121 protein-coding genes (2 of these 121 only partly in view) are annotated in these 115343 nt (G+C 47.5%); 117 read left to right on the top strand and 4 right to left on the bottom strand.

The genetic code is table 11. The features are described 5' to 3' along the window. From ylqF to KNO87_RS04155, 75 genes are all read left to right on the top strand, one after another. A protein-coding gene (gene ylqF / locus KNO87_RS04525) for a ribosome biogenesis GTPase YlqF (protein WP_214788862.1) crosses the window boundary here: on the top strand, positions 1–79 show its final stretch. It extends 782 nt beyond the left edge of the window; only the last 79 of its 861 coding nucleotides appear in the window; its start codon lies beyond the left edge, outside the window; it ends in the stop codon at positions 77–79. Positions 80–120: 41 nt separating this feature from the next. Further along, a complete protein-coding gene (locus KNO87_RS04520; protein ID WP_214794113.1) occupies positions 121–873 on the top strand; it encodes a ribonuclease HII in 753 nt (250 codons plus the stop codon). Between the two features lie 14 nt (positions 874–887). Then, positions 888–1733, top strand: a complete 846-nt coding sequence (locus KNO87_RS04515; RefSeq protein ID WP_214788856.1) for a hypothetical protein — start codon at positions 888–890, stop codon at positions 1731–1733. After that, entirely contained in the window at positions 1730–1990 is a 261-nt protein-coding gene (locus tag KNO87_RS04510) for an EscU/YscU/HrcU family type III secretion system export apparatus switch protein (RefSeq protein WP_074034763.1), read from the top strand. Before KNO87_RS04515 ends, KNO87_RS04510 begins: the two co-directional genes overlap by 4 nt. A 121-nt stretch (positions 1991–2111) precedes the next feature. Further along, positions 2112–3272 carry an ADP-forming succinate--CoA ligase subunit beta gene (sucC, locus tag KNO87_RS04505; protein WP_214788853.1) on the top strand — a complete coding sequence of 387 codons (1161 nt, stop codon included), beginning with the start codon at positions 2112–2114 and terminating at the stop codon, positions 3270–3272. A 12-nt stretch (positions 3273–3284) separates the two neighbouring features. Next, entirely contained in the window at positions 3285–4202 is a 918-nt protein-coding gene (sucD, locus tag KNO87_RS04500) for a succinate--CoA ligase subunit alpha (protein WP_214788850.1), read from the top strand. A 50-nt stretch (positions 4203–4252) separates the two neighbouring features. Then, entirely contained in the window at positions 4253–5047 is a 795-nt protein-coding gene (gene dprA, locus KNO87_RS04495; RefSeq protein WP_214794110.1) for a DNA-processing protein DprA, read from the top strand. Between the two features lie 65 nt (positions 5048–5112). Beyond that, on the top strand, positions 5113–7209 hold the full coding sequence (gene topA, locus KNO87_RS04490; protein ID WP_214788844.1) for a type I DNA topoisomerase: 2097 nt from the start codon (positions 5113–5115) through the stop codon (positions 7207–7209). Further along, positions 7209–8519 (top strand): FADH(2)-oxidizing methylenetetrahydrofolate--tRNA-(uracil(54)-C(5))-methyltransferase TrmFO, encoded by a 1311-nt coding sequence (gene trmFO / locus KNO87_RS04485; protein WP_214794107.1) that lies wholly within the window; start codon positions 7209–7211, stop codon positions 8517–8519. The genes topA and trmFO overlap by 1 nt, the downstream gene beginning before the upstream one ends. 184 nt (positions 8520–8703) lie before the next feature. Continuing rightward, entirely contained in the window at positions 8704–9585 is an 882-nt protein-coding gene (locus KNO87_RS04480; protein ID WP_214794104.1) for a tyrosine-type recombinase/integrase, read from the top strand. A gap of 11 nt (positions 9586–9596) precedes the next feature. Continuing rightward, positions 9597–10145, top strand: a complete 549-nt coding sequence (gene hslV / locus KNO87_RS04475; RefSeq protein WP_214788835.1) for an ATP-dependent protease subunit HslV — start codon at positions 9597–9599, stop codon at positions 10143–10145. Further along, a complete protein-coding gene (gene hslU, locus KNO87_RS04470; RefSeq protein WP_214788832.1) occupies positions 10142–11512 on the top strand; it encodes an ATP-dependent protease ATPase subunit HslU in 1371 nt (456 codons plus the stop codon). The genes hslV and hslU overlap by 4 nt, the downstream gene beginning before the upstream one ends. A 36-nt stretch (positions 11513–11548) precedes the next feature. Then, on the top strand, positions 11549–12328 hold the full coding sequence (gene codY / locus KNO87_RS04465) for a GTP-sensing pleiotropic transcriptional regulator CodY (RefSeq protein WP_214691812.1): 780 nt from the start codon (positions 11549–11551) through the stop codon (positions 12326–12328). Between the two features lie 273 nt (positions 12329–12601). After that, positions 12602–12970 (top strand): flagellar basal body rod protein FlgB, encoded by a 369-nt coding sequence (gene flgB / locus KNO87_RS04460; protein ID WP_214794100.1) that lies wholly within the window; start codon positions 12602–12604, stop codon positions 12968–12970. Positions 12971–12973: 3 nt separating this feature from the next. Continuing rightward, positions 12974–13402: a flagellar basal body rod protein FlgC gene (gene flgC, locus KNO87_RS04455; protein WP_074034731.1), complete on the top strand. Its 429-nt coding sequence runs from the start codon at positions 12974–12976 to the stop codon at positions 13400–13402. Between the two features lie 13 nt (positions 13403–13415). Then, complete coding sequence (fliE, locus tag KNO87_RS04450) at positions 13416–13697, top strand: flagellar hook-basal body complex protein FliE (protein WP_214794097.1); 282 nt, start codon at positions 13416–13418, stop codon at positions 13695–13697. Positions 13698–13719: 22 nt separating this feature from the next. Continuing rightward, positions 13720–15291 (top strand): flagellar basal-body MS-ring/collar protein FliF, encoded by a 1572-nt coding sequence (gene fliF / locus KNO87_RS04445; RefSeq protein ID WP_214794094.1) that lies wholly within the window; start codon positions 13720–13722, stop codon positions 15289–15291. Between the two features lie 5 nt (positions 15292–15296). Continuing rightward, positions 15297–16304 (top strand): flagellar motor switch protein FliG, encoded by a 1008-nt coding sequence (gene fliG, locus KNO87_RS04440; protein ID WP_031421657.1) that lies wholly within the window; start codon positions 15297–15299, stop codon positions 16302–16304. Further along, entirely contained in the window at positions 16288–17013 is a 726-nt protein-coding gene (locus KNO87_RS04435) for a FliH/SctL family protein (RefSeq protein WP_214794091.1), read from the top strand. The genes fliG and KNO87_RS04435 overlap by 17 nt, the downstream gene beginning before the upstream one ends. Further along, entirely contained in the window at positions 17000–18319 is a 1320-nt protein-coding gene (gene fliI / locus KNO87_RS04430; RefSeq protein WP_214794088.1) for a flagellar protein export ATPase FliI, read from the top strand. The genes KNO87_RS04435 and fliI overlap by 14 nt, the downstream gene beginning before the upstream one ends. Further along, positions 18316–18750, top strand: coding sequence for a flagellar FliJ family protein (locus tag KNO87_RS04425; RefSeq protein ID WP_214788810.1), 435 nt, complete (start codon positions 18316–18318; stop codon positions 18748–18750). The genes fliI and KNO87_RS04425 overlap by 4 nt, the downstream gene beginning before the upstream one ends. Position 18751: 1 nt before the next feature. After that, positions 18752–19321, top strand: a complete 570-nt coding sequence (locus tag KNO87_RS04420; protein ID WP_214794085.1) for a MotE family protein — start codon at positions 18752–18754, stop codon at positions 19319–19321. Between the two features lie 22 nt (positions 19322–19343). Next, positions 19344–20408: a flagellar hook-length control protein FliK gene (locus KNO87_RS04415; RefSeq protein WP_214794082.1), complete on the top strand. Its 1065-nt coding sequence runs from the start codon at positions 19344–19346 to the stop codon at positions 20406–20408. Further along, on the top strand, positions 20380–20808 hold the full coding sequence (locus tag KNO87_RS04410; RefSeq protein WP_214691822.1) for a flagellar hook capping FlgD N-terminal domain-containing protein: 429 nt from the start codon (positions 20380–20382) through the stop codon (positions 20806–20808). Before KNO87_RS04415 ends, KNO87_RS04410 begins: the two co-directional genes overlap by 29 nt. Before the next feature lie 17 nt (positions 20809–20825). Then, complete coding sequence (gene flgG / locus KNO87_RS04405) at positions 20826–21695, top strand: flagellar basal body rod protein FlgG (protein ID WP_074034702.1); 870 nt, start codon at positions 20826–20828, stop codon at positions 21693–21695. Continuing rightward, positions 21695–21913 (top strand): flagellar FlbD family protein, encoded by a 219-nt coding sequence (locus tag KNO87_RS04400; RefSeq protein WP_031421671.1) that lies wholly within the window; start codon positions 21695–21697, stop codon positions 21911–21913. The genes flgG and KNO87_RS04400 overlap by 1 nt, the downstream gene beginning before the upstream one ends. After that, entirely contained in the window at positions 21906–22358 is a 453-nt protein-coding gene (locus tag KNO87_RS04395) for a flagellar basal body-associated FliL family protein (RefSeq protein WP_214788798.1), read from the top strand. The genes KNO87_RS04400 and KNO87_RS04395 overlap by 8 nt, the downstream gene beginning before the upstream one ends. Before the next feature lie 9 nt (positions 22359–22367). Next, positions 22368–23357, top strand: coding sequence for a flagellar motor switch protein FliM (gene fliM, locus KNO87_RS04390; RefSeq protein ID WP_214788795.1), 990 nt, complete (start codon positions 22368–22370; stop codon positions 23355–23357). Then, positions 23354–24472 carry a flagellar motor switch phosphatase FliY gene (gene fliY / locus KNO87_RS04385; RefSeq protein WP_214794079.1) on the top strand — a complete coding sequence of 373 codons (1119 nt, stop codon included), beginning with the start codon at positions 23354–23356 and terminating at the stop codon, positions 24470–24472. The genes fliM and fliY overlap by 4 nt, the downstream gene beginning before the upstream one ends. Before the next feature lie 13 nt (positions 24473–24485). Further along, entirely contained in the window at positions 24486–24851 is a 366-nt protein-coding gene (locus KNO87_RS04380) for a response regulator (RefSeq protein WP_074034690.1), read from the top strand. Continuing rightward, positions 24848–25342, top strand: coding sequence for a flagellar biosynthetic protein FliO (locus tag KNO87_RS04375; RefSeq protein ID WP_214794076.1), 495 nt, complete (start codon positions 24848–24850; stop codon positions 25340–25342). The genes KNO87_RS04380 and KNO87_RS04375 overlap by 4 nt, the downstream gene beginning before the upstream one ends. Further along, on the top strand, positions 25339–26004 hold the full coding sequence (gene fliP, locus KNO87_RS04370) for a flagellar type III secretion system pore protein FliP (protein ID WP_074034688.1): 666 nt from the start codon (positions 25339–25341) through the stop codon (positions 26002–26004). Before KNO87_RS04375 ends, fliP begins: the two co-directional genes overlap by 4 nt. A gap of 11 nt (positions 26005–26015) precedes the next feature. Beyond that, positions 26016–26288: a flagellar biosynthesis protein FliQ gene (fliQ, locus tag KNO87_RS04365; protein WP_015881403.1), complete on the top strand. Its 273-nt coding sequence runs from the start codon at positions 26016–26018 to the stop codon at positions 26286–26288. After that, on the top strand, positions 26285–27055 hold the full coding sequence (fliR, locus tag KNO87_RS04360) for a flagellar biosynthetic protein FliR (protein ID WP_214794074.1): 771 nt from the start codon (positions 26285–26287) through the stop codon (positions 27053–27055). Before fliQ ends, fliR begins: the two co-directional genes overlap by 4 nt. Beyond that, positions 27052–28146 (top strand): flagellar biosynthesis protein FlhB, encoded by a 1095-nt coding sequence (gene flhB / locus KNO87_RS04355; protein ID WP_214794072.1) that lies wholly within the window; start codon positions 27052–27054, stop codon positions 28144–28146. The genes fliR and flhB overlap by 4 nt, the downstream gene beginning before the upstream one ends. A 13-nt stretch (positions 28147–28159) precedes the next feature. Beyond that, positions 28160–30181 (top strand): flagellar biosynthesis protein FlhA, encoded by a 2022-nt coding sequence (flhA, locus tag KNO87_RS04350; RefSeq protein WP_285800642.1) that lies wholly within the window; start codon positions 28160–28162, stop codon positions 30179–30181. Next, positions 30182–31243, top strand: coding sequence for a flagellar biosynthesis protein FlhF (locus tag KNO87_RS04345; protein WP_214794066.1), 1062 nt, complete (start codon positions 30182–30184; stop codon positions 31241–31243). Continuing rightward, complete coding sequence (locus tag KNO87_RS04340; protein WP_214788773.1) at positions 31222–32061, top strand: MinD/ParA family protein; 840 nt, start codon at positions 31222–31224, stop codon at positions 32059–32061. The genes KNO87_RS04345 and KNO87_RS04340 overlap by 22 nt, the downstream gene beginning before the upstream one ends. A 19-nt stretch (positions 32062–32080) precedes the next feature. Continuing rightward, positions 32081–34078: a chemotaxis protein CheA gene (locus KNO87_RS04335; RefSeq protein WP_214794063.1), complete on the top strand. Its 1998-nt coding sequence runs from the start codon at positions 32081–32083 to the stop codon at positions 34076–34078. 12 nt (positions 34079–34090) lie between these two features. Next, positions 34091–34522, top strand: a complete 432-nt coding sequence (locus tag KNO87_RS04330; protein WP_074034681.1) for a chemotaxis protein CheW — start codon at positions 34091–34093, stop codon at positions 34520–34522. After that, entirely contained in the window at positions 34512–35111 is a 600-nt protein-coding gene (locus KNO87_RS04325; RefSeq protein WP_214788766.1) for a chemotaxis protein CheC, read from the top strand. Before KNO87_RS04330 ends, KNO87_RS04325 begins: the two co-directional genes overlap by 11 nt. Further along, a complete protein-coding gene (locus tag KNO87_RS04320; RefSeq protein WP_214794060.1) occupies positions 35104–35589 on the top strand; it encodes a chemotaxis protein CheD in 486 nt (161 codons plus the stop codon). Before KNO87_RS04325 ends, KNO87_RS04320 begins: the two co-directional genes overlap by 8 nt. 12 nt (positions 35590–35601) lie before the next feature. Then, positions 35602–36372, top strand: coding sequence for a FliA/WhiG family RNA polymerase sigma factor (locus KNO87_RS04315; RefSeq protein WP_214788760.1), 771 nt, complete (start codon positions 35602–35604; stop codon positions 36370–36372). Between the two features lie 12 nt (positions 36373–36384). Continuing rightward, complete coding sequence (locus KNO87_RS04310; protein WP_214794057.1) at positions 36385–36774, top strand: hypothetical protein; 390 nt, start codon at positions 36385–36387, stop codon at positions 36772–36774. A gap of 152 nt (positions 36775–36926) precedes the next feature. After that, entirely contained in the window at positions 36927–37667 is a 741-nt protein-coding gene (gene rpsB / locus KNO87_RS04305; protein ID WP_015881415.1) for a 30S ribosomal protein S2, read from the top strand. 117 nt (positions 37668–37784) lie between these two features. Then, entirely contained in the window at positions 37785–38666 is an 882-nt protein-coding gene (gene tsf, locus KNO87_RS04300) for a translation elongation factor Ts (protein WP_074034676.1), read from the top strand. A 110-nt stretch (positions 38667–38776) separates the two neighbouring features. Then, a complete protein-coding gene (gene pyrH, locus KNO87_RS04295) occupies positions 38777–39502 on the top strand; it encodes a UMP kinase (protein ID WP_214740153.1) in 726 nt (241 codons plus the stop codon). Beyond that, positions 39499–40059 carry a ribosome recycling factor gene (gene frr, locus KNO87_RS04290; protein WP_214788751.1) on the top strand — a complete coding sequence of 187 codons (561 nt, stop codon included), beginning with the start codon at positions 39499–39501 and terminating at the stop codon, positions 40057–40059. The genes pyrH and frr overlap by 4 nt, the downstream gene beginning before the upstream one ends. A gap of 84 nt (positions 40060–40143) precedes the next feature. Further along, complete coding sequence (locus KNO87_RS04285; protein WP_214788748.1) at positions 40144–40881, top strand: undecaprenyl pyrophosphate synthase; 738 nt, start codon at positions 40144–40146, stop codon at positions 40879–40881. A 1-nt stretch (position 40882) separates the two neighbouring features. Continuing rightward, positions 40883–41680 (top strand): phosphatidate cytidylyltransferase, encoded by a 798-nt coding sequence (locus tag KNO87_RS04280; RefSeq protein WP_214794054.1) that lies wholly within the window; start codon positions 40883–40885, stop codon positions 41678–41680. Between the two features lie 14 nt (positions 41681–41694). Next, positions 41695–42852, top strand: a complete 1158-nt coding sequence (gene dxr / locus KNO87_RS04275) for a 1-deoxy-D-xylulose-5-phosphate reductoisomerase (RefSeq protein WP_214794051.1) — start codon at positions 41695–41697, stop codon at positions 42850–42852. A gap of 3 nt (positions 42853–42855) precedes the next feature. Continuing rightward, positions 42856–44106, top strand: a complete 1251-nt coding sequence (gene rseP, locus KNO87_RS04270) for an RIP metalloprotease RseP (RefSeq protein ID WP_214788740.1) — start codon at positions 42856–42858, stop codon at positions 44104–44106. Between the two features lie 32 nt (positions 44107–44138). Next, the gene (locus tag KNO87_RS04265; protein ID WP_214794048.1) at positions 44139–45839 is read left to right on the top strand and encodes a proline--tRNA ligase; all 1701 of its coding nucleotides are present in this window, start codon (positions 44139–44141) and stop codon (positions 45837–45839) included. A gap of 70 nt (positions 45840–45909) precedes the next feature. Next, positions 45910–50202: a PolC-type DNA polymerase III gene (locus KNO87_RS04260; protein ID WP_214794045.1), complete on the top strand. Its 4293-nt coding sequence runs from the start codon at positions 45910–45912 to the stop codon at positions 50200–50202. Positions 50203–50321: 119 nt separating this feature from the next. Beyond that, complete coding sequence (gene rimP, locus KNO87_RS04255) at positions 50322–50792, top strand: ribosome maturation factor RimP (protein ID WP_260569808.1); 471 nt, start codon at positions 50322–50324, stop codon at positions 50790–50792. 14 nt (positions 50793–50806) lie between these two features. Then, positions 50807–51970 (top strand): transcription termination factor NusA, encoded by a 1164-nt coding sequence (nusA, locus tag KNO87_RS04250; RefSeq protein ID WP_214691843.1) that lies wholly within the window; start codon positions 50807–50809, stop codon positions 51968–51970. Then, complete coding sequence (gene rnpM, locus KNO87_RS04245; protein WP_214788727.1) at positions 51967–52242, top strand: RNase P modulator RnpM; 276 nt, start codon at positions 51967–51969, stop codon at positions 52240–52242. The genes nusA and rnpM overlap by 4 nt, the downstream gene beginning before the upstream one ends. After that, positions 52239–52535: a YlxQ family RNA-binding protein gene (locus tag KNO87_RS04240; protein WP_214788724.1), complete on the top strand. Its 297-nt coding sequence runs from the start codon at positions 52239–52241 to the stop codon at positions 52533–52535. Before rnpM ends, KNO87_RS04240 begins: the two co-directional genes overlap by 4 nt. A 21-nt stretch (positions 52536–52556) precedes the next feature. Then, positions 52557–54758: a translation initiation factor IF-2 gene (gene infB, locus KNO87_RS04235; RefSeq protein ID WP_214788721.1), complete on the top strand. Its 2202-nt coding sequence runs from the start codon at positions 52557–52559 to the stop codon at positions 54756–54758. 18 nt (positions 54759–54776) lie between these two features. Next, complete coding sequence (rbfA, locus tag KNO87_RS04230; RefSeq protein ID WP_015881430.1) at positions 54777–55124, top strand: 30S ribosome-binding factor RbfA; 348 nt, start codon at positions 54777–54779, stop codon at positions 55122–55124. A gap of 43 nt (positions 55125–55167) precedes the next feature. After that, positions 55168–56082 (top strand): tRNA pseudouridine(55) synthase TruB, encoded by a 915-nt coding sequence (gene truB / locus KNO87_RS04225; RefSeq protein WP_251126748.1) that lies wholly within the window; start codon positions 55168–55170, stop codon positions 56080–56082. Between the two features lie 16 nt (positions 56083–56098). Beyond that, positions 56099–57025, top strand: a complete 927-nt coding sequence (locus KNO87_RS04220; protein ID WP_214794039.1) for a bifunctional riboflavin kinase/FAD synthetase — start codon at positions 56099–56101, stop codon at positions 57023–57025. 124 nt (positions 57026–57149) lie between these two features. After that, positions 57150–57419, top strand: a complete 270-nt coding sequence (rpsO, locus tag KNO87_RS04215; protein WP_074034662.1) for a 30S ribosomal protein S15 — start codon at positions 57150–57152, stop codon at positions 57417–57419. Between the two features lie 128 nt (positions 57420–57547). Then, positions 57548–59764, top strand: coding sequence for a polyribonucleotide nucleotidyltransferase (gene pnp / locus KNO87_RS04210; protein WP_214794036.1), 2217 nt, complete (start codon positions 57548–57550; stop codon positions 59762–59764). 51 nt (positions 59765–59815) lie between these two features. Next, the gene (locus tag KNO87_RS04205) at positions 59816–61033 is read left to right on the top strand and encodes a M16 family metallopeptidase (protein ID WP_214788709.1); all 1218 of its coding nucleotides are present in this window, start codon (positions 59816–59818) and stop codon (positions 61031–61033) included. A gap of 84 nt (positions 61034–61117) precedes the next feature. Further along, positions 61118–62578 (top strand): UDP-N-acetylmuramoyl-L-alanyl-D-glutamate--2,6-diaminopimelate ligase, encoded by a 1461-nt coding sequence (locus KNO87_RS04200; protein ID WP_251126021.1) that lies wholly within the window; start codon positions 61118–61120, stop codon positions 62576–62578. Between the two features lie 3 nt (positions 62579–62581). Beyond that, positions 62582–63835, top strand: a complete 1254-nt coding sequence (locus KNO87_RS04195; protein ID WP_214788706.1) for a lipid II:glycine glycyltransferase FemX — start codon at positions 62582–62584, stop codon at positions 63833–63835. Then, a complete protein-coding gene (locus KNO87_RS04190; RefSeq protein ID WP_214788703.1) occupies positions 63832–64485 on the top strand; it encodes a M15 family metallopeptidase in 654 nt (217 codons plus the stop codon). The genes KNO87_RS04195 and KNO87_RS04190 overlap by 4 nt, the downstream gene beginning before the upstream one ends. Positions 64486–64579: 94 nt before the next feature. Continuing rightward, positions 64580–66247: a ribonuclease J gene (locus KNO87_RS04185; protein WP_074034657.1), complete on the top strand. Its 1668-nt coding sequence runs from the start codon at positions 64580–64582 to the stop codon at positions 66245–66247. Between the two features lie 61 nt (positions 66248–66308). Next, on the top strand, positions 66309–68513 hold the full coding sequence (locus KNO87_RS04180; protein ID WP_214794033.1) for an FtsK/SpoIIIE family DNA translocase: 2205 nt from the start codon (positions 66309–66311) through the stop codon (positions 68511–68513). A 401-nt stretch (positions 68514–68914) separates the two neighbouring features. After that, a complete protein-coding gene (locus KNO87_RS04175; RefSeq protein ID WP_074034655.1) occupies positions 68915–69634 on the top strand; it encodes a GntR family transcriptional regulator in 720 nt (239 codons plus the stop codon). Positions 69635–69764: 130 nt separating this feature from the next. Next, a complete protein-coding gene (locus tag KNO87_RS04170) occupies positions 69765–70853 on the top strand; it encodes a BMP family lipoprotein (RefSeq protein WP_214789852.1) in 1089 nt (362 codons plus the stop codon). A 63-nt stretch (positions 70854–70916) separates the two neighbouring features. After that, entirely contained in the window at positions 70917–72443 is a 1527-nt protein-coding gene (locus tag KNO87_RS04165) for an ABC transporter ATP-binding protein (protein ID WP_214794030.1), read from the top strand. After that, positions 72440–73504 (top strand): ABC transporter permease, encoded by a 1065-nt coding sequence (locus tag KNO87_RS04160; RefSeq protein ID WP_214788691.1) that lies wholly within the window; start codon positions 72440–72442, stop codon positions 73502–73504. Before KNO87_RS04165 ends, KNO87_RS04160 begins: the two co-directional genes overlap by 4 nt. Further along, complete coding sequence (locus KNO87_RS04155) at positions 73501–74460, top strand: ABC transporter permease (protein ID WP_214794027.1); 960 nt, start codon at positions 73501–73503, stop codon at positions 74458–74460. Before KNO87_RS04160 ends, KNO87_RS04155 begins: the two co-directional genes overlap by 4 nt. Before the next feature lie 162 nt (positions 74461–74622). Here KNO87_RS04155 and KNO87_RS04150 read toward each other — a convergent pair whose 3' ends face one another. Beyond that, entirely contained in the window at positions 74623–74871 is a 249-nt protein-coding gene (locus KNO87_RS04150; protein ID WP_214740203.1) for a ferredoxin, read from the bottom strand. 142 nt (positions 74872–75013) lie between these two features. Here KNO87_RS04150 and KNO87_RS04145 point away from each other — a divergent pair, with 142 nt between their 5' ends. The 7 genes from KNO87_RS04145 (at position 75014) to KNO87_RS04115 (ending at position 81760) form a co-directional block, all read left to right on the top strand. Continuing rightward, positions 75014–76036 carry a YpbB family protein gene (locus tag KNO87_RS04145; RefSeq protein WP_214794024.1) on the top strand — a complete coding sequence of 341 codons (1023 nt, stop codon included), beginning with the start codon at positions 75014–75016 and terminating at the stop codon, positions 76034–76036. Next, positions 76020–77447, top strand: coding sequence for a RecQ family ATP-dependent DNA helicase (locus KNO87_RS04140; RefSeq protein ID WP_353047451.1), 1428 nt, complete (start codon positions 76020–76022; stop codon positions 77445–77447). Before KNO87_RS04145 ends, KNO87_RS04140 begins: the two co-directional genes overlap by 17 nt. A 41-nt stretch (positions 77448–77488) precedes the next feature. Then, positions 77489–77689: a hypothetical protein gene (locus KNO87_RS04135; RefSeq protein WP_074034648.1), complete on the top strand. Its 201-nt coding sequence runs from the start codon at positions 77489–77491 to the stop codon at positions 77687–77689. 129 nt (positions 77690–77818) lie between these two features. Continuing rightward, positions 77819–78682 carry a MerR family transcriptional regulator gene (locus tag KNO87_RS04130; RefSeq protein WP_214794018.1) on the top strand — a complete coding sequence of 288 codons (864 nt, stop codon included), beginning with the start codon at positions 77819–77821 and terminating at the stop codon, positions 78680–78682. Between the two features lie 60 nt (positions 78683–78742). After that, positions 78743–79321 (top strand): adaptor protein MecA, encoded by a 579-nt coding sequence (locus tag KNO87_RS04125; protein ID WP_214788678.1) that lies wholly within the window; start codon positions 78743–78745, stop codon positions 79319–79321. 97 nt (positions 79322–79418) lie between these two features. Beyond that, positions 79419–80345 (top strand): D-alanine--D-alanine ligase, encoded by a 927-nt coding sequence (locus KNO87_RS04120; RefSeq protein ID WP_214788675.1) that lies wholly within the window; start codon positions 79419–79421, stop codon positions 80343–80345. Positions 80346–80491: 146 nt separating this feature from the next. Further along, positions 80492–81760 carry a Glu/Leu/Phe/Val family dehydrogenase gene (locus tag KNO87_RS04115; protein ID WP_015881453.1) on the top strand — a complete coding sequence of 423 codons (1269 nt, stop codon included), beginning with the start codon at positions 80492–80494 and terminating at the stop codon, positions 81758–81760. A gap of 41 nt (positions 81761–81801) precedes the next feature. Here the strand turns inward: KNO87_RS04115 and KNO87_RS04110 are convergent, their stop codons facing one another. Together KNO87_RS04110 and KNO87_RS04105 are read right to left on the bottom strand one after the other, a co-directional pair. Then, positions 81802–82782 (bottom strand): YpdA family putative bacillithiol disulfide reductase, encoded by a 981-nt coding sequence (locus KNO87_RS04110; RefSeq protein ID WP_214794015.1) that lies wholly within the window; start codon positions 82780–82782, stop codon positions 81802–81804. A gap of 51 nt (positions 82783–82833) precedes the next feature. Then, positions 82834–83805: an asparaginase gene (locus KNO87_RS04105; protein ID WP_214794012.1), complete on the bottom strand. Its 972-nt coding sequence runs from the start codon at positions 83803–83805 to the stop codon at positions 82834–82836. 107 nt (positions 83806–83912) lie between these two features. On the opposite strand from KNO87_RS04105, the gene prsW reads away from it, so the two are divergent. The 27 genes from prsW (at position 83913) to KNO87_RS03970 (ending at position 105590) form a co-directional block, all read left to right on the top strand. Next, entirely contained in the window at positions 83913–84569 is a 657-nt protein-coding gene (gene prsW / locus KNO87_RS04100) for a glutamic-type intramembrane protease PrsW (RefSeq protein ID WP_214794009.1), read from the top strand. A gap of 14 nt (positions 84570–84583) precedes the next feature. Beyond that, positions 84584–85249 carry a flagellar brake protein gene (locus KNO87_RS04095; RefSeq protein ID WP_214794006.1) on the top strand — a complete coding sequence of 222 codons (666 nt, stop codon included), beginning with the start codon at positions 84584–84586 and terminating at the stop codon, positions 85247–85249. A 74-nt stretch (positions 85250–85323) separates the two neighbouring features. Then, complete coding sequence (gene cmk, locus KNO87_RS04090; protein WP_214794003.1) at positions 85324–85998, top strand: (d)CMP kinase; 675 nt, start codon at positions 85324–85326, stop codon at positions 85996–85998. Next, positions 85995–86618: a lysophospholipid acyltransferase family protein gene (locus KNO87_RS04085; protein ID WP_214794000.1), complete on the top strand. Its 624-nt coding sequence runs from the start codon at positions 85995–85997 to the stop codon at positions 86616–86618. Before cmk ends, KNO87_RS04085 begins: the two co-directional genes overlap by 4 nt. Positions 86619–86773: 155 nt before the next feature. Continuing rightward, positions 86774–87922 carry a 30S ribosomal protein S1 gene (gene rpsA, locus KNO87_RS04080; RefSeq protein ID WP_214793997.1) on the top strand — a complete coding sequence of 383 codons (1149 nt, stop codon included), beginning with the start codon at positions 86774–86776 and terminating at the stop codon, positions 87920–87922. Positions 87923–88060: 138 nt separating this feature from the next. After that, entirely contained in the window at positions 88061–89371 is a 1311-nt protein-coding gene (gene der, locus KNO87_RS04075) for a ribosome biogenesis GTPase Der (RefSeq protein WP_214788650.1), read from the top strand. 17 nt (positions 89372–89388) lie between these two features. Further along, positions 89389–90414: an NAD(P)H-dependent glycerol-3-phosphate dehydrogenase gene (locus KNO87_RS04070; RefSeq protein ID WP_214793994.1), complete on the top strand. Its 1026-nt coding sequence runs from the start codon at positions 89389–89391 to the stop codon at positions 90412–90414. A 94-nt stretch (positions 90415–90508) separates the two neighbouring features. Beyond that, entirely contained in the window at positions 90509–90709 is a 201-nt protein-coding gene (locus KNO87_RS04065; protein WP_214788644.1) for a DUF2768 domain-containing protein, read from the top strand. A gap of 3 nt (positions 90710–90712) precedes the next feature. After that, complete coding sequence (locus KNO87_RS04060) at positions 90713–91423, top strand: hypothetical protein (RefSeq protein WP_214793991.1); 711 nt, start codon at positions 90713–90715, stop codon at positions 91421–91423. A 109-nt stretch (positions 91424–91532) separates the two neighbouring features. Further along, positions 91533–91805, top strand: a complete 273-nt coding sequence (locus KNO87_RS04055; protein ID WP_074034634.1) for an HU family DNA-binding protein — start codon at positions 91533–91535, stop codon at positions 91803–91805. A gap of 126 nt (positions 91806–91931) precedes the next feature. Beyond that, positions 91932–92504 carry a heptaprenyl diphosphate synthase component 1 gene (locus KNO87_RS04050; protein WP_214788638.1) on the top strand — a complete coding sequence of 191 codons (573 nt, stop codon included), beginning with the start codon at positions 91932–91934 and terminating at the stop codon, positions 92502–92504. A gap of 20 nt (positions 92505–92524) precedes the next feature. Next, positions 92525–93226, top strand: a complete 702-nt coding sequence (locus KNO87_RS04045) for a demethylmenaquinone methyltransferase (RefSeq protein ID WP_214793988.1) — start codon at positions 92525–92527, stop codon at positions 93224–93226. Between the two features lie 3 nt (positions 93227–93229). Further along, positions 93230–94192 (top strand): polyprenyl synthetase family protein, encoded by a 963-nt coding sequence (locus KNO87_RS04040; protein ID WP_214793985.1) that lies wholly within the window; start codon positions 93230–93232, stop codon positions 94190–94192. Positions 94193–94283: 91 nt separating this feature from the next. Next, complete coding sequence (gene ndk / locus KNO87_RS04035) at positions 94284–94703, top strand: nucleoside-diphosphate kinase (RefSeq protein WP_214691868.1); 420 nt, start codon at positions 94284–94286, stop codon at positions 94701–94703. Positions 94704–94803: 100 nt separating this feature from the next. Next, entirely contained in the window at positions 94804–95583 is a 780-nt protein-coding gene (locus KNO87_RS04030) for a CheR family methyltransferase (RefSeq protein ID WP_214794572.1), read from the top strand. 9 nt (positions 95584–95592) lie between these two features. After that, a complete protein-coding gene (gene aroC / locus KNO87_RS04025; protein ID WP_214793982.1) occupies positions 95593–96756 on the top strand; it encodes a chorismate synthase in 1164 nt (387 codons plus the stop codon). Then, a complete protein-coding gene (locus tag KNO87_RS04020) occupies positions 96750–97805 on the top strand; it encodes a 3-dehydroquinate synthase (RefSeq protein ID WP_214793979.1) in 1056 nt (351 codons plus the stop codon). Before aroC ends, KNO87_RS04020 begins: the two co-directional genes overlap by 7 nt. Next, the gene (gene aroA, locus KNO87_RS04015) at positions 97802–99052 is read left to right on the top strand and encodes a 3-phosphoshikimate 1-carboxyvinyltransferase (protein ID WP_214793976.1); all 1251 of its coding nucleotides are present in this window, start codon (positions 97802–97804) and stop codon (positions 99050–99052) included. Before KNO87_RS04020 ends, aroA begins: the two co-directional genes overlap by 4 nt. A gap of 29 nt (positions 99053–99081) precedes the next feature. Continuing rightward, positions 99082–100356 (top strand): tetratricopeptide repeat protein, encoded by a 1275-nt coding sequence (locus KNO87_RS04010; RefSeq protein WP_214793973.1) that lies wholly within the window; start codon positions 99082–99084, stop codon positions 100354–100356. A gap of 23 nt (positions 100357–100379) precedes the next feature. Further along, a complete protein-coding gene (locus KNO87_RS04005) occupies positions 100380–100913 on the top strand; it encodes a ReoY family proteolytic degradation factor (RefSeq protein ID WP_214793970.1) in 534 nt (177 codons plus the stop codon). A gap of 160 nt (positions 100914–101073) precedes the next feature. Further along, positions 101074–101514 carry a DUF2487 family protein gene (locus KNO87_RS04000; RefSeq protein ID WP_214788617.1) on the top strand — a complete coding sequence of 147 codons (441 nt, stop codon included), beginning with the start codon at positions 101074–101076 and terminating at the stop codon, positions 101512–101514. A 110-nt stretch (positions 101515–101624) separates the two neighbouring features. Next, complete coding sequence (locus tag KNO87_RS03995) at positions 101625–102125, top strand: QcrA and Rieske domain-containing protein (RefSeq protein ID WP_074034622.1); 501 nt, start codon at positions 101625–101627, stop codon at positions 102123–102125. Between the two features lie 19 nt (positions 102126–102144). Beyond that, the gene (qcrB, locus tag KNO87_RS03990) at positions 102145–102816 is read left to right on the top strand and encodes a menaquinol-cytochrome c reductase cytochrome b subunit (RefSeq protein WP_015881478.1); all 672 of its coding nucleotides are present in this window, start codon (positions 102145–102147) and stop codon (positions 102814–102816) included. A gap of 33 nt (positions 102817–102849) precedes the next feature. After that, positions 102850–103644 carry a menaquinol-cytochrome c reductase cytochrome b/c subunit gene (locus tag KNO87_RS03985; protein ID WP_214788615.1) on the top strand — a complete coding sequence of 265 codons (795 nt, stop codon included), beginning with the start codon at positions 102850–102852 and terminating at the stop codon, positions 103642–103644. Positions 103645–103732: 88 nt separating this feature from the next. After that, positions 103733–104350, top strand: a complete 618-nt coding sequence (locus KNO87_RS03980; RefSeq protein WP_214793967.1) for a DUF1405 domain-containing protein — start codon at positions 103733–103735, stop codon at positions 104348–104350. A 38-nt stretch (positions 104351–104388) separates the two neighbouring features. After that, positions 104389–105072: a zinc metallopeptidase gene (locus tag KNO87_RS03975; protein ID WP_214745364.1), complete on the top strand. Its 684-nt coding sequence runs from the start codon at positions 104389–104391 to the stop codon at positions 105070–105072. Between the two features lie 59 nt (positions 105073–105131). Continuing rightward, positions 105132–105590: a GreA/GreB family elongation factor gene (locus KNO87_RS03970; RefSeq protein WP_214793964.1), complete on the top strand. Its 459-nt coding sequence runs from the start codon at positions 105132–105134 to the stop codon at positions 105588–105590. A gap of 39 nt (positions 105591–105629) precedes the next feature. Here the strand turns inward: KNO87_RS03970 and KNO87_RS03965 are convergent, their stop codons facing one another. Next, entirely contained in the window at positions 105630–106505 is an 876-nt protein-coding gene (locus KNO87_RS03965; protein WP_214788607.1) for a YitT family protein, read from the bottom strand. Positions 106506–106617: 112 nt separating this feature from the next. Here KNO87_RS03965 and bshB1 point away from each other — a divergent pair, with 112 nt between their 5' ends. The 8 genes from bshB1 to dinG form a co-directional block, all read left to right on the top strand. Continuing rightward, positions 106618–107301, top strand: a complete 684-nt coding sequence (bshB1, locus tag KNO87_RS03960; protein ID WP_214793961.1) for a bacillithiol biosynthesis deacetylase BshB1 — start codon at positions 106618–106620, stop codon at positions 107299–107301. Then, the gene (gene bshA / locus KNO87_RS03955; RefSeq protein ID WP_214793958.1) at positions 107298–108419 is read left to right on the top strand and encodes an N-acetyl-alpha-D-glucosaminyl L-malate synthase BshA; all 1122 of its coding nucleotides are present in this window, start codon (positions 107298–107300) and stop codon (positions 108417–108419) included. Before bshB1 ends, bshA begins: the two co-directional genes overlap by 4 nt. Continuing rightward, the gene (locus KNO87_RS03950) at positions 108416–109555 is read left to right on the top strand and encodes a CCA tRNA nucleotidyltransferase (RefSeq protein WP_214793955.1); all 1140 of its coding nucleotides are present in this window, start codon (positions 108416–108418) and stop codon (positions 109553–109555) included. The genes bshA and KNO87_RS03950 overlap by 4 nt, the downstream gene beginning before the upstream one ends. Further along, a complete protein-coding gene (locus KNO87_RS03945) occupies positions 109528–110490 on the top strand; it encodes a biotin--[acetyl-CoA-carboxylase] ligase (protein WP_214793953.1) in 963 nt (320 codons plus the stop codon). Before KNO87_RS03950 ends, KNO87_RS03945 begins: the two co-directional genes overlap by 28 nt. 224 nt (positions 110491–110714) lie before the next feature. After that, positions 110715–111548: a 3-methyl-2-oxobutanoate hydroxymethyltransferase gene (panB, locus tag KNO87_RS03940; protein WP_214793951.1), complete on the top strand. Its 834-nt coding sequence runs from the start codon at positions 110715–110717 to the stop codon at positions 111546–111548. Beyond that, complete coding sequence (panC, locus tag KNO87_RS03935) at positions 111548–112378, top strand: pantoate--beta-alanine ligase (RefSeq protein WP_214793949.1); 831 nt, start codon at positions 111548–111550, stop codon at positions 112376–112378. Before panB ends, panC begins: the two co-directional genes overlap by 1 nt. 5 nt (positions 112379–112383) lie before the next feature. Further along, complete coding sequence (gene panD / locus KNO87_RS03930; RefSeq protein ID WP_015881490.1) at positions 112384–112767, top strand: aspartate 1-decarboxylase; 384 nt, start codon at positions 112384–112386, stop codon at positions 112765–112767. A 107-nt stretch (positions 112768–112874) separates the two neighbouring features. Continuing rightward, a protein-coding gene (gene dinG, locus KNO87_RS03925; protein WP_214793947.1) for an ATP-dependent DNA helicase DinG crosses the window boundary here: on the top strand, positions 112875–115343 show its 5' portion. The gene runs 342 nt beyond the window's last position; only the first 2469 of its 2811 coding nucleotides appear in the window; it begins with the start codon at positions 112875–112877; its stop codon lies beyond the right edge, outside the window.

The following is a 115343-nucleotide window of genomic DNA, read 5'->3' as shown; positions in this document are numbered from 1 at the left end:
ACTGCTTTTGAATGAACTACGACATGAGAAAATCGGACGGATCTCGCTCGAGACACCGGCTGACCATGAAATGGCGTAAAGCCCTGTGTAAACAGGGCTTTTTTGAATAGGAGGAAGACCGTGACGATTCAACAGATTAAACAACAACTAGAGGACATCCGATATGAAGAATGGGTACAACTCTTTCCCACCCTGTCACAAGACCCCCGAGCGGGCGTACAAACGTTGCTTAAGCAAAAACAGCGCCAATTCGAACGAGTTCAGGCGCAACGGGTCGATTTCGAACGTCGGATGGCGTATGAGCGTGAATGGAAGGCGGAAGGGTTCACTCGAATTGTCGGAGTGGATGAGGTCGGACGGGGCCCCCTCGCGGGACCCGTCGTGGCGGCCGCCGTTCTATTGCCGGAAGGGTTTTATATTGCAGGATTGGACGACTCGAAGAAAATGTCGAAAACGGCTAGAGACGCGGCGTATGATCTCATCATGGAAGTCGCGGAAGTCGGTGTCGGAATCGTCGAGCCTGCGGTAATCGATGACATCAATATCTATGAAGCGACGAAGCTTGCGATGATGGAGGCGATTCGTCAAGTCGGTGAGGTCGATGCCCTGTTGATCGACGCCATGAAACTCGATCTCGATCTTCCCCAACAGTCTCTAATCAAGGGGGACACGCTGAGCGTATCGATTGCAGCGGCGAGTGTCATCGCTAAAGTCGTCAGGGACCGGATGATGGAAGAATACGACCGTACGTATCCTGGCTACGGGTTTGCCAACAATGCTGGTTATGGGACGGAGGCACATTTAGAAGGCTTGAGACGTCACGGGGTGACGCCGATCCATCGTCGTACATTCGCCCCAATCAAGCACATGTGAAAGGAGTGGTAGCGTTGCGGATCGATCATCAAGGAGTCTTACCGTTCAAAGTGACCGAACAGACGTCGCGACCGCTTTTACTCGGGAATACAATTGTCGGGAAAGTGTTACAACTTCTGCCCGGAAATGAGGCGGTCATGCAGTTGCCGCAAGGAATCTTCCGGGTCGGCGTCAATGCGAACGTCAAAGAGAATGTGACGTATAAAATGGTCGTCACGGATGTCGAGCCGAAGCTTGTCTTGAAAGTCGTCCCACAAGCATCAGAATCACTTACAGCTGCCAAGTCGCCTCTCCAGGCGTTAGGCGAACAGCTCGCCCGTTTCATTCGGGAACCGATTCCGACACCAGAATCGGTCAAGACAGCCGGGAAAGCGATGCTAGAGAGCGGGGCGGGGTCTGATGTAAAGACGCTCGTCGGCGAACTGTTCAAAGCGAAAGGCGAGCCGAAATTCGAACAGTTTGTGCGAGCTCAGGAAGCGTTTAATGCGACCCAAAGTCCACCATTCGTCGCACAAGCATTTCACATACCGCAACTAGGTCCGTTCGAGCACGTTCAACTTCGTTTAGAAGCACCGAAGCGAGAGGCGATCGATTCCGACCATGCCCGCATCGTCTTGTTTCTCGAAACACCACGTTTTGGCGAAACAGGAATCGATGTATTGATCCAAAAACGGTACGTGTCCGTTCGGGTATTTAATGAGACTCACGATTTAAGTCCATACGTTCGTACATACGAACCGCTTCTAAAAGAAGGGTTGAAACGTGTCGATTTTGATTTGTCTTCATTTTCATACGAAGCAAAGCGTGAACGTGTACCCGAAACATTTGCGCCTCTTGGAAAGGTGGATCTCCAAATATGAACGATCCAAAGAAAGCAATCGCACTCTCTTATGAGCAATCGATGGATGCCCCGCACGTCGTGGCGAAAGGGACAGGCATCGTCGCTGAGCGGATGCTTGAGATTGCCCAGGCGAACGGAATCCCTGTTCATGAGGACCCGGCACTCCTTTCCTTACTCTCAGCCTTAAACATCGAAGAGCAGATTCCAGAGGACGTCTATCAGGTCATTGCCGAACTTTTTGTGTTTCTTTATCAGATGGAACAAGATAAAATTTGATTTGTCTAGGGTTATATGTGAAAAAAAGATGAAAACTTAAAGCAAGAACGATAGACAGCGCTTTCAGTTTTTCGTTACAATAGACGTGCCGATATTAAAGGGGACTAAGGGGGAAAAACATATGAATATCCATGAGTATCAGGCGAAAGAATTGTTAAGAGAGTTTGGGGTAGCCGTTCCGACGGGTTATCCAGCCTTTACTGTTGAAGAAGCTGTAGCAGCTGCTGCCAAGCTTGACGGTGATTTGAAAGTTGTGAAAGCACAAATCCACGCAGGTGGCCGCGGTAAAGCAGGTGGCGTCAAACTTGCGAAGACAGATGAAGAAGTGAAGCAATACGCTTCAGAGATTCTCGGGAAAACGCTCGTGACACACCAAACAGGTCCGGAAGGAAAAGTTGTCCAGCGTCTCTATATCGAAGAAGGTTCTGCGATTGACCAAGAATTTTACTTAGGACTCGTGCTTGACCGTTCGATCGGCCGAATTGTCATCATGGGTTCATCTGAAGGTGGTATGGACATCGAAGAAGTCGCTGAACATACACCTGAGAAGATTCATAAAGAGATTGTCGACCCGGTTGTGGGCTTGCGTCCATTCCAAGCACGTCGTCTCGCATTTAAAATGGAAGTCCCGACGAAACTTGTGAACAAGTTCAGTGACATGGTCATGAAGTTGTACAAAGTATACGTCGAGACAGATTGCACAATCGCAGAAATCAACCCACTCGTCACGACGAAAGACGGAAACGTCATCGCGCTTGATGCGAAGTTGAACTTCGATAGCAACGCACTCTATCGCCATTCAGACATCCTATCACTTCGCGATACGACGGAAGAAGATCCACGTGAAGTCGAGGCATCTAAACATGACCTCAGCTACATCGCGCTTGACGGAAACATCGGTTGTCTCGTCAACGGTGCTGGCCTTGCGATGGCGACGATGGATATCATCAAACATTACGGCGCTGAACCCGCTAACTTCCTCGATGTAGGCGGCGGTGCGACAAAAGAAAAAGTAACGGAAGCGTTCAAATTGATTTTGTCAGATGACCAAGTCAAAGGAATCTTCGTTAACATTTTCGGTGGAATCATGAAGTGTGACATCATCGCAGAGGGGATTGTCGCAGCGACGAAAGAAATCGGACTCGACTTACCACTCGTCGTTCGCTTAGAAGGAACGAACGTTGATGCCGGGAAGCGCATTCTCGATGAATCTGGACTTGCGATCACGACAGCTAGCTCGATGGCTGACGGTGCGGAAAAAATCGCAGCACTTGTTCGATAAGGGGGAAACGACATGAGTATTTGGGCGAATAAAGATACGAAAGTCATCATTCAAGGGATTACAGGGAAGCAAGGTTTGTTCCATGGTGAACAAATGCTTGCGTATAACACGAAATTAGTCGGTGGTGTCACACCAGGTAAGGGTGGCACGACGGTCCTCGACAACGTTCCAGTCTTCAACACGGTATCTGAGGCGGTCGAGGCGACGGGTGCGAACGCATCAATCATCTACGTACCACCAGCTTTCGCTGCCGACTCGATCATGGAAGCAGCGGACAGTGGCATCGAACTCATCATCTGTATTACAGAAGGCATTCCTGTAGTGGACATGATTCAAGTGAAACGCTATCTCGAAGACAAACCGGCTCGTTTGATCGGACCGAACTGTCCTGGAATCATCACGCCAGGAGAAGCAAAACTTGGAATCATGCCTGGCTATATTCATACGAAAGGGCATGTCGGAATCGTGTCACGTTCTGGAACGCTCACGTATGAAGCAGTTCATCAGTTGACGACGGCAGGAATCGGTCAATCGACAGCTGTCGGAATCGGTGGAGACCCAGTCAATGGAACAAACTTCATCGATACGCTTAAAGCGTTCAACGATGATGAGGACACGAAAGCTGTCATCATGATCGGGGAAATCGGTGGAACGGCTGAAGAAGAGGCGGCTGAATGGGTGAAAGCGAACATGACGAAACCGGTCATCGGCTTCATCGGCGGACAGACGGCTCCTGAAGGCAAACGTATGGGACACGCTGGCGCGATCATCTCAGGTGGTAAAGGGACAGCTGCTGAAAAAATCAAGACATTGAACGCGAATGGGATCGAAGTAGCTGAAACACCAGCTGTCATCGGTGAAACGTTGATTCGTGTCTTGAAAAAAGAAGGTCTATACGAAGCGTGTGTCACGGGTCAACCGACGACATAAGAATCATGAGGGATGCTTGCATCCCTCATTTTTTTAAAGGGGAGATTGTGATGAATCAAACAATAGCTCGGTTTGCTGCTGCGCGCATTCCTGTTGAATTCGTGCATCATTATTTGAACGGGACGTTAGACACACATCGCACTCAATTTTCTACACATGTTTGGAAGCGAGCCAGTTTGGCTCTTCGCTCAAGCGAATCGTATACTCATTTTGTCACATGGGAAGATGAGTCTTTCCCAAAGCGATTGCTCGAGATTCCAAACCCGCCATACTGTTTGTTTTACGATGGGGATTTAGAGGTACTACAAGAAAGAACGACCGCAATGGTCGGAAGTCGTGAGTTGAATCGGATCAGTCAATCGTTAGTGCGACACTATCACTCTTTAATAGAAGAAACTATTTCGGTTTCGGGCGGAGCGCTTGGCATTGATGGTCTCGTGCACGAGCATGCTTTAAATAAAAATTGTCCGACCGTGGCGGTGCTCGGAGCTGGACTGAACAACCTCTATCCAGCAGCGAATCGAAATATGCTCTTGCGAATTCCGAAGCAAGGAATTCTCTTGAGTGAATATGCCCCGAACACACCTGTTCAAAAATTTCAATTTTTGGAAAGAAATCGATTGGTGAGTGGTCTAGGTGATACACTCGTCGTCTTACAGGCGAGACGAAAGAGCGGGACGATGAACACGGTCGGACACGCGCTAGAGCAGGGAAAGACGGTCTTCGCGGTACCGGGTTCACCGCTTGATTCTCTAGCGGAAGGACCGAATCGATTGATTGAAGAAGGGGCGATTCCATTGACGAATTCCGATCAAATTATTCTAGATCTCAGGATTGTACGTTGACAAACCGGTGAGAACATGAATATTATGGTAGGGATTTAAATGACCTCTAAAAGGGGAGCAGATGTATGGCAAAATATTTGGTGATCGTTGAGTCACCTGCGAAAGCAAAAACAATTAAACGTTATTTAGGTCCGAATTATATGGTCAAAGCTTCGATGGGACACGTCATCGACTTACCGAAGAGTCAACTCGGTGTAGACGTCGAACATGACTTTGAACCGAAGTATATTACCATCCGTGGTAAAGGACCGGTATTAAAAGAATTGAAGACAGCGGCGAAAAAAGCCACAAAAATCTTTCTCGCGGCCGACCCCGACAGAGAAGGGGAAGCGATTGCCTGGCACTTGGCTCGCGCACTCGGCGTAGACGAAACGACGGAATGTCGCGTCGTCTTTAACGAGATTACAAAAGATGCGATTAAAGAATCATTCAAACATCCACGTAAAATCAATCATGACCTCGTCGACGCGCAACAAGCTCGACGTATTTTAGACCGCCTCGTCGGATACGGGATGAGTCCTCTATTATGGAAGAAAGTCAAAAAAGGATTGTCTGCCGGACGAGTACAATCAGTTGCCGTGAAGATGATTATTGACCGTGAACGTGAAATCAATGCGTTCGACCCAGAAGAGTATTGGACAATCAAGCTCGACTTGAATCACGATGGGGAAACGTTTGAGACTTCATTTTACGGAAAAGATGGGAAGAAAATGGAATTGAAGTCTGAAGAAGACGCTCAAGCCGTTCTTGACGCCATCAACGACGAATTTAAAGTCATCGACGTGACGAAGAAAGAACGAAAACGAAATGCTTCGTTGCCGTTCACGACAAGTTCGTTGCAACAGGATGCGGCACGTAAATTGAATTTCCGTGCGAAGAAGACGATGATGCTCGCCCAACAATTATATGAAGGGATTGACCTCGGTAAGAAAGAGGGGACGGTCGGTCTGATCACGTATATGCGTACAGACTCGACACGAATCTCGGACTTGGCGAAGGGAGAGGCGAAAGAGTACATCGAATCGACATTCGGTGAAGAATACGTCGCCTCACAGAAGCAAAAGGAAAAGAAAGCGGCAAACGCACAGGATGCGCACGAAGCGATTCGTCCGACTTCAGCACTCCGTGACCCTGCTTCTCTAAAACCTTATTTGTCTCGTGACCAGTTGCGCCTTTATAAATTGATTTGGGAGCGTTTGATCGCAAGTCAAATGGCGCCGGCAGTGCTCGACACTGTCAAAATCGACGTCGAATCGAACGGGATGATCTTCCGTGCGAATGGCTCGACCGTCAAATTCCCAGGTTTCATGAAAGTGTATATCGAATCGAAAGACGATGACATCGAAGATACGAATCAAGAGAAAGAGGGCTTGTTACCACCTCTTGAAGTCGAAGATACGGTCAGCTTCGAAGCGATTGAACCGAAACAACACTTCACGCAACCACCGCCACGTTATACAGAAGCACGACTCGTCCGAGCGATGGAAGAGCTCGGTATTGGTCGCCCGTCGACGTATGCGCCGACACTCGATACAATCCAACGCCGTGGTTATGTCGTCTTAGAAGAGAAGAAATTCCTTCCGACAGAGCTCGGTGAACTCGTGATTGAAATGATTGACGAATATTTCAATGACTTCATCACCGTTCAGTTCACGGCAGACATGGAGACGCTCCTTGACTCGATCGAGCATAAAGAAGTCGAGTGGACAGAAGTCGTGGCCCCGATTTATCGTTCATTCGAGAAGCGCTTAAAACGTGCAGAAGAAGAGATTGAGAAAATCGAAGTAAAAGATGAACCTGCAGGAATTGACTGTGAAGTATGTGGTTCGCCGATGGTCATCAAAATGGGACGATACGGTAAGTTCATGGCTTGCTCGAACTTCCCGAACTGTACGAACACGAAGCCAGTTCAAGTTGAGATTGGTGTACCTTGCCCAGACTGTAAGGACGGACAAATCGTGGAACGTCGAAGTAAAAAAGGTCGCCTCTTCTATGGATGCTCGAACTATCCAGAATGTGAGTTCGTCTCATGGGACAAACCAGTTGCGAAACCGTGCCCGGTGTGCGACAGTTTGATGGTTGAGAAGAAAATTAAAGACGGCGTGAAATATCAATGTACGAACTGTACCCATACCGAGGTACATCAGCAAGAGGAGGATTAATGTTGCAACAACGTGTAACTGTAATCGGGGCCGGATTGGCCGGCTCCGAAGCGGCTTGGCAACTCGCCAAGCGTGGCATTCAAGTAGATTTGTATGAAATGAGACCGGTACGTCAAACGCCGGCGCACCACACGGATCAATTCGCGGAGCTTGTTTGTTCGAACTCACTCCGTGCGAACGGTCTTCAAAACGCGGTCGGTGTTTTGAAAGAAGAGATGCGAACGCTTGACTCACTCATCTTGAAGGCGGCAGACACGGCAAGCGTCCCAGCTGGTGGCGCACTCGCTGTCGACCGTCATGAATTCGCTGGGTTCATCACCGAGAAACTGAAGAACCACGAGAACGTCACAGTGCATACTGAAGAACTAAAAGAAATTCCTGAAGGGATTGTCATCGTTGCGACAGGCCCACTGACATCTCCAGATTTGTCGGCATCGCTCAAAGCGTTCACAGGTGAAGATTATCTTTACTTTTACGATGCGGCCGCTCCGATTCTAGACGGAGATACGATCGATCGTGATAAAGTGTATTTGAAGTCGCGTTACGATAAAGGTGAAGCTGCTTACCTGAACTGTCCAATGACGGAAGAAGAGTTTGACGTGTTTTATGAGGAACTGGTCAAAGCAGAAGTCGTTCCACTGAAAGAGTTCGAAAAGGAGATTTACTTCGAAGGATGTATGCCGTTTGAAGTAATGGCCCAGCGTGGGAAGAAGACACTTCTCTTCGGACCGATGAAGCCGGTCGGTTTAGAAGATCCGAAGACAGGTAAACGTCCTTATGCGGTCGTACAGTTGCGTCAGGATAACTCGGCAGGAACGCTTTATAATCTTGTTGGTTTCCAGACGCATTTGAAATGGGGCGAGCAGAAACGTATCATCCGTCTCATTCCTGGACTTGAGAATGCAGATATCGTTCGTTATGGTGTCATGCACCGCAACACGTTCATCAATTCGCCGAGCTTGTTGAAACCGACGTATCAAGCACGCACGCGAGACACGCTCTTCTTCGCTGGTCAAATGACAGGCGTGGAAGGTTACGTGGAATCAGCGGCATCTGGATTGTTGGCAGGAATCAACGCAGCGAAGATGATTGCAGGAGAAGAGCTCGTCGTGTTACCACGTGAAACGATGCTCGGTTCAATGGCACACTACATCACGACAGCTGACGGCAAGCATTTCCAGCCGATGAATGCGAACTTTGGATTGGTCCCAACGTTAGAGGACGCTCCGAAGAAAATGAAAAAACAAGAACGGTATGAGCGTTACGCCAACCGAGCTTTAGAAACGATTCAGCAGTTTAAGGACCTTTGAACAAGAGAGCCATTTTTTGGCTCTTTTGTTTTGAAATAAAATTTCAATTGTGTATTTTGTTCCATACTTTGAAAATTTTCAGATTATTGAACGACTATCTATTGTCACCATACATTCTGTATGCTATGCTAATTTCGATTTGACGAGAACATGCGTTTTTACGTGTCATCGAGGAGGCGATAAAATGGGATTCTTAGAGGATCGACAATCATTTTTACGCTACTGCCAAATTGAACGTCGACTGTCTCCTCATACGAAACGCTCCTACGAGCAAACGCTCGACCAGTACGCCGCATATTGCCAATCGACGCATCAAGATCCCTACGATGCACAGACGGCGCGGCGTTATTTATATGTCCTTTATGAGAAACAATTGGCCGCATCTACGGTGTCTCAGAAAGTATCTTGCCTTAAACAGTTCGGGAAGTATATGGCAAGAGAGTACGGGGGAGAGCCCTTGTTTCATGACCTGACTTCACCGAAAAAGCGACAATCCTTGCCGACGTTCGCCGTCCCGACCGAGGTCGAACAATTATTAGAAGCGGCATCTGAGCAAGATGATCCTTTTTTACAGGCGAGAGACGTCGCCATCGTCGAAGTGTTGTATGGAACGGGCATCCGCGTCGCTGAGCTTTGTGGGATGAACCTTTCTTCCTTTGACGAAGTCTTAGCTTTCGTTCATGTGATGGGCAAAGGGAAGAAAGAACGGTACGTTCCGATTGGTCAATATGCCGTACAATCATTGAAACAGTACATCGAAATACGTAAAGACGTCGGACTCCCGACAGAAAACGCATTATTTTTGAGTCAAAAAGGGAATCGGATGACAACAGACCAAATTCGGTATGTCATGAAGCGCTTGAGAAAACAGAGTGGGGTACATAAGCCGTTGACCCCGCACTCGTTGCGACATAGTTTTGCAACGGACTTATTGGAGCGGGGAGCTGACTTGCGCGCTGTCCAAGAGTTGCTCGGTCATGAGTCGTTGTCCACGACCGGACGCTATACCCACGTATCGACAGAACGACTACGTTCGATTTATCAAGCGACACATCCAAGAAAGTAGGAGGTTACGATATGTTTCATGCAACAACGATTTTTGCAGTTCGACACAATGGCCAATGCGCGATGAGCGGAGATGGCCAAGTTACGTTCGGGAATGCCGTCATTATGAAAAACAAGGCGAAGAAAGTGAGACGCCTGTACGGTGGTAAAGTCGTTGCCGGTTTTGCAGGTAGCGTAGCCGATGCTTTCACATTGTTTGAGAAGTTTGAATCGAAACTTGAAATGTATAACGGTAACTTACCGCGTGCCGCGGTCGAGCTTGCTAAAGAGTGGCGCGGTGATAAAATGTTGCGACAGCTCGAGGCTCTATTGATTGTCATGGACGCGGAACATTTGTTGCTCGTCTCTGGGAATGGAGAAGTCATTGAGCCAGACGATGGCATCCTTGCAATCGGGTCAGGCGGGAACTATGCACTCGCGGCAGGACGCGCGCTCGTCCGCCATTCTGCTGAGAAGTCAGCAGAAGAGATCGCAAGAGCCGCTCTCGAAATTGCCGGTGAGCTTTGCGTGTATACGAATGATCAAGTCATTGTAGAAACGATCGGAGGCGTTGCTGAATGAATCGAGAGTTGACACCAAGACAAATCGTATCGGAACTAGACAAGTTCGTCATCGGACAAAAGGACGCCAAACGGGCTGTGTCGATTGCCTTACGTAACCGTTATCGTCGCCAGAAATTGAGTGCGGACCTTCGCGACGAAGTCACACCGAAAAACATTTTAATGATTGGTCCAACAGGGGTCGGGAAGACCGAAATCGCCCGCCGTTTAGCTAAGTTAGTCGGAGCACCATTCGTCAAAGTGGAAGCGACAAAGTTTACGGAAGTTGGTTACGTCGGTCGGGACGTGGAGTCAATGGTTCGAGATCTTGTCGAAGCGTCCGTTCGTCTCGTGAAAGAAGAGAAGAAAGAAGACGTCAAGGAGCCTGCAGAACGAGCAGCGACAGAGCGCTTGTTAGACGCCTTGCAAGGGAAAGCGAAAGCTGCACCGAGTGCTTCAAACCCGTTTGAGGCACTGTTCGGTGGACAGACCCAACAACCAGAATCGACAACCGATACGTCAAAAAATGATCGGGCACAACTTCGCCGTCTTCTTGAACTTGGTGAACTTGAAGAACGGGTCATTGAAGTCGAACTGGAAGAAAAGCAGACGATGGATTTGTTCCAAGGACAAGGGATGGAAGGGTTATCGAACCTTCAAGATATGCTCGGACAAATCGTTCCGAAGAAACGGAAGCAACGTAAGTTGACTGTCCGTGAAGCGAGACCGCTTCTCGTGGCGGAAGAAGCTGAAAATCTTCTAGATTTGAATGAAGTGCATGACGAAGCGGTTCAGCGCAGTGAACAGATGGGAATCATCTTCGTCGATGAAATCGATAAAATTGCGACGAAGTCACAAGACCATGCTGGTGTCTCTCGTGAAGGTGTGCAGCGCGATATCCTTCCGATTGTCGAAGGGTCTACGGTCGTTACGAAGTACGGACCTGTCAAAACGGATCACGTTCTCTTCATCGCAGCCGGTGCGTTCCATATGGCGAAGCCGTCTGATTTGATTCCGGAGTTGCAAGGTCGCTTCCCGATTCGCGTCGAATTGAATAGTTTGACGGAGGAAGACTTCGTCAAAATCTTAACTGAACCATCTCAGGCGTTGATCAAGCAATACACCGCATTATTAGAGTCGGAAGAAATAACGGTCCGATTCACGCATGAAGCGATTGAAGAAATTGCGAAAATTGCGACGCATGTCAATCGCGAGACCGATGACATCGGCGCACGTCGACTCTATACTATTATGGAGCGTGTGCTTGAAGATCTTTCATTTGAAGCGGCAGACATGCCACAAACAAGCGTGGAAATCACCCCCGCTTACGTACAAGCTAAAGTCGGGTCAATCGCAGATGACCGAGACCTCAGCCAATATATTTTATAAGATTCTGTATGCACATACAGGGAGGAAATAGACATTATGAACTTACTAGACAAAACTCGCCAATTAAACACGATGCTTCAACAAGAAGCGAGTGCGCACGTTGACTTTAAAGAAATGGCGGATAAAATGCGTGAAGTACTTGAATCCAATACGTTTATCGTAAGCCGTCGTGGTCGCCTACTCGGCTTTGCGATCAAACAACAGATTGAGAACGACCGCATGAAGGCATTCTTGGTGGACAGACAGTTCCCAGAACCGTATGCTTCTAACTTGTTTAATGTGAAAGAAACAACAGCGAATATCGATATTGATAGCGAATATACGGCGTTCCCTGTCGAGAACCACGATTTATTCCTAAACTCGAAGACGACGATTGTCCCAATCATCGGTGGTGGTGAGCGTCTAGGTACACTCGTGCTAGGTCGACTGGCAAACGAATTCACAGAAGATGACCTCGTCCTCGCAGAATATAGTGCAACGGTAGTTGGAATGGAAATTCTTCGTGAGAAGGCGGCAGAAGCAGAAACGTCAGCCCGTAAGAAGGCCGTCGTTCAAATGGCGATCAATTCACTATCGTATTCTGAGCTCGAAGCGATTGAACATATTTTCGAAGAGCTTGGTGGGAACGAAGGGTTGCTAGTTGCTTCCAAAATTGCCGACCGTGTGGGAATCACTCGTTCTGTCATTGTAAATGCACTGCGCAAATTAGAAAGTGCGGGCGTCATTGAATCACGTTCTTTAGGAATGAAAGGAACGTATATCAAGATATTAAATGACAACTTCTTGTTTGAGTTACAAAAACTGAAATCAAACTGAAATACAACTTTCGATGTGCATTTTCCATTGAAAACACTTTAATTTGGGACTTTGTTCCTAAAAAACCGCTTTCCTCTTAGAGGGAGCGGTTTTTTTTAGTACAAAAGTAATCATTTTCAGGATTTGTCGTTAATTCGACAAAAAGATGCGAACCCATTTACCTATGTTTTAAAAAATATCTTTCAGAACTGTTACAGATTTGTTTCAATGAAATAGTGGAATTTCCAAATCAGGTATATATCAGTAGTTACCATATGAAAGTGAGTGAGCACCATGAATTGGATTGGTAGTGACTATCAATTATTGAAACAAGCCATCAATCATTCAGTCCTCAATCAGAAAGTAATTAGTCATAATCTTTCGAATATCGATACCCCAAACTTCAAAGCGAAGCAAGCCGTATTTGAACAGACGCTTCAAAGTGAGATGCGTCTCAAACTCCAAGGCGGACGTCCGAGTGATTCGACGCAGTCTACTGTCGTCGATCGAGCTGGTGGGGCGATGCGAAGTGATGGCAACAACGTCGACTTAGATTATGAGATGAGTGAACTGGCCCGTAATCAACTCCAGTACGAGGCGATGATGGAACAATTAAATCGTAGACTCGGCGGATTAAAATCAGTCATTCGAGGAGGTCGTTAATCGATGGGGATGTTTGATAGTTTTCATATTTCAGCTACAGCGTTAACGTCTCAACGTTTACGAATGGATACCGTTTCAGCAAACATCGCCAATGCCCAGACGACGAGAGGGAAACTTGTCGATGGAGAATGGCAACCGTATACGAGAAAGATGACAGTGTTACAGGAAGCACCTTTCCGAAAGCAGCTAAATGCAGTCAATGGTGGAGTGCAAGTGGCTCAAATCATCGAGGACGATGCTCCTTATAAACTTGCCTACAATCCGAGTCATCCCGATGCGGACGAGCGTGGGTATGTCCAAATGCCGAACGTTGACTTACTAAAAGAAATGGTCGACCTGATGGGCGCGACCCGTTCTTATGAAGCAAACATTGCCGCGATGAATGCATCAAAAGCGATGCTCGTCAAAGCGATGGAGATTGGAAAAGGATAAGGAGTGACGAAGGATGCAAATTAACCCAATTCAATTGATGAGCCCAGAGATCACACAGTCAATGAAGAAAACGAACCCATCTCAATTTGGGTCATATTTGAATGAAGCGATGAATGCGTTGAACGAAACACAACAAGCGACAAGTCAAGCCCGAAAAGATTTGGCTGTCGGAAAAGCTGACCTTCATCAAGTCATGATTCAAAGTGAAGAGTCGTCGATTGCGATGCAACTTGCCATCGAGGTGAGGAACAAGGCCGTTGAAGCCTATCAAGAAATGATGCGAATGCAAGTTTAATTGTAGAGGATGACAAGTTGCGATGAATGAACAATTAAAAGAACGATTCAAATCGATGACCGATGCGCTGAAATCGATGCCGGCGAAGCGGAAACTCGTATGGGGAATCTCCATTGCGATCATATTGATCGCAGCACTCGTACTCACATTCTTCCTATCTAGACCGAACATGGCTCCTCTATACACGAACCTATCTGCACAAGAAGCGGGTGAAGTGACAGAGAAGCTGACTGCGGACGGTGTGAAGTCGGAAATTAAAGCTACTTCGAACGGGGTCAGTGTATATGTTCCGAATGAAATGGTCGACCAGTTGAAAGTTAGCCTTGCGGCAGCCGGGATCCCGAAATCTGGGTCAATCGACTACAGTTTCTTTAGTGAAAATGCCGGTTTCGGAACGACGGACCGTGAAATGGCGGTCATCGAACGAAGTGCGATGCAGACGGAACTTGAGCGACTCATCACCCAAATTGAAGGAATCAATCAAGCGAAAGTCATTATTTCGCTTCCTGAGAAGTCCGTCTTCTTAGCGGAAGATCAAGGAGAGCCGACAGCTTCGATTGTGTTAAATATCGGGGCCGGAACCAATTTAGAACCGAACACGGTCAAAGGTCTCTATCATTTGATTAGTAAAAGTGTTCCAAACTTGAAGCCTGAAAACATCTCGATCATGGACCAATACTTCACGTATTATGACCTCGATCAGACAGTCGTAGCAGGAGGATCTTCTTCTGATCCGTTGGCACTGAAGCGTCAAGTTGAAAAAGATGTCCGTCAACAAATTCAACAGATGTTATCTGTCCTTCTCGGAGAGCGGAGCGTCCTCGTCTCTGTCACAGCAGATATCGATACGACCCAGACGGCCGAAGAGCAAAACCTCGTCACGCCAGTCAACGAGGAAAACATGGAAGGCATCGTAACGTCGGCTGAACGAATCGCCGAGGCTTACACGGGTGGTACGGGGACGGCGACAGAAGCGACCGGAACCGGTGAAAATGACACGATCAACTTCCCTGCTGCTACAGGGGATAGCACAGAAGAAAGTGAAAAAAACCATGAAATCATCAACTATGAAGTAAATCGCATCACGAAACAAATTCAAAATGCACCGTATACGATTCGCGACCTTGGGGTGCAATTGATTGTTGAACCACCAGATGGTGCAACGAGCATTGACCCACAGCTCGAAGGGGATCTCGAGACGATGATGTATTCGATCATTCGGACATCATTAGCGAAGACGGATGAAGCGATTACAGATGCGGAGCTTGAACAAAAAGTTGTCGTTGTATCGCGACCATTCGCTGAAGCAGAAGAAGTGGCAACAACGGAGCAACCTACCCCATGGTGGATGTACGCCTCAGCAGCTGGAGCGGTCGTTTTGCTTGCCCTCATCTTCTTCGCCATGCGTAGACGTAAACAAGAAGTGGTCGAAGAAACGAACGAGTGGGAAGTTCCATATGAAGATGAAGTACCTGACCTAGACCTCGAAGAACGAGGCGAAGGGGCTGTGAAGAAGAAACAGTTAGAAAAATTAGCTGAAAGTAATCCAGAAGAGTTTGCTAAACTGCTTCGTACTTGGATGTCTGAGGAGTGAGTAACGTGAACTATGCCAAACAATCGAATCGAGAAAAAGCAGCGATGCTCATGATCTCGTTAGGTCCAGAAGTGGCAGCGAATGTTTATAAACATCTTTCGGAAGAAGAGATGGAGCAGTTAACGCTTCAAATCTCTGCACTCAAAAAAGTGTCCCCAGAAGAGAAAGAGAGCATTCTTGGTGAGTTCCACGAACTCGCAATGGCTCAAAGCTATATTACCCAGGGTGGAATCGGGTTCGCCAAAACAGTTCTTGAAAAAGCAGTCGGTGAGGATAAAGCGATGGCATTGATTCATCGTTTGACGTCGACGTTACAAGTTCGACCGTTCGAATTTGCACGAAAAGCCGATCCGAAACAGTTACTGAACTTTATTCAGAATGAACATCCACAGACGATTGCACTCATATTGGCACATTTGGAGCCAGTCAAGTCTGGTCAAATCTTATCCGAGCTCCCTCCTGAAATTCAATCGGAAGTTGCGAAACGGATTGCGACGATGGACCGACTCAATCCAGATGTCATTCATGAAGTTGAACAAATCCTTGAAAAGAATCTCTCGCAGACAGATATGCAGGATTATGCTCAATCGGGTGGTATCGAGGCAGTCGTCGAAGTATTGAATGGTGTCGATCGGACGACGGAACGTACAATTCTCGATGCACTTGAAATCGAGGACCCGGAACTAGCAGAAGAAATCAAGAAGCGGATGTTTGTCTTCGAAGATATCGTCACACTCGATTCTCGGGCAATTCAGCGGATCATTCGAGAAGTGGCGAACGACGACTTGTTGCTAGCGCTCAAAGTGTCGTCGGAAGAAGTAAAACAAATTATCTTCAAAAATATGTCTCAACGGATGGTCGAAACGTTCAAAGAAGACATGGAATTTATGGGACCTGTTCGATTGCGTGATGTTGAAGAGGCACAAAGTCGAATCGTTGGAATTATTCGTCGCCTAGAGGATGTTGGTGAAATCGTAATCAGTCGAGGTGGAGGAGATGACATCGTTGTCTAATGTGATCAAACGTCAACGCGCGACATCGCATATTCCTCAACGGATTGAATCGAAACGATTGGAATCATCCATCCCTGATTCAACTGAGAGCATCGACCATCATCAAGTGATCGAGTCGCGTTATGAGAAGTTAAGACAAGACGAAGATGCGTTCCAGCAGTTTCAGTTAACCGAAATGGAGAGACTAGAACACTTAAAGCAAGAAGCGTTTGAACAGGCACGTTCGGAAGGTTATGAAGCAGGTCTCCTTCAAGGAAGACAAGACGGATATGCAGAGTTTGAGGACATTACGACGCGTTTGAACTCTGTTTCCACCGAACTCGAACAACTGTTTCAGGAAAAATGGAAACAGGCGGAAGTTTCACTCATTGACTTAGCGATTGCAGTAAGTGCGCATGTGACGACGGACCTTGTCCGAAAAGACGAGGCGTTGTTTGCGGCGATGATCCAAGAACAGATGGCTCAACTCATCGATGCGGAAGCATTGACGATTTACGTTCATCCGACTCGGCTTGCTTCAATCCAACGATTTGAATCGATGTGGCGCGATGAAGAGACGCCACCATTAAAATATCGTGGAGATAGTTCTTTAGATGAAACGTCTGTGCGGATTGAGTCACCACATCGAGGAAATGAAATCGATCTTTCGTATAGCTTCGAGAGAATCCAAGCCAAAATCGAGGAGGTTTTAGCGGATGGCGCTTATTGAGCAGGTCATCAATACGATCAAACAGTCTACGGATGGCGAGTTTACTCGCAAAATCGGTCGAGTGTGTCGGGTCGTAGGATTGATGATTGAGTCAAATGGACCGAGTGCATTTGTCGGGGAGCGATGTTTCATCATGCTCCCTTCAAATGAGACGGTCGAAGCGGAAGTGGTGGGCTTTAATGAAGAGCGCGTCCTTCTTATGCCATACGGTGAAACAACGCAGATTGCACCTGGTTGTTTAGTGAAAGGTACCGGGAAGATGCTCCAAGTCCCTGTTGGTGAGGAACTGATTGGACAAGTGCTCGACGGTCTGGGGCGTCCGCTTTCGGGAGACCGACTCGTAACTGGTAAGCGGTATGACGTCCAGCGAAAACCGCCTAACCCTTTGAATCGTCCCCGGATTTTAGATGCCTTGTCGACTGGCGTTCGTATGATCGATGGGTTGCTGACTGTTGGGAAAGGGCAACGTGTCGGACTATTTGCTGGTTCTGGGGTAGGGAAATCCACGTTACTCGGGATGATTGCCAAGCGCTCTTCGGCAGATATTAACGTCATCGCCTTAATCGGAGAACGTGGTCGAGAAGTAAAAGAATTCATTGAAAAAGAGCTCGGCCCAGAAGGCATGGCCCGGTCTGTCGTCATTGTAGCGACGAGTGACCAACCTCCCCTCGTCCGATTGAAAGGTGCTTACACCGCAACCGCAATCGCCGAGTACTTTCGAGACCAAGGTAAAGAAGTGGTGCTCATGATGGACTCGGTGACACGATTTGCGATGGCTCAACGTGAAATCGGGCTCGCGACTGGTGAACCACCGACATCGAAAGGGTACACACCTTCTGTCTTTGCGATGCTCCCTCAATTATTAGAACGAAGCGGTACGGCAGCAACCGGATCGATTACAGCGTTCTATACAGTACTCGTTGATGGTGACGATATGAACGAACCGATTGCCGATGCGGTGCGTGGGATATTAGACGGACACTTCGTTATGGACCGAGCGCTTGCAAACCGTGGACAGTTTCCCGCCATCCACGTGTTGAAGTCAATCAGTCGTGTCATGAACCAAATCGCTTCTCCAACACATCGTGAAGCAGCACAAACGTTTCGTAGTTGGCTAGCGACTTATATCGATGCCGAGGATTTGATTAACATCGGCGCATATAAAAAAGGTTCGAACCCAGCGATTGATACGGCAATCGAGAAATATCCATACTTACTGACATTTTTAAAGCAATCGATTGATGAAGATGCTGCATTCCAACAAACGATGGCTCATTTGTCAGACATCGCGCGAGGTGAATCATGAACAGACTCATTCTAGAACGAATCATGCCAATTGCTGAACATGAGAAAGAAGATGCCGCTACTGAAGTAAGAGGGTTGAAAGCAAAACTCGAAACGGAGATGGAAGCGTTGTATGATCTTCTCCTCATGTATGAATCGTTGATTAAACATCAAGATGAACAGCAAGGACGTATTGATTTACTCATGTCTCAGTATCGAGAAAAGACGCGTGAGCAAGTAAAACGTCAAATCGAAACACAACAGCTCGTCGTTCAACAAGCGCGCAATCGTTATCACGCATCACAAGAACGCTTGCTCGGAAAAGTAGTGGAAGAAAAGAAATATGTGACACTTCATGAAAAGGTCAGTTTAGAAGAGATGACAGCGGCAAAACTCACAGAGCAATTAATGATGGACGAACTCGCTGTGATTCATCATGGGAAAGGGAAGTAGCATGGCAAAAGAGAACAATAAACGAGGCAAACAAATGATTGTGGCGTTAGTCCTCATCCCAGCAATCTTCATCTTGGTTGGCGGAATGGTCGTCATGAACTACGCGATGGACCGTCCACTTTTATCCGTACCATTCCTACCAGTTAGTGAGGATGGAAAGACAGCAGAAACACCGAAGACATCTGAGACGAAAGTAAACGTGACAGGGATCGACAGTGACGCCACGAACCGGTTGAAAGCAGCAAACAGTGAGATTGAAAAACTTCGAAATGAAAATGTGGAACTGACGAATGAAGTGAAAGCGCGACAAGAAGAAATCACCGATTTAATTCGGGAACGTGACCGACTCGTCTCCGAGCTAGCGGCAGCCACAACAGAAAAAGAAACCACTTCTGACATTGTCAGTGTGTATGAAGAGATGTCCGCCAAACAAGCGGCGGCCATTATGGGGGAACTAGAGAGTCCACAGGTGGCGGAATTGCTTAAAGAATTATCACCAAAGCAACAGGCGGATATTTTAGGGCGGATGAATGCGCAGCAGGCTGCGGTTGTGACGCAGCTTCTCCAGTGAACATGGGAAAGGAGGACACACATTGAATATCGCATTATTATCACAAGCGATTCAAGGTTCGATGGCACGTACCGAAGCGACAGATGGGAATTCACAAGGAACGGGCGGCTTTTTAAGTCTCCTCTCGGCGATGCTCGCACCAATGCAAGGATCCGGAGAGCAGACAGCGCTTCCTCAACTTGAAGAAGGTGTGCTCCCTGAAGAGTTAGTCGACTTTGAAAAAGTGGCACAGGAACTCGAAACGTGGTTTCAAAAACCTGACACATTGAATTGGCTAAAATCACTTCCGCAAGATGCGTATCGGACGTTTATGGATGCATATGTAGGTGTACTCGGACAATTGTCTACGTCATCTGGAAATGTTGATTCAGCGCTCCCAATCGTTGCTCAGGCGGTCGCAACAAGTAGTGACATCGTGCAAAAGACGGATTTGTCTGCAAAAACAGGGTTGACACAGACTGTGCCAAATCAAGAACTTGGGAAGCACGTTCAAACGATTCAACGGGTGGTCACACAGTTTAATGGACCAGCCGGCAATATGAAGGAAATTCCCGTTCTACCACAAGTTGAAACCGTGAAAGTGGCGAAAGCGCTCCCTCAGGCAAGTGGTGTTGACTGGTTACCGAAAGGATTAAACTGGTCGCGACCACAAATTGATGTAGAAACCGTCATGTACGCCTCAAAAGGTTCCTTACCTGAAAACTTACAGGCGAGAATTGAGTCCGCGCTTCAAAAAGCACCGTTTTCGAGCGGAGCGGACGGTTCGAAAGTGTTTACGGTACGTCTATATCCAGAACAACTCGGTGAGCTCGTCGTCAAGCTTGAACGACATAACGGGGAACTCGTCGTCAAATTGTTCGCAAGCACTCAAGAGGCGAAACAATTGCTTCAGTCACAAGTTCAGCAGTTGCAACAAACGTTAACGCCCCACTCCCAAAACGTTCGGGTCGAGGTCAACTTGACACAACAAGCACTCGACACGAAGTCGGCGTTGCCAGATGGCTCCGAGCAACCGGAACAGGAGCAATCGCAGGAACAACCAAAAGGAGGGTCTGAGGATGACGAGCATCCAACCGAAGACGAATGATTTTACACTGCCAGACCAGTCACTTCCAAAAGCGACAAATCAATATGACAAAGACATGTTTATGAAGTTGCTGCTCGCTCAAATTGCGAACCAGGACCCAATGTCGCCGATGGAAGACCGTGAGTTCATCGCTCAGATGGCTCAATTCTCTTCACTTGAACAGATGCAAACGATTTCGAAGCAACTCGACTCTGTGCTGGTCGACCGCCATATGGCTTCGATTTCCGAATTTAGCAGCATGATTGGTAAAACGATTGACTACAGTTCGGAATCGAGTGAAGAAACGACGAAAGGCTCGGGTCGTGTCGTCTCGATTTCTCGATCTGATTTAACTGGATACATGGCCGATCTTGAAGACGGCACATCGGTCAGCGTGTACGACATCACTTCCATCAAATAAGTATAGGAGGAATTATTATGTTAAGAGCAATGTACTCAGGGATCAGTGGTCTGAAGAACTTCCAATCGAAATTAGACGTCGTCGGGAACAACATCGCCAACGTCAACACGTTCGGTTATAAAAAAGGTCGTGTCACGTTCAAAGACCTCGTCAGTCAACAAGTCGGTAGTGCGTCAGGCGGTAATGGGGCGACGGCCGGAGGGATTAACCCGAAAGAGGTCGGTCTTGGTGGAACGATGGCGACTGTCGATAACGTCTACAACCAAGGAGCGATGCAAAATACGGGACGTGCGTTAGACGTCGGTATTTCAGGAGAAGGTTTCTTCGTCACAATCGTCAACGGTCAAGCGCAATACACACGTGCCGGTAACTTCTATACGGACAACAACGGTGACTTGGTAACAGGTGAAGGAACTTACTTGTTAGGAACGGGTGCGAAACCTGCGGCTAACCTTCCTGCGCCGAACTTGACTGGAAATATTCCTGATGTCGTAGCTGGATCGACGGCTTACGGTAAAATCTCAATTCCAACAGACGCACGTTCATTGTCAATTGGAAAAGACGGTCAAGTGAGCTATGTCGACGCAGCCGGTGCGTTGCAGACGGCAGGTTATATCGTGACGGCGAACTTTAGCAACAACGCTGGTTTATCGAAAGTCGGCGCCAACAACTTCTTGCAATCACAAAACTCAGGTGATCCACTCATCGGAGCGGCCGGTGATTTAGGGCGAGGTAACCTCGTTTCGGGCGCACTTGAAATGTCGAACGTCGACCTTTCTGAAGAATTTACAGAAATGATTGTGGCACAACGTGGTTTCCAGGCGAACACACGAATCATTACAACATCGGACGAGATTCTTCAAGAGCTCGTTAACTTGAAACGCTGATGATTCGCGTCACAGCATTTCGGGGTGAGGAGTTCGTGCTCAACGCTTTGCTGATCGAAACAGTGAAAGCAGAGCCTGACACGATAATCCAACTGTTTAATGGCAAAACGTATCTCGTGAAAGAAACGAAAGATCAAATCATTGAACGAACTGAAGCCTTTTACCGCTCAATCGGTTTAGTCGGAACGATGTTCACAAGAGGTGAAGAAGATGAGTGAAGAAGAAAAGAAAAAAGGTGGCGGGCTGAAAGTTGTCATCATTTTACTAGTCGTCCTACTCGTCATGGGCGGAGCCGGCTTCATGACGTATAAGTACGTTTTCGGTGACAACGTCACAGCAAAAACGAAACCGGTCACCGCTGAAGAGTTGGCGGAGCGAAGCTTCATGACCGACGACATGACGACGAATATTCAAGATGAGCGTTTCATCAACGTTCAATTCACGATTGTCACAGATTCACTTGAAACAAAAGAGAATCTAGAGCTGCGCAAGTTTCAAGTGCATAATGTCATTCTTGGTGACTTGGCCGGGATGACAAAAACACAGTTGGCAACGAAAGAGGATATGCAAAAGTTTGAACAGACATTACGAGAACAACTTAACGGACTGCTTGAAGAAGGTGAAGTCCAACGCGTCTATATGACGAAGAAAATTATTCAGTGAGGTGGCATCATGGGAGAAGTACTGTCTCAACAAGAAATTGATGCCTTACTATCTGCACTAAGCAGTGGGGATGTCGAAGCGGATTCTTTTCTCGCGCAAGAAGAAGAAAAGAAGGTTCGGCAATATGACTTCAAACGAGCCGTTCGATTTTCTAAAGATCAAATTCGAAGCCTGACTCGGATTCATGAGCATTTCACACGTATGTTGACGACGTTTTTCTCGGCACAACTTCGCACTTATGTTCAATTCACCGTCAACTCGGTCGAACAACTACCGTACGATGAATTCATTCATTCTATCCCGAGTATGACGATGATTAACTTGATTGAAGCGCCGCCGTTAAACGGAAGATTCATCATCGAAGTCAATCCGAACATCTCTTATGCGATGCTCGATCGTCTACTTGGTGGACCGGGTGTGGAAATGGACAAGATTGAGTCGTTCACAGAGATCGAGATGCGAATTTTGACGCAATTGTATAAACGTGCCTTTTCAAGTTATGGAGATGCATGGGAGTCAATTGCAGAAATCAAGGCAGAAATGGCTGCTGTCGAAGTGAATCCGCAGTTCCTTCAACTCGTTTCACCTAACGAGACGGTCGTCCTCATCTCCATTGGAGTGACGATTGGGGAAGTGAGCGGGACGATTAACGTTTGTCTTCCGTTCGTGACAATTGAACCTGTCTTGTCGAAACTTTCGAGTCATTATTGGATGCAGGAAGCGAATCGTCGGAATGCGAGTCAATCGAGCAAAGAGCCACTCAAAGCCCAGTTGATGAACTCGACGGTCGAGGTTGTCTCACTACTCGGAGAGACGACAATTACGTTCGGCGATCTGCTGCATCTTGAAGTTGGGGATTGTTTGGCACTCGATCAAGTGGCAAAAGAGCCTCTATCCATCATGGTAGGGGAAAATAAAGTATTTAAAGGGCAAGTCGGTGTGAGCGGGAAGCGGATGGCGGTTCAAGTGCTTCACCGTGTGAAGGAGGAAGAGCAATGAGTGAAATGCTGTCACAAGATGAAATTGACGCGTTACTACGTGGAACAAGTGACAATACGCCGACGCCAAAGGCGGAAAACGAAGAGCATTTAGATTCGATGGAAAGCGATGCTCTCGGGGAAATCGGAAACATTTCGTTTGGAAATTCGGCAACGGCTTTGTCAACGTTACTACAGCAAAAAGTAGAAATCACGACACCGGTTGTCAGTGAAGTGAGAATCGAGGAGTTGCGTGAGCGTTATCCTACGCCACATGTCGCATTACGTGTTGGGTATACGGAAGGGATAAAAGGGGAGAATGTCCTCGTTTTGACTCGCGAAGATGCCGCTATTATCTCTGACCTCATGTTAGGTGGGACAGGGGAGAACGTCGATCCTGAAAGCCTTGATGAGATTCGCTTATCAGCCGTTCAAGAAGCGATGAACCAAATGATGGGCGCAGCCGCGACATCTTTATCGACGGTGTTTTCGAAGAAAATTGACATCTCTCCACCACTTGTCGAGGTGTTTGACGCAACAAAAAATCAAACGATTATCGATCGTCTTGAACTTTGGGAAACGATGGTGCTCATTGAGTTCAATCTCAAAGTAGGTACATTGATTGATTCCACAATCGTTCAAATTGCTCCAATTCAATTCGGAAAGCAATTAGTCGATGAATTGATGAAAGCGACCGGTGAAGCACAAACGGCAGTGGAGCCTGTAAAAGAACAACCGAAAGCCGAGGCTCCGAAACCTCAGCCGCAAGCTCAACCGCAGGCGCAACCACAACCGGAAAAGCAAAAATCGATGCCAGAGGTCGCGGTAAGCCAAGCAGAATTCATGCCGCTCCAATCACCAGCTCCACAAGAGTCTGTACCGGCAAACCTAGGGCTATTATATGACGTGCCGTTAAACGTGACAGTCGAACTAGGCAGAACGAAAAAATCTGTCCGGGAAGTACTCGAGTTATCACAAGGTTCCATCATCGAGCTCGACAAGCTAGCTGGCGAACCGGTTGATATTTATGTCAACCAACAACGAATTGCTAGAGGAGAAGTTGTCGTGATTGAAGAAAACTTTGGGGTACGTGTAACAGAAATTATTCAACCGCATGAGCGGATCGGAATCGTCTAAGGAGGAATTTAGAATGAGTGCAAAAGTATTAGTAGTAGATGACGCAGCGTTCATGCGTATGATGATCAAGGACATTTTGACAAAGAACGGATATGACGTAGTAGGTGAGGCAGAAAACGGAGCTGACGCGGTCGTGAAGTATCGTGAGCTCACACCGGATCTTGTCACACTTGATATCACGATGCCAGAGATGGATGGTCTCGCGGCATTAAAAGAGATTCGCAGCTTCGACTCGAATGCAAAAGTCATTATGTGTTCGGCAATGGGGCAACAAGCGATGGTCATCGATGCGATTCAAGCAGGAGCGAAGGACTTCATCGTTAAGCCGTTCAACGCGGAACGTGTCATCGAAGCGGTCTCTAAAACGGTCGCACAATGAAGAAATGGTGGTTGATTATTCTCCTCGTGGTCGGACTTTTTGTTCCGGCCACGGTTGAGGCCGCCACCGTAGACCAACAATTCGAGCAAAAACAGACAGAAGAATTGGAAAGTAACGTTCCAACGACAGCGTCAACGATTGGAAATGGCGTGAAAGTCGTGTTGAGTCTCGTAGTCGTGGTCGGCGGTTTTATCGTCTTGATGCGTTGGCTCGGTTCCAAAACACAAGGTGTGAAAGCGACTCAGCATATGAAACACCTCGGAGGCGTCCCACTAGGAAAGGACCGTTCCGTCCAACTCGTGAAACTCGGGGATCAAGTCTATGTCCTCGGCGTCGGGGAATCGATTCAATTGATTGATCGACTCGATGCGGAAGCGATGGATGAAGAGCAGTCAGAGCCTTTATCACTCCGAACGACGAATTCGAATGCATTTTTAGATACCTTTAAGAAACAACTTGCTCAATTAGAAGAAGTGAGGAAGAAGTCATGACAACGTTTGAGCAATTAATCAATTTAGAGACACCAGACAGTACGTCAACGTCGATCAAACTCTTAATTTTATTGACGTTATTGACACTTGCCCCTTCTTTTTTAATTTTGATGACATGCTTCACACGTGTCGTCGTCGTACTCTCTTTCATTCGACCGGCGCTCGGTACACAACAAACACCGCCAAACCAGTTGATTGTCGGATTGGCTTTGTTCATTACATTGTTCGTCATGTCTCCCGTTCTCTCTGATTTGAATGAGAACGCGTTAAAACCTTATCTCGATGACAAAATCTCACAAGATGAGGCGTTTGATGAAGCGAGCGGGACGATGAAAGAATTCATGTCGAAATATACAAGACAGGAAGATTTGCAACTGTTTTTGAAATATGGGAACTACGAGCAACCTGAATCACTTGATGATGTACCGCTTCTCGCTCTCGTTCCGGCTTATGCGATTAGTGAGTTGAAAACAGCTTTCCAAATCGGATTCATGATTTTCTTGCCATTTTTAATTATCGATATGGTCGTCGCAAGTGTGCTCATGTCGATGGGGATGATGATGCTACCACCGGTCATGATCGCCTTACCGTTTAAATTATTACTATTTGTATTGGTCGATGGCTGGCACTTGATTGTGGAATCATTGCTTAGAAGTATGTAGGGGGAACGGACATGACACAAGAAATGGTCATTTACTTGGCAACAGAGAGTGTGTGGACATTATTAAAAATTTCAATGCCGTTGCTGCTCATCTCACTGATTGTCGGTCTCGTGATCTCGATTTTACAGGCCACGACTCAAATTCAAGAACAGACGCTTTCGTTTGTTCCAAAAATCATCTCGGTCTTCATCGGTCTTGTCATTTTTGGACCGTGGATGCTTCAACAAATTGAGGGGTTCACACGATTGATTTTTGAGCTGATGGTCGAGGTTGCGTCGAAATGAACGCAGTTGACTTCATCAGTATGTACGGTCTGACGTTTGCGCGACTCTCTGGCTTTTTTGTCAGTGTCCCATTGTTCTCGACGAGACAGTTGCCGGTTATGCACCGGGTAGGCTTCAGTGCATTTTTAGCGTATTACGCTATGTTCACCATCACCGAGCCGATTCAAATGACGAATGGGTTTGTGCTTCAGGTCGTGTATGAGGTCATGATTGGGCTTTTACTCGGTCTATTGATTAACATTCTCTTTTTCGCTCCGCAAATTGCTGGAGGGGTCATCGACCTTCAACTTGGACTCGCGATGGCTTCCGCATACGATCCGATGTTTGGCGGACAGTCGCCACTAATTGGACGATTTTATTATATTTTTACGCTGTTCATTTTATTGACGAGTAATTTACATTTACTCCTGATTGACGGCATTTATTACAGTTTTCAAATCTATCCACCTGGTCAACCGATGATTAACTTCACGGAAGCCTCACTCATGATGGCAGTGAAAGTGGTCACGATGACGATGATGGTCGCCTTGCAATTGGCCTTGCCGATGATGGCATCTTTATTGCTTGTCGATTTGGCACTTGGTTTTTTAGCAAAATCGGCGCCACAGTTCAATATCTTTGCAATCGGCTTTTCCTTCAAACTGATTGCCGGATTTGCCGTCATGGTCTTGTTGATGGGATTGACACTGACAGGTATTAGTCAGTTCATTCCGTTATTACAAGACGTGATGCACGACTTTATGCTCATACTAGGAGATGCCTCATGAAGAAGCCTCTATATCCTTTATCGGTCAATTTGCAGTTTTTTGCAGGTGAAAAAACAGAAAAAGCGACACCGCGTAAACGAGAGGATTCACGAAAGAAAGGGCAAGTCGCCAAATCCGCTGATTTGACGGGAGCATTCGCGCTCTTTGCCATGTTTCTCATGCTGTCATTCTTCGGACCGATGATTGGGCAACAGTTGCTCTCATTAGTCGGAGATTTACTCAGCCCCCAATACTTACTGTTCAATATATCTGAGGGCATGTCAGGGATGATCATTGACTTGATGCTTCGAGTCGGATTGATTTTGGCGCCATTCTTTATCGTCGCTGTCGTGTTTGGGATTCTCATCAATTATTTACAAGTTGGAACGCTTTTTTCCTTAGAAGCGATCCAGCCAAAGCTCGAGCGAATCGACCCGATTAAAGGGGTGAAACGTATCGTCAGCATGAAAGCGGTCGTCGAATTTTTAAAGTCCTTATTCAAATTTTTAATCATCCTGACAACCGCTGTCGCTGTCCTTTGGCAAAACCAAAAAGAATTGTCCCGGATGGCCGTCGAACAGATTCGAGAATCCATCGTCGCGCTCGCAGGGATCACGATTGAACTTGGTCTCTGGGTGAGTGTTGCATTGCTCGCACTCGCATTACTCGACTTTTTTTATCAACGATTTGATTTCGAAAAATCGATTCGTATGTCAAAGCAAGACATAAAAGACGAGTATAAAAACTCAGAAGGTGACCCGCTGATCAAATCTAAGATTAAGCAACAACAACGAGAAATGGCGATGCGACGCATGATGCAAGAAATTCCGAATGCCGACGTCGTCATCACGAACCCGACCCATTACGCGGTCGTCATCCGCTACGATGATACGAAAGACTTTGCCCCGCTCGTTGTGGCAAAAGGGGTCGACCGAGTCGCCTTTCATATTCGAGATGTCGCAAAAGAGCACAATGTGGCGATTGTTGAGAACAAGCCGCTTGCACGGGCGCTATATGCGCAAATCGATATCGGAGAAGTGGTAGACGAATCGTTCTATCAAGCGATTGCGGAAGTGCTCGCATTCGTCTATCAAATGAAGCAACCGTCTTGAGGAGGAGTATGTGTTGGCAGTAAAAGCGAAAGACTTTGCAGTTTTGATTGGTGTCTTGATGATTGTCATCATGCTGATCATCCCGTTACCGGGCTTTTTATTAGATTTTTTAATCATCGTAAATATTTTAATCGCCCTCATGATCTTACTAGTGGCGATGAATGCCAGAGAAGCGCTCGACTTCTCCGTATTCCCTTCCCTCTTATTGATTGTGACGTTGTTTCGTCTCGGTTTGAACGTATCGACGACCCGTTCGATTCTCTCAAACGGTTACGGAGGGGAAGTCATTGCGACGTTCGGTGATTTCGTAATCGGAGGAAATGTCCTTGTCGGATTCGTTGTCTTCCTCATTCTCGTCATCATTCAGTTCGTCGTCATCACAAAAGGTGCCGAGCGTGTATCTGAGGTATCTGCCCGCTTCACGCTTGATGCGATGCCAGGGAAACAGATGGCCATCGATGCTGACTTGAACTCCGGACTAATTGACGACAAGGAAGCGCAGATGCGTCGCCGTAAAATTCAAAGCGAGGCCGATTTTTATGGTTCGATGGATGGGGCATCCAAGTTCGTCAAAGGGGATGCCATCGCCGGTATCATCATCGTGACGATTAACTTGATCTTCGGAATCATTATCGGTGTCGTTCAGATGGGATTACCGGTCGGAGAAGCGTTCACAACGTTCTCGCTCATGACGATCGGGGACGGACTCGTCAGTCAAATCCCGGCACTCTTGATTTCAACGGCAACCGGAATTATCGTGACCCGTGCCGTCTCGGACGGCAATTTAGGAGAAGATGTGATCGACCAGCTTGGTCAAAACCCATCGCTTCTCTATATCGCTGGCGCCATCGTCTTCATGCTCGGTTTCGTGTCACCACCACTTATCCCGGTGACGATGATCATTGCAGGTACGGCCTTCTTCGGAGCCTATACGATGCGACGAAACATCCGGCAGGCGACGGAAGATCCCATCATGGAAGAAGAGCCTTCGACAGCTCCGACGGAATCTGTCGTCTCGCTCTTACAAATCGATTCGATTGAATTCGAATTCGGATACGGATTGATCCCACTTGCGGATGAGTCGCAAGGCGGTGACTTGTTGGACCGTGTCGTCATGATTCGTCGTCAACTCGCGCTCGAGCTCGGATTCATCTTGCCGACGGTTCGGATTCGCGACCATTTACAGCTTTCGCCGAACGCGTATCGCATCAAGGTGAAAGGAAACGTCGTCGCAGAAGGTGAGTTGTTGCTCGACCATTACTTGGCGATGAGCCCAGGGATTGAAGACCCGGAAGTATACGGGATTGAAACGACGGAACCGGCATTTGGTCTTCCGGCCCTCTGGATTGATGAGGAGACACGGACGCGAGCAGAAATGAGTGGATATACCGTCGTGGATCCGCCGTCCGTTGTCGCGACACATCTGACCGAAACGCTGAAGAAACATGCTGCCGATTTACTCGGTCGTGAAGAAACGAAACAACTCGTCGAGCATTTGAAGGAAACCCATCCAGTTCTCGTTGAAGATGTGACGCCTTCAGTGCTTTCAATCGGTGAAATTCAAAAAGTGTTACGTCACTTGTTACAAGAAAATGTATCGATTCGAAACTTACCTCTTTTGTTCGAGACAATGGCTGACTACGGGAAAGTGACAAAAGATGCAGAAATCCTCGGTGAATATTGCCGTCAAGGGTTGTCACGCCAACTGACCGACCAAGTCAAACCACCTGAAGGTCCATTGTATGTGGTCACGTTAGGTGGTCAGACGGAACAGACCGTTCAAGACGCCGTACAAAAGACGGAGTTTGGGAACTACTTGGCACTCGACCCAGAGCAGGCGCGCGACATTATCGAGCGCACAGGAGAACAACTGTCGATGTTTGAACGGTATGGAGCGTCAGCGGTCATTTTATGTTCACCGACGATTCGACTATTTGTTCGACAGTTGCTTGAACGATACTATCCAGATGTTCCCGTATTGGCATATAACGAATTACTCAGTTCCGTTGAAGTGAAAAGTATTGGGGTGATTTAAATGCAGATTAAAAAATTTACAGCGAAAACGATGGCTGAAGCGATGACGAAAGTGAAGCAAGAGTTAGGTGATGAAGCGGTGATCCTAAATTCACGGCAAGTGAAGACCGGATGGTTCGGTTTATTCGCTTCGAAACAAGTGGAAGTCATCGCTGCACTTGAAAAAGAGCAAACGGTCACGAAACCTAGACAGTCTGTATCGGTTCAAACAAAGCCGATTCAAACGGTATCACCTCAAACATCACCAGCACCTCGTATGGTAGGAGGAGCGGCGCCAAGACTCCATACGTCACTACAACATGTCGAAGCGTTACTTTCGACGGAGTCGTTCGCGGAAGAATCGTGGGAAGAGACGTTGAACGAGCTCTACTATACGACGAAGTCTGTAGAAGCGGCTGAACAGTACGTGTATGAACAAGTCAAATCGTCCTTCGGCGAGCCACCTGAGGCGAAACGTTATGTCATGGTCGTCGGACCGACCGGCGTCGGTAAAACGACGACACTTGCCAAACTAGCTGCGCATTTCAAGTTGAAAGAAGGCAAGACAGTCGGGTTGATCACGACTGACACATATCGAATCGCAGCCATCGAACAGTTGAAGACGTACGCTGAAATTATGAGTATCCCCGTCGAAGTGGCATATGATTTCCATGACTTTAAGCGGGCAAAGCAATTATTTGCCCGAAAGGACATCGTGTTGATCGACACGGCAGGTCGCAACTTCCGAGATCCTGCGTACGTGGAACAGTTTCACGAACATCATGACTTTACGGAAACGAGTTTATCGCTCGTGTTAAGTTTGACATCAAAAATGAAAGATATGGATATGATCTACTCCCAGTTCGAGTCACTCCCACTCAGTTCGCTCATCTTCACAAAAGCAGATGAGACGAGTGACATTCACGCGATGTATCGAATGGTGAAAAAGAGCGGTCTTCCTGTCGCATGGATGACGGACGGTCAAGAAGTGCCGGATGATTTGATTCGGGGAGATGCGGATGCGTTGACGAAACGACTGTTTGAGAAAGAAGGGTGGACAAGATGGACCAAGCAAGGCGTTTAAGAGCAATCAATGATGTCCATCCGACGACCATCGCCTTTGCGAGCGGGAAAGGCGGTGTCGGAAAGACGAACGTATGCGTGAACACGGCTATCGCTCTTTCAGAGCTCGGAAAGCGGGTATTGATTGTCGATTTTGATATCGGGATGGCCAACGTCCATATCTTAATGAACGCAATGAAGTCGAGAACGATGATGGAGTCCGTAAAAGCTCGCATTCCATTGGCTGCAGCTGTTCAGAAAAATGTGCATGGTGTCGATATATTACATGGAGGGAGTGGACAAGACCAACTCGTCCATCTCTCAGAAGATGACATGCAATTTCTCATGCGAGAACTCGAAGTACTGACCGCATATGATTACGTCCTCTTCGATATGGGCGCCGGGGCGACGGATACCTCGCTGCAATTTATTGCAGGCTGTGATGAAATGTTTTTGATTTTAACGCCGGAACCGACCTCGCTCATGGACGGATACGCATATACAAAACTAGTGCATCATCAATATCCAGACTTACCGCTGGGTGTCATCGTGAACCGAGCCCAGTCTGGAGAGGAAGCACTACAATGTTTCGAACGGATGGAAGTCGCATGCAAGCAGTTCTTAAATAAGACGATTCGATTCCTCGGATTTTTACCAGATGACCCTTCAGTCAGAAAGGCAGTCATCGCCCAAGTCCCGTTTTATCAATACAATCGAAAAAGTGATATTAGCTGGCGGCTCGAACGAATTTTGACAACGCTTACGGGAACGCCTCCGAAACCACGTCACTTGATGGACCGTTTGATGGGGAACTTACGGAAACAGTGGAACCGAGTATAACGACAGGGAGGCAAATGAGATGGACGTGAACGAATACTTAGGGTTGTTTTTAGATGAATCCCAAGAACATATCCAATCAATCAACACACAGTTACTTAAGCTAGAACAATCGGGTGGGGCGGATGTCGTTCAAGAGATTTTCCGATCTGCGCATACGTTAAAAGGGATGTCCTCGACGATGGGGTACGAACACGTCGCCAATTTGACGCATGAGATGGAAAGTGCACTCGACCTCGTTCGTGGCGGAAAAAAGGAAAGCAACCAACTATTGTTGGATACGATGTTCATCGCTATGGAACAGATGGAGGACATGATTGCTGACATTGAGAACGGCGGACGAGGTGCGAACGTGGATGTTTCTGAAACGGTCGCTGCCTTCCAATCGTTCATCGGTGGAAAAGAGGTCGTGGTCACAGAGGTAAAAGAGTCAAATACATTCGAAGTCGACCTTTACACGAATTCGGTCATCGAACAGGCGAAACAGACAGGATTCGAGGCCTATCAAATCACCGTGAAATTATCAGACGCTGTCGTCCTGAAAGCAGCTCGGGCGTATATGGTGTTCGATCGTCTCCAAGAATTGGGCGAAGTCGTACGCACGAACCCGGAGACAGAGGAAATCGAGCAAGAGCAATTCGATTTGTCGTTTGACGTCTTATTCCTATCACAAGAGGCGACGGAAGTCATTGAACATGCCATCGCCCAAGTGTCGGAAGTGGAACGTGTCGAAGTCAATGTGTTCACAGGAACGTCAGAAAGCGAACCAGAAGTCGCAGTGACAGCCGAAGTGGTAGTACCAGAACCAGTGGTACAGAAAGCCGCAGACCAAGAAGAAAAAGAAACAAAAGATACGAAGGAACAAGTGGCTGCACAGGCTCAAGCGAAAACGATTCGCGTCAACTTAGAACGAATCGATCGTCTCATGAACTTGTTCGAGGAATTCATCATCGATCGTGGACGTTTAGAACGACTCGCTGATGAGGTGGGTCAACCAGAATTGAACGAAACCGTTGAAAAAATCAAACGAGGTACGAACGAACTGCAATCTCTCGTGTTGACACTACGGATGATGCCGATTGAGCAAGTGTTCAATCGCTTCCCACGCATGGTTCGCTCGGTCGCAAAAGAAATCCACAAGAAAGTTCAATTGGATATTTCGGGTGCGGAGACAGAACTTGATCGTACGGTCATTGATGAGATTGGAGACCCGCTCGTTCACTTGATTCGTAATGCGATCGATCATGGAATCGAACGCCCTGAAGTTCGCGTGAAAGCAGGCAAACCGGAACAAGGAATGCTCGCCCTTCGCGCTTATCACGGCGGCAACCGTGTCTTTATCGAGATTGAGGATGACGGTGCGGGGATCAACGTTGACAAAGTTCGTGCAAAAGCATTGGAACGTGGCGTGATTTCAGATGAAGAGGCGACTGTGATGTCTGAGAACGAGTTGGCGATGTTAATCTTCGCTCCAGGCTTCTCGACAGCTGACGTCGTGACGGACCTTTCAGGTCGCGGTGTCGGACTCGATGTCGTGAAAAATAAAATCGAGTCACTCGGTGGTGTCGTTTCGTTAGAGACGGTTGCAGGACAAGGGACGAAATTCCAGGTAAGTCTGCCACTCACCCTCTCGATCATCTCGGCCATGCTCGTACAAGTCGGTGAGGAATCGTATGCGATTCCGTTGTCATCGATTCTCGAGACGACTTTGCTTGATGAAGCGGACATCTTGACGGCGCACCGCGAGCGTGTCTTTGATTTCCGTGGCCAGTTGGTTCCGCTCGTCTATTTAAAAGAAATGTTCGGAATCGAATCGGAGACGAAGTCGCAATTCCCGGTCGTTGTCGTTCGAAAAGGAAACAAACTTGTCGGTGTCGTCGTCAACGATTTGATCGGCCAGCAAGAAATTGTCATGAAACCGCTCGGTACGTATCTTGAAGGGATTCCTGCTATCTCAGGTGCGACCATTCTCGGTGACGGTCGCGTCGCTCTTATCGTAGATAGTAACGATCTCTTTTAAGGAGGAATATAGATGGAACAGAAATGGGTAGTCTTTTCACTTGAAGAAAATACGTACGGAATCGATGTACAATCGGTCCGTTCAATCGAGCGACTTCAGCCGATCACACGCGTCCCGAACGCCCCGTCACACGTGAAAGGGGTCATCAATCTTCGGGGTGTCGTCACACCGGTCATCGACCTTCGTTTGCGCCTCGGTTATGAAGAAATCGAACCGACGGATGAGACGCGTATTTTAATCGCATCATTGAATCAAGGGGATGCGGGCTTCATCGTCGACCGCGCAAACGAAGTGGTTGAAAGTGATGAAGTGCGGATTGAACCGATTCCTGAATCGAGTCGCGACATGATTTCAGCACACTTGACAGCCATCGCTAAAGGAGAAGACAAACTCTTCTCACTTCTCGATGCGAATGCGTTGTTTGAGGAACAGTATGCTGAGTGAGTTTGAGCAAGACTTGTTAAAGGAACTGGGAAATATAGGGTCTGGTCATGCGGCTACTGCATTATCCGCCATGTTAGCCAAACCGGTGAATATCACGGTCTCCTCGGCTGAGATGGAGCCAATCTCGTATTTGCCTGATCGAGTGGGTGGTCCGGAGCGACATGTCGCTTCGGTGCTACTCGAGTTAGACGGTGAGATACGCGGCATGATTCTCATTTTGTTTGCCGTCGAGGACGCCGAACAGATGGTATCGACACTCATTGGGATGCCATTCTCGTTCCAATCAACTGATGAGCTAGGGATATCGGCTTGGGAAGAAGTCGGGAATATTATGAGCGGTGCTTATGCCCGGGCACTTGGTGACTGGCTACAGACACCAATCATGATTCAAGTGCCGGCAACGGCAATCGATATGGCTGGGTCAATCGTCGAGTTTGTCGTGACATCGGTTCAACCTGAAGAAGATGCCGCATTGTACATCGACACGACATTTATGATTGATCAAAAAGTAAGCGCTGGGCATGTGTTGTTCCTACCGACACATGGTTCGCTCAAACGTATTCAAGAACGGTTGCTCGGCAATGGCTGACGTATTAAAAATCGGCATCGCCGAATGGAAACAAACGACAGCACCGAATCGCCTTCGTACAGCTGGACTCGGGTCGTGTGTTGGAGTCATTTTATATGACACTCGTCTCCAATTGGCGGCAATGGCGCATGTCATGTTACCCGACTCGACCATTGCTCGGAAGAATCAAACGATTGAAGTAGGAAAATATGCAGACACAGCCATCGACACGCTCGTCCGTTCTCTTAAACGAGAAGGAGCGACGCGGTTACAAGCCAAAATGGCAGGCGGCGCTCAAATGTTTCAATTTAAATATGAGAATGAAGCGATGCGGATCGGAGAACGGAACGCCGAGGCGATTCGCCAAGCATTAAAAGTTCATCGGATTCCGCTCGTGGCCGAAGATTGTGGCGGACATAACGGACGAACGATCGAATTCGATGTAGCGACTTCGATTTTATCGATTCGGACGGTGAGCGTAGGCACGAAAGAACTATAAGGGGGGATCGACATGACGACTCATCTTACACAGTTGTGGGATCGCTGGAATACGGACCGTGATATGGATACAGCAAACGAACTACTAGCACATTACGAGTTTCTCATCCACTACCACGTACAACGGATGATCGTGACGCTTCCAAAAAGCGTCGAACGCGACGAATTGAAAAGTTTGGGTTACATGGGATTGTACGATGCCCTTATGAAATATGATCCAGAGCATAACAATAAATTTGATACGTACGCTGCCTTTCGGATTCGGGGAGCCATCATCGATGGGTTGCGAAAAGTAGATTGGTTGCCTCGTTCGGTTCGGGAGAAAGTAAAAAAAATCGACCACGTGGCAGAACAACTTGAACAATCGTTACATCGCGCCCCGACGAAGCATGAGCTAGCAGTCGCCTGTGACCTTCCTGTTTCTGAAATTGAACGGACGATGGCAGAAGGGTATTTTGCCAATATGCTGTCGATTGATGAGGCTGTGACGTTACAAGAAGAAGGCAAAGTGATGTCTGTCACGTATTTCGACCCAGACTCTGAAAAACCGGAAGATACCCTACTGCAACAAGAGTTAATTGATGTGCTCGCGACAGAAGTCGACCATTTGTCCGAAAAAGAGCGGCTCGTCGTATCGCTATTCTATTTTGATGAACTGACATTGACCGAAATCGGTGAAGTGCTCGAACTGTCCACCTCTCGCATTTCTCAAATCCATTCAAAAGCGTTGAAGACGTTAAAGCAGGCACTCGGACGGTCGTATTTAGAAGAAAAGACATCGTAAGGAGATGAACAAGTGTATATTGTATATGTGATCACGGCTTGTTTGGTTGCTTACGGTTTTTTATTCGGGTACCGTCAAGTCCAGGCGTTACAAGAACGGGTTGAGCGACTCGAACGAGAGAAACAGGAGACGGAGACGTTGCTTCTCTCGTTCATGGAGTCGATGAATGATCTTGTCACGAAAGAACCCGTAGAGCGTAAAGCGGACGTTCATCAGGTGGATGTGTCCGTACCTGTTGAAACAAAAGCGGATGTCGTGTCAAACGACTTAGATGAAGACAAGTCAAAACCGTCAATTGACGTAGATGATGTGTTATTGCGGCACTCGGTCCGAGATGCTGCCCGCATTCTTGGAAAAGGGGAAGGTGAACTCGCGCTATATGCGAAACTTCGCAAAAAGTGAGAGTTGCCGGATTTCGTGACATATGCTATAGTAGTTCTCGGTGTTAAACACATCACACACGTCTCGGGATGGTATTCCTCGGTGCCGAAAGGTCGGAATACAACAATGAACGAGGCGGAGGACTTTTTTAAACCACAAGGAGGAAATTTATCATGGCAGTAATTTCAATGAAGCAATTGCTTGAAGCTGGTGTACACTTCGGTCACCAAACACGCCGTTGGAACCCAAAAATGGCGAAATACATCTTCACAGAGCGTAACGGGATCTACATCATCGACCTTCAAAAAACGGTCAAAAAAGTAGACGAAGCTTACAACTTTGTTCGTGAACTCGCGGCAGAAGGCGGAAACGTCCTCTTCGTAGGTACGAAAAAACAAGCTCAAGATACAATCAAAGAAGAAGCAATCCGTTCTGGTATGTTCTTCATTAACGAACGTTGGTTGGGTGGAACACTCACTAACTTCTCAACAATCAAAAAGCGTATTAACCGCTTGAAGCAACTCGAAAAAATGGAAGAAGACGGCACGTTCGAAGTACTTCCTAAGAAAGAAGTCATCATCTTGAAAAAAGAAATGACTCGTCTTGAGAAGTTCCTCGGCGGAATCAAGGATATGCCTGGAGTGCCTGACGCCCTCTTCATCGTTGACCCACGTAAAGAGCGTATCGCAATCGCGGAAGCTCACAAATTGAACATCCCAATCGTTGCGATTGTCGACACAAACTGTGACCCAGATGAAATCGACTACGTCATCCCAGCGAACGACGATGCAATTCGTGCAGTTAAATTGCTCACTTCGAAAATGGCTGATGCTATTATCGAAGCGAAGCAAGGTGAAGAAGAAGTTGCTGAAGAAGCTGTAGCGACAGAAGCTGAAGCTACAGAAGCTGAGTAATCAGTGAGACAATAGGTGATAAAGGGAAAGCCTTTTATCACCTTTTTTTAGGACAAGTATTCAAAAAGCCTCGTGCTTTTTCTTAAAATTCGTTAGTTTTACAAGGAGGAATTTCCGATGGCAGTTACAGCAGCAATGGTAAAAGAACTTCGTGAAAAAACAGGAGCAGGAATGCTCGATTGCAAAAAAGCACTCGTTGAAACAGACGGTGACATGCAAGCAGCAATCGACTTCCTTCGCGAAAAAGGAATCGCTAAAGCAGCAGCAAAAGGTGATCGTATCGCCGCTGAAGGTTTGACAGCAGTAGCAGTTGAAGGCAACAAAGCTGTGCTCGTCGAAATCAACTCAGAAACAGACTTCGTTGCGAAGAACGAGAAGTTCCAAACACTCGTAAACAACGTAGCGAAAGCAGTACTCGCTTCAGGCGCAACAACTGCAGAAGCAGCACTCGCAGCTGACTACGAAGCAGGCAAAACGCTTGAAACGTACATCCAAGAAGAAGCTTCTACAATCGGAGAGAAAATTTCACTCCGCCGTGTAGCTGTTCTTGAAAAAGCTGACGATGCTGTATTCGGTACGTACCTCCACATGGGTGGTCGCATCGGTTCTGTCGTTGTAATCGACGGCACATCTGACGAAACAGTTGCAAAAGACGTAGCGATGCACGTTGCAGCAGCACGTCCACTTTACGCGACACGCGACGAAGTATCAGCTGAAGAAATCGACCGTGAGAAGAAAGTCTTGACTGAGCAAGCTCTTAACGAAGGCAAGCCTGCTAACATCGTTGAGAAAATGATTGCTGGTCGCATGAACAAGTACTTCGAGGAAATCTGCCTCGTAGACCAAACGTTCGTAAAAGACGGCGACTTCAAAGTTGGGAAGTACGTAGAATCTAAAGGCGGGAAAGTCAACTCGTTCGTACGCTTCGAAGTAGGAGAAGGTATGGAGAAACGTGAAGAGAACTTTGCTGAAGAAGTTATGAACCAACTTAAAAAATAATCTGCGTCATCGCATATGATGCAACCAAAATTGGGAACACGTCTGTATAACCTTGAGTTAGTTCGTTAAGGGAGCGTGTTCCCTTTTTTCAAGCAAGAGGAGGCAAAGTTATGGAACCGAAATATAAACGAATTGTGTTAAAATTGAGTGGAGAAGCGCTCGCTGGAGATCAAGGTTATGGGATTGACCCTAACATTGTAAACTCAATCTCAAATCAGATTAAAGAATTGATCGAGATGGGTGTAGAAGTGGCCGTTGTTGTAGGTGCCGGAAACATTTGGCGTGGAAAGACGGGTAGTGAACTTGGAATGGATCGGGCAAACGCAGACTATATGGGAATGCTCGCGACCGTCTTAAATTCACTTGCTCTTCAAGATAGCCTTGAAACGTACGGTGTCCAAACGCGCGTCCAGACATCAATTGAAATGCGACAAGTTGCTGAACCATACATTCGTCGCCGTGCGATGCGTCATCTTGAAAAAGGTCGCGTCGTCATCTTTGCAGCAGGGACAGGGAACCCATACTTCTCAACGGATACGACAGCTGCACTTCGCGCTGCTGAAATCGAAGCCGATGTTATTTTAATGGGTAAAAACAATGTCGACGGCGTCTATTCTGCCGATCCAAAATTGGATGCCACTGCAGTGAAATATGATACGTTGTCTTACCTTGATGTCCTAAAAGACGGACTTCAAGTCATGGACTCAACGGCAACCTCGCTCTGTATGGACAATCACATTCCATTGATTGTATTCTCATTGCTTGAAGAAGGTAACATTAAACGTGTCGTACTCGGAGAACATATCGGGACGGTAGTAGGAGGAGTCAATTCATGAGTGTCAAAGAAGTATTGAAAACAGCTGAAGAAAAAATGGAAAAAGCGCACACATCACTTAAACGTGATTTTGGTACGCTTCGCACTGGCCGCGCCAGCGCATCGATTTTGGATCCTGTTCAAGTTGATTACTATGGCGTTCCGACACCACTTAATCAAGTGGCAAACATCAATACACCGGAAGCGCGTTTGCTCTTGATTCAACCGTGGGATAAATCAATGGTTTCAGAAGTGGAAAAAGCGATTCAAAAGGCAGACCTCGGATTGTCTCCATCTTCTGACGGAACAGTCATCCGTTTGGCGATTCCTGCTTTGACGGAAGAGCGTCGTAAAGAATTGGTTAAAATCACGAAGAAATATGCGGAAGAAGCGAAAGTCGCTGTTCGTAACGTTCGCCGTGACGCAAACGAAAACTTGAAAAAACTCGAGAAAGATGGCGAGTTAACAGAAGACGATCTCCGCGGATATGCAGATGACGTTCAAACGTTGACGGATTCGTATATCAAGAAGATTGATGAATCTGCAGCAACGAAAGAAAAAGAAATCATGGAAGTGTAATCACGGAAGTGGTATACCAAAAAGCTGTGTGGGGACCCTTTTTCTGAGAGGGTCCTTCTTTCATACAATCAGGAGGATAACAGAATGTTTAAATGGGTGAATCCTAAAACAAAAGTCGAGGCGGAGTTAAGTGTTCCTGAGCACGTAGCCATCATCATGGATGGAAATGGACGTTGGGCCAAAAAACGTGGTCTCCCTCGCATCATGGGTCACCGAGAAGGGATGAAGTCAATCCGCGAAGCCGTTCGGACAGCGCAAGAACTCGGGATTCAATCACTGACGCTTTACGCGTTCTCAACGGAAAACTGGACTCGTCCGGAAGAGGAAGTCTCGTTTTTAATGAAATTGCCAAAGCAGTTTTTAGAGACCGATTTGAAAGAGCTTCATGAACAAAACGTTCAGGTGCTTGTCGCTGGTGATACGACAAAACTACCTCGCGAGACGCGTGAGGCTGTCGATCAGGCGAGAGAACGCACCGCTACAAACACGGGATTGAAACTCGTCTTCGCGCTCAACTATGGTGGTCGGGATGAACTCGTCCAAGCGATGCGTAGCATTGCCGAAGATGTACAATCTGGTATGCTTATACCAGACGCTGTGGATGACCAGTTAATCGGTGAACGACTCATGACCCACGTTCAAGATGTGGACCTCATCATTCGCACAAGCGGTGAACAACGACTTTCAAACTTTTTATTGTGGCAAAGCGCATATGCTGAACTCCATTTCACGGAAGTATTGTGGCCGGAATTTAAGCGTGAGCATTTTGTAGAAGCGATTGAATCTTACAACGCGCGCACGCGTCGTTTTGGTGGGGTGTAACATGAAGACACGAATTATTACAGGACTTTGGGCAGGAGCAATCTTTATTACCGTGATCGCGCTCGGTGGTAACGCCTTTGTTTCATTAATGGGGATTCTCGCTCTCATTGGCTTGAGCGAGTTTACGTTGATGCGAAAACACAAGCTGCTGGCATTCCCATTTTTAGTGACATCACTTCTTGTCGCCTTTCCTTTCGTTTTATTATTGCTGGAGACACAAATCGTTACAGGTGAAATGCCATTCACAATCGAACAGTGGCTCGTGCTAGGGCTAGTTTTATTACTGTTTTGGACGGTTGTCACAAAAAATCGATTCACCTATGAAGATGCCGGGTTCTACTTCGTATCCGCTGTCTACTTGGTCGTCGGTTTCTCGAGCTTCGCACTAGTACGACTGTCTGAAGACGGTTTATCAAAAGTGTTGCTCATCTTGTTTATGATTTGGGCGACGGATTCAGGGGCTTATTTCACGGGGAAGGCGTTCGGGAAAGCAAAACTTTGGCCATCCATCAGTCCGAATAAGACGATTGAAGGAGCAATTGGTGGGATCGTATCTGCCGTTGTCCTCGGGGTCGTTTTCGTGTGGATCGATCCGATTCTACCGATATTGGAAGTCATCATTTTAGCCATCGTCGTAGCCGTCGTCGGACAGCTCGGTGATTTGGTGCAATCCGCGTATAAACGCCAGTTCGGAGTTAAAGACTCTGGTCATCTATTACCTGGTCACGGAGGAATCTTAGATCGATTTGATAGTATGATTGCGGTCTTTACTGTTATTTGGGTGTTTAATCTGCTATGAGAAGGAGTGTCGAGATGAAGCGAATTAGCTTAATTGGGGCGACAGGTTCGATTGGCGTGCAGACATGTGACGTCATCGAACAGCACCCCGATCTGTTTGAACTTGAGGCATATGCATTCGGCACGAACGTCGATGTCGCCACGGAATGGATTAATCGACTTAGACCTAAATATGTTTCGGCGACAAGTATCGAGGTACTCGAACAACTGAAACCACGCCTTACATATGAACCTTTATACTTCATTGGTCCTGAAGGGCTCAAAGAGTGCGCGACTGCAGAACGAGCTGATATCGTCGTGACGGCGGTAGTGGGAGCGGTTGGCCTCGAGCCGACGCTTGCTGCCATTCAAGCAGGGAAAGATATTGCGCTCGCCAACAAAGAAACACTCGTTACGGCAGGACATCTCGTCAAAGCTGCTGTGAAAGAACATGGGGTTAAACTTTTACCGGTCGATAGCGAGCATTCTGCCATCTACCAATGTTTGAATGGAGAACGTAGAGAAGATGTTTCAAAAATCATTTTAACGGCGTCTGGCGGAAGTTTCCGTGATCGTTCACGAGAAGAATTAGCTGACGTGACGGTTGAAGATGCATTGAATCATCCGAACTGGTCGATGGGGGCGAAGATTACGATCGACTCCGCGACGATGTTCAATAAAGGTCTTGAGGTGATCGAGGCACACTGGCTGTTCGATATCGACTATAATGATATTGAAGTCATCTTGCATCGTGAATCGATCATCCATTCGATGGTTGAATTTAAAGATGCGGCTGTGATGGCACAGCTTGGAAACCCGGATATGCGGGGCCCGATTCTTTATGCGCTCTCAGAACCGAAGCGGCTTGAAATTGAGGGGAATAAGCGGTTAAACTTGAAAGAAATCGGAAAGCTACATTTTCAAGAGGCAGATTTCAATCGTTACCCGGCTCTCCGGTTAGCGTTTGAAGCAGGAAGAATTGGCGGTTCCATGCCAACCGTCCTGAATGCGGCCAATGAGATGGCAGTGGACTTGTTCTTGAACGGTCACATCACGTTCTTAGAAATTGAACGACTCGTTGAAGAAGCAATGGCTCAACATGAAGTGATTGCCGAACCGACGCTATCGCAAATTCTAGAAGTCGACCGAGCAGTACGTCAACAGATTCAGCAAGGAATTGAAGGTGGGGAATAAATCATGACGACTTTTATCGCCATCGTTCTGATGTTTGGAGTTCTCATTTCGGTACACGAATGGGGACACCTCGTCATGGCGAAACGGGCAGGCATTCTCTGTCACGAGTTTGCAATCGGATTCGGTCCAAAAATTGTTTCATTCCGTAAAAATGAAACGCTCTATACCATTCGTCTCTTACCAATCGGTGGCTATGTCAAAATGGCCGGGGAAGATTTTGAGCCGATTGAAGTACGTGCAGGTCAACATGTCGGACTTCGTTTAACCGAACAAGGCACTGTCGATCGTGTCTATTTTCAGCCGGACACCGCTACGGATGTTCAAGTTGTCGGTACCGTTGATAAATTTGACGCGACACATGAGTTGAAAGTACAGCTCCTCATCGATGAGGAGGTACGTGTCTATTCGTTAGAACGGGATACACTTCTTGTCGACCAAGGGATGGAAATTCAAATCGCACCGTATGACCGCACGTTCGGTGCCCAATCGGTATGGAAGCGTGTCTTGGCGATTGCAGCCGGTCCAGCGATGAACTTTGTCTTGGCGTTTATCTTGCTCATCATCGTCGGCCTCGTTCAAGGAACGCCGACGAACGATGGTCAAATTGGTACCGTTCAACCTGATTCGGCCGCCGATGAGGCAGGTTTGATGAGTGGGGATGAAATCGTATCGATTGAAGGGGAACCAATCACAGATTGGCTCGACTTACGTACCGCATTGGCGGATCGTGCTGACACGCCAACAGACGTCACATACGTCCGTGATGGTGAGGAAGCGACGGTCACAGTCACACCACAGGCGGTTGAACAAAACGGCGAAACGGTCGGGATTCTTGGTGTCACGAACGCGTTGGAACGTTCACCAGTTAAAGCTGTGACGACAGGTGCCGAGACGACGTGGACGATGTCCACGCTCATCTTCTCAGCCGTCGGTGATTTGGTGACGGGTCAAGTCGGTGTCGATCAATTGGCAGGACCTGTCGGAATCGTACGTATGACAGATGAAGTGGCAGCGAGCGGTTTGATCATGCTGTTGAACTGGACAGCACTTCTTTCCGTCAACCTAGCTATCTTCAACTTGCTCCCGCTTCCTGCATTAGATGGAGGACGATTGATTTTCCTCCTATTCGAAGCGGTGCGCGGGCGTCCAATCGATCCGAAAAAAGAAGGATTCGTTCACTTTATCGGATTCGCATTATTGATGATTTTAATGTTGATTGTCACCTGGAACGACATTCAATCATTCTTTAAATAAGCTGTTTGTAGAGAAGGGAAACGTTGAACTGTATGAAACAATCTAGATTGCTCATGCCTACCTTGAGAGAAGTACCGGCTGACGCGGAAGCTGTCAGTCATCAACTTCTCGTCCGTGGAGGATTCATTCGTCAAAATGCGGCTGGAATCTATTCCTATCTTCCACTCGGACATCGCGTGTTACACAACATTCAAACGATCATCCGTGAAGAGATGAATCGTGCCGGTGCGCAAGAATTATTGATGCCTGCCATCCAACCGGCAGAACTTTGGGAAGAGACAGGACGTTGGGGCATCTATGGTCCGGAGTTGATGCGATTGACTGACCGTCATGACCGCCGCTTCGCCCTCGGTGCGACGCATGAAGAATTAATCACGTCCATCGTACGAGACGAACTGAACTCGTATAAAAAACTCCCAATGAACCTGTATCAGATTCAAACGAAGTATCGTGATGAACGTCGTCCGCGCTTCGGTTTACTTCGCGGACGTGAGTTCTTGATGAAAGATGCATACTCATTCCACGCGACGCAAGAAGATTTAGATGAAGAGTATACAAACATGTATAACGCGTACTCACGTATCTTTGATCGTACCGGTCTCAAATATCGTCCGGTCGTCGCAGACTCAGGTGCAATCGGCGGGAAAGACACGCATGAATTCCAAGCGCTTGCTGATATCGGTGAAGACACGATTGTCTATACAGATTCGTCGAACTATGCAGCAAACATTGAAATGGCAGAAACACTCGATCGTTATGAGATGCAACAAGCTGACGTACGTCCACTCGAAAAAGTGGACACGGAAGAAAATCGTACGATTGAAGACGTAGCGAAATTCCTGAACGTCGATCCGAAGACGACGATTAAATCTGTCCTATTCAATGTTGATGGAGAGACAGTGATGGCAATCGTCCGTGGCGACCATGAAGCAAATGAAGTCAAAGTGAAAAACGCACTCGGTGGACTCGATATTCAACTTGAAGACGAAGCGAAAATTGTTGAGCTATTCAATTGTGCGCCAGGTACGCTTGGACCAATCCATGCGCCGGTTAAAGTCGTTGCCGACTATGCGGTCAAGTATCTTGTAGATGCGGTTTGTGGAGCGAATGAAGCAAACACGCACTTCACAGGTGTGAATGCCGAACGTGACCTCGCAGAGATGACGTATCATGATTTACGTTTTGTCGTGGAAGGCGACTTGGCACCTGACGAATCGGGTCCAGTCCGTTTCGCACGCGGAATTGAAGTCGGACAAGTCTTCAAACTCGGGACACGTTATTCAGAAGCAATGGGGGCGACATTCCTGAACGAAGAAGGTCGCGCTGAACCACTCATCATGGGTTGCTACGGAATCGGTGTATCACGGACGCTCTCAGCAATCGTGGAGCAACATCATGACGACCGTGGAATCATCTGGCCACGAAACGTGGCGCCGTTCGATCTTCATTTGATTGCCATTAACGCAAAAGACGAGACGCAAGTTGAACTTGCAAACCGTCTTTATGAAGAACTCGGTCAAACGTACGATGTCTTGTTCGATGACCGAAAAGAGCGCGCGGGCGTCAAATTCGCCGATGCGGACTTGATTGGCCTTCCGATTCGCGTCAACGTCGGAAAGAAAGCTGGCGAAGGAATCGTTGAAGTAAAAGTTCGGGCAACAGGTGAAGTGATTGAAACGTCAATCGATGAATTGAACGAAGTCATCACTTCAAAATTTAGCGAAGTTCATTAATGGATGAAGGTGACAGCGTAAGCGGTCACCTTCATTTGTCGAATTGGCATAAAGGGGGAAAGACGGACCCGTGGAAGCAAATCAAAAAATGCAATTATTGTTGAGTGATCTTGGCATCACGACAGAGACAGACCTATTCGACCAAGCAGAGCTCTCACGACTCGTCGTCAATAAAAAACGACGAACGTGGACGTTTTATTTTACATTTCCAACAGTCTTACCGTACAACGTACATCAATTGTTCATGAGTCGGTTAGAAAATCGTTACGCGACGTTCGCAGATGAAGTGTATGCTCGGTTCACGACAGCAAAAGGTGGAAGTGAGCAGGACTATATCGATTACTGGCCACGCATCGTCAGCGAATTGAGCCAAGTGTCCGGTGCGATGCGAAGCTACTTCGGATCGGTGTCACCACGATTTGAACAAAACAAACTGTTGATCCCGGTGCGGTCCGGACCTGAGGCAAGCTATGTGGACAAAGAACTCTGTCAAGAGGTCCAAGCGCTCTATAGCGCTTATGGCTTCACGAAAAAACCGTGTCAGGCACATTTCTCTGAAGATGCGGAGGCTAGTCAAGCTTTACGTGAACAAGTCGTTCAAGAGGACATCGAGCAGGCAAAGATGGCGCTTGCGGCACAGTTCGCCAAAGCGACGGAAACGAACGATGAACCAATCACAGAAATTCGGATGGGTGCACTCATCAAAGATGAAATCGTCCCAATCAAGACGATTATCGAAGAAGAACGCCGCGTCGCGATTCGTGGTCTCGTCTTCTCTGCGGAGCGGAAGGAACTGAAGAGTGGGAAAAAGCTATTCACCTTCAAAATGACGGACTATACGGATTCGCTCATCGTGAAAGTATTTGCGCGCGATGATGATGACGACCGGATGCTCAGTGCCGTCAAAAAAGGCATGTGGATTCAAACCGCAGGACGGGTCGAGGATGATTCGTTCATGCGTGAACTATGCATGATGGCGTCACAACTCCAAGAAGTAAAAGTCGAGCCGCCTCGAGATGAGTGGGAAGGTGAGAAGCGGGTCGAACTCCATGCCCATACGCAGATGAGTCAAATGGACGCGGTTACGAACGTGTCCGCGCTCGTTGCACGTGCTGCGAAGTGGGGGCACCGTGCGATTGCCATCACTGACCACGCTGGTGTCCAAGCGTTCCCGGAAGCGTATTATGCCGGGAAGAAAAATGACATCAAAGTGCTATACGGAGTCGAGGCAAACGTCGTCAACGATGGCGTCCCTGTCGCCTATCATGCGAGTGATGTGTCGTTAGACGATGCGACATACGTTGTCTTTGACGTCGAGACGACCGGACTTTCTGCCGTCTACAATAAAATCATCGAGCTTGCCGGTGTCAAAATCAAGGACGGGGAAATCATCGATCGCTTCGAGGCGTTCGCTGACCCGAAACACGCGTTGTCGGCGACGACGATCGAATTGACTGGAATCACGGATGATATGGTTCAAGGACAGCCTGACCCGGAAGTCATCACGAAACAGTTCGTCGAATGGTGTGGTGACAGTATTCTCGTCGCCCATAACGCATCATTCGATATGGGCTTCCTCGAGGCGACACTCCGGAGCGGAGGACATGAACCGGATGATTACCCGGTCATTGATACACTCGAACTAGCTCGTACGTTGATGCCGACACTGAAAAATCACCGACTGAATACACTCGCGAAGCGATTCGATATCGAATTGACCCAACATCACCGTGCGATTTATGACGCCGAGGCGACAGCCTATTTGTTGATGAAGCTACTCGACCTCGCCAAACAGATGTTTGAGATGACGACGCACCGTTCGTTGAACGCAAAAGTTGGGAGTGACGTGTCGAAAATTCGTCCGTTCCATGCGACGATTTATGCGAAAAACAAAAAACCGGGGCTTCGTCACCTATACGAACTCATCTCACTCTCCCATATCGATTATTTATATCGAATGGCACGCATGCCACGTTCAGAACTCGTGAAACGTCGTGAGGGACTATTGATTGGTTCAGCTTGTGACAATGGTGAGATCTTTGACGCTGCTTTGAACAAGTCGGATGATGAACTCGAGAAGATGATGTCATTTTACGACTTTATCGAAATCCATCCACCTGCGCTTTATCACCATTTGATTGATAAAGAGATTGTCGCAAACGAGATGGAGCTCCGAGAAATCATTAAGCGAATCATTCGCGTCGCCGAGAAGGCCGAGTTACCGGTATGTGCAACGGGAAATGTGCACTATTTGGACCGGTCTGACCGGTCGTATCGTGAGATTTTGATTCGTACCCAAGGTGGAGCGAACTTTATTAATACACGTAAAGAGTTGCCACACGCCCATTTCCGGACGACGAAAGAAATGATGGAAGAGTTCAAGTTTTTAGGTGAAGACTTGGCACGTGAAATCGTCATCACGAACCCGAACGCGATCGCCGATCAAATCGAATCGATTCAAATCATCCCGGATGACTTGTATACGCCGAAGATTGAAGGGGCGGATGATGAGGTTCGGAATATGAGCTACGACATGGCTCGTTCGATTTATGGTGACGAGTTGCCTGAAATCGTTGAAGCACGTCTAGAAAAAGAATTGAAGTCGATTATCGGTCACGGATTCGCGGTCATTTACTTGATTTCACATAAACTCGTTAAAAAGTCGTTGGATGACGGTTACTTGGTCGGTTCGCGTGGGTCGGTCGGGTCTAGTCTCGTCGCCACGATGACGGAAATCACTGAAGTTAACCCGTTGCCACCACACTATGTTTGTCCAAACTGTCAGCATTCACACTTCTTCAACGACGGTTCGGTCGGTTCGGGATATGACTTACCGGATAAAGAATGTCCGGAATGTGGTACGTGGTACAAAAAAGATGGACATGATATTCCGTTCGAAACGTTCCTTGGATTCAAAGGAGACAAAGTACCGGATATCGATTTGAACTTCTCGGGTGAATACCAACCGCATGCCCACGCCTATACAAAAGTATTGTTCGGCGAAGAGTATGTGTATCGTGCTGGAACAATTGGAACAATCGCGGATAAGACGGCATACGGATATGTGAAAGGTTATGCGACCGAGAACGACAAGATTTACCGAAACGCAGAAGTCGATCGGCTCGTCTCTGGGGTCACTGGCGTGAAACGGACGACGGGGCAGCACCCGGGTGGGATTATCGTCGTCCCGGACTACATGGACATCGCGGACATCTCGCCGATTCAGTATCCGGCGGATGACAACTCGTCAGAATGGAAGACGACACACTTTGACTTCCATTCGATCCATGACAACTTGCTAAAGCTCGATATTCTCGGACACGATGACCCGACCGTCATCCGGATGTTACAAGACTTGTCAGGGATTGATCCGAAGACGATTCCTACAGATGATCCGACGGTTATGAAAATCTTCTCGTCTCCAGAAGTACTCGGGGTGACGCCAGAACAGATTGAGTCGAAGACCGGTACACTCGGGATTCCTGAGTTCGGGACGAAGTTTGTTCGTCAGATGTTAGAAGAGACGAAACCGTCCACCTTCTCAGAACTTGTTCAAATTTCAGGTCTGTCTCACGGGACGGACGTTTGGCTCGGGAATGCGAACGAATTGATTTATAACGGAACATGCGAACTGAAAGATGTCATCGGTTGTCGTGATGACATCATGGTTTATCTGATCTATGCAGGGCTCGAACCATCCTTCGCTTTCAAAATCATGGAGTCCGTTCGTAAAGGGAAGGGTCTCACGGATGAGATGGAGTCGGAGATGCGGGAGAACGATGTGCCGGAATGGTATATCTCATCTTGTAAGAAAATCAAATACATGTTCCCGAAAGCGCACGCGACGGCGTACGTCTTGATGGCCGTCCGAATCGCATATTTCAAAGTGCATCACCCAATCCTGTACTATGCGACTTACTTTACCGTTCGCGCTGGAGACTTTGACTTGTCTGCGATGATCAAAGGTCCTCAAGCCGTCCGCAAAGCGATGTCGGATATCCGTGAGAAAGGGTTCGATGCAACCGCGAAAGATAAAGGATTGCACACGGTACTCGAACTTGCGCTCGAGATGCTTGAGCGGGGCATGAAGTTCCAAAATATCGACTTGTATCGTTCGAGCGCGACCGAGTTCTTGATTGAGGACAATACGTTGATTCCTCCTTTCAATGCGGTCGATGGGCTCGGGACGAATGCGGCAAAAGCCATTGTCGAGGCGAGAGAAGAAGGACAGTTCCTCTCGAAAGAAGATTTGCGTAAACGAGCGAAGCTGTCGAAAACAGTCATTGAGACACTTGATACGATGAAATGTCTTGAAGGCTTGCCTGATGAGAACCAACTCTCATTCTTTGATTTTGGGGTGTAAGTTGCGATTTGTCGGGAAAATATGATATATTGGTATCGAACAAAGTTGGATACTACGACGGAAAGGAGTAGGGAACCCTACTCCTTTCTTGTATGTAAAAGCCAGAAGGAGGGATGAGAGTGTCCAAAATAACAGAAGTCGTTGAATCGATTGCGTTGCCAATCGTCGAACGAGAAAACATGGAATTGGTCGATGTGGAATTCGTAAAAGAAGGTCCAGACTATTTCTTGCGCGTTTATATCGATAAACCAGGGGGCGTCGATTTAGACGATTGCGTCAATATCAATGAACAACTCTCGGAAAAACTGAACGAAACCGATCCGATTGAACAGGCTTATTATCTTGATGTCTCGAGTCCTGGTGCGGAGCGTCCGCTGAAAAAGCCGAGCGATTTCGAACGTGCAGTAGGCAAAAACGTCTACATGAAAACGTTCGCTCCGATCGATGGTGCCAAAGAGTTTGAAGGAATTTTGACGGCATATGATGGGGAAACGGTCGTGATCGAGACACGCATCAAGACAAGAAAAAAAGCGGTATCGCTACCGGTAGACAAAATTGCACAAGCCCGCTTAGCGGTCACGTTTAGTTAAGGAGAGGGAAGAAGATGGGTCCACAATTACTCACTACAATCGATCAGATTGCCAAAGAAAAAGGAATTGATAAAAATATAATTATCGACGCTCTCGAACAAGCGCTCATTTCTGCTTATCGTCGAAACGTCGCAAACCCGAACGAGCATGTAAAAGTCGAGTTCGACCAGGTGACAGGAGATATCCGTGTCTACGCACTTTTAGAAGTTGTAGAACGACTCACACAACCAGACCAACAGCTCTCGCTTGAAGAAGCACATGAAATCGACCCGAACTATGAGCTCGGTGATTTCCATAAAGAAGAAGTCACACCAAGTGATTTCGGACGTGTTGCGGCGATGACTGCGAAACAAGTCGTCACACAGAAAATGCGTGAAGCTGAACGCGAACGGATCTACAACCACTTCGCTGACAAAGAAGATGAAATCATGACAGGGATTGTTGAGCGTTTTGACCCGCGCAACTTGTATATCGGTCTTGAGAATAACATCGAAGCGGTCCTTACTCCGAACGAACAAATGCCGAACGAATCGTATCAGATTCATGACCGTATCAAAGTATACGTGACAAAAGTCGATTCGACGACAAAAGGTTCTGGTGCTGCGATTCAAGTATCGCGTACGCACCCGGGACTTTTACGCCGTCTCTTCGAACTTGAAGTACCAGAGATTTCAAACGGTACAGTCGATGTCATGTCTGTGTCACGTGAAGCAGGAGACCGTTCGAAAATTGCCGTACACTCGGATATCGTTGACCCGGTCGGCGCATGTGTCGGACCGAAGGGACAACGCGTCCAAACAATCGTCGACGAATTGAACGGGGAAAAGATTGATATCGTTCGTTGGTCTGAAGACCCGAAAGAGTTCGTTCGAAACGCACTTAGCCCGGCGCAAGTCGTTGCCGTCTATGTCAATGAGCCTGCAAAATCGACAACGGTTGTCGTACCTGACTATCAATTGTCACTCGCAATCGGAAAACGTGGTCAAAACGCGCGTCTCGCTGCGAAGTTGACTGGTTGGAAAATCGACATTAAGAGCGAGACAGATGCGGAAGCGCTCGATTTGTTCGATACGTTCGCTGAAAAAGTTGAATCAGAGCCAGAAATTGTTCAAAATGAAGTTGAACAAGACTTATCAGATGCTTCAGTTGAAACAGCTGTGGTGAAAGAAGAGGAATGACCATGAAGCAAAAGAAACTTCCTTTGCGTAAGTGTGTGGTCACACAAGAAATGCTCCCGAAGAAAGAATTGATTCGTGTCGTTCGAACGCCTGAAGGTGACGTAGTCATCGATCAGACCGGTAAAGTGAACGGTCGCGGTGCCTACTTATCAAAAGATCTCGATGTCGTTCGTCAAGCAGAGAAAAAACGGACGCTCGATCATCATTTGAAAGTAAAGACGAGCGATACCTTGTATGAACAGTTGAAAGCTGTCGCAGGTGACGAATCATGAGTAAGTGGGAATCATTGTTAGGCCTTGCCGCTCGAGCAAGGAAAGTAACGATGGGAGAAGAGTTTGTATTAAAGGATGTGCGAGCGGGTCGTGCCAAGCTCGTCATTCTAGCCGGAGATGCAGGTGACTCGACGAAAAAACGAGTCACCGACAAATGTGCATCTTATCAAGTGCCGTTGATTGAAGTGAGTGATCGCTATACAATCGGGGCCGCGCTTGGGAAAGATATGCGTGTCGTCGTATCGGTGACAGAATCCGGATTTGCGAACAAGCTTAAGCAACTTCTCTCTTAACTATTAACGGAGGTGGATGCTTTGGGAAAACGCGTCTATGAATTTGCAAAAGAACAGAATGTAACGAGTAAACAAGTCATTACTCAATTAGAAAAATTGAACAAACCGGTGAAAAACCATATGGCCGTTCTCGATGATGAGACAGTCAAGCAGTTGGACCGTGTGTTCAATCCAGAAAAATATCGTGCTGAGAAGCAAGCGGAAGCGAAAGCTACTTCAACTTCGAACGAACCGAAACAAGAGAAAAAAGAACAAGCACGTCCGCAAGCGGCACAACAAAACCGTGGCGGTCAAAACAATCGCGGTGGTCAAAATCGTAACGACAACCGTAACAACGACCCACGCAATAAAAAACGTGGAAAAGGGAAAGGTAAAGGCAAGCCGGTAAAAGCGGCAGTGCCACAAGAAGCCGATCCAAACTCGAAGACAAGTCAGCGTAAAGCGGCTCGTCTCGCACAAGAAGCAGAGATGGGGAACGTCATCAAGTATGACGACGTGCTCAGTGTCTCTGACCTTGCAGAAAAAATGAACAAAAAGCCGAACGAGATCATCATGAAGTTGATGGGTCTTGGCGTAATGGCGACAATTAACCAGACGCTTGACGACGAAACGATCGAATTGCTCGCTTCTGAGTTTGGCTTTGAAGTAGAAAAAGAAGTCGTCGTGGACGAAACAGACTTCGAAACAGTTGAGATTGACTTCTCACAATATGATCTTGAAGAGCGCCCAGCGGTCGTCACAATCATGGGTCACGTCGACCACGGTAAAACGACACTTCTTGACTCGATTCGTAACACGAAAGTCGTCGCAGGTGAAGCAGGTGGGATCACGCAACATATCGGTGCGTACCAAGTCTCTGTAAACGATAAGAAAATCACATTCCTCGATACGCCAGGTCACGCGGCGTTCACAACGATGCGTGCACGTGGTGCGGAAGTGACAGATATCGCCATCATCGTCGTTGCGGCTGACGATGGCGTCATGCCACAAACAGAGGAAGCGATCTCGCACGCGAAAGCAGCGAACGTTCCAATCATCGTTGCGGTCAACAAAATGGACAAAGAAGGGGCAAATCCTGATCGTGTCAAACAAGAATTGACGGAGTTCGGTCTCATTCCTGAAGAGTGGGGCGGCGAAACAATCTTCGTTCCGATTTCTGCCATCAAAGGTGAAGGAATCGATGAATTGCTCGAGATGATCCTTCTCGTATCTGAAGTCGAAGAGTACAAGTCGACGCCAGACATGCCAGCTCGTGGATCAGTCATCGAAGCGAAGCTCGACAAAGGTCGCGGACCTGTCGCAACACTTCTCGTTCAACACGGTACGCTTCGTATCGGTGACCCAATCGTCGTCGGTAGCACGTTCGGTCGTGTCCGTGCAATGGTTAACGACATCGGTCGTCGTGTGAAGCAAGTCGGTCCATCGACACCGATCGAAATCACAGGTTTGAACGATGTGCCACAAGCCGGTGACCAGTTCATCGTCTTCGAAGATGAGAAGAAAGCACGTGCCATCGGGGAAAAACGTTACCAACGTTACCTCGAATCACAACGCCGTGAATCAGCGAAAGTCAGCCTTGACGACTTGTTCAGCCGTATTCAAGAAGGTGAAGTGAAAGACTTGAACGTCATCATCAAAGCAGACGTACAAGGTTCAGCTGAAGCATTGGCTGGTTCACTCCGCAAGATTGATGTAGAAGGCGTTAAAGTCAACATTGTTCACCAAGGTGTCGGTGCAATCACAGAAGGTGACGTCATCCTCGCATCAGCGGCGAACGCTGTCATCATCGGTTTCAACGTTCGTCCTGACGGTAACGCCCGTTCAATGGCGGAACAAGAAAATGTTGAAATGCGTCTCCACCGCATCATCTACAACGCGATCGAAGAAATCGAGAGCGCGATGAAAGGGATGCTTGACCCTGAGTTCGTCGAAGAAATCACAGGTCAAGTCGAAGTCCGTGATGTCTTCAAAGTATCGAAAGTCGGTACGATTGCAGGTTGTTATGTGACTGAAGGTAAGATCACACGTGACGCCGGTGTCCGTGTCATTCGTAACGGAATCGTCGTATATGAAGGCAAGCTCGATACGCTTCGCCGCTTCAAAGATGACGTGAAGGAAGTTGCGACTGGATATGAGTGTGGAATTAAAGTAGAGAAATTTGATGACATTAAAGTAGAAGATGTCATTGAAGCGTTCGTCATGAAAGAAGTCGAACGTAAATAATGTGAGGAGGGATCACGTATGAAAATTCGTGCCCAACGTGTTGCCGAGCAAATGCGTAAAGAGATTACAGACGTCTTATTACGGGAAGTGAGTGACCCACGTACAAAAAACGCTACAATCACAAGTGTTGACGTGACAGGGGACTTACAACAAGCAACGGTCTATTATACGGTGCTCGGTGATGAGGAAGATGTGAAAGCAGAAACGCAAGCAGGTCTCGACAAAGCGAAAGGATTTATCCGTCGCGAAATCGGGAACCGCATCCGTCTTCGTAAAACACCAGAAATCTCGTTTGAATACGATTCATCGGTCGCATATGGTAGCCATATCGATTCATTGATTCGTGATTTGAACAAAGATCAATAACTTGAAAGGGGAGACATCGTTCTCCCTTTTTTTGTATGGAGGGATGAAATTGGAACCGAACGGAGTGCTTGTACTCGATAAGGACCGTGGCATGACGAGTCATGACTGTGTGTTCAAATTACGAAAATTGTTTCAAACGAAAAAAGTCGGGCACACGGGTACGCTTGACCCGGAAGTGACAGGTGTGTTGCCAATCTGCTTAGGACGCGCAACGAAATTATCTCGTTTTATAACTGACGAAGGTAAGCGTTACGTGGCCGAGGTGACGATTGGCACCGCTACGATGACGGAGGATGCGCATAGTGAAGTCGTGGAGCAAAAGGACGTCGCACCGAATGGGTTGGATGAAGCTCAGATTGATGAAGCGATGCGTCAATTAATTGGGACGATTGAACAAATCCCACCGTATTATTCGGCTGTCAAAGTAAATGGGAAGAAATTGTACGAGTATGCCCGAAAAGGACAGACTGTAGAACGCCCACGTCGGATGGTAGAGATTCATCGTCTAGAACGGACGAGTGGATTAACGTTTGAAGAAGGAGTATGTCGCTTCCGAATGGAGATCGATTGCGGAAAAGGGACGTATATTCGTACACTTGCCGTTCAAATCGGGGAGAAGCTGGGTTACCCTGCCCATATGAGCGAACTCAGACGGACGAGTTCTGGGTCATTCGAGGAGGCACATGCCGTATCGCTTGAAACGCTACAGGCACTCGAGACGATCGAAGAACGAATGGCGCATGTCATCCCGCTCGAGGATGTCATCAAACGTTGGCCTGCCATCACGATTCCAAAGAATCGGGAGCGCTATATTCGCAATGGTGGGAAGTTGAACGGCGTTTCGCTCGAATTTGAGTTATTTACTGTCTATAATGAAGAAGGAATCCCTCTTGCTTTATATCGAAGACAAGATGGAACGACAGACGCTACAGTCGAGGTCATGCTGGCCATCGACTAAGGGGGAAATTGACAGTATGGAAACAAGACATCTCACCTATCCTGAAACACCTGACCTGTATCCATCGGTCATGGTGCTTGGTTTTTTTGATGGTGTTCATAAAGGACATCAAGCCGTAATCAATCATGCCAAACGCGTGGCAGCGGAACATAACCTTCCGGTGACGGTCGTTACGTTCGACCCACACCCGAAACAAGTGCTTTCGAACAAACCGGACGCGGTCCGTTATATCACACCTTTATCTCGGAAATTGAAGCGAATCGAAGCGCTCGGTGTCGAGCGGTGTCTCGTCTTGACGTTTACGAAAGAGTTGGCTGGATTATCCCCTCAACAGTTTGTCGACGATTATTTAATTGCTGCGGGAGCCGTACATGTGACGGCAGGATTTGATTACTCGTACGGCAAGTTTGGCGAAGGGACGATGGAAACACTTCCATACCATTCGCGTGATCAGTTCACGACGTCCGTCGTTACGGAACAGACGATGGATGGAGAGAAGGTATCCTCGACTCGGATTCGTAAACTATTGGCTGAAGGTCACGTTGACGCAGCACATGAGTTACTCGGTGCCCCATATGTCATCTGCGGTGAAGTGATTCACGGAGATGCGAGAGGGCGAACGATCGGATTTCCGACTGCGAACGTGTTGATGGACGCCTCTTATGTCATGCCACGACTCGGGGTGTATGCGACACGCGTCACGCTCCCAGACGGCCGGACGTTCAAGGCGATGACAAACGTCGGACGTCGCCCGACTTTTTATGAGACGGGAGCAGTCTCTGTTGAGAGTCATCTCTTTGACTTTTCGGAGGATTTGTACGGGCAAGTGATTGAGATTGAGTGGATTCAATATATCCGCAACGAGCGAGCGTTCGATGGGTTGGATGCATTGGTCGCTCAACTAAAACAAGATGAGGTGTCGGCACGCTCAATCCTATCTTGACTTTCGGTTGCGGTTACGCTATCCTTGTCAAGTACGCAAAGTACACCGTTTCGCTTGGCTGGTCGATTCACCAACGCCGGCTCGGCAACACGGCAATTTTTTATTAAATGGAGGTGGAGAGGCAATGGCACTCTCAAAAGAACGTAAAAACGAAATTATCGCGGAATACGCGACTAAACAAGGTGACACTGGTTCACCGGAAGTACAAGTGGCAGTGTTGACTGAACAAATCAACACATTGAACGCTCACCTTCGTACACACAAGAAAGACCACCACTCACGTCGCGGTCTCTTGAAAATGGTTGGACGTCGTCGTAACTTGCTTACGTACCTTCGTAACAAGGACGTTACGCGCTACCGTGAATTGATTCAACGCCTCGGTCTCCGTCGTTAATCGATCGAGACTGTTTAACGGGCTGGGACAACGTCCTAGTCCGTTTCTTCTTTTTTAAGGAAAATGATTAGACATTCGTAAGATAGAGTTACATAATAAACTAGATAAGGTTTGAGAGGAGAATGTACATGTTAGGTACGAAACAAGTATTCTCTACAGAGTGGGGCGGACGCCCATTGTCTGTAGAGGTCGGTCAACTTGCGAAGCAAGCAAATGGCTCGGCGCTCGTTCGTTATGGCGACACGGTCGTCCTTGCGACAGTTACGGCTTCAAAAGCACCAAAAGATTTAGACTTTTTCCCATTGACGGTCAACTATGAGGAAAAATTGTATTCAGTCGGTAAAATTCCAGGAGGATTCCTTCGCCGTGAAGGACGTCCGGGGGAAAATGCGATTTTGACATCACGTCTCATCGACCGTCCGATTCGTCCGCTCTTCCCAGACGGATTCCGTCATGATATCCAAGTCATGATTTACGTCATGTCGAACGACCCAGACTGCTCGGCAGAGATGGCGGGAATGCTCGGAACGTCAATCGCACTCTCGATTTCAGATGTACCGTTTGATGGCCCAATCGCAGGTGTTACTGTTGGACGTGTTGACGGCGAATTCGTCATCAACCCGACAACGGCTCAAATGGAGAAAACAGACCTTGAGCTTCAAGTTGCCGGTACATCGACTGCAATCAACATGGTTGAAGCTGGTGCGAACGAAGTGCCAGAAGACGTCATGCTTGAGTCAATCTTGTTTGGACATGAAGAAATCAAACGCTTGATTGCCTTCCAACAAGAGATTACAAATGCAGTTGGCAAACCGAAGTTTGAATATACGGTCTCGAAATATGATGAGGCACTCACAGCTGAACTTGAAGCAGCTCGACCAGAAATCGTCGAAGCGGTTCAAGTTGAAGAGAAGCATGCTCGCGACGAAGCCATCAACGAAGTGATTGCGAAATATGTGGCATTGTATGAAGAGCGTCTTGCTGATGAGCCATCAAAACTTGGAGAAGTTTCAGGCATCTTGAACAAGTTCGTCAAAGATGAAGTTCGTCGCTTGATCACGGTCGACAAAGTGCGTCCAGACGGTCGTCGTCCGGATGTCATCCGTCCGCTCGCTTCAGAGGTCGGATTGCTTCCACGTGCACACGGTGTTGGTCTCTTCACACGTGGTCAAACACAAGTTATGTCGGTTGCGACGCTCGGTGTCATCGGTGATGCACAAATCATTGATGGAATCGGTTTAGAAGAGAATAAGCGCTTCATGCACCACTACAACTTCCCACCATTCTCGGTCGGTGAAGCACGTCCGGTCCGTGCACCAGGTCGTCGTGAAATTGGTCACGGAGCACTCGGTGAACGCGCACTCTTGCCAATCATTCCAAAAGAAGCAGATTTCCCGTATACGATTCGTCTCGTCTCGGAAGTGCTTGAGTCAAACGGTTCAAGTTCACAAGCTTCAATTTGTGGATCGACGCTCGCCTTGATGGATGCTGGTGTACCAATCAAAGCGCCGGTCGCTGGGATTGCCATGGGTCTCATCATGGAAGGAGAGCACTACACGGTCTTGACAGACATTCAAGGACTCGAAGACCATCTCGGTGATATGGACTTCAAAGTTGCTGGAACGAAAGACGGGATCACTGCCCTTCAAATGGATATCAAGATTGCTGGAATCACGCGTGAAATCTTAGAAGAAGCACTCGAACAAGCTCGTGTCGGTCGTCTACACATCCTTGATCATATGCTCGAAACGTTAGACGCACCACGTACACAATTGTCGAAATATGCACCGAAAATTATCACGATGACAATCAACCCGGATAAGATCCGCGATGTGATTGGACCAGGTGGTAAGATGATCAACAGCATCATCGACCAAACAGGCGTCAAGATCGACATCGAACAAGATGGAACGGTGTTCATTGCTTCGACAGACCAAGAAGGTATCGATCTTGCGATGAAGATGATCGGGGACATCGTACGCGAAGTCGTCGTCGGTGAAGTATTTGATGCAACGGTACGCCGCATCGAGAAGTTCGGCGCGTTCGTCGAGCTCTTCAAAGGAAAAGATGCACTCGTACACGTCTCAGAATTCAGCCTAGAGCGTGTCGCGAACGTCGAAGACGTCGTGAAGCTCGGTGATACGATTCAAGTTAAAGTTACAGAAATTGATGATAAAGGTCGTGTCAACGCATCGCATAAAGCGCTCATCTTAGAAGGATTGTCTCCTGAAGAGCGTGAAGCGTATGAAGCGAAACGGAAGGCTGCACGTGAAAGCCGTCCACCTCGTGAAGGCCGTCCGCCACGTCGTGACGGGGACCGTCGTCCACCGCGCTCGACAAATTAATTATTCTGGCCATCGTCTTGGTGCGATGGCCTTTTTCATAGGAGTGAGAATATGGAATGGATGACACTACAAAACGGTGTCCGCGTCATCATCGAACCGATTGAAGGCTCTCGCAGTACGTCGACCGGTGTCTTTATTAAAGCCGGAACACGAACGGAGTCGTTTGAAAACATCGGGATCAGTCATTTGATTGAACATATGTTGTTCAAAGGGACGTCGTCGAAAAACGCGAAAGAAATTGCTTCCTTTTTTGATGAACTCGGTGGAAGCGTCAACGCCTTCACCTCGAAAGACCATACTTGTTTTTATGTGAAGACACTTGACGAACATGCGGTCATGGCGCTCGACGTCTTGACGGATATGTTATTTGACTCGGTACTTGATGAGACCGAATTAGAGAAAGAGAAACGGGTCGTCGTGGAAGAAATAAAAATGTATGAGGATACGCCAGAAGACCTCGTCCATGAACTGTTGGCGATTGCGGCATATCGTGATGATATTCTCGCACAACCAATTCTTGGAACAGAAGAAAGCGTCAATCGATTGACGCGGGATCAGCTCGTTGACTATTTACAAGAGCGATACGTGGCAGAAGAAATTGTCGTCTCCATCGCTGGACATGTCTCTGAAGAATTGATGGAGGCAGTGAAGCGTAGGTTTGCCAACATCCCTTCTAGGGAATCGTCGAAAGAACTCACTCAACCAGAACTGTTCGATGACACGTTGACGAAACGAAAGGAAACGGAACAGGCGCACCTCTGTTGGAACTACGAGGCCATTTCGGCAACGGATGACCGGTTACCCCACTTGGCACTCATGAACAATGCCATCGGTGCGACGATGTCCTCGCGCCTGTTTCAATCGATTCGTGAAGAAGAAGGATTGGCCTACTCGATTTATTCATACTACACGACGTTTGCGGATCATGGGACGTTCACCATCTATGTCGGAACGTCACCAGACACGTTGAATCAAGTCGAATTCATTTTAGAGAGAGAATTGAAGCGTCTCTTTGAAGAAGGATTGACGGATGAAGAAGTCGATAAAGGGAAACGCCAATTAAAAGGTTCACTCGTCCTAGGGAATGAAAGCTCAAGCGCACGCATGAACCGAAATGGTCGAAACTTGCTGTTACTCGATGAAGTAGAGCCGATCGAACACGTGATTCAAAAAGTGGAGCGAATCGAGCGCGATGAGGTCAATGCATTGATTCGTGAAGTATTGACACATCAACCAGCGAAGTCATACGTCCTCCCAAACGAAGCGTGACTTGAAACCGAATTGTAAGTTCTCTACACTGATTAAGAGGTATTCTTTAGTTTGGATAGGATACAGGTGAAAGAAGGGAAAGACTTGAACTTAACGGATTTAGTGAAGACGATACAACTAATTAACCAACCAAATCTTGAAGGCATCGTGGTGACTCACGTGACAACCGATTCGCGGGAAGTTGTCCCGGGGACATTGTTTGTCGCCATCAAAGGATATACGGTCGATGGACATGAATATGCGTCTCAAGCGGTAGAACGAGGGGCAGTTGCGGTTGTCAGTGAACGACCGCTCGAACTTTCCGTTCCGAACTTGATTGTGCGTGATAGTTCTCGCTCAATCGGGCTTTTGGCATCAGCATTTTATGCGTATCCTTCTGAACAGATGCGACTGTTCGGAATCACTGGAACGAACGGTAAAACGACAACGACGACGATTTTACGGGACGTCCTCGACGTCCTCGGACACTCGACCGGATTGATTGGCACAGTCGAAGTGCGAATTAATGACAAAGTCGTGCCGAGTAAAAACACGACACCTCAAAGTTCAGAACTTCAACAATTGTTGGCGCAAATGCGTGATGAAGGTGTGACGGACGTCATGATGGAAGTGTCATCGCACGGTTTAGAGCTCGGCCGCGTCATCGGAACGGATTTTGATATCGTCGGATTCACGAATTTGACGCATGATCATCTTGATTTCCACGGGACGTTCGAAAACTATGCGCGAGCGAAGGGATTGCTCTTCGCACAGCTCGGTCAAATGGCTTCACGCGGGAAAGTGGCTGTCTTGAATGCAGATGATGCACAGAGTGCCCTATATGAGACGATGACAGGTGCAAAAGTATTGACGTATGGAATCGACACGATGGCTGATTTGATGGCGTCTGAGATTGAACAGACGTTGTCTCAAACGAGCTTTGTGTTGAACTATCAAGGCACACGCCTACCGGTGACCGTTCAGTTTATCGGTCGTTTCAACGTGTATAATTTATTGCTCGCGACAGGTTGTCTCCTTGCAGCAGGATACTCATTGGAGAAAATCGCTCGAGCACTTGAAATGATTCATCCGGCCAAAGGACGCATGCAGCGCCTAGACGTTCCAGGTTACAACGTATACGCGGACTATGCTCATACTCCGGATGGGATTGAACAATGTTTAAAATCGCTCGTCGGCGTACCGAAAGAGAAGATTGTCTTTTTAATCGGTACAGGCGGTAATCGTGACGTGACGAAACGTCCGGCTATGGGAGAGATGGCATCGACTTATGCGGGGACGGTCATCATTACGACAGACGATCCGCGCTTCGAAGCGTATGAATCCATTACAAAAGGGATTGCGGCCGGAATGACGCACGATAACTACGTCGAAATCGGCGACCGGGAAGAAGCGGTCCGTTATGCGGCAAGCTTAGCCAAACCGGACAATATCATCGTGTTAGCAGGAAAAGGGCACGAAAAATATCAGATTATCGGAAACGAGAAATTGCCACTCGACGAAGAGGCGATTGTCCGATCGACCATTTTGAATACGGAGGAAGCATGATTTATGGCAGTACAACCAGTTACGTTGACAGAAAAAGAACATGACGACTTCGTCAAAAAACACGACCGTGGCGACCTATTACAACTATCAAGTTGGGGAGATGTAAAACGACAGAACGGATGGACGTCAGAACGAATCGCAGTTGCCCGCGACGGATTGACGACCGGTGTGGCTTTGTTGTTATTTAAACGTGTCCCGAAACTACCATATACGTTATGTTATGCGCCACGTGGCTTTGTCGTAGACTATGATGACGTGGCATCGCTTCAAGCGCTTGTAAAAGAAGCAAAGCGTGTCGCTGCGAACCATAAAGCAATCGTCATCAAAATCGATCCGAACATCGACCGCGATGAGATGCCGGGTCTCTTGACAGAAATGGAAGCCGTCGGATTTCGGCACAAAGGGTACGGGGGTGGCTTCGATTACGCACAACCTCGTTTCACGATGGAGACAGATTTACGTCCGAGTGAAAAAGAAATTTTTGCGAAATTCCATCATAAATTCCGCTATAACGTTCGTTTAGCAGAGAAAAAAGGAATCGTCTGTAAGGAAGTCGGTCGTGATGGATTAAAAACGTTCGCCGATCTCATGAGAGTGACGGGAGAACGTGACGGGTTTGCCATTCGCGGTCTTGATTATTTTGAGAATCTATATGATTGTCTCCAACCGAACGATGCTCGACTCTTTTTAACAAAACTCGAACCTAAAATTGCGCTCGATCAGCAACAAGCAACGCTTGAGAAAGCGAAAAAAGAGTTGGAAAAAATTGAACGTGGGTTAGAGAAGGAAACCGTCGAAAAGAAACGAACGAGCCTTCATAACCGTAAAGAACAGACGGTGGCACAAATTCAAAAAGCCGAGCAAGCGTTACCTGAGCTCGTCGAATTGAATCAGGCTTACCCGGATGGACTTGTCTTATCAGGTGGGCTTTTGACACTTGCGGGACGACGTTCTTATTACTTATATGGTGCCTCGTCAAATGAGTTCCGTGAATTCATGCCAAACCATTTGATGCAATGGACGATGATGCAAGCGGCGAAAGAGAGTGGAGCCGAGCGTTATGATTTTGGTGGCGTCTCGGGTAGCACGGATCCTGATGATGAATATGCGGGTCTCTATGCATTCAAGTCTGGATGGGGGAGCGACATGATTGAGAAAGTCGGAGAATTCGACCTCGTCTTAAATCGCCCGTTCTATATGGCACTCGAAAAAGGATTGCCCATCCTTAAAGGACTCCGTAAACGGTTAAGAAGATGAGATGGACCGGCGTGTTATCACTTGCGATGGTCGCCTTCTTGATCGGTATCATACTTGCTTACTTTTATATGCAGCCAGAACCTGTGCCATGGGTGGATGAGCCCACGTTTGAAGCGGACATGTGTGTCCGGGACGTAGGGGCGGAAAACACGATATTGGCAAGAACGAAGATTGATTTTGATCGCCTTCATCCGCAAGTTGCGGAACGTGGCGCGATGTTCGTACGGTTGGCTCATTCTTGTCTCGATCTCGAAGTTCGATTGACGTCAGGGTATCGTTCAGCAAAAGAACAAAACGCTTTATATGCACAAGGGCGTTCTGAACCGGGACAAGTGGTGACGAATGCGAAAGCAGGTCAAAGCTATCACAATTATGGACTGGCGGTCGATTTTGTCATCATCCATAACAATAAAACGGACTATGACTTAAGCACGGATCGTAATCGCAACGATGTACCAGACTGGCAAGAGCTTGGGGAATTAGGAAAGGCGCTTGGTTTCGAATGGGGAGGCGACTGGAACTCATTCCCTGACTATCCGCATCTCCAGATGGACTTTGGTTTGTCAATCCGACAACTCGTCGCAGGGAAGCAACCGGACAAGAAAGCAATCGCACCGCTTGCCGATACACTAAAACCTCTACTAGATTGAACGGAAATGTTGGCAATGAAGCCGTTTTCCGATACAATATTCAGTAGCGATAAGGGACGAAACAGAATATGAAACATTTAGGAGGTTTTTGTTAGTGTCAAAAAAGAAGACAGAGAATATTAGCGTCTTTGCGCTTGGAGGCGTAGGCGAAATCGGGAAGAACATGTACGTCGTGGAGCTAGACGACGACATCTTCGTCATCGATGCCGGTCTCATGTTTCCAGGCGATGAGATGCTCGGGATTGATATTGTCATCCCAGACATCACTTATTTAAAAGAAAACAAGGATCGCGTCCGAGCGATTTTCATCACTCACGGTCACGAAGACCATATTGGTGGACTCAGTTACGTCCTACGCGATTTAAAACATGTTCCGGTATACGGGACGAAGTTGACTCTCGGATTGATTGAACTGAAATTAAAAGAGGCCGGTTTGTTGAAAGAAGTCGACCTTCGCATGATTGATGCCAAAACGAAATTGACTATCGCTGATCATCTCGTCACGTTCTTCCGCGTCAATCACTCGATTCCCGACTGTGTCGGTGTTTGTATTCAAACATCTCAAGGTGCCATCGTCCATACCGGAGATTTCAAGTTTGATTACACGCCAGTCGACGGGAAACAATCTGACTTTAACAAATTGGCGGCGATTGGACAGCGCGGAGTACTTGCATTGCTTTCCGATTCAACAAACGCAGAGCGTCCGGGTCAAACCGGTTCAGAATCGATTGTCGGTGCTGAATTGAACGATGTGATCTATCAAGCCGAAGGTCGTGTCATCGTGGCATCATTCGCCTCGAACGTTCACCGCTTACAACAAGTCTTTGCAGCCGCAGAAGCGAATGACCGCAAAGTCGCGGTCGTTGGTCGCAGTATGGTCAACATCGTCGAAGTCGCACAAAAATTAAACTACTTACGTTTCAAAGCGAAGACACTTGTCGAGTTATCGCAAGTGAATCGTCTTCCTGACAACAAAGTCGTCATCTTGACGACGGGATCTCAAGGGGAGCCGATGGCGGCGTTGACTCGGATGGCACGTAATGCGCACAAGCAAGTAAACATTCGCTTGAACGACACGGTCGTCATTGCGGCAACTCCGATTCCGGGGAATGAGAAGTCGGTTTCGAAAACGATTGACCTATTGTTCCGTTCTGGGGCAAACGTCATTTACAACCAACGTAAAGTTCACGTATCCGGACACGGTTCGGCGGAAGAGTTGAAGTTGATGCTCAATCTCGTCAAACCGAAATATTTCTTACCGATTCACGGCGAATACCGGATGCAAATGGCACACTCGAAACTCGCTGAACAAGTAGGGGTCAAACCGAACAACATCTTCATCGTTGAAAAAGGAGATGTCGTCGAGTTCACAGGTCGTAAAGCCCGCATGAGCCGTAAAGTTCCTGCAGGTAACGTCTTGATTGATGGGATCGGTGTCGGTGACGTCGGAAATATCGTCTTACGAGACCGTCGCTTGTTATCACAAGATGGGGTCGTGCTTTGCGTGGTCACATTGAATCGGAAACAGAAGAAATTGATTTCAGGACCTGAACTCATCTCACGTGGATTCGTGTATATGCGCGAATCGGAAGAAATGATTTCAGAGGCAAACCGTATTGTCACAAAACAGATTGAAAAGAGTCTGCAAGCTGGCAGTGATTGGACCGAATTGAAATCAAATATCCGCGAGCGACTTAGCGTCTTCTTATTCGAGCAGACGAAACGTCGTCCGATGATCTTGCCGATCATCATGGAGATTTAATGGAATGAGAGTGAGGCAAAAGTCATCAGACTTTTGCCTTCTTTTTTTAGGAGGAACTGAAGTGGCTCAAAAAACGAGTAAGACACCCGTGAAGCGGAAGCGACCAGCAACGCGAAACACGAGAAAACAGAAAAAACAACCGATTGCGCCACGTACATATGGATGGGGAATTTTCGTTCTTTCCATCGTCGCATTCGTATTTGCCTTATTCGATTTCGGATGGATTGGTCGACAACTATCTGACTTGTCCGAATATCTGTTTGGTGGCTGGGGCGCGCTCACGTATCTGATGATTGCCATCTTATTATGGATTTTACTGAAACCGATGAAACCGATGGAGCGAGCTGGACTGTTCAGTATGACCGCGTCCTTTTTACTGTTCGGTGATTTACTGTGGGGAGAAGAACGAGGCGGCGTCAACGGTGCACTTTATGGCTTAAACCAATACTTATTTTCTGACTTCGGCCTCATCTTTTTAGGCATTGTCTGTTTGATCGTCGGTGTATCCCTTTATGTGCCAACGATTTGGGGAACGATTTACCATCGTTTAGAGGAATCTGTTGTGGCTGTGAAACAGGAATGGCAGTCAAGGCCGAAAGCAGAGAAAAAACAAGAGATCAAGCAGAAGCAGGAACCGAAAGGGTCTCGTAAATCTTCGCCTAAACCGTTGCCGGTGGAAGTCGATTCGGATGTAGAGTCGGAGTCAGATGTGGTCACGATGAATGATATCCCGATTGTCGGGTTCAGTGAGAAAGTGGTGGCAGAGAAAAAAGAGGAAACCAAAGCGGCACCTTCTACGGAAACAGACGCTTCCATTTCGACCGAGGAAATGATGATGACCGCGGCGCAAGACGTCTCGGACACATATGAACTCCCTCCGTTCTCCAATTTAAAAGAACCGGTAATCACCGATTTATCTGGAGAAAATGCGCGTTTAAAAGAGAATGCCGCTAAATTGGTGAAGACATTAAAGTCGTTTGGTGTAGGCGTGAAAGTATTAAAAATTCACCTTGGGCCGACCGTCACAAAGTATGAGTTACAACCGGACATTGGGGTGAAGGTCAGTCGAATCACTTCGCTTAGCGATGATCTCGCACTTGCACTTGCCGCAAAAGATATCCGAATCGAGGCACCAATCCCGGGTAAGGCGGCGATTGGAATTGAGGTACCGAACCAGGAAGTCGCTCCAGTCTGTTTACGAGAAGTGCTTGAAGCAGACCCAGTGAGACAGGACGATTCAAAGCTACTCGTCGCACTCGGACGAAGCATTAGTGGGGAGACTGTTGGCATCTCATTAAACAAAATGCCACACTTACTCGTGGCCGGATCGACAGGTTCCGGTAAATCAGTCTGTATTAATGGAATGATTGTATCCATACTGATGCGCTCTCGACCAGACGAGGTCCGTCTCATGATGATCGACCCAAAAATGGTTGAGCTGAATGTCTACAACGGTGTCCCACATTTGTTGACACCGGTCGTCACAGACCCGAAAAAAGCAGCACAGGCATTGAAACAAGTCGTCGCCGAGATGGAAAGACGATATGAGCTGTTCAGTCGCTATGGTGTCCGCAACATTGAAGGATACAATGAACTCGTCGATCAGTCCGATGATGAGGATGCGAAGCGTCTACCGTTTATTGTCGTCATTGTCGATGAGTTGGCGGATTTGATGATGGTCGCTTCAAATGACGTCGAGGACGCCATCATGCGCCTCGCACAAATGGCACGGGCCGCAGGGATTCATATGGTCTTGGCGACACAACGTCCATCTGTCGACGTCATTACAGGGGTCATTAAAGCAAACATCCCGTCTCGAATCGCGTTTGCAGTCTCTTCACAAACCGATTCCCGGACAATCTTGGACGGAGGAGGAGCAGAGAAACTACTTGGGCGTGGCGACATGCTGATGCTTGCAAACGGGATGAACAAACCAGTACGTGTCCAAGGTGCGTTCGTTTCCGATCAAGAAGTCGAAACGGTCGTCAATCATGTCATCGCCCAGCAACGAGCACAGTATGTGGAAGCGATGATGCCGAAAGAAGAAGAGGTGACAACAATCGACTCCGATGATTCATTGTTCGGAGAAGTCGTTCAATTCATCGTCACCCAAGAAACGGCTTCGACATCGATGATTCAACGAAGATTTCGAATTGGCTATAATCGGGCAGCACGCTTAATTGACTCGCTCGAAGAGGCGGGGTACGTAGGTCCGTCAGAAGGTTCAAAACCTCGGAAAGTTTTAATAAACGAACAAAATGAATAAGTGTATAAACGAACGATTGTATATCAATATATTCAATCGTTCGTTTTTTATTGCTTTTTAAACAATATGGAAATATTCGCGCAAATCAGAGAGGTTCGTTATAATATTCATGTAATATAGCACATATGACCTATATCGTTTATTAGTACATACTTTTAAAAACGGCTGAAACGCTTACATTTTTTAATAACGTTTACATTTTACAAAAGTTTTTCAAACTGAATCGAAAAGAGTAAAATGGACTCAGAGGTACGGTTCGAGATGGTTTTTTAAAATATTTCCTTGATTCCGAACAAAAAGTATTGCGTTCTAATTCTCGAATCCCTATACTTAATATTGGCAAGGACATTCATACGTCAGATGTCTGAGCACTGGTAAGTAAATTAAAGGTGGTGAGGCCAATGTCGATTAAGCTCGATCATCGATTGCTCTATCTTCGAGTGATTGAGAAAATTAAGCAAGATATCGACGCTGGTGTCTATCGTGAAGGTGAGAAATTACCTTCAGAGTTTGAGCTTTCGAAGCAACTCGGAGTCAGTCGAGCGACACTTCGTGAAGCGCTAAGAATTCTCGAAGATGAGAAATTTGTCGTGCGAAAACATGGGGTAGGGACGTTTATTAGTTCTAAACCGCCATTCACATCAGGGATCGAGGAATTATTCAGTGTTACTGATATGATCACACGTGCAAAAATGACACCAGGAACGAAAGTGTTGGTGGCCGAGAAAGTGTTGGCAACAGAGAGAGAAGCCGAGCGTCTCAAGATTGAGCCGAACTCACCGATTTATCGAATCGTTCGAATTCGATATGCGGATGACACACCGGTCGTTTATTGTGTCGACAAAGTGCCGGCCCATCTCGTCTCAAATCCTGAGGCATTGACCGAAGGGAAGTCGTTGTTTGACTCTCTCGAAAAAGAGGTAGGACGTCGAGTCGCATATGCAATCACGCACATCGAACCGAGTGTCAGCTCTGAAATATCGTCACAACTTCAGACGGACCAACCGTTACTCGCATTAAAACAATTGCATTACGATGAGAGTGATTTACCATTACTCGATTCGGCCAACTTTTTCCGAGCTGATCGATTCGACTTCCATGTCGTACGTAAACGAGTGTAACCGAACAGTTTATGAACGGAAGAGTTATTTTTGGGGAACAGCGTGAAAGCGCTTTCTTATACCGGTGTAAAGACTACTGATAACATGACAACAAAATTTGTTATGAACCGAAAGGGGAAACACGACGATGATGAACAAAAAGAAAACGATTCTCTCAGCTTTAGCAGCAGGACTCACACTCTCTACAGTACTCGCAGCATGCGGTGGCGATGACAACGAAGGTGGCTCATCTTCAAACGGTGAAGGCGGAGAAGGCGGCGACTTCAAAGTAGCGATGGTTACAGATACTGGCGGTGTTGATGACAAATCATTCAACCAATCTGCTTGGGAAGGTCTCACAAAGTTCGGTCAAGACAACGACTTGACTGAAAACGAAGGATACAAATATCTTCAATCAGCTAAGCAAGCGGACTACCAGCCAAACTTGCAACAATTGGCTCGTGATAACTTCAACTTGATCTACGGAATCGGCTTCTTGATGGCTGAAGACGTACAAAAAGTTGCAGAGCAGTTCCCTGACAACAACTTCGCAATCGTCGATATGGTTGTTGATGCTCCAAACGTTGCATCGATCACGTTCAAAGAGCAAGAAGGTTCATTCCTCGTTGGTGTCATTGCCGGTCTCTCAACGACAACTGATAAAGTTGGTTTCATCGGTGGAGTAGAATCAGACTTGATCAAAAAGTTTGAAAATGGATTTAAAGCGGGTGTCATGGCTGTAAACCCAGAAGCAACAATCGACGTGAAGTATGCAGAAGACTTCAACTCGGCTGAAAAAGGAACTGCAATCGCTTCAGGTATGTACGGTTCTGGATCGGACATCATCTATCACGCAGCTGGTGGTACAGGTGTAGGGGTATTCACAGAAGCGAAAAACCGTAAGAAGAACGGCGAAGAAGTTTGGGTAATCGGGGTTGACCGTGACCAGTATGAAGAAGGTCTTCCAGAAGACGTTACACTTACGTCAATGGTCAAACGTGTAGATACAGCTACTTATGACGTATCGAAACAAACGATGGACGGAGAATTCCCAGGTGGCGAAATCATCGAGTTCGGTTTGAAAGATGACGGCGTCGGCATCGCAGAAACTTCTGATAAGCACGTTTCAAAAGAGATTCTCGATAAAGTTGAAGAATACCGTACACAATTGGTTGACGGAGAACTTACTGCACCAGCAACTGACGCTGAGTTCGAAGAGTTCATGAAAAACGTAAAATAATTCATTTGAGTGAAGGGGGGACCCATGTGGTCTCCCTTTACTTAAAGTTAGGGGTGAACTTCCTTGGAATATGTAATTGAAATGCTAAATATTCGCAAAGAGTTCGGTACGTTCGTTGCGAACGACAATATCACACTCCAATTGCGCAAAGGGGAAATCCATGCGCTTCTCGGAGAGAACGGAGCGGGGAAGTCGACGCTCATGAACGTGTTATTCGGTCTCTATCAGCCTGAAGGCGGAGAGATTCGTGTGCACGGAAAAAAAGTGGATATTGAAAACCCGAACATCGCCAACGAACTTGGGATCGGGATGGTCCACCAACACTTTATGCTTGTTGAAAAATTCACGGTCACAGAGAACATCATCCTCGGACTTGAGCCAAAGAGCGGTGTAACGATTGACCGTGCGACAGCCCGTAAAAAGGTCATGGATATTTCAGAACAGTATGGACTTAAGATTGATCCAGACGCGAAGATTGAAGATATTTCAGTCGGTATGCAACAGCGTGTAGAAATCTTGAAGACGCTCTATCGCGGGGCGGATATTTTGATCTTTGATGAACCGACGGCAGTGTTGACACCACAAGAGATTCAAGAACTTATTCAAATTATGAAACGTCTGATTGCTGAAGGTAAGTCGATCATCTTGATCACGCACAAGCTGAAGGAAATTATGCAAGTCGCAGACCGTTGTACGGTCATTCGCCGCGGACGTTATATCGGAACGGTTGAAGTCGACGAAACCGTTAACGAAGACAGTCTTGCTGAAATGATGGTCGGGCGAGAAGTCAATTTCGATGCGGAGTATTCGAAAGCCGATCCACAACAAGTTGTCCTTGACGTTCAAGGACTTGTCGTCAAAGACAGTCGTGGTTTGAAAGTCGTTGAAGGATTAGACTTACAGATTCGTGCTGGAGAAGTACTCGGGATTGCAGGAATTGACGGTAACGGTCAGACGGAACTGATTGAAGCAATCTCTGGGCTTAAAAAGCCAGAATCCGGTAAAGTTTTACTCAATGGAAAAGATGTGACGGGGCACACACCTCGTAAAATGACGGAAGCTGGCATCGGACATATTCCACAAGACCGTCATAAGCATGGGCTTGTTCTTGACTACTCGATTCGTGACAACATGGTTCTTCAAACGTACTATAAAGAACCTTTCTCGAAACGGGGTCTTATGAATTATAAAGCCGTGGCAGAGAAAGCGAAGGCGTTGATTGAGAAGTTTGACGTCCGAACTCCATCCATCGATGTGCCAGCGCGTGCCCTTTCTGGTGGTAACCAGCAGAAAGCAATTATCGCCCGTGAGGTCGATCGCTCGCCTGATTTACTCATCGCAGCACAACCAACGCGCGGTCTAGATGTCGGTGCGATTGAATTTATTCACGAACAACTCGTTAAAGAACGTGAAAAGGGCCGTGCTGTCTTGCTCATCTCGTTCGAACTTGATGAGATTTTACACGTATCCGACCGTATCGCCGTTCTTTATGAAGGAAAAATCGTAGGAATTCGTGATCCGAAAGAGACGACGGAACAAGAACTTGGCTTCTTGATGGCCGGCGGTCAGAGAGGGGACGACACAGAATGAAAAAATTAAGTTTAAACCAACTTCTCATTCCATTCCTATCCATCATTTTAGGACTTCTCGTCGGAGCCATCGTTATGTTGATTGGTGGGTACGACCCTGTTCAAGGCTTTATCTCCTTGTTTGAAGGGATGTTTGGAAGCCCGTATGCCATCGGGGAGACGTTACGTGCAGCAGCACCACTTATCTTCTCGGGTCTTGCGGTTGCCTTTGCATTCCGGACCGGGCTATTTAACATCGGGGTAGAAGGCCAAGTATTGATTGGATGGGTAGCAGCCGTTTATGTAGGGATCAACTTCGATTTGCCGATGTTTATCCATTTACCGCTTGCACTTCTTGCAGCGATGGTCGCAGCCGCAATCTGGGCTTTCGTTCCTGGTTTCTTAAAAGCGAAGTTTTACGTACACGAAGTTATCACATCAATCATGATGAACTATATCGCGCTTTACACGACGAACGCGATTTTGCGTAGCGTCATCGGTGTGACGAACGAACGTACAGACTCAATCAACGAATCGGCATCGCTTGCGTCACCATGGTTACAAGAGTTGACGACGTACTCACGTCTTCACTGGGGTGTCCTCGTTGCGGTGCTCGCAGCGATTGTATACTACTACATTCTTCAACGTACGACGCTCGGTTACGAGTTACGTGCTGTCGGGTTCAACAAACATGCTTCTCAGTACGCAGGGATGAGCGTTGACCGTAACATCGTCCTTTCGTTTGTCATCTCAGGGATGTTCGCAGGTCTCGCCGGCGCGATGGAAGGTCTCGGGACGTTCGGTAGTATGACGCTCTCGGCATCGTTCACAGGTGTTGGATTTGACGGGATTGCCGTAGCCCTCCTCGGTGCAAACACAGCGGTTGGTGTCATTCTTGCAGCGATTCTCTTTGCTGGATTGAACATCGGTGGATTGGCGATGCAACTTGGTGCGAACGTACCGTCTGAACTCGTCAAAGTCATCATCGCAGCAATCGTTATCTTTGTGGCATCTGGTTATGCCATCAACTATGTTATTGAGAAACTTAAAGGAAATCGTAAGAAAGGAGTGGAGAAAAAATGAGCTTCTTAGAAGTCCTCTATATCGTCGTACCGGTTGCACTCGCCTATGCGACTCCACTCATTATCGCAGCGCTTGGTGGGATTTTCAGTGAACGCTCGGGTGTCGTCAACATCGCACTCGAAGGAATTATGATCATCGGTGCCGCAACAGGAATCATCACAACGCTCACGTTGACAGACTTAGGAGCCGGTGCGTTTAGCCCATGGATTTCCTTGATCGTTGCGATGGTAGTTGGAGCGTTATTCTCTCTCTTCTTAGCTGTTCCGGCCATCCTATGGCGTGCGGACCAGACGGTTCTTGGAGTAGCGATTAACATGCTTGCGATTGGTCTCGCGATTTTCGTTGTACGTGTGCTTTATAATAAAGGTCAAACTGACTTTATCGAGTATCGTATTGCGAAAGAGAACGTACCATTTTTGTCAGATATTCCTGTTCTAAAAATGTTCTTCATTAACGTTCAATATACGTCATTTGTTGCCATCGCATTAGCGTTTGTCGTCTGGTTCGTCATCTTCAAGACGCCGTTCGGACTACGTCTTCGCTCAGTCGGGGAACATCCGATGGCGGCCGATACGATGGGAATCAACGTCACAAAAATGCGCTTCATGGGCGTCATGCTCTCTGGTGCATTTGGTGGCCTTGCCGGAGCGGTATATGCCGTTACGGTTACGACAAACTTCAGCGGAACAACGATTGTTGGTCAAGGGTTCTTGGCGATTGCCGCGATGATCTTCGGGAAGTGGAATCCGCTCGGCGCACTCGGTGCCGGATTATTCTTCGGATTCGCTCAAGCACTTTCGATTATCGGAAGCAACTTGCCGGTCATCAATAACGTGCCACAGCTTCTCCTCTTGATTGCACCATATGCGCTCACGATTCTTGCGCTCGCTGGACTCGTTGGTCGTGCGGATGCACCGAAGTCAGTCGGTATTCCATATATTAAAGGAAAACGCTAATCTGGAATAGGACATATGTCCATTTTAGAAAGGTTGTTTGGTGCTTAAGCCAAACAACCTTTTTTGTTATACTTGGCTAGAGCTGTCATGATTGGAGTACGGTGGAGAAGTGAAAATGAAAAAAGACATATCGGTCAAAATGACCAATATGTCTTTCTTGGATTATTCAAACTTCAATGCATCGCCTTCGAACGATTCGTCTGCCACTTTGATTGAATCGGTTGGGCATCCTTCGAATGCATCCATCATGTCTTCGTATAACTCATCAGGAATTTCAACAGTACCTGTGTTGTCATCCATCAAGTTGAATGCGAGACCTTCATCATCGTAATCGTAAATATCTGGTGCTGCTGCACCACAAGCTCCGCATGCGATACATGTATCTTTATCGACGATAGTAAATTTTGCCATGATAATAACCCTCCAAACGGTTCGTTTCTCTTAGAAATCAATCTACTGTCTACGAGTAATTGTAGTCTACATACCCAATTATTTCAATGAGGAAACGAGTGTCTTTTTGGTAGGATAATGATTTTTTTAAGGATGTGACGACTTGGTTCATTTAGCAGACGGAGTTTTACTGCTGGCCATTAAGCGATTAAACGGAGAACGAAGTGAACGCAGCCTATTCCATGTCTTAAATGGAAAGCGTTCGGCGACAACGTTACAAGACGCGTTCTTTTATGAACTAGAACCTGTTTTTGGACAGTTTCCGCAAACAACGTATGCATATGAGTCCTTATTGAAAGGACTTGAGAAGCGGGGATGGTTAGACCGCAAACAGTTTAAACTGACAGAAGCGGGAGACATGTTGGCATCCCCTGAAGCTGTAGAGGATTTGTTCAATCGATTAGGTGGGGAGCGCCGTGATTTTAACGCGACGACATGGAAACGGCTTAGCCTTTTCGTACAGACGTTTATGTCTAAGGAACATGAACGAACATTTTATCCAGTCCAAGCCGATCGACCTGCAGAACAGTGGGTAAAGCGATTATTGCAACTCGACCGAGATTGGAAAGTGCTGATGCAATCGTTTCATCACGAAATCGAGATTGCGCTCGAAAAAATCGGAGATCCATATGCGACGGCGGTCGTCTATCGATTCACGGGAGCATTTGAAACCGGTCTGACTTATGAACAAATTGCTAGCCTACTCGATGTGGATGCCGAGACGGCTCGACTCTATTTTTTGGCCGGATGGAATGAGTTGTTGATAGCGTTACCGGAAGATGCGAAGTTACGAGGATTTACGTATGGATTGTCGACAGAGCAGATGACCTATTCGGCACGGGAATCATACGAACTCTTTTTGAAAGGGTATTCGTTCCAACAAGTTCAGTCACAACGTAGACTACGGACGAGTACGATTGAAGATCATGTGGTAGAGATGGCGATGTACTTAGACATCTTTCCCCTCGATCAGTTCGTCCCGGCCGAAGAAATTGTCACGATCGCGAGACTTCGACATCCGAACAGTTGGGCGTTGAAACCGATATTTGAAGAGATGGGAAACGTTAGCTACTTTCAAATACGTCTTGTGTTCGCAAGACTGAAACGAGGTGAGACATTTGTATGAATCGACATTGAAGCGTGTGTTCGGGTATGATACGTTCCGCCCAGGTCAGCATGAAATCATCCATTCCGTTGTAGAGGGTCAGGATGTATTGGCAGTCATGCCGACAGGGGCAGGAAAGTCGTTGACGTTTCAACTCCCCTCATATATCAAGAACGGAGGATTGACGGTCATCGTCTCACCACTGCTCTCTTTGATTGAAGACCAAATGCTTCACATTCGAGAACGTGGAGAACGAGGTGTCGCACGATTGACGTCGATGGAATCAGCAGAAGAAAAGCAAGAGATCATCAATCACTTGAAACGCTATCGCTTTCTATATTTATCACCTGAGCAGTTGGCAGTGCCATATGTCACACGAGCACTCTCGAACGTCAAGATTCAAATGCTCGTCATTGACGAGGCGCATTGTATCTCCCAATGGGGTCATGAGTTTAGACCGGAGTATGCCCGATTAGGGGAATTGCGTAAACAAATCGGAAGCCCGCAATGCATGGCGGTCACAGCGACCGCACCTGAAAGCGTGAAGCAAGACATCGTTGAAAAACTGGCACTCTTTTCACCTGAGCAGTTCGTTCATTCTGCGAATCGACCGGAAATTCGATTGATGGTCGAACGGCTCGAAAAAGAAAAGAAACTTGAACGATTAAAAGAATTGGTGCGAGACGTTCCGAAACCGGCTGTCGTCTATACGGCGACCCGTCGAGAAGCGGAAGCATTGGCGTTTGAACTAGATGATGCGTTATTTTATCACGGTGGAATGTCGACAGAAGACCGACGACTCGTGCAATCTCAATTTTTACGGAACGAAGTGTCGGTCATGGTGTGTACGAGTGCATTCGGGATGGGGGTAAACAAAGACAACGTCCGCTCCGTCATCCATTTTCAAATACCTGCAACGGTCGAAGCATATATGCAAGAGATTGGACGAGCGGGTCGTGATGGAGAGCCGGCGTTTGCTGTCCTCCTCTATGCAGACGGAGACGAGCGCATCCAACAATTTTTGATTGACGGTCAATATCCGAAAGACGAAGACATCCGTTTGGCGTATTTTGAACGCGAGAACGCCACGTCGGTTTCGCAGTTATCTCGTATATTGCGGATGAACGAAGAAGATCCGAAGTTCTTACTTTTGAAACAGTTGTTGTCTGAACGTTCGCTTCAAGAGGCGCTCGATTGGGTAAAAGAAAGAAGACGTGATCGATATCGTCAACTCGGACAGATGATGGATTATGCACTCATCCGTACCTGCCGACGTGATTATTTGCTTCGCTATTTTTCGGAGTCGACAATCGACCAAGAAGAATGTTGTGACCAATGTGGGGCGATTGAGTTTCCGGAGACAACACGAATCGTCCGAAAAAATGTGACAGAATGGAAAATACGGTTGACGCAAATCTTTTCCTTTGAATAATATCATAGTAAAATGATAAAAAAGGTAAAGGAGGGCATACGTTGCGACATCGGAATCAGGCAGATTCTTTACGCGAGCAGTTGGCGGATACGTTGCCGTCTCGATCGGAGAGGCAAGAACATGAACGGAAGAGAAAGTTGAACGATAACTTGATGAAGCGCCCGTTGGCGATGACATTGACCTTCGCCATGTTAGCGATTATTCTCATTTTCATATATATCGGGCGAGATGCCATATTTTAAGGTGAGGTGCGGACGATGTTCGCGCCTTTTTTTATTTTTGAAAAATACTGGATTGCACAATAAAAGGGGTAAACCTTTTCAATTGAGGATATACTTATGTCATAGAACGAATAGGAGAGGAGGGCGGAGATGCCGAAATACTCCATTAAGACCGTGGCGACGTTGACCGGTGTCAATCCAACGACCATTCGTGCCTGGGAACGTCGATACCAATTTATCGTACCGAGCCGGACCGAATCAGGTCACCGCCTGTATTCAGATCAAGATGTCGAAAAAATCAAATGGGTGGTAGAGAAGCAAAGAGAAGGGTTATCCGTCTCACAAGCGATTCAACAGCTCCATCAGGCACCTGAACCGGAACCGACGTCTGCCAAGCTTTACGATGAGGAATTAAAGGACGGCTTGCTTCAGGCGTTGCTTTCCTTTGATGAGCGGACCGCACATGATTTGATCAATCGTGCTTTTAATACGTTTAGCTTTGAAAAGGTGACGAAAGACATCATTGGACCGCTTCTGATGGATATCGGCTCTCAATGGGAGCAAGGGTCGATTACAATCGCCCATGAACATTTTGCGACAGCTTTTTTACGGGCTCGTCTATCTACATTGTCACTTCAAATGCCAATGAATCCGTTCCTTCCGCGAGTCACTTGTGTCTGTGCACCCGGTGAGATGCATGAAATCGGACTTCTATTTGTCACACTTTACTTGCGTCAATATGGATACGACGTCATCTTTTTGGGAGCTGGATTCCCGAAAGAAGACTTGAGCAAGGCGCTGCATGACATCGATGCATCCTGCCTCATTTTTGCGTGCACATTGACGGATCACATTCCTCAGTTAATCGAGGCGATGGGCTATATCCAAGAAGAGCATCCTGAACTGAAGATTGGGGCCGGTGGATATGCGGTTAGCCTCGAACGTGATCGGTTCGAAGATGCATTTCTTGGCGATACACCAGAAGAGTGGACGAAATGGTTATCAACTATTTGACACGGGATTAAAACGGGAGTAGCTTATTAGTAGGATTGAATATTCACTGGAGGTTTTCGATTGAGATTTGAAAAACAAACAAAAGAACATCTTCGTGTATATGTGACTGCGAATGAGCTTACATTACGTGGAATCGCCATCGATACGATCGTGGGGGAAAACGGTCAACAGCTGTGGAAAGAATTGCTTGAGACAGCAGAAAGTGAGTACGGATTCTCTCCGCAAGGCGCGGTTGATTTGAATGTGACGATGTTTCCTCGAGATGGCCTCGTCATTGACGTTCAAAAAGGTGAAGCCATTGCAGAGCTTGATCTCGAACAAGTTGAGATTCGCCTGACAATCGACGTCATCCATCATTTGATTTACCAGTTCGATGACCTCGAAGATGTGATTAACGCTTCGATTCGATTGTTTCCACATATACATGAAACCGAACAAGGTGGGGCACTTTATCATTATGAGGGTCGATACTATCTTCACTTCGTGGAAGTGCTTCCTGAGAAAGTGGAAGAACGACTCGCCGCCATTTTGTCCGAATACGGAAAGACGACTACGGTCAGTCCGTACGTCATGATGGAATACGGAAAGACGATTCAAACTGAACATGCTGTGAAAGAGCTGTACGATGCATTCGCATAAGTACGGCTTTTTTTACTTTTCTGTTCCTATTGTTTTTAAGATGCCCGTGTTATGATTAGACATGAATTTTCAGTAGTTAGTTGAAGGAGAGATTGGAATGAAGGTCGCTGTATTGTATGGTGGAGTGTCAGGAGAGCGTGAGGTATCCCTCACAAGCGGACAAGGGATGATTGAGGCATTGACGGAACGTGGTCATGAAGTCACGGCAATCGATTTTCATCCAGAACGCGCGAACGAGTTGTTGACGTTAAACGTCGATGTCGTCGTCAGTGCGTTACATGGGAAATACGGCGAAGATGGCCGTGTTCAATCATTACTTGAAATGGCGGGGATCCCATACACAGGTTCAGGTGTATTGGCATCGGCTCTTGCGATGGACAAGGCAAGAGCGAAAATCATCTTCGCGGCATCGGGCATCCGTGTGGCGCGCGACGTGCTGATTGAATCTGTTGATTCGATTGATGAGAAAATAGCCGAGTGGGGAAATGAGTTCCCATGTGTCGTCAAGCCTGCCCAAGAAGGTTCGTCAAACGGTTTGACGATCGCAATGGACGAAAAGATGTTGCGTGCTGGCATTGAGAAGGCATTTCTATGTGATTCAGCGGTTTTAGTCGAGCAATACATTAAGGGGAAAGAACTGACTGTACCGGTTATCGGGAATTTTGGAAAAGAACAAGCCCTTCCGGTCATTGAGATCATTCCGAAAAATGAATTTTACGACTACGAGTCGAAGTATACAGAAGGTGGTTCGATTCACGTATGTCCTGCTGAAATTTCGGATGAATTGACGACAGAAGTGCAACAGGCGGCTGTCATGGCGCATCGCGCGCTCGGATGTTCAGGATACTCGCGTTCTGATTTCCTCGTATCCGAAGCAGGAGAGGCGTACATTTTAGAAACAAACACGTTACCTGGGATGACGCCGTTAAGCTTGTTCCCGGACAGCGCGAAAACAGTCGGGATTTCTTACGGTGAGCTATTAGACCGCTTTATCGAGCTCGCGCTCGAACGCGAGTCGAAGTAAGACATCTGTATCATTCCACACTTAAAGAAAACGCTTTCATTATTTTTGTAAAACCCTTTCAAATTGAGCGCGTATCGGCTATACTTTTAAACGAATACGAGGTTAATTCTTGGGGGAGAATTGACAATTTAGGGGAGGAAACCTTCATGATTACGGATCAAGAAAAAGGTCATCAAAAACGAAAAAACATCTTGGAATCGACACAAGAGGTAATTCACGAAGCATTAGATAAGCTCGGCTATCCAGACGAGATGTACGAGTTGTTGAAAGAACCGCTTCGCATGCTGACCGTTCGGATCCCAGTTCGCATGGATGATGGCTCGACAAAAATCTTTACGGGTTATCGCGCTCAACATAACGATGCGGTCGGACCGACAAAAGGGGGAATTCGGTTCCACCCGAGCGTAACTGAGGTAGAAGTTAAAGCACTATCTGTATGGATGAGCTTAAAAGCGGGGATTGTCGACTTGCCTTATGGTGGTGGTAAGGGCGGAATCGTCTGTGACCCACGTGAGATGAGTTTCCGTGAAATCGAACGATTGAGCCGTGGCTACGTGCGAGCGATCAGTCAGATCGTAGGACCGACAAAAGACATCCCAGCTCCAGACGTGTTCACGAACTCGCAGATCATGGCTTGGATGATGGATGAGTATAGCCGAATCGATGAATTCAACTCACCAGGATTCATCACAGGTAAACCACTTGTTCTTGGAGGCTCACACGGTCGCGAGACAGCGACGGCGAAAGGTGTGGCCATCATGATTCGAGAAGCGGCACTACGCCGTGGTATCGAGCTAAAAGGTGCACGTGTCGTTGTTCAAGGGTTCGGAAACGCGGGTAGTTTCCTTTCGAAGTTTATGTACGATGCGGGAGCGAAAGTGATCGCGGTCAGTGACGCTTACGGTGCCATCCATGATGAGAACGGTTTGGACATCCCTTACTTGTTAGACCGTCGCGATTCATTCGGTACGATTTCGACGCTCTTCAAAAACACGATCTCGAATAAAGAGATGTTAGAACTCGACTGTGACATTCTCGTGCCAGCTGCCATCGAGAATCAAATCACGGAAGATAACGCCGATGCCATTAAAGCGTCCATCGTAGTGGAGGCGGCGAACGGTCCGACGACGAACGAAGCGACGAAGATTTTGACAGAACGCGGAATTCTTCTCGTGCCAGACGTGTTGGCATCGAGTGGTGGCGTCACGGTTTCGTACTTCGAGTGGGTACAAAACAACCAAGGTTACTATTGGACGGAAGAAGAAGTCGAGGAAAAACTTGAAAAAGTACTCGTTCATTCGTTCAATACGGTTTACAATACTTCTTCAGCCCGCAAGGTCGATATGCGTCTCGCGGCTTATATGGTCGGTGTTCGTAAGATGGCGGAAGCGTCACGCTTCCGTGGTTGGGTCTAAATAAAAAAAAGTTCGGTCAACACGTGTTGACCGAACTTTTTTTATACTTTAATACGGTTTGTGATCGTATCTGCGATGGCTTTCCCGTGGAATCGACCGTTCTCGATAAAAATCTTATTCGCATCGTTCCCGGCAGCGACGACGCCGGCGATGAACAGATGTTCGACATTCGTTTCGAACGTTTCCTCATCAAATGTCGGGACACCGCTCTCGTCATCGATCGTGATTCCAGCATTTTCGAAAAGATGATGGTCTGGCTGATATCCGGTCATCGCGAAAACGTGATCGGCATAGACGTGTTTTTCTTCTCCATGCTGATGGTAATGGACACCGTCTTCGGTAATTCGATCAATCGTCGCCTCAAACTCCATTCGAACTTTCTCATGTCGGACGAGTGAATCGAAGTTAGGAAGAACCCACGGCTTCACGGAAGGACTATACGAGTCGCCGCGATAAAGCACCGTTACATATGCGCCGGCCTTCTCGAGTTCGATTGCCGCATCGACAGCGGAGTTCTTCCCACCGATGATGGTGACATGTTGTCGATAGTATGGATGGGCCTCGTGGAAATAATGGTGTACGTGTGGCAACTCTTCACCAGGCACGTCGAGCAGACGAGGGCGTCCATAATACCCTGTGGCTAAGATCACATAATCCGCCTCGCGGACGGTTTCCCCACGACGCTCATGTCTTGACGTCACGATGAAACGGTCATCGATTTTTTCAACTGATTCGACGGTCTCGAACGGATAGACGTTTAGTCCGGTACGAGTGACGACTTCGCGATAGTAGACGAGTGCGTCTTGTCGCCGAGGTTTTAGATCTTTACATATAAAAGGAATATCCCCGATTTCTAACAGACTCGCAGATGAAAAGAACGTTTGATGGGTCGGATAGCGATAAATCGCATCCACGATATTTCCTCGTTCAATTACGGTACAAGAAACCCCAATCTTCTCTAACTCGATGGCCGCTGATAGACCACATGGTCCAGCACCCACAATTATCGCTTGTTTATTCACTGAAAATCACCTCTTTGCTCATTGTAGGGAAGGGGGCGCAGAAGCGCAAGGTTATTGCTGGAAGCTAAAGCTATGCTCCATGACGGATTGAGAAGACCCGGATTCGAGTTCTACGAGTAACCGCAAGCGAGCTTTTTGCGAATTTAACCCGTTCGAGAATATGATGCCCATCTCTTTTAATTGTTTCCCACCACCGTCATACCCATATACGTCTTGGACGATTCCGTTAAAGCAACGACTGACAATCACGACGGGGATTTCCTCTACTAAGCGCTCGAGAGCTGGCAAAAGTGTCGGAGGGACATTACCTTGTCCTAACACTTCGAGGACGAGTCCGTCGTATCCGAGTGTCATCACAGATTCAAGCAAATCAGGCTCCATTCCTGCAACGACTTTTAACACTGCTACCCGTTTTGAGATGGACGGAATCATTTTGGGCTGTCTTGTCGCCGGTTGACTATAGATGAGTACGTGGTCCTTTGTGACCATACCCACATTTCCAAAATGAACCGACTTAAATGTATCAACGGATGATGTGTGTGTTTTTGTGACGTTGAATGCCGAGTGAATCTCTCCATTGAACACGACGAGAACACCTTTTCCGCGAGCCGCCTCGCTTTTCGCGACTCGAAGAGCAGTGATCAAATTGAATTCTCCGTCGGATCCGACCTCGTTCGAGGAACGCATTGCTCCTGTCAATACGATCGGGACTGGTGCGCCGAGCGTGATCTGTAAGAAATATGCCGTCTCTTCTAGTGTATCGGTTCCGTGCGTAATCACGACCCCGTCATACGTGTCTTGTGTCAATTCATGTTGAATGAATTGAGCCAGTTCAAGCATTTTATCTGGTGTCATATGTGGAGATGGGATATTTGAAAAATGCTTTGTCGTGATTTTTGCGATGTCCGTCGCTTTCGGAAGTGTGGCATCAATCGGGTTCACATCGCTTGGTTCGACGTGACCTGTGCCAGATTGAGACATGGCGATCGTACCGCCTGTGTGAATGAGTAATAAATGATTCATAAATGACCTCCTAATATTTTTTAAGGATATTTCCATTTTCTAGGCGTTCTACACTTTTTCTTTCAGACAATTCAGTGTATGCTAATGAGAGAAAGGAGAGATGCGTCATGATCGCAATCGCCTTGTCTGCGGTTGCACCAGGGCTTGCCCTTCTTTCCTACTTCTATCTTCGCCATGAATTGGAAGCAGAACCGCTCGGATATGTGATTCGTTCTTTCGTGGCCGGGGCCGTTCTCGTTTTCCCGATCATGTTTATCCAATATGCGTTCGTTGAAGAAGGGGTGCTGACTGGGCCGTTTTGGCAGGCATATGTCACCACTGCCTTACTCGAAGAGTTTTTTAAATGGTTTATGATTTATTATACAATATATATACATAAAGTCTTTGATGATTACTACGACGGGATTCTCTATGCGGTCGCCTGCTCATTAGGCTTCGCGACGTTGGAGAATTTTTTATACTTATGGGTGTACGATTCATTAGAAATCGCCATTTGGCGGGCCATCTTGCCGGTGAGCGGGCATGCATTGTTTGCGGTCGTCATGGGTTATTGTTTGGGACGAGCCAAACATTCGGCACGTGAGCGGGTGTGGCTGTTTATGGCGATCTTCTCTGCGACGGTCATCCATGGGACGTTTGATTTGATTTTAATTTTAGAACCGGATCATAAGTTGCCAGCCGTGCTCTATATCGTCATTTTATGGATGGTGGCTCTATTACTCGTTCGAGCTGCCAACCTGTCCAATCGTCGTCAATTTAAATAAAGGGGAACATGCTAATGCTGAAAGAAGGACAAGAATTAAGAATTGAAGTAGAAGGACGCAACGAGGGGAAAACTAAAATTGCTGCCATCGTGGACCAAGTGGTTTGGATCGAATCTCCGAGTGACATGACGACGCTCAAAACGTTCTTTTTACATGAAGAGGAGGAGATGCGAGTCTACTTCTTTAAAGGGGATAACCAATTGTTTGCATTCGATACGAAAGTTGTGAAACGAATCAGCGATGCGCAGATGACGATTCGCTATGCGTTCAAAATGCCGGATGAGAAAAAGATCAAACGGATTCAACGGCGGGAATATTTGCGCGTCCCTGAAATGATTGACGTGACAGTCGTTGCGGCTGACGGGGCGGACTTCGAATCATTCGAGACGACGTCGCTTGACGTATCAGCTGGCGGAATGAAAATCATTGCGAATCGTGTCCCGATTGAAGTGGATGAATCGCTCATCGTCGTTTTCCGAATTGAAGACGAGCAGGGGTCACCAAAGCTCTTTCGAGTGAAGAGTCGACTCGTACGGATACATAAGCAAGAAGTGAAGCAAGAACTTTCTTTAGCTTTTGAGGATTTGACGCCTCGTGACCAAGAAACGATTTTACGATACTGCTTCCGCGTTCAACTCGAAGCTCGTAAACGGACAGGGTCTGTATTTTCTTCAAGATAAAAAACTGTTATGATGTTCTCGGGATTATAGACCGAGAGGAGGAGGGTATCGGGCGCACTCGATACCCGTTTTGTATGAAAACATCGTTACAAATTGCTTTAGATGGACCGGCTGGTGCCGGGAAAAGTACAATCGCCAAATCGCTGGCGAAACAATTAGGCTATGTCTATATTGACACAGGAGCGATCTATCGAGCGGTCACATACCGTGCGTTAAACGAAGGGGTTAACCTTGAAGATGGTCCAGCTCTTGCGAAGATGATTGAGAACATGTCAATCCGTCTCGTTCCGTCGGACGAAGGACAACGTGTATTTGATGGTGACGAGGAAGTGACTGACGTCATTCGCTCGAGTGAAGTGACGAATAATGTCAGTTTTGTCGCACGTCAACCGGAAGTGCGGGATGCGTTGATGGATTTACAACGCGATTTAGCAAAACATGGCGGTGTCGTCATGGATGGACGCGATATCGGCACGCACGTGTTACCGAACGCTGATTTGAAAGTATTCATGACCGCTTCTGTCGAAGAACGAGCACGCCGCCGTCACGAGGAAAACGTATCAAAAGGAATCCCTAGCGATTACGAGCAATTGAAAGAAGAGATCGCCCTTCGCGACAAACGAGATTCAGAACGCGAAGTCGCTCCTCTCCGTCAAGCGGAGGATGCCCATTATCTTGATACGACGACGTTGTCCATTGATGGGGTCGTCTTAGCGATTGAACGATTAATTGAAGAGGTGAAAGCATGAGTAAGCCGTTGAACAATGGTCCGTTTGGAATGTATCGGATGGCGAGAGGCGTCGTCAACATCATCCAACGTATATCGTTCCGTGTCGAGTTCATCGGACGCGAGCATGTCCCGAAAGATGGGTCAATCCTCGTTTGTTCGAATCACCAGTCAAACTGGGACCCGGTCCTTCTTGCATGTGCGATTCCAAAAGAGCGTCCATTGCGATTCTTTGCTAAAAAGGAATTATTTAGTGTTCCCGTACTGAAGCATATTTTGAACCGAGCGGGACAGATTCCGGTATCACGAGGGGAAGGTGACCGTCAGGCGCTACGAGTCGTTCTTCAAAAGCTGAAAGAAGAAGAGGTCATTTCGATTTTTCCTGAAGGTACACGTTCTAAAGACGGGACATTAGGAAAGGCTCAAGCTGGCGTTGGTTTCTTTGCGATGCGTTCGGATGCGCATATTTTACCGATTGCCATCATTGGTAAATATAAGTTCCGTACGAAATTGCGTGTCGTGATTGGGAAGCCGATTGATTTGACTCCTTTGAAAGAACGTAAGGCGAGCGCACAAGAGGCGGCCGACTTAATCATGGATACGATCGCCGACCTTTATTTGACACATTCATTCACGAAGTAATCACGGGACTCGGGAATTGAGGTTTAAACTTCTTTCAATAGAGGTACAATCTTCATAACGCCTTGACAAATTCTCGGAATTATAAGAGATTTATACTAGGTGTAAGCGCCTCATGGCGCTCCTTTTTGTACTCATCGTGAGGGGGTAGTGTTGGAATGGTCGAAGAAATGAAAGATATGCCTGATTTTGAAATTAATCGTGGTCAGATTGTGACCGGAACAGTCGTCAAAATCGAGGACAAGCAAGCGCTGATCGATATCGGTTATAAGACCGAAGCGATTTTGCCAATTAGCGAAGTATCAAGCATGCATCTAGACGATTTAAACGAATCACTCCAAGTGAACGACGAGATTCGTGTCAAAGTTAAAAAAGTCACGGACGAAGAAGTGGTCGTTTCGAAAAAAGACGTTGATGCCGAGGCAGCATGGGATCGAATCGTCGAAAAATTCGAATCGGGTGAAGTGTTTGAAGTGATGGTGAAAGATAAGGTCAAAGGTGGTCTTGTCGTCGATATTGGAATCCGTGGATTTATCCCGGCATCTCTTGTCGAAAGTCACTTCGTAGAAGACTTCTCGTCATACTTGAACAAACCAATTACCGTAAAAGTCGTCGAGATCGATCGCGAGAAAAATCGCGTCATCTTGTCACATAAAGCAGTTGTCGAAGCAGAGATGAGCGCGAAGAAATCTGAGACGCTTGAATCACTTGAAGTCGGTCAAGTAATCGAAGGAACGGTTCAACGTTTGACAGACTTCGGTGCGTTCGTTGACATCGGTGGAGTGGATGGACTCGTCCACATCTCAGAAATGGCGCATAGCCGTGTCGAGAAGCCAAGTGATGTTGTGACTGAAGGCGACCGCGTCAAAGTGAAAGTCCTTGGTCTCGACTTAGATAATGAAAAAGTGAAGCTCTCAATTAAAGAAACACAGCCTGGCCCATGGGAGACGATTGAAGGGCAGATTCAACCAGGTGATGTGATCGAAGGAACCGTCAAACGTCTCGTGACGTTCGGTGCGTTCGTTGAGGTTGCACCGCAAGTGGAAGGTCTCCTTCATATTTCGCAAATTGCGAACCGTCACATCGCGACGCCATCTGAAGTGTTATCAGAAGGTCAAGAAGTGAAGGTGAAAGTGTTAGACGTTCATCTCGATGATAAGAAAATCTCATTGTCGATGCGTGCACTCGAATCATCTGAACCGACTCGTCAAGATGATGATCAAGCATTACTCGACGAATATAGCGACCAAGGAGGATTCTCTGTCTCTGAATTGACAGGTGATGACTCTTCGGACGACTCTAAATAAGATGATCGTTCAAGCGGGAGTCATGCTCCCGCTTCTTTTTGTATGGTCACTTAATTTTGCCTGTGATATGATAGGTGAGTTGCGTTTCGAAATGTTGAAATGATGAAATTTTGATAGAAAGATTAGTGAGGTGTTTTTATGGGAATTCCAGCAGTGGCCATCGTTGGCCGTCCGAATATCGGGAAATCCACAATTTTTAACCGCATCATCGGAGATCGTGTCTCGATCGTCGATGATAAACCGGGTGTCACACGTGACCGTATTTACGGCACAGGAGAGTGGTTAAACCGTAAGTTCCATTTGATTGATACAGGTGGGATTGAAGTAGGGGACGAGCCGTTGCTCGTTCAAATGCGTCATCAGGCTGAACTCGCCATCGATGAAGCAGATGTCATCATCTTTATGGTGAACGGTCGTGAAGGGATCACGGCAGCTGATGAAGAAGTAGCGAACTTGTTGTTCCGTTCGAACAAACCAATCGTTCTTGCCGTCAACAAAGTGGATAACTTTGAAATGCGAGATCTCATGTATGAATTTTATTCACTCGGATTCGGTGACCCGTTCCCAATCTCGGGTACACACGGTTTGGGTCTTGGAGACTTGTTGGATCAAGTATTCGAACTCGCCCCTGAAAAGGATGAATTTGAATATAACGAAGATGTCATTCAGTTCTCGTTAATCGGGCGCCCGAACGTCGGGAAGTCTAGTTTGACGAACTCGATTCTTGGAGAAGACCGTGTCATCGTCTCGAATATCGCCGGAACGACGCGTGACGCGATTGATACACCGTTCACACGTGACGGTCAAGAGTACGTCATCATCGATACGGCAGGTATGCGTAAACGCGGAAAAGTTTATGAATCGACGGAACGATATAGCGTCATGCGCGCTCAAAAGGCAATCGAACGTTCGAACGTCGTCCTCGTCGTCCTCGACGGTGAGGAAGGGATTATCGAACAAGATAAACGTGTTGCCGGTCTCGCGCATGAAGCCGGGAAAGCGATTGTCATCGTCGTCAACAAGTGGGATGCAGTCGAAAAAGATGATAAGACGATGAAGAAGATGGAAGAGAAGATTCGTCAAGAATTCTTATTCCTTGATTATGCACCGATTGTCTTCTTGTCAGCACTTACGTCGAAACGGTTGCAGACATTATTGCCTGTCATCAAACAAGTGGCAGAAACACATCGCCGTCGCATCTCGACGAGCGTATTGAACGACGTCATCGTCGATGCGGTCGCGATGAACCCGACACCGACCGATAAAGGGCAACGCTTGAAGATCAACTACGCGACTCAAGTTGCGATCGAGCCGCCGACGTTCGTCTTGTTCGTCAATGACCCTGAGTTGTTGCATTTCTCGTATAAACGTTATTTAGATAATCAAATTCGTAAAGCATTTGACTTCACCGGGACGCCGATTCATATCGTGGCTCGTCAGAAAAACTAATAACGGGGGTGCCACTTATGGCAAACGTAGCTGTCATCGGAGCGGGAAGTTGGGGAACGGCCATCTCGCTCGTATTAGCGGACAATGGTCATGACGTCCTGCTCTATGGACGTGAACAAGAACACGTGGATGAAATCAATTCGTCGCACACGAACTCGTTTTATTTAAAAGATGCACCGTTACCGGAATCGATTCGCGCCACGACGGATTTGAACGAAGCACTCGACGGACGTAGCATCATCTTCCTCGTCGTGCCGAGTTCTGCGATTCGCCCTGTCTCAAAACAGTTGAACACGCTGTTGAAGGAACCGGTCACCATCGTTCATGCCGCAAAAGGAATCGAACCGAAAACGCATAAGCGTCTTTCGGAGATCATCGCGGAAGAAATCGATCCATCGAAGCGTCGCGCAATCGGTGTCTTGACCGGTCCGACTCACGCAGAAGAAGTCGCTGTACGTAAACCGACGACCATCACAATCGCTTGTGAGGACCTTGATGTCGCTGACGAAGTGCAGGAGCTACTCACTAACGATCAATTCCGAGTTTACTTAAACTCGGATGTCGTTGGTGCCGAGTACGGTGGGGCGCTTAAAAATATTATTGCCCTTGCGGCAGGTATGACCGACGGGCTTGGTTATGGGGACAATGCGAAAGCTGCGCTCATGACCCGCGGGATTGTTGAAATCGCCCGTCTTGGGGTGAAACTTGGAGCGAATCCAGCTTCTTTCTCAGGATTGACTGGAATCGGTGACTTGATTGTGACGGCGACGTCACAACATAGCCGAAACTGGCGGGCCGGAAATGCAATCGGACGCGGTGAAAAGCTTGAAGACGTTCTTGGAAACATGGGAATGGTCGTTGAAGGTGTCCGCGCTTGTGAGGCAGCACACTCTCTTGCGAAAGAGGCGGGAGTCGAGATGCCAATCACAGAAGCACTCTATAACGTGTTGTTCGAAGGCAAGAGTCCTCATGATGAAGTGAAAAAACTCATGAGACGCCCACAAAAGCATGAGATGGAACAAGTGTTTCATTTTGAAGAATAATACTTCAGGGAGGAACTGACGTTTTCGTTCAGTTCCTCGCTTTTTTTTGCTACACTTGAAGTCTGGAGAACATAGAGAAAGTAGGGGGATAGACGTGACACCGTCACTCATTAAAATGTGGATTTCATTTGCAGGGATCGGTGCTTTTGCCGTTGCTGCTTTGATGGTCGCCATCAGTCACACGAAACTGACCGGATGGTTTGCGACGCTTGTGCGCCTGATTGCGTTCATCATTTTCTTATTTGGAACAGTTATTATGATTTTTGTCGTCGTCTCAGGACCGACGGGAGGATAGACCATGAAAAAAAGTATCATTGCTGTCAGCTTGGCGCTGACGACTTTGTTGGCAGGATGTATGTTTCCGGATTCGGAACGGGGCAACAATATTCCATATGAGGATCAGTTGAACACCGTGCAAAGTGCGGTCGATGCATATCGTGAACAATCTGGCGTCTTACCAATCAAAACAAAACCTGCGGAAACGCCACTTATGGAACGCTATCCAATCGAGTTTGCCCGACTCGTACCAGGATATCTAGCCGACCCTCCTGCAAATAGTTTCGAAGGCGGTGGGTTGTTCCAATACATTCTCGTAGATGTCGAAACGGAACCGACCGTCAAATTGATTGATTTACGCGTATCGGAACGGCTACAGCAACTTCAAACAAATATCACCGCGTTTCGAGCGAAAGAAGGGAAGTTCCCGTTCGATGGATCACTCGGAAAGAATCAGTTCACGCTTGACTACGATAAACTTTTTGTCCCAGAGGAGCCGGTTATCCCGAGTCCTTACTCGGACCGTGAGCTCCCGATCTATGTGGACGGCACCGGACAATTATTTGTGGACTATCGAGAAGACGTGAAGGAAGCGCTTCAAAATACGGATGAGTCGCCAGTAATCGGCGAAGACATTCGTTATTTGCTGTATGAAGACGCTCCATTCGCCCCTGCTTATTCACAAGGCTATACAATAGATGAACAAGGGGAAGTCGTTTTTTTAAACAACTGAGCTTGTTTTGAAGGTGAATGTCGTGAAATCATGCAAAAAATGTTGTCATATCAACGTTTGTACGATATGATTAATCCCGTAAACTCCTAGTGAGAGGAGGTGAATCGTGATGAACAAAACTGAATTGATCCAAGCAGTAGCGGAGAAAGCAAACGTTTCGAAAAAAGAAGCTACAGTAGTTGTAGAAGCTACATTCGAATCTATCACTGAAGCACTCCAAAACGGTGAGAAAATTCAATTGATCGGTTTTGGTACTTTTGAAGTTCGTGAGCGTGCTGCCCGTAAAGGTCGCAACCCACGTACAAAAGAAGATATCGAAATCCCAGCGAGCAAAGTTCCTGCATTCAAAGCAGGTAAAGCGCTCAAAGATGCGGTCAAGTAATCTGCAATACATAAGTCGCCGAATGGCGGCTTTTTTTGTTGGGTTTGCGAGTTCGAATGACGTGAATGTGACAAAAATGTGCTATACTATGTCAGAATGACAATGAAGTGGACGAGGGGGGATAGCATGGAACAGTTGACAAATGAATTCGTTGTCACAGACCTTGCTCGTCAAATCGAACAACGTATGAATCATCCCTATTTGACGAAACACGAGGTTGTCCCAACGGTCGACATGCTGTTGCTTCGTTGGATGGTCGAGATGATTGATTTGGAATCGATTGAGCATCGACAACTCGTGATGGCAACCTATTTCGCACATCAAGCGCTCGAATTGCATGATCAAGTGAACAGCAGTCCGAAAGGGTCGCTAGAGCGCCAATTAAAAGTGCTCGCAGGTGACTTTGCCTCGGCTCAGTTTTATAAAATCTTGACGGCTTTTCCAGCGTCATATAGTGACCGATTCGGACAGTCTGTACAACGCGTCAATGCGGCGAAGTGTACATTACTGCTCGAGAAAAACGTCTCGATGAACATTTGGCTCGAAGCGAACGTCGGATTGATTCAAACACTTTCCGAGCTGATCGAACAACCTTATTTGACAACAAGTGGGAAACGAATGATTGATAAGAAAGCGACAGCGCTCAGACAAGACCAAAAGGAGCAGCTCACGAAGTTGCTCGCGCACGCGGTCGCTTAGAACGGAAAGGATGTTACACGTTGCAACCGATAGAAAAAGAGCAAAAAGTATACGAAGTATTTCAGTCCATTTCTCCGAGCTACGATACGATGAACTCGATTATCAGCTTCCGACTTCACAAGTGGTGGCGACGGACAACGATGAAGAAAATGAACGTCTTTCCGGGGGCTAAATGTCTAGATGTTTGTTGCGGGACAGCTGACTGGACAATTCAATTGGCGGAAGCTGCAGGAAACACAGGAGTCGTCAAAGGTCTCGACTTTTCAGAGAACATGCTGAAAGTGGGAGAAGAAAAAGTGAAGTCGTTGCCGACAATCGAGTTACTCCATGGTAATGCGATGGCGTTGCCGTTTGGAGACAATTCGTTCGATTACGTCACAATCGGCTTCGGACTTCGAAACGTTCCGGACTACATGACGGTTTTACGTGAAATGCATCGCGTCTTAAAACCAGGTGGGACGGTCGTTTGTCTTGAAACGAGTCAACCGACGGCACCGCTTTTCAAAGAATTGTACCGCTTCTATTTTGGGACAGTCATGCCTTTATTCGGTAAAGTATTCGCCGGTTCATACGATCAATACAAATGGTTACAAGAATCGACCGACCAGTTCCCAGACCGTTTGACGCTCAAACGTATGTTTGAAGATGCCGGGTTCGAACAAGTCGAAGTAAAGACATTCTCCGGAGGTGCATGTGCCATGCATCTAGGAAAGAAGTGGTGAAACATGTCTTTGAAGCGACTTTATCGTCATATGAACCGAGAAATTGATCAAATTGATCAATTTCTATCTAGTCGAGTCAGGACGGACCACCCTGTTATTGAATCGGCATCTCGCCAACTACTTGATGCTGGTGGTAAACGCATCCGACCGGCATTTGTTTTATTAAGCGCAGGATTCGGTGAGACGAAGGATATCCGTTTGACGAAAGTTGCCTCAAGTCTTGAATTGATTCACATGGCATCACTCGTTCATGACGATGTCATCGATGATGCGATGCTCCGTAGGGGGAAACCGACCGTCATGGAGCGTTATGATGAGACCGTTGCGATGTATACCGGAAATACACTATTTGGAGAGGCGATTCGTCTCGTCTCCGAAATCGAGTCCCCCGAAGTGATGCGAATCATGGCGGATACGATGGAGCGGATTTGTGTCGGTGAAATCAATCAAATTCAGGATCAATACGAATGGGGTCAGTCGCCTAAGCGATATTTAGATCGGATAGCACGAAAGACTGCCCTTCTGATTGAAACGAGTTGTGCAGCAGGCGCTGTCATTTCAGGAGCTTCTCCTCAAGTCGTCAAACAGCTAAGTCTATTCGGATATGACATCGGGATGGCATTCCAAATGACGGATGATTTACTAGACTTTACAGCTAAGAGTTTCCAACTCGGCAAACCGGTCGGAGAAGATTTAAGACACGGTCATAAAACATTACCGCTTTTCTATTCATCAGAGGACCCAACTTTTTATGAACGTCTTCGTCAGGTGAACGCCTCGACAGACACGGATATGACGAAGTCACTCGTCCGTGAAGTGCAACGAAATGGGACGTTAGAACGTAGCCAACGTACAATTGACCGATACGTCGAACGTGCTATTCATCGACTTGATGGGTTACCGGATGTCCCTGACAAGCAATCGTTGATTGAAATCGCACAATATATCGGGAAGCGCAAATGGTAATTGCCCATGTAACCCCTTTCAAAAAAGTGCTGGAGCGTGTACACTAAATACGTACATCGTACACATTTATTGACTTAGGGGGATTTGGGGAATGGAAAAGACATTTTTAATGGTTAAACCGGATGGGGTTAAACGTGGATTGATTGGGGAAATCATCTCACGCTTTGAAAACAAAGGATATACGTTGAACCGTCTCGAAATGGTGACTCCGTCAGTTGAGGTCGCTGAGGCACACTACGCAGAGCATAAAGAAAAACCGTTCTTTGGTGAATTGGTAGAGTTTTTGACTTCTGGTCCGGTCGTCGCGATGGAATGGGAAGGGGAAGACATCGTCGCCGTCTCTCGTCTCATGATTGGGAAGACAAAACCACTAGATGCACAACCAGGAACAATTCGTGGTGATTTTGCATCGACGATGTCACAAAACGTGATTCATGGTTCTGATAGTGTGGACAGCGCGGAACGCGAATTGGCACTTTGGTTCGCAGGAGTTGCCTCACACGTTTCATGACGAATCGAGGGACGGGGAAACCTGTCCCTTTTTGGTTCCCTTCAAAACCAAGTGGTCAGTAGAAAGAGGAAATGAGAGAGAATTGAGGTTGAAATTGGTGATGAATGATTATGCCATCTTCGTAAAAAAGTTTTATATCAAGTCTGGAATTGACTTGAATTTATATAAAGAGGCGCAAATGAAGCGTCGGATGGTCGCCTTGCGCGAGAAGAAGGGTTATGCGTCGTTTCTAGAGTATTTAAAGGCAATGGACACAGATCGTCAGCTATATGAGGAGTTCCTTGATCGGATGACCATCAACGTGAGTGAGTTTTACCGTAATCCAATTCGATGGCAACAGCTCGAGGAGGATATATTGCCTCACTTGATTCGTTCGGGTCAAGGCAAACTTCGTGTATGGAGTGCAGCATGCTCGACAGGAGAGGAACCCTATTCTCTCGCCATGTTATTGTCCAAACATCTAGCGCCTTCTCAATTTTCAATTATGGCCACTGATTTAGATGACATTGTCATCGAAAAGGCGAAACAAGGGAAGTATCACGAACGTGCACTCATCGACTTACCAGATGAGTTTAAAAACCGTTACTTCACGCGTCGTGGAGACGATTATTTCATTTCAGATGAAATCAAACAACTGGTATCGTTCAAAAAACATAATTTGTTGGCAGACGTGTATGAACGTAACTTTGATTTAATTGTCTGTCGGAACGTATTGATTTACTTCACGGAAGAAGCAAAAGAAAAAGTATATACCTCGTTTCAACGTGCACTTCGCCCAGGAGGGGTTTTATTCGTCGGTGGAACGGAACAAATCTTCCAGCCGAAGCGTTACGGGTATGCGATGAAACAAAGTTTCTTTTACGAAAAAATAGATGGATGAGGTGAGCGGATGCGCTATTTGACAGCTGGTGAATCACATGGTCCGGGACTGACGGTCATCATTGAAGGTGCCCCTGCCGGTCTAGCTATAGATTTATATCAAATCAACATAGAATTGAAAAAGCGTCAGTCTGGATATGGACGAGGACGTCGCATGCAAATCGAATCAGACCAGGTAGATGTTCGTTCAGGTATACGACACGGTAAGACAACAGGTGCTCCGATTACATTTTGGATTGAGAATAAAGATCATACCCATTGGAAGCACGTCATGCAAGCCGAGCCGATCGATGACGACCTCGAAGTCAAACGACGTGTCTCGCGGCCGAGACCAGGTCATGCCGACTTGGTCGGTGGGATGAAATATGACCATCGTGATTTACGTGACGTCTTGGAACGCTCGAGTGCAAGGGAGACGGCTGCACGTGTCGCGGTCGGTGCCTTCTGTAAACAGTTGCTCGAACAAGTCGGGGTGTCCCTCTTCAGTTATGTAAAAGTAATCGGCGGGGAAGAGGCGGAAACGCGTGCGTTCGAATCACTTCAAGAAGCAAAAGAAATCATCGATGCTTCACCTGTCCGAACGCTTGACGAGGTAGCCGCCGAGCGAATGATGCGTCGCATCGATGAAGCGAAGTCAAACGGAGACTCGATTGGCGGCATCGTCTGTACGGAAGTGCATGGTGTCGTTCCTGGACTTGGTTCCTACGTGCAATACGACCGGAAACTGGATGCGAAAATTGCGCAGGCTGTCATGAGTGTCAACGCATTTAAAGGTGTGGAGTTCGGAGACGGTTTTGACATGGCATATCGACCTGGATCAGAAGTGATGGACCCGATTGCTTACGGTGACGACGGGTATACGCGACTCAGTAATCACCTCGGGGGCTTTGAAGGCGGGATGACAACGGGAATGCCGATCCTCTGTTCAGCGGTCATGAAACCGATCCCGACGCTCTATAAACCACTTCAATCGGTCGATATTGATACGAAAGAGGCGTTCCTCGCTCAAATTGAACGGAGTGACTCATGTGCTGTTCCTGCAGCATCACTCGTCGTCGAGGCGGTCATCGCGTTCGAAATTGCGAAGGAAGTATGTGAGACGTTCGGTCACGATACGATGGAACGAATCAAACGTCGGGTCGATGAATATCGGGAGGAGTTGCGTGTATGGTGACCATTCCGATAACAGCATCGACCCCGTACAACGTCGTGGTCGACAATGAAGATCGTTGGATTGGAACAAATGATTGGTCACATGCCTCGATGCTCTGGGTCATTACGGACGAACATGTCGATTCACTTTACGGGGAATCGTTCCTCGAAAAGTTAAAACACGTTCATTCGCGCGTCGTTTGGTCTGTCGTCGAAGCCGGTGATGCGTCGAAGTCGTTATCGCGGCTCGATCAGCTTGTCTCGGAAGGATTGAGGCACGGATGTGACCGTCACACCCTGATTATTGCTTTCGGTGGCGGGATGGTTGGCGATTTAGCTGGATTTTTAGCGAGTGTCTATATGCGCGGTGTTCCTTACATACAAGTCCCGACGACGATTTTGGCTCACGATTCGGCTGTCGGAGGTAAAGTCGCCGTCAATCATCCGCTCGCGAAAAATGCGATTGGTTCTTTCTATCAACCGGTGGGCGTCTATTATAACGTCTCTCGTTTTGAAACCTTGCCGGTACATGAAGTGCGAAGTGGCATCGGTGAACTGCTAAAACATGCGTATTTATCACGTTACGTCCTCGAATCCTCTTTCGAGGACGACTTGTTTTTCGCACTGACTGGACTTGTAAAGATAGATTGGATCACATGGCTCGCTCGCGGTATTGAAGTGAAACGAGCGATTGTCGAGACAGATGAGCGGGAACAAGGTATTCGCGCTTGGCTCAACTTCGGGCATACGTTTGGGCATGCACTAGAATCTGTCGAGGCGTATCGTATTCCTCACGGTGAAGCGGTTTTGCATGGGATGGTATTTGCCTTTTTACTATCGAATGACGAGTCGCGGGCGAGACGGTTGTTTGAGTGGATCCGTATGAACGACGTCACGCCGATTGACTGGAAACCGTTCGACCATTACGTTGAAAAAATGACTCGTGATAAAAAGAATCGACACGGAGAAATCCGATTTGTCTTGCTTCGTGACTCGATTGCCGTTGAAGCAGTACCGCTAGAGCAGATTCAACATACATTTGAACAGATGAAAGGATGGTGGGAACGATGAGTTTAAACGGTACAATCCGTGTTCCGAGTGATAAATCGATCACCCATCGTGCGCTTTTATTCGGCATGATGGCGACTGGGACGACGCGTGTATTGCATCCGCTCCTCGGTGCCGATTGTCGTTCGACACTCGACATCATTCAATTACTCGGAGCACACGTGACCGAACGACAAGACGAACTCGTCATTACGGGTGTAGAAACTCCTCGCTCGGCACGACTTGACTGTGGGAACTCGGGGACGACGATGCGCTTGTTGCTTGGGCTCTTGTCTGGATATGATGGTTCATTTGAACTCGTGGGCGATGAATCCCTATCGAAACGTCCGATGCGACGCGTCACAGCACCACTACGTGAAATGGGGGCGGCCGTAACAGGAGATGTGGCACCTCTCGTGATCGAAGGGAAAACGCTACAATCCATCGACTATACGTTACCGGTTGCGAGTGCCCAAGTGAAATCGGCGGTCCTTCTCGCAGGGTTACGTGCTGAAGGAACGACAATTGTGCGTGAGCCGATGTTGTCTAGAGATCATACTGAGCGAATGTTGCCACTCTTTGGGGCGAACCTATCCGTTGATGAAGAAGAAAGGATACGTGTGATTCGCATTGAACCGACTCGTCTGAACGGCGCGACGGTCGATGTGCCAGCAGACCCTTCATCGGCTGCCTTTTTCTGGGCAGGAGCAGCGATCGTACCGAACAGTTCGGTCACGACGACGGACGTCTGTTTGAATGAGACAAGAATCGGATTTTTACGTACACTCGAGCGCATGGGTGCGAGTGTTGTCATTTCCAATGAACGAACTGTCGGTGAGGAAGTGGTCGGCGATGTTACCGTGACGTCGAGTGAGCTGTCTGGTACGGTCGTCGAAGGGGAAATGATCCCGTCGCAAATCGATGAATTACCGTTATTTGCGCTCGTCGCCTCACAGGCGAATTCACCATCCATCGTGAAAGACGCAGCGGAACTGAGAGTGAAAGAGACCGATCGGATTGACGTGGTCGTCTCGGAGTTACGTAAACTAGGCGTGGACATCGTTGGAAGAGAGGACGGATTTATCGTAAAACCGAGTCGTATTCATGGCGGAAACGTCTCAACATATGGTGACCATCGTCTGTCGATGATGTTACAAATCGCATCACTCGTCACAGAGGATACCATCCAAATTGAAGGCATCGATGCGTCCGATGTCAGCTATCCCGACTTCCGTCAAGATTTACAACGGATTCAGCGTGAGATAGAATAACGACAAACCGAAGGCCAGGAGGACGAAACATGCTAGATGAAGCAGCACTAACACATATAATCGAGATGCTTGAATCAGGAGAGACTGAACATGCTCTTGCGCATATAGAAGAACTTGAAAAAGAAGGGTCCGATGACGATCGCCTCGCAATCGCCGACTTGTATTTAGAACTTGGTCTTGCCGACCGTGCGACCGACGTCCTATCAAAATTATACGTCGACTACGAAGGGGACCCGAACGTCGCTCTCTCACTCGCGGAGGCATATTTAGACAGTGACCGCGAAGAAGAGGCGATTGCAGTGTTAGAGAAAATCAAGTCAGATGACGCCGAGACGCAAGTGAGAAGTCTCGTCTTGTTAGCAGATTTGTATCAATCTCAAGGGCTCGATGAAGTAGCCGTGAAAAAACTGATGGAAGCACTTGAAAAGAACCCGGACGAACCGTTACTCATTTACGGGTTAGCGGAATTGTATGCATCGACTGGTTCGTTTGAACAAGCCATTCCGCTTTATGCGCGACTTCCGAAAATGAAATTACCGGCTGAAATTGATTACCAAGCGGATTATGCGGAAGCACTCACGATGGTCGGATCATTCGAAGAGGCGCTTGAAGAGTATGAAAAAGCAACACATCGCGATTTAAATACTGTCTTTGGACATGCCATGACAGCTCACCGGATCGGGCGAGAAGAAGTCGCTATCAAGCAATTTAAAGAGCTCCAGGCAATGGACCCGGACTTTACGTCGCTCTATCTCCCGTACACCGAAGCATTAGACGCGCTTGGACAGACGGAAGAAGCGCTTGAAATCGTAGACCAAGGAATCACGCGTGACGACTATAATGACGAACTTCGTCACGTCAAAGCGAAATTGCTCCTCAAACTCGGAAACCGTGAAGGGGCCATTAAAGAGCTTCGGGAAGCACTCGTTTTGAATCCGGAATCGCTACAAGCGACAGAATTGATCTTATCGATTTTATTCGAAGCAGGAGAAATCGATGACGTCCTCGAAACAATAGATGCACTTGAAGATCATGCGTCATCGCCGCTTATGACTTGGTACAAGGCGAAAGCGAAATATGAGCTTGAAGAATATGCAGAAGCAGTCAGTTTATATGCCTCGATTGAGCCGATGATGAAAGAGGACGTGTCATTTGTGACAGAATGGGCTACACTGTTGATAGAGGAAGGTCGTAGACAAGACGCGCGACGTGTGGTCGAGCAATCGCTTGCATTGGTGGTCGACCTTGAAGATCGCCAAGTGCTCGAAGACCAGCTCGAACAATTGTCTGATGACGTAGAATGATAAAGGGAAGGGAATGAGGTCAGATGGTCGAGCGGAAACGGAATTTTTTGAAGCGATTTGTCGCTCATCATACACTTCGGAAACGTGAAGCAAAGTGGATTCTTGACTATTGGTTGAGACATCCCGATAAGCTTGGCAACGTTCATTTCGTCACGAACGCCTCGGTCTCGCCGCGAAGTCTTGTAATGACGGCGTACGGATTTGACGGTGAACCGTTTCGATATCGACGGGGAGACCTTGTGACCATGAATCCTGAGAAGGCTTATCACGACATCCGTCTGCACGATGGGCCGATCTATGTGGAATTGAACTTCCAGGGCATGATGATTGACGAGAACTGGATCGATATCGTGGAACAGAATCCGTTTGAGCCGGTGGCAGAAGTGAAGGATGAAGTTTCTTCCTCTGCCCAGACGGTCATTCAAGCCTCGGTTGCCCAATTTGAAGAGGAGCGACTATTGATTGAAATCGATAAAGCACTCGATCGCCGAGACGAAAATCTATTTCGCAATTTGACGAGTCAGCTTCACCAAGTACGGGCATCTAAATTATTTTGAAAAAAACAAGCGCTTCCGTTCCGGTAGGCGCTTGTTTTTTGGTATATTAATAACGTAGGAATACACAATTATTTCACAGTTCGTTCATAAGTTTGAAACGTGAACGAAGTCATGTACGATACAATAGACATGATGAGATCAGTTGGAGAGGAGGGAAAAGATGAGGTTCGATAGTCAAGGGGCACTACGCTCGATTGCCGAACGACAATACGTCGATACGCTCATCGTTCCGCTCGCAGAATTGGCGTTTGGTGAGGATATGGTTCGTAAAGCCGAAAGCTATGAAGTCATTCATGCCGTTACGGTCGAGACAGAACGTCAATTATCTGGTCGAACGATGCTCAGCCCGACAATCAGTTACACCGATGTGGAAGCTGGTGTAGAATTAGCGAAAGATGTAGTGGAAAAAGCGGAAACATCCGGATTTTCTCACGTTTTGTTCATTGCATCAGACGTCCGTTTTAAGCCGTATGAATTGCCAATTTTGTTCGTGCCGCCGTTAGCGCTAGGAGCGATGACGAGCGATCAGGCGCATACGATGGTACAAAATTTTGCGACACAAGTTATCACGGAACTTTCGAGCCGTTGGATGGCGACATGAAGCGGTTGACGTAGAGGTTTTATTGATATACTATTTTGTTGAGTGAGAAATTTTTGTGAAGAATGCATAAAGAATTATGGGGTTATGCACACGAATGAGGGGGGAACGAAATGGCTCAAAATGGGTCAAAAGTCACGCGCCGTCAGTTCTTAACGTACACACTGACTGGAGTAGGTGGCTTTATGGCGGCAACATTGATCAGTCCGATGGTCAACTTTGCGATCGATCCGGTTTTGAAAAAATCTGGAGCAGGCGACAAAGTAAAAGTAATGAGTCTTGATGACATCACGACTGAGCCGCAACGTGTCGACTTTAAGAAACAAACACAAGATGCTTGGTACGAATTTGAAGAAACACTTTCAGCATGGGTATACAAAACAGAAAGTGGCGAAATCATCGCACTTTCTCCGATTTGTACACACCTTGGCTGCCAGGTAGCTTTTGCTGGTGATCCGACTCGTCCACAAGAATTCTTCTGTCCGTGTCACTTAGGACGTTATGAAAAAGATGGAACGAACATTCCAGGTACACCACCAACTGCACCACTTGCACGTTATGAAAAAGAAGAAAAAGACGGCTTCCTATATTTAGGTAGTCCAGTCGCTCAGTAATGAGAGGGGGAACTAGCCGATGTTACAAAAAATTTATGATTGGGTCGATGAACGCGTAGACATCACACCGCTCTGGCGCGATATCGCAGACCATGAAGTACCGGAACACGTCAACCCTGCTCATCACTTCTCTGCATTTGTCTATTGTTTTGGCGGTTTGACATTCTTTACGATCGTCATTCAAATCCTTTCTGGGATGTTCTTGACGATGTACTATGTACCAGATATCATCAACGCGCACGCGTCGGTGTACTATTTACAAAATGAAATCGCACACGGACAAATCGTTCGTGGGATGCACCACTGGGGCGCATCCGTTGCCATCGTCATGTTATTCTTACATACGCTCCGCGTGTTCTTCACGGGATCGTATAAAAAGCCACGTGAGCTTAACTGGGTCGTCGGTGTTCTCTTGTTCTTCGTCGTCTTGGCGCTTGGACTTACAGGATACTTGCTTCCTTGGGACATGAAAGCGTTGTTCGCAACGAAAGTTACGCTTCAAATTGCTGAAAGTGTACCGGTCATCGGTGGTATTGCGAAGACACTTCTCGCCGGTGGTGAGATTGTCGGGGCGAGCACACTCGCACGATTCTTCGCCATCCACGTCTTCTTCTTACCGGCGGCATTGTTCGGACTATTGGGAGCCCACTTCTTGATGATTCGTAAACAAGGGGTTTCTGGACCGCTATAAGCCGATTCGAGAAGAAAAAGGAGGAGAAACGATATGCATCGCGGTAAAGGGATGAAATTTGTAACCGACTCTCGAGTAGGAATCTCGAATCGGAAACAAAACATTGCAAAAGACTATTCAGAATATCCAGGACGCACAGAAGCGTTTTGGCCAAACTTCTTGCTTAAAGAGTGGATGGTAGGTTCGGTCTTCTTGATCGGATTCATCGCTTTGACGATTGTCGAGGCACCACCGCTTCAAAATATCGCCGATCCAACGAACACGTCATACATTCCATTACCGGACTGGTATTTCTTGTTCTTGTATCAGTTACTCAAATATCAATTCGCTGCTGGAGACTGGATCTTACTCGGTACAGTCATTATTCCAGGTTTGGCGTTCACGGCACTTCTCATCGCACCTTGGCTTGACCAAGGTCTCGAGCGTCGCCCTGCGAAACGACCAGTCGCCATTAGTTTCATGATGCTCGGTATTCTTTCAGTCTTCTACTTGACTTGGGAATCTGTTCAAACGACACACTGGGATCAAGTTCATGCACAAGGTGAACTTCAAATTCCAGGTGAAGGTCCTGAAATTGATACAGCTGCACCAGGATATGAGATTTATTCGGCTCAATCATGTGTGAACTGTCACGGTCAAAACTTAGAAGGTGGAGCAGCTGCTCCTGCCTTGGTCGGTACGACGTACACGGCTGAAGAGATTGCAGATATTGCTGTAAACGGGATTGGGACGATGCCTGCTGGTCAGTGGGACGGCTCACCTGAAGATTTACAAGTATTATCTGAGTTCATCGCTTCATATGGTGAAGGCGGCGAAAATAACGAGTAAGCTATAAAGTGTAGCCTGAGAAACCAGGCTACACTTTTTTACTTATTTGTTCGTATTGCGATAAACTGAAGAAAAAAGGATGGAGACAATGAACCCGACGTTTTTAAAACCTTTCTTGATGCATCGAATCGTGCTGACTCTTTTATTTGTCATCAACTTAGGAGGTACAATTTACGGCTATATTTGGTATGAACCTCAACTACGGGATACAGCTTATGTATATTGGCCATTCGTTCCGGATAGCCCAACGGCATCCCTCTTCTTTACGATTGTGCTCGGGCTATGGATTGCGAACAAACGCTCTCCGCTGTTTGAGACGCTTGCGTTCATTACGTTGATTAAATATGGGGTATGGGCCGTCATCATGAATATCATGTTTTTAGGGACGTTACCGCCTGATGCACCGACCCTCACCGTCTTAATGGCGGTCATGTTGATGGTCTCCCACGGAGCGATGGCGCTTCAGGCACTCATCTATGCACCGTTTATGAAATGGACAGTTACATCGTTTGTCTGCTCGCTCATTTGGGTAATTCATAATGACGTGGTCGATTACGTGCTCGGTCAATGGCCGCGCTATCCGTCACTCGCAGAACATATTATGTGGATCGGCTACGGCTCGTTTTGGTTAACGGGATTATGTTTTTTTATGGGATATGCGTTCGTCCTACGCCCTTCGCTTGAAAATAAGTTCATAAGAATGTAAAATCAAATTATCAAATACACGCAGAGGTGAAATAGAAAATGTCATTAGGTGGCTATATTTTCTATCTTGCACTGATTATGCTCATCCCTTTATGGGCCCAGATGCGAGTGAAAAGCACGTACAAACAGTTCTTAAAACAACCGCTTCAAAGCGGTGTCACAGGCGCACAAGTCGCTGACTTCATCATGAAACAGAACGGTGTTCACAATGTACGAATCGAAATGGTCGATGGACTCATGAGCGATCACTATGACCCGGTCAATAAAGTCGTTCGTCTGTCTCGTGAAGTGTATCAAGGGTCGACGATTTCATCGGCTGCGATTGCGGCCCACGAGATTGGTCACGTCATTCAAGATGCGACTGACTACAAGATGATGCGCGTTCGTCATAGTCTCGTTCCAGTCGTTAACATTACGTCGAACTTGTCATTCCCGTTATTGCTCGGAGGCTTCTTGTTCGGCGCACTCGGATTGGCACAACTCGGTGTCATCATGATGCTCGGGGCGGTCGTATTCCAATTGATTACGCTACCGGTCGAGTTCGATGCTTCGAAACGGGCGATGGCACAGTTGACGTCACACGGAATCGTGACGGCGACAGAAGAGTCAGGTGCACGTAAAGTATTGAATGCCGCAGCATGGACATATGTGGCTGCGACGCTCGTTGCCGTTGCCGAACTCATTCGTTTGGCACTCATCGTCTTCATGCCACGAGAAGAATAGAACGAAATCCCGTCAACCGGCGGGATTTTTTGATTTGTTGAGAGAGGGAGATGTTGTCCATGAAGCCACAACTGACAGTGATGGGTCATGATCAAGTGAAAAATAGGCTCGCGACGTTAAAGCATGCCCGGACGGTTGCACGTGAACGCATGCGGACGGCGCGAAAGTTTTGTGATTTCCGAGAAGATGTCACCTATGTCGAAGCGGTACGTGATTATGAGCGGATGGAGGCGGATATTTTAGAACTTGAACGCTTGCTTGACGACGCGACAATCGTCGAATCCAAACAAACGGACGTCGTGTCATTCGGAAACAAGGTCGTCATTCGGGAACGAAACGACGAGGAGACGGAGAGCTATCGAATCGTAAGTGAGGCCGAAGCGGACTTAGGACAAGGGAGTATTTCAAGCTCATCGCCACTCGGTCGCAATTTGATTGGTGCTACGGTTGGTCAAATCGTACACGTCGAATCGCCCGAAGGTACGCTGGCATTCGAAGTACTTAGCATTGAAGCATAAAAAATCGCCTCGTTCATCATATGAACGGGCGATTTTTGTTTACTTCAACGGAATCCGATTCTCATCGAACGTGAACCCTTCTCCGCCAACTTCATAGACGTGGTGGAACGTGACAAATGCGTGCGGATCGATCTGTTTGACGATCGTCTTCAAACGGTTCACTTCATTTCGTCCGACGACGACGTACAATACTTCAAGGTCACGATTTGAGTAGCCACCTTTGGCAAGCAACCTTGTCGTGCCGCGGTTCATCGTCGCGTGAATCCCATCAGCGATGGCGGTCCGGTGGTCACTGATGATCATCGCGGCTTTACCGGCATACGTCCCTTCTTGCATCGAGTCAATGACACGTGCCCCGATATATACAGCGAGAAGTGTATACATCGCCTCACGGTAATCGAGATACGTCAAACTAAGGACGATGACAAAGAAGTCGAAGATGAGAAACGTCTTTCCGATTGACCAACCGATATACCGTTGGACGAGACGCGCGATAATGTCGACGCCACCGGTCGTCCCGCCATTGTTGAAGATGATGCCGAGCCCGACCCCGATAAAGAGACCGGCGAACAAACTGGCGAGCACCATATCATCCGTCAGGTCGATGACGAGCGTAGAATATTTAGCGATGAGTGCATACCAAAGTGAGAATGAGAACGTCCCGATGAGTGTATAGATGAACGTCGTTCGACCTAACAACTTGTAACTCATGAAAAAGAGCGGGATGTTTAACGCCAAGTTCGTAATGGAAGGCGAGATATCAAAGAGACCCCGAAGAATCAAGGTGATTCCGGTGAATCCACCTTCAGCCAAATTGTTTTGGACGTTGAAGTGATAAACGCCGAATGCAAAAATAAAAGAACCTATTAAAATGAATATAATATTTCGAACACGAATCGGTAATTGTACCGTCATCAGGTTCACCTCCCCTTAGATAGATTACTCGAAAAACAGTTCGATTGACTACCCTGAACATATGACATTCAGAAACGAGTCGGCTATACTTTTCAAAGAAGAGGTGATGTAGATGAAAGTAGTAGCCATCGGGGCACATCCAGATGATATCGAAATCGGGATTGCAGGGATGACCGCCCAATGGACAAAAGAGAAGATTGAGGTCGTTTACGTCGATTTGACGAGAGCGGAGCTATCTTCGAATGGTGATGTAGAAACACGACAACGAGAAGCAAGTGCGGCAGATGCTGTGCTCGGTGTCCGTCGCATAAATCTCGGCTTTAAAGACCGGGGGATAGATGGAAGCGCAGAGCAACTCGAGGCAATTGTTTCGTTGATTCGTCTTGAACGTCCGACACACTTGATTTATCCATATGAGGTCGACCGTCATCCAGATCATTCAGCTTGTGCTTACTTGGTGACAGAGGCGCTGTTCAACGCCGGTATCCAAAAATATTTACCGGAGCTTCCGGCATATCGACCGGAAAGTGTGTACCAATATATGATCAATGCGCACGTCGAGCCAGACGTATGTGTCGATATTAGCGAGACAATTGAAGTGAAGACTCAGGCGCTGCAATGTTATGCGAGTCAATTCACGCCTGTTGACGGGGTGAAAACGCCACTTACAGACGCTTATGTAGAACGGGTGGTCGCCCGTGAACGACATTTTGGAAGTTTGATTGGCGTCTCCTATGCTGAAGGTTTGAAGCGAGTGCGACCGTATGTCGTGAAACAGGCAGGTGATCTCACATGACATATCGGATTGGGATTCTTTGTTATCCATCGGTCGGAGGCTCAGGGATTTTAGCGACAGAACTCGGGATGAAGCTTGCAGACCGCGGACATGACGTCCACTTCATCACGAGCAGTATGCCGTTCCGTTTAAACGCCTACCACCCGAATATCACGTTCCACCAAGTCGAGATCAATCAATATTCAGTCTTTCGCTATCCGCCGTACGATATGACGCTATCGGCGAAAATCGCGAGTGTCATCCAGTCGTTCGGACTTGATGTCATTCATGCGCATTACGCGGTCCCACATGCTGTATGTGCTGCGCTTGGTCGGGAGATGGCCGGTGTGAAGACACCGATCGTCTCGACGTTACATGGGACCGACATCACGGTGCTCGGTGAGGATGAGGAATTGAAACCGGCGATTCTTTATGGTTTGCGCCAATCCAATGCCATCACGGCCGTCTCACATAGTTTGAAACGGGAGACAGAGGAGCGGATCGCAGGTGATTTACCGATTCAAGTGATTCACAACTTTATCGATGAGTCGGTCTATACACCTCAAATCGACCCGACATTACGTGAAAGATACGGTCTGACGGCAGATGACCGAGTCGTCATCCACATTTCAAACTTCCGTCCCGTCAAACGTGTCGACCTTGTCCTTGAGGCGTTCGACAAGATGGAGGTACCACATAAAAAACTGTTACTCGTCGGAGATGGTCCTCTCATGGGTGCTATGCGCCGTCTCGTGACAGAGATGGGACTTGAAGACGACGTCATCTTTGCCGGGAAACAAGAGCAAGTCGCCGCACTCCTCTCCATTAGTGACGTTCATGTCCTATTGTCAGACAAAGAGGCGTTCGGTCTCGTCGCACTCGAGGCGATGGCGACGGGTGTCCCATCGGTCGTCAGTGACGCAGGCGGCTTACCGGAAGTCATCACGGACGGCGAGGACGGCTTTGTCGTTCCGCGAGGTGAGGCGACAATCGCCGCTCTGGCGATGCAACGCATATTGACAGATACGGTACTTCAAGAGCGGTTCAGACAAAATGGACTCGAAAAATCGAAGCGTTTCGCTTCGCAAGACATCGTGACACAATATGAGCGCTTGTATGAACAGGTGGTGACTTCATGACAGAGTGGGAGTATGCAAAACAGATCATCGAGACAATCGAACAACATGGCGGTGAGGCGTACATCGTCGGTGGGGCCGTTCGGGACTATGTGCTCGGAAGTTTGCCCGACGATATCGACTTGGCGACTTCTCTGTTTCCGGAGGAAGTGATGGCACTGTTCCCGAAATCGGTCCCGACCGGTATCGAGCATGGAACGGTCACGGTCATCATTGACCATCACCCGTTTGAAGTGACGACATTTCGTTCGGAAGGGGCGTATTCAGATTCAAGACGTCCGGACCATGTCGCACTCGGGGTGACACTCGAAGAGGACATGTTGCGTCGCGACTTTACGATGAACGCGATGGCGTTCCATGACGGTCAGGTCGTGGATTTATTTGGGGGTCAGCATGATTTAGAGGAACGGATCATCCGGACGGTCGGGAGTCCTTTCGAGCGGTTCGGTGAGGATGCCCTTCGGATCATGCGTGCCCTCCGTTTCATGTCCCAGCTCGATTTCACCTTACATGAGGAATTGCGCGACGCGGCGAGTGCGCTTAGCCATAAGCTCGAACAGATTGCGATGGAGCGCATCGCGATCGAGTTTGAAAAGCTGCTGACCGGACCTGCCTACCGAAAAGCGTTGGCCGAGATGGTCGAACTCGGCATCCATCGTCATTTGCCGAACGTGACGACCGAATTGATGCAGCGGGTGCAACAAGATGAGCGGACTCCCGTGAACGCGGTCAGTGGCTGGGCTCTCTTCTTATATCATGCGAAAGATGAGACGTGGCTACTTCCATGGAAACGATCGAACGCGATCAAGCGGGAGGCACGGACACTCGCCGAACTCTGTGAAACGGGTCTCGATGTGATGACGGTCTACATGACGGATGAAGACACGCTCTCGACTTATTTTAAAATGAATGGTGAAGAGGACCGCAGTCGTGAACTGAAGCGATTGCTCCCGATCCAATCTCGTCAAGAACTGAAATTCAATGGCCGGGATGCCCTTGAACTCGGGGCGAGAGGAGAGGCAATCAAGCACCTGTTGCTCGATCTCGAACGACGTGTCATTTCACAAGACATTCCGAATCATGAGACTGTATTGAAAGAGGAGGCGAGAAGATGGCTTCAACGCGCGGGCGTGTCCTGACACTGTTACAAAATGGGGAAGTATGGAGCGGACAAGAATTGGCGCGCCAATTGAATATTTCACGTACCGCTATTTGGAAACATATCGAAACCCTAAAGCAAGACGGGTACGCGATTCATACCATTCCCCGTAAAGGATATCAACTGATCGAACAGAGCGACCGGTTGGATGAACCAGCTTTCGTCTCATTCCGAAAAGGCCGATTCGGTCAAACTGTGCATGCATATGAGCAGATTGATACGACACAACGAATCGCCCATGAGCTAGCTCAACAACATGTACCAGAAGGGACACTCGTTATTAGTGAGGAACAGACTGCAGGACGGGGACAACTCGGGCGACATTGGCATAACCCGAAACAAGTCAATATTGCGGCGAGTATCATCCTGAGACCCGATTTGCCAATTCGTGACGCGTCGAAACTGACATTGATGGCAGCGAGCGCCTTCGCAAGAGCGCTTAATCATCGACACCTTGATGTCACGATTAAATGGCCAAACGACTTATTATTGAATGGAAAGAAAATCGGCGGTATTTTGACAGAAATGCAGACGGAAGGCGACCGTATCCAAGCTGTCATCTTAGGGTTCGGCGTGAACGTCAATGGCGAGGCGGTTCCGCAAGAGTTGGCACATCGAGCCACCTCCCTTTACCTAGAGACCGGTAAACGATACCGTCGAAGTGAACTATTGGCTGAATTGCTAGCTGAACTTGAAATCGAATACGATCGATTCCTCGAAGCGGGGTTTGACCCGATTCGAGTAAATTGGATGCGTCATGCCGCCTATTTAAATGAAACGATCACGTTGAACGCTTCTCGTGCGTCGCGATCTGGTGTCATGCGAGGGATATCCGAAGAGGGCGCGTTGCTTCTTGAGGCAGATGGAAAGATCGAAACGATTTACTCTGCTGAGATTGCAGTGTGGAATGATTGATGAAAGCGAGACCATCGACTATACTTAATGTGTCGGACGCTATCATTTGTTGAAGTGTACCGCACTTGCAGACTGTCACAATCAGTTGTCTGCCTTGATCATTTTGACAGGGACAGAAGGACACTACTCATGAAAACCATGAACTTGTTTTTCGTGCGCCTTCTTGCCATTCGTGTAAGAAGGCGTTTATTCTTTCCTGTCTCCACGTTTAGGAGGAGAAACAGATGCACACGATGACTTCATTATTGAAAAAGATGAACGAGCAGGAAAAGCTCGTCATGTTGACGGCGTATGATTATCCGTCAGCGAAGCTGGCAGAAGCGGCAGGTGTCGATTTGATTCTGGTCGGCGATTCCCTTGGGATGGTCGTTCTTGGGTATGATTCGACAATCCCAGTGACGACGGAAGATATGCTTCACCACTCGAAAGCTGTACGCCGTGGGGCGAAAAACACGTTCGTCGTAGTGGATATGCCATTTGCGACATACCATGGTGATTTTGATCGGACGCTCCAGGCAGCGTCCCGTCTATTCCAAGAAGGACATGCGGATGCCATTAAACTAGAAGGTGCCGGCGAAGTCTTACAGACGATTGAACGTCTGACTCAGGTTGGGATGCCGTGCGTCGCCCATCTAGGGTTGACTCCGCAATCGGTCGGTGTATTAGAAGGGTACAAGGTACAAGGGAAGTCGCTAGAGGCAGCGGAAACACTACTTCAAGACAGCTTGGCTGCCGAGCGAGCGGGTGCGAAGATGCTCGTCCTCGAGTGTGTCCCTCACCAGTTAGCAAAACGAATCGCAGAAGAGTTGACAATCCCAGTCATCGGGATCGGTGCCGGGGCGGAAGTCGACGGACAAGTACTCGTCTATCACGACGTATTGAGGTACGGGGTAGACCGCTTACCTAAATTTGTTCAAGCATATGCGGATGTGAATGAAGTGGCGACAGAGGCTATCCGTTCTTATGTGGAAGAGACAAAAACTGGTCAATTCCCGCTTGAACGTCATACGTTCACGATGGATGAATCATTACTCGATTCGCTGTATGGAGGAAAATGATGAAGATTGTATCAACCGTTGAAGAGTTGCGCCACACGCTTCCGACGAACCAAACAGTTGGCTTCGTTCCCACGATGGGATATTTGCATGAAGGACATATGAGTCTCGTCGAGAACGCACGACGTGAAAATGACTTCGTTGTCATGAGTATCTTTGTCAATCCGACTCAGTTCGGCCCGAACGAAGACCTCGATCGGTATCCTCGAGATTTTGAACGAGATGAAAAGTTGGCTCGGGAAGCCGGTGTCGACCTTCTGTTCTATCCGACAACGGAGACGATGTATTCGCTTGATATGGCACGCGTCACTGTTCGCCAAGGCGCGGACGTGTTATGTGGGGCAAGTCGTCCCGGCCATTTTGATGGTGTGTTGACAATCGTCTCTAAATTATTTAACCTTGTTCAACCGACACGTGCTTATTTCGGTCTGAAAGATGCCCAGCAAGTGGCGCTGATCGAAGGATACGTCCGAGACTATTTTGTTCCGGTCGACATTCGACGCTGCCCGATTATTCGTGAGGAGACAGGATTAGCCAAGTCTTCTCGAAACGTGTATTTGTCAGATGTTGAAAAAGAAGAAGCGAGTCAAATCTTTAAAGCGTTGACGGTAGCAAGAGAAGCGCTTGAGTCAGGTCACAAGATTGAGGAAGTGAAACGACAATTGACCGAACGATTAGACGGGATTCCAAACAGTCAAATCGATTATGTCGAACTCGTGGACTATCCGACGCTCGGTGTTGCCTCAAGCGATTCGAATGAAATATTGATAGCGGTGGCCGTTCAATTCGAACGAGCCCGATTGATTGATAATGTGATTTGGAAGAAGGGATGAATCCAATGATTCGTACATTTATGCACGCGAAGCTTCATAAAGCTACAGTGACAGAAGCAAACTTACACTACGTCGGTTCGATCACAATCGATGAGGACTTGATGGATGCGGTAGGCATCATGGAAAACGAGCATGTTCATATTACGAACAACCATAACGGTGCTCGCATCGAGACGTACGTCATTAAAGGGGAACGTGGATCGGGTGTGATTTGTTTAAATGGTGCCGCTGCACGTCATTTCCAGGTCGGTGATGTTGTCATCATCATGGCGTACGGTCAAATGACAGCGGAAGAAGCGAAAACGCATCGTCCAAAAGTCGCCGTATTGAATGAGCAAAATGAGGTCGATCAACTTCTTTACGAAGAGATCGCCCATACGATTTTATAAAGTATTCTGGGGATGTCGACAAAGGCATCCCCGTTTTTTCGTCGTTCGTTCTATGGTAAGATGAGACAGATAGAAAGCACGAGCGTGCCTAAGATGGGATGGATGTTATGGACACGTATGTGATTGTGGATATAGAGACAACGGGTCATTCCGTAAAGTCCGGTGATGAACTGATTGAGTTTGCGGCGGTCGTCGTACAAGCTGGTGAAGTAATCGAGCGCTATAGCACCTTGATTCGACCGGGTCGACCAATCCCACCTTTTATTACGCAATTAACAACGATTAGCGATGATGACGTAAGTGATGCACCGACATTTGAAGAAGTGATTCCCGACATTTGGAAAATGCTAGATGGACGGGTATTTGTCGCGCATAACGTCGCATTTGATTTAACTTTTTTAAACGAGAGTCTTGAACAAGCCGGTTACCTTCCATTTCAGGGTAGAGCCATTGACACGGTTGAAATGTCGCGCATTCTTTATCCGACATTAGAGAGCCATGCCCTTGAAGCGTTATCCGACACGTTTGACCTCGTACATACAGACGCACATCGGGCCCTTAGTGATGCGGAGGCGACTGCCGAGCTCTTTATTCGAATGCTGGAGCGGTTGCGTGAGTTGCCCGTCGTGACATTGAAACGACTTCGCGACTTATCAGAGTCGTGGACGAGTCATATCGAGCCGTTACTCGATGAAATCATCGTCGAGATCGGGATTCGACCTGATGACGAAACACGTTTTGATATTCATCGTAAGATTGCTTTGCGTCGCCCTGACGATTCATTCGTACCGGCAATAGAGCGTGAACCGTTCGAACCGTTTCTACTTCGTACGATTGAAGAGACACTCCCGTCAATCTTTGAGCAGTTTGAGCCGAGACAAAGTCAATTTGAAATGATGCGTCACGTCTATAAAGCGTTAGATGATGAGGAAACGCTGTTAGTCGAAGCTGGGACCGGTACTGGGAAAACATTGGCGTATTTGATCCCGAGCGCGCATCATGCACTCGAGACGAAACGGCCGGTCGTCATCAGTACGCATACGATTCAATTACAGGAGCAGTTGTTGACCCGTGATTTACCGGTGCTCCAACAGATTTTTCCGGAAATTGAATTCACGCTGTTGAAAGGAAGACGGAACTATATCGATTTGCGAAAATTTGAGATGGTTCTCGACGAATCGAATGATGGACTGTTAGTTTCGATGTGTAAAGCGATGGTGCTTGTATGGTTGACTGAAACGGTGACGGGGGATTTAGAAGAACTCTCCTTCCCAGGGTCTGCGACGCAAGGTCCTGCCGCCTTCAAACGTCTGATACAAGCAGATGCTTCAAGTGAATTCGGTCGATTCGATCCATGGTATAGTCGTGACTTTTTCACAAAGGCGGTCCTACGTTCGAAAGAGGCAGACTTGATCGTGACGAACCATGCGTTGTTATTTTCTGATTTACAACATCAGGCAGGCATCTTACCGACTGATACGCCACTCGTATTAGACGAGGCGCATCAAGTCGAAGAAGTGGCCTCTCACCATTTTGGAGTGACGTTTGATGCCATCCAATTCGACCGGTTGTTTAAATGGTTTGGATATGGAGCGGATGGAAAGTTTCATTCACGAATCATCCAACTTGCCGATTTGACTTCTGTTACGGAAGAGGCGGAGGCGTTCAGCCAACAAATTGATTCTGCGCTTGCTCGGGTTGAAGAAGAGCTCGAGGACCTTTTGACTGCGTTGCAATCGTTAGGAAAGAAAAAAGAACCTCGTCAAACGGTTCGTTTCGAACGAGAAGGAGCTGCGTTCCGACCAATTCGCGAAGTGGCGAATCGATTAGAGGACAAGTTGCGAACGCTTCGGACATCGCTCAGGCACCTACACCGTCTGCTCGATGAGCGAAAAGAGCATATGACATTCAAACAACGTGCGCTCTTGAGTGATCTGAAAACATTGATTAGCGATGTTCGAGAACTCGAAAGTGTCATTTATGAGACGATGTTGACACGAGACGATGATGCGGTCAGCTGGGTCGAGTTGAATTTAGGGAACCGAAAATTGACTTCGGTGTATACACAACCTGTCGAGATTGGACCGCTGTTGCACGAACGTCTATTCAAGAAGAGACCGACGATTTTAACGTCGGCGACGATGACAGTCTCCGGTAAGTTTAGTTTCATGGAGCGTCGACTTGGACTAGAAGGAGAACCGGTGAGACGAGTCGTGCTACCATCACCATTCAACTTTAAAGAGCAGGCCAAGTTGTTTGTTCCATCAGACTTCCCGTTAATCAATGATGTCCCGCTACCGCAATTCGTCGACCAGACGGCCCAATCAATCGTTCAAATCGCGAACGTGACAAAAGGACGGATGCTCGTTCTCTTCACATCGAATGAATTGTTACGTCTCACTTACGAACAAGTGAAAGACCATCTCGACCCGTCCTACACGCTCCTTGCCCAAGGTGTCAGCGGAGGGTCGCGTAGTCGATTAACGAAGCAGTTTAAGCGGATGGAGCAGTCTATTCTTTTCGGGACCGCTAGTTTTTGGGAAGGTGTGGACATTCCGGGTGAGGCGTTGACCTGC

Origin of the sequence: Exiguobacterium sp. s34, from assembly GCF_018617435.1 — a bacterium.
Lineage (GTDB): Bacteria > Bacillota > Bacilli > Exiguobacteriales > Exiguobacteriaceae > Exiguobacterium > Exiguobacterium aestuarii.
Note: the sequence above shows the minus strand (reverse complement) of the source record. Positions and strands in the feature narration are given on the sequence as shown.

Coding starts and splice junctions, on each gene's coding strand:
- panD (WP_015881490.1), top strand. CDS start 112,384: ATGATTCGTACATTTATGCACGCGAAGCTTCATAAAGCTACAGTGACA.
- fliY (WP_214794079.1), top strand. CDS start 23,354: ATGAGTGAAATGCTGTCACAAGATGAAATTGACGCGTTACTACGTGGA.
- KNO87_RS04155 (WP_214794027.1), top strand. CDS start 73,501: ATGAGCTTCTTAGAAGTCCTCTATATCGTCGTACCGGTTGCACTCGCC.
- KNO87_RS04480 (WP_214794104.1), top strand. CDS start 8,704: ATGGGATTCTTAGAGGATCGACAATCATTTTTACGCTACTGCCAAATT.
- KNO87_RS04315 (WP_214788760.1), top strand. CDS start 35,602: ATGACGACTCATCTTACACAGTTGTGGGATCGCTGGAATACGGACCGT.
- KNO87_RS04410 (WP_214691822.1), top strand. CDS start 20,380: ATGACGAGCATCCAACCGAAGACGAATGATTTTACACTGCCAGACCAG.
- KNO87_RS04425 (WP_214788810.1), top strand. CDS start 18,316: ATGAACAGACTCATTCTAGAACGAATCATGCCAATTGCTGAACATGAG.
- KNO87_RS03945 (WP_214793953.1), top strand. CDS start 109,528: ATGGCTTCAACGCGCGGGCGTGTCCTGACACTGTTACAAAATGGGGAA.
- KNO87_RS04320 (WP_214794060.1), top strand. CDS start 35,104: ATGGCTGACGTATTAAAAATCGGCATCGCCGAATGGAAACAAACGACA.
- panB (WP_214793951.1), top strand. CDS start 110,715: ATGCACACGATGACTTCATTATTGAAAAAGATGAACGAGCAGGAAAAG.
- KNO87_RS04435 (WP_214794091.1), top strand. CDS start 16,288: ATGACATCGTTGTCTAATGTGATCAAACGTCAACGCGCGACATCGCAT.
- panC (WP_214793949.1), top strand. CDS start 111,548: ATGAAGATTGTATCAACCGTTGAAGAGTTGCGCCACACGCTTCCGACG.
- codY (WP_214691812.1), top strand. CDS start 11,549: ATGAACTTACTAGACAAAACTCGCCAATTAAACACGATGCTTCAACAA.
- KNO87_RS04160 (WP_214788691.1), top strand. CDS start 72,440: ATGAAAAAATTAAGTTTAAACCAACTTCTCATTCCATTCCTATCCATC.
- KNO87_RS04170 (WP_214789852.1), top strand. CDS start 69,765: ATGAACAAAAAGAAAACGATTCTCTCAGCTTTAGCAGCAGGACTCACA.
- fliF (WP_214794094.1), top strand. CDS start 13,720: ATGAATGAACAATTAAAAGAACGATTCAAATCGATGACCGATGCGCTG.
- flhB (WP_214794072.1), top strand. CDS start 27,052: ATGAAGAAGCCTCTATATCCTTTATCGGTCAATTTGCAGTTTTTTGCA.
- KNO87_RS04115 (WP_015881453.1), top strand. CDS start 80,492: ATGATTACGGATCAAGAAAAAGGTCATCAAAAACGAAAAAACATCTTG.
- pnp (WP_214794036.1), top strand. CDS start 57,548: ATGTTAGGTACGAAACAAGTATTCTCTACAGAGTGGGGCGGACGCCCA.
- KNO87_RS04380 (WP_074034690.1), top strand. CDS start 24,486: ATGAGTGCAAAAGTATTAGTAGTAGATGACGCAGCGTTCATGCGTATG.
- qcrB (WP_015881478.1), top strand. CDS start 102,145: ATGTTACAAAAAATTTATGATTGGGTCGATGAACGCGTAGACATCACA.
- KNO87_RS04040 (WP_214793985.1), top strand. CDS start 93,230: ATGTCTTTGAAGCGACTTTATCGTCATATGAACCGAGAAATTGATCAA.
- KNO87_RS04400 (WP_031421671.1), top strand. CDS start 21,695: ATGATTCGCGTCACAGCATTTCGGGGTGAGGAGTTCGTGCTCAACGCT.
- KNO87_RS03995 (WP_074034622.1), top strand. CDS start 101,625: ATGGCTCAAAATGGGTCAAAAGTCACGCGCCGTCAGTTCTTAACGTAC.
- KNO87_RS04095 (WP_214794006.1), top strand. CDS start 84,584: ATGCTGAAAGAAGGACAAGAATTAAGAATTGAAGTAGAAGGACGCAAC.
- dxr (WP_214794051.1), top strand. CDS start 41,695: ATGAAGCGAATTAGCTTAATTGGGGCGACAGGTTCGATTGGCGTGCAG.
- rpsA (WP_214793997.1), top strand. CDS start 86,774: ATGGTCGAAGAAATGAAAGATATGCCTGATTTTGAAATTAATCGTGGT.
- KNO87_RS04220 (WP_214794039.1), top strand. CDS start 56,099: ATGGAAACAAGACATCTCACCTATCCTGAAACACCTGACCTGTATCCA.
- KNO87_RS04330 (WP_074034681.1), top strand. CDS start 34,091: ATGGAACAGAAATGGGTAGTCTTTTCACTTGAAGAAAATACGTACGGA.
- KNO87_RS04020 (WP_214793979.1), top strand. CDS start 96,750: ATGGTGACCATTCCGATAACAGCATCGACCCCGTACAACGTCGTGGTC.
- flgB (WP_214794100.1), top strand. CDS start 12,602: ATGAATTGGATTGGTAGTGACTATCAATTATTGAAACAAGCCATCAAT.
- KNO87_RS04375 (WP_214794076.1), top strand. CDS start 24,848: ATGAAGAAATGGTGGTTGATTATTCTCCTCGTGGTCGGACTTTTTGTT.
- fliI (WP_214794088.1), top strand. CDS start 17,000: ATGGCGCTTATTGAGCAGGTCATCAATACGATCAAACAGTCTACGGAT.
- KNO87_RS04285 (WP_214788748.1), top strand. CDS start 40,144: ATGTTTAAATGGGTGAATCCTAAAACAAAAGTCGAGGCGGAGTTAAGT.
- KNO87_RS04510 (WP_074034763.1), top strand. CDS start 1,730: ATGAACGATCCAAAGAAAGCAATCGCACTCTCTTATGAGCAATCGATG.
- aroC (WP_214793982.1), top strand. CDS start 95,593: ATGCGCTATTTGACAGCTGGTGAATCACATGGTCCGGGACTGACGGTC.
- fliP (WP_074034688.1), top strand. CDS start 25,339: ATGACAACGTTTGAGCAATTAATCAATTTAGAGACACCAGACAGTACG.
- trmFO (WP_214794107.1), top strand. CDS start 7,209: ATGTTGCAACAACGTGTAACTGTAATCGGGGCCGGATTGGCCGGCTCC.
- KNO87_RS03980 (WP_214793967.1), top strand. CDS start 103,733: ATGAACCCGACGTTTTTAAAACCTTTCTTGATGCATCGAATCGTGCTG.
- KNO87_RS04120 (WP_214788675.1), top strand. CDS start 79,419: ATGAAGGTCGCTGTATTGTATGGTGGAGTGTCAGGAGAGCGTGAGGTA.
- KNO87_RS04085 (WP_214794000.1), top strand. CDS start 85,995: ATGAGTAAGCCGTTGAACAATGGTCCGTTTGGAATGTATCGGATGGCG.
- KNO87_RS04175 (WP_074034655.1), top strand. CDS start 68,915: ATGTCGATTAAGCTCGATCATCGATTGCTCTATCTTCGAGTGATTGAG.
- rbfA (WP_015881430.1), top strand. CDS start 54,777: ATGAAAATTCGTGCCCAACGTGTTGCCGAGCAAATGCGTAAAGAGATT.
- KNO87_RS04280 (WP_214794054.1), top strand. CDS start 40,883: ATGAAGACACGAATTATTACAGGACTTTGGGCAGGAGCAATCTTTATT.
- KNO87_RS04070 (WP_214793994.1), top strand. CDS start 89,389: ATGGCAAACGTAGCTGTCATCGGAGCGGGAAGTTGGGGAACGGCCATC.
- KNO87_RS04325 (WP_214788766.1), top strand. CDS start 34,512: ATGCTGAGTGAGTTTGAGCAAGACTTGTTAAAGGAACTGGGAAATATA.
- KNO87_RS04395 (WP_214788798.1), top strand. CDS start 21,906: ATGAGTGAAGAAGAAAAGAAAAAAGGTGGCGGGCTGAAAGTTGTCATC.
- KNO87_RS04130 (WP_214794018.1), top strand. CDS start 77,819: ATGCCGAAATACTCCATTAAGACCGTGGCGACGTTGACCGGTGTCAAT.
- dprA (WP_214794110.1), top strand. CDS start 4,253: ATGAATCAAACAATAGCTCGGTTTGCTGCTGCGCGCATTCCTGTTGAA.
- KNO87_RS04335 (WP_214794063.1), top strand. CDS start 32,081: ATGGACGTGAACGAATACTTAGGGTTGTTTTTAGATGAATCCCAAGAA.
- prsW (WP_214794009.1), top strand. CDS start 83,913: ATGATCGCAATCGCCTTGTCTGCGGTTGCACCAGGGCTTGCCCTTCTT.
- hslU (WP_214788832.1), top strand. CDS start 10,142: ATGAATCGAGAGTTGACACCAAGACAAATCGTATCGGAACTAGACAAG.
- KNO87_RS03950 (WP_214793955.1), top strand. CDS start 108,416: ATGACAGAGTGGGAGTATGCAAAACAGATCATCGAGACAATCGAACAA.
- cmk (WP_214794003.1), top strand. CDS start 85,324: ATGAAAACATCGTTACAAATTGCTTTAGATGGACCGGCTGGTGCCGGG.
- KNO87_RS04265 (WP_214794048.1), top strand. CDS start 44,139: ATGAAACAATCTAGATTGCTCATGCCTACCTTGAGAGAAGTACCGGCT.
- sucD (WP_214788850.1), top strand. CDS start 3,285: ATGAGTATTTGGGCGAATAAAGATACGAAAGTCATCATTCAAGGGATT.
- KNO87_RS04205 (WP_214788709.1), top strand. CDS start 59,816: ATGGAATGGATGACACTACAAAACGGTGTCCGCGTCATCATCGAACCG.
- bshA (WP_214793958.1), top strand. CDS start 107,298: ATGACATATCGGATTGGGATTCTTTGTTATCCATCGGTCGGAGGCTCA.
- KNO87_RS04420 (WP_214794085.1), top strand. CDS start 18,752: ATGGCAAAAGAGAACAATAAACGAGGCAAACAAATGATTGTGGCGTTA.
- rpsB (WP_015881415.1), top strand. CDS start 36,927: ATGGCAGTAATTTCAATGAAGCAATTGCTTGAAGCTGGTGTACACTTC.
- der (WP_214788650.1), top strand. CDS start 88,061: ATGGGAATTCCAGCAGTGGCCATCGTTGGCCGTCCGAATATCGGGAAA.
- aroA (WP_214793976.1), top strand. CDS start 97,802: ATGAGTTTAAACGGTACAATCCGTGTTCCGAGTGATAAATCGATCACC.
- ndk (WP_214691868.1), top strand. CDS start 94,284: ATGGAAAAGACATTTTTAATGGTTAAACCGGATGGGGTTAAACGTGGA.
- KNO87_RS03965 (WP_214788607.1), bottom strand. CDS start 106,505: ATGACGGTACAATTACCGATTCGTGTTCGAAATATTATATTCATTTTA.
- flgG (WP_074034702.1), top strand. CDS start 20,826: ATGTTAAGAGCAATGTACTCAGGGATCAGTGGTCTGAAGAACTTCCAA.
- tsf (WP_074034676.1), top strand. CDS start 37,785: ATGGCAGTTACAGCAGCAATGGTAAAAGAACTTCGTGAAAAAACAGGA.
- frr (WP_214788751.1), top strand. CDS start 39,499: ATGAGTGTCAAAGAAGTATTGAAAACAGCTGAAGAAAAAATGGAAAAA.
- KNO87_RS03975 (WP_214745364.1), top strand. CDS start 104,389: ATGTCATTAGGTGGCTATATTTTCTATCTTGCACTGATTATGCTCATC.
- fliM (WP_214788795.1), top strand. CDS start 22,368: ATGGGAGAAGTACTGTCTCAACAAGAAATTGATGCCTTACTATCTGCA.
- KNO87_RS04150 (WP_214740203.1), bottom strand. CDS start 74,871: ATGGCAAAATTTACTATCGTCGATAAAGATACATGTATCGCATGCGGA.
- fliQ (WP_015881403.1), top strand. CDS start 26,016: ATGACACAAGAAATGGTCATTTACTTGGCAACAGAGAGTGTGTGGACA.
- KNO87_RS04030 (WP_214794572.1), top strand. CDS start 94,804: ATGAATGATTATGCCATCTTCGTAAAAAAGTTTTATATCAAGTCTGGA.
- KNO87_RS04000 (WP_214788617.1), top strand. CDS start 101,074: ATGAGGTTCGATAGTCAAGGGGCACTACGCTCGATTGCCGAACGACAA.
- fliR (WP_214794074.1), top strand. CDS start 26,285: ATGAACGCAGTTGACTTCATCAGTATGTACGGTCTGACGTTTGCGCGA.
- KNO87_RS04190 (WP_214788703.1), top strand. CDS start 63,832: ATGAGATGGACCGGCGTGTTATCACTTGCGATGGTCGCCTTCTTGATC.
- KNO87_RS04050 (WP_214788638.1), top strand. CDS start 91,932: ATGGAACAGTTGACAAATGAATTCGTTGTCACAGACCTTGCTCGTCAA.
- hslV (WP_214788835.1), top strand. CDS start 9,597: ATGTTTCATGCAACAACGATTTTTGCAGTTCGACACAATGGCCAATGC.
- rpsO (WP_074034662.1), top strand. CDS start 57,150: ATGGCACTCTCAAAAGAACGTAAAAACGAAATTATCGCGGAATACGCG.
- nusA (WP_214691843.1), top strand. CDS start 50,807: ATGGGTCCACAATTACTCACTACAATCGATCAGATTGCCAAAGAAAAA.
- KNO87_RS04240 (WP_214788724.1), top strand. CDS start 52,239: ATGAGTAAGTGGGAATCATTGTTAGGCCTTGCCGCTCGAGCAAGGAAA.
- KNO87_RS03970 (WP_214793964.1), top strand. CDS start 105,132: ATGAAGCCACAACTGACAGTGATGGGTCATGATCAAGTGAAAAATAGG.
- KNO87_RS04345 (WP_214794066.1), top strand. CDS start 30,182: ATGCAGATTAAAAAATTTACAGCGAAAACGATGGCTGAAGCGATGACG.
- KNO87_RS04055 (WP_074034634.1), top strand. CDS start 91,533: ATGAACAAAACTGAATTGATCCAAGCAGTAGCGGAGAAAGCAAACGTT.
- KNO87_RS04195 (WP_214788706.1), top strand. CDS start 62,582: ATGGCAGTACAACCAGTTACGTTGACAGAAAAAGAACATGACGACTTC.
- fliE (WP_214794097.1), top strand. CDS start 13,416: ATGCAAATTAACCCAATTCAATTGATGAGCCCAGAGATCACACAGTCA.
- KNO87_RS04060 (WP_214793991.1), top strand. CDS start 90,713: ATGAAAAAAAGTATCATTGCTGTCAGCTTGGCGCTGACGACTTTGTTG.
- KNO87_RS04340 (WP_214788773.1), top strand. CDS start 31,222: ATGGACCAAGCAAGGCGTTTAAGAGCAATCAATGATGTCCATCCGACG.
- sucC (WP_214788853.1), top strand. CDS start 2,112: ATGAATATCCATGAGTATCAGGCGAAAGAATTGTTAAGAGAGTTTGGG.
- topA (WP_214788844.1), top strand. CDS start 5,113: ATGGCAAAATATTTGGTGATCGTTGAGTCACCTGCGAAAGCAAAAACA.
- KNO87_RS04105 (WP_214794012.1), bottom strand. CDS start 83,805: ATGAATCATTTATTACTCATTCACACAGGCGGTACGATCGCCATGTCT.
- rnpM (WP_214788727.1), top strand. CDS start 51,967: ATGACCATGAAGCAAAAGAAACTTCCTTTGCGTAAGTGTGTGGTCACA.
- KNO87_RS04005 (WP_214793970.1), top strand. CDS start 100,380: ATGGTCGAGCGGAAACGGAATTTTTTGAAGCGATTTGTCGCTCATCAT.
- pyrH (WP_214740153.1), top strand. CDS start 38,777: ATGGAACCGAAATATAAACGAATTGTGTTAAAATTGAGTGGAGAAGCG.
- KNO87_RS03985 (WP_214788615.1), top strand. CDS start 102,850: ATGCATCGCGGTAAAGGGATGAAATTTGTAACCGACTCTCGAGTAGGA.
- rseP (WP_214788740.1), top strand. CDS start 42,856: ATGACGACTTTTATCGCCATCGTTCTGATGTTTGGAGTTCTCATTTCG.
- bshB1 (WP_214793961.1), top strand. CDS start 106,618: ATGAAAGTAGTAGCCATCGGGGCACATCCAGATGATATCGAAATCGGG.
- truB (WP_251126748.1), top strand. CDS start 55,168: ATGAAATTGGAACCGAACGGAGTGCTTGTACTCGATAAGGACCGTGGC.
- KNO87_RS04010 (WP_214793973.1), top strand. CDS start 99,082: ATGCTAGATGAAGCAGCACTAACACATATAATCGAGATGCTTGAATCA.
- flgC (WP_074034731.1), top strand. CDS start 12,974: ATGGGGATGTTTGATAGTTTTCATATTTCAGCTACAGCGTTAACGTCT.